We start from the raw sequence: 115,343 nt of genomic DNA, 5'->3' as shown, positions 1-115,343 counted from the left end.
GGTTGGCATGATGATTGATCAAAATATTTCGGTGAACATTTCCGCTATTAATGGGAAAGAATTAACCTATAAAGGTAGTTTTCGTTTTAATGACGAGATTGACTTAGCGCTTGATATTTTGTCTCAGAACCCTGCAATCCAGACCGTTGTGACGCAAGTATTCCCAGCAAGTGACTTCAGAGAAGCATTTGCAATTGCCAAAGATAGTAACCAATCAGCAAAAGTTTTAATCGAAATGTAAGAAACAAAAGGTGTTCGCCGCAAGACAAATGATTGTGGCAACACCTTTTGTGTATGGTAAATGATGTGCTCATAACCAAGTCAACAATCACTCAATTAGTTAATAGCGTCAACTATACGGTTGCAGATTTTTGAGAATTATTTTGACAAAACTGAAGAATTAGACGCCGTCTATATCACGTTACTCATCAAGGAAAAAGTTAATGTTATACCACTCTTATAATATCTAATCTATTGTACGACACCAGAGGAGGCAAAAAAATAAACAAAGTATAACAGAACAAGATATCGTGATTTACAAACGTATTTTTACAGAAGGCGTATTATGATAGGGTCACAAAACTAATTTCAGATTAGTATCGTGTCGGCCTAAATACGATCAATTTTCCAATTGATGATCTTGTCGACTATTTCAATGGTTGAAATAGGCATTGACAAATAATACTGACAATATAGCAATATTTCCGTTTGAAAAAGGATCCAGCCTAAAAATCGTGTTAGTTGCCAGCAACAATGAAGTAACCTCAATCAGTGATTGAACTCAAGAATTTTGTTGAAAACAAATTACTAAGATAACTTTGAGAGATGAAAAATAGATGTTATTTTTTGTTGATGGTGGCTTGCATATGGGCTGATTGCTGAATTAAATACTTAAGCCTGTTTCGCATGAAATTTGCAATAACAAAATTGACATGATAAAATTTAGTAATAACTAACATTTTGTTCATTTTTGATTTAACACCCTTGCGGGAGTAGCGGCGCATACGCGTGGGAAACTGACTAACTAGGTATTTGAACTCCTAGCGGCCAACCTTAAACAGCAAGACGCAAAGATATTTTCTCTTAAAGGAGTGTGTCAAATGAACACGAAAACAAATGAATCGGACGACGTTCCGTTATCGCGCGCGTCGAAATTTCATCATCAGGAATGGACAGAAATTGTTGATGATTTGCAGGCCAATTATCCTGATGGTCTTGACAGTGACGACGTTACACAGCGAATTCAAAAATATGGTTACAATGAGGTTGCTGTTAAATCAGTACCTAAATGGCTTATTTTTCTACGACAATTTAACAATGTGATTATTTATATCTTGTTAATTGCTGTTGGCTTGACACTTTTAATGGGTCACTATTCTGACGCAACAGTTATTGCCTTGGTTGTCTTTATTAATGCAATGATTGGCTATTTCCAAGAAGTTAACGCCAGTAATGCGCTTGATAAAATAAAAAATATGTTGTCAGTTGAGGCAACTGTTATAAGAAGTGGTGAACGGTTTGATGTTCCTGCCCGTGAATTGGTCTTGGGCGATTTAGTTTATTTGGAAGCTGGCGACAATGTACCGGCTGATTTACGTCTCATTGACGTTGATAATTTACGTATTCAGGAATCTTCATTGACAGGTGAGGCAGACTCTGTTTTAAAAAATGAACATATTTTAGCAGCATCTGTGCCTTTAGCTGAGCGTAGTAATATGGCTTACGCCTCAACGGCTGTCACTAATGGTAGTGCAACTGGTATTGTTATTGCAACAGGCGTTGATACACAAATTGGTCAAATTTCTCAGAGTGTGGCTGATGTTTCAGGTAACAAGTCACCATTGACCAAAGAGTTAGATGGCCTAGGACGTGGCATTTCATGGCTAATCATTGCGGTCGCCGCGGTCATGTTTGTATTGGGTTGGGCGCTTAATATATATGATTTACCAACTTTAGTAATGGCGATTATTGCAATGATTGTTGGTTCAATGCCTGAGGGACTGCCGGCGGCAACCTCAATTATTTTGGCGACAGGCGTGCAAAAGTTAACTAAAAAGCATGCAATTGTTAAGACATTACCAGCAGCTGAAACGCTTGGTGCTGTTGATATTATTGCTTCTGACAAAACAGGCACACTGACCAAAAATGAAATGACTATCCAAGATATTGTCATTGATGAACAACATTATACGGTCACTGGAACAGGCTATGCACCAGAGGGCGATATTCAATTCAATGGACGGGCAGTTGATGCCAAAAAAATCGCCAAGTTAGAAATGTTTCTGACTATGGGTCAGCAGGCTAATGATACTTTCCTTACGGAAGAAAATGGTTCGTGGGAAATTAATGGTGAACCAACTGATGCAGCCTTTTTATCCGCGTACTATAAAGCTTTTGGTCAAAAAGAACCAAAATTAAATGAAATTGACCGTATTCCCTTTGATTCAGATTATCGTTATATGGCTCGCTTATCTGAAAATCAAAATCACCATCGCTTTATTGCGATTAAAGGATCCCCTGACAAATTATTTGATTTAGCAGAGAATAGTACGACATTCCAAAGAGAATATTGGTCTGATTTAGCAGCAAAATTTGCGCAATCTGGTAAAAGAGTCATTGCTGTTGGCTATGCTGATGTTGCAGATGATGTCAATGAAGTGACACACGAAAGCTTAAAGACTAGTGGTATCACGTTCTTGGGGTTAGCCGCAATTATTGATCCGCCACGTCCAGAGGTTATTGATGCCATAAAGGATATGCGTCAAGCAGGTATTCGCGTTAAAATGATTACTGGTGACAGCCCTGACACAGCTAAAGCAATCGGGCAGCAGTTGGGATTGGCTAACAATATTCAAACCATTACAGGATCTGAAGTTGAAGCAATGACTGATGACATGTTGGCTAGCGTCGTGACAAAGTATGATGTTTTTGCTAGAACAACGCCACAAGATAAATTGCGTATTGTTGCGGCTTATCAGGCAAATGGACTAGTGACAGCCATGACGGGTGATGGCGTTAACGATGCACCCGCATTAAAACGAGCTGACATTGGTGTTGCGATGGGTGTCAAGGGTACGGATGTTGCCAAAGATTCAGCAGACATGGTTTTGGCTAATGATGATTTTTCAACCATCAAAACAGCGATCGCTCAGGGACGCCGTTTGTACGATAACATTCGTAAAACGATTTTGTATCTATTACCAACAAGTTTTGCTGAGGGATTGATTGTTGTGTTCAGCATTTTGTTACAACAACCAATGCCGTTAACAGCAACACAACTTCTATGGATTAACATGGTTTCTGCGCTGACATTACAACTGGCATTTATATTTGAACCTGCGGAACCTGGTTTAATGTCTCGTCCGCCACGTAAAACATCAGATAAATTAATGAGCCGATATGATGTATTTCAAATGGTATATGTTAGTGTTATTATTGCTGCCGTTGCACTCGCAGTATTTGAATACTTAGACAGTATGACTGGTTTTGCCGTGGCCAGCACGATGGCGGTTAACGTTATTATTTTTGGAAAGATTTTTTATCTGTTTAATATTCGCACCGCTGCGCCAGCACTTAGTCGATCATTTTGGACAAACCCTATGGCATTTGGCGCGATTGCTGCGATGATTATCTTACAAATCATTTTCACTTATGTACCTTTCATGCAAGGTGTTTTCTCAACGGCTGGCCTTTCGTTTAATCATTGGGTTATTGTCTTGGCAACGGGTCTGATTGTTTTGGTTGTGACAGAATTGGACAAATATCGACGTATGTTTAGAAGTAGGGCTTGATAAACAATTAATGTGATTTGAGAAAAAAGTGGGCACAACATACCGCTAAAGTGATAAAAATGTTGTTAATGTCTCGTCGAACTATTTCTGGGTAATTCATTTTTTGAGGTTTCATAATATTAAAAACGCTACTTTTTCATTTTTTTGAAAAAGGTAGCGTTTTTTAATGAATGTAAATTGTGATGACAGTTACTAAGCCAAAAAAGATGCCGGGGACATTAGCAATAATAACTGGCCAGTCCTTATAGGTTTTGTTCCAACCATAACCAGTCCACAAAGACGCGTTGATCATGGCTACAAAGGGTTGTAAAAATCCAACTGGATGACCTGAAAAATTACTCATGATTTGAGGAATATAAGATATATACATTGCTATGCACATCAATGTTGCTAATCGGCTGAGTAGTTTAAGCCGTTTAATTCTGTCAGATGAAATTGCCTCGTCACCTTCAGGGTATTTTGATGTATCAATTCGCATGTAAACTCCTTTTTTTCTGTTAGATATAAATAATATAATACCATTCTTGAAAAATATTGCAAAAGACGGCACTATTTTCTTAAACTTGCATGACATTTTCTGAAAATAATAATCGTAAGTGAAACGGATTATTCAAGAAAATTAGTCAAATATGGTATTGCAATAAAATGATAATAAGAGTATAGTGATTACAAATAGATGAGACGTTGAAGAGATAAGTAAACTTAATGTGTGATTAAAGAGAGCTAACGTTTGGTGAAAGTTGGTATTACAACGAAGTTGAAAATGGTCTTGGAGTCGTAAGTAGTATGAGCTTTCAGTAAATGCTACTCGGGTGCGCCCGTTAACGCGTCAGGGTATCTCATCAGATGTACCTGTTAAGTGTCAAGCAGTAATGCTTGACAGAATTTGGGTGGTAACGCGATTCAATCGTCCCATAATCTTTGCCTGTTAGGTGAAGATTATGGGACTTTTTTAATTTCTAATCAATACTGGGTAAATCAATATGCGAGTTAATTTTCAAAAAATATATTATTTACATGCTAAAAAAATGACAACGGCTGTTTATCTGAATGGTAGTGGGGCAGTGGATGCAGTCATGTCTTTTTAATTGAACAGACAGTTAGTTTAATTAAAAGGAAAAATTATGACGAAAATTAATCAAATTTACAAAACCAAACCTGTTCCGGTTTTATCGTTTGAAGTTTATCCACCGCACCAAGAAGAAAGCGTGAAATCACTTTTTCAAACGCTAGAGGAGTTGAATCCAAGGCAAGCGGGAGTTGATTTTATTAGTGTTACATACGGTGCTGGGGGCAGTGCTAATCATGAATTGACACAACACATTGCCAGCTACATCCAAAATCACTTTGGTGTGACGGCGCTTCACCATTTAACTGGCATCAACCAAACGCCAGCAACCTTGCATCACAATTTGAGTGAGATGAAAGCCGCTGGCATTGAAAATATTTTGGCCGTTAGGGGCGACTTACCGTCATCGGATTATGATAATAGTTGCTATCCATTTGCAAAAGATCTCATTACAGATATTAAAAAAGAAAACGATTTTAGTATTGGCGCAGCGGTTTATCCGGAGGGACATGTTGATAATCCAATTACTGGGATCAGTGTCGGTGGTGTGAGAGAAAAAATTAGTGCAGGCAGTCAATTTCTCATTTCACAATTGTTTTTTGATAATAATGCTTTTTACAAAATGCAAGAAGAGCTAAAAAACAATTACATTCAGATTCCGGTATCAGCGGGCATTTTGCCTATTATTAGTCAAAAACAGGTTGAAAAGCTAACTTACATGATTGGTTCCTCTTTACCAGCCAAACTGGCTAAAATCGTGCATAAATATCAAGACAATCCAGAGGCGCTGCGACAAGCTGGCATGGCTTATGCTATGGAACAGATTTATGATTTATTAGATCATGGGGTGGATGGCATTCACCTCTATGCAATGAATCAAGCAGACATTTTGACAACGATGTTACCAAAAATAAACGACTATATTCAGTGCAAAAATAAACGATACGCTGTTTAAAAAATCACATTTAGTAAACAATAAAAAATACAGGAGTAAGACATGAGCAATATTGTAAAATCTTCAAATTTAGGCTATCCCCGTTTAGGTGAACATAGAGAATGGAAAAAGTTATTGGAAGCCTATTGGCGTGGTGAAATTGATGATCAAAAATTTCATGAAACTGCTAAGTCATTAAGACTTAATAATTTAAAAAAGCAACGCGCATTTGGATTAGATATCATTCCGGTTGCTGACAACTCAGATTATGATCATGTTTTGGACACTATCGCGGCATTTAATCTCATTCCAACACGTTTTGGTAGTTATGACCGTCCGCTAACGCTATCAGAATATTATGCTGTTGCTCGTGGTAATAAGGAAAATGTGGCGGCGGATATGACAAAATGGTTTAATATTAACTACCATTACACTGTTCCCGAATTTGACAATACTAAACCACGCCTCTTAGATAATCGTTGGTTACGTTATTGGCAAGAAGCAAAAGAAGAATTAAATATCAACGGCAAACCAGTTATTCTGGGACCAGTCACGTTAATAAAGCTTGGTAAACTTAACGGAGAATATGTATCATCACCAGAAGATATCAATCGACTTTTGGATCAAATATTACCACTTTATGGTCAGGTTTTTCAGGAACTTGATGAAGCAGGTGTGCAGTGGGTTCAATTGGATGAACCGAGTTTAGTCAAAATTGACGACGATTCAGCTATTTCGCCTTACCAGCGTGTGACAGCTTATTTGCATGAGATTGCACCCAAGCTAAATGTTGAATTGCAGACGTACTTTGATTCAATCGATACTTATCAAGCTGTGGTAGAATTGCCAGTACAAGCGATTGGTCTGGACTTTGTGCATGGCAATGGCGAGAATTTAAAAAGCATTCAACAGTATGGTTTCCCTGAGGATAAGATATTAGCCGCAGGCATAGTTGATGGACACAATATATGGACAGCTAATTTGCAAGAAAAACTCGACTTAGCGAGAACATTGCAATCTTTGGCACCAAATTTGTGGTTACAACCCAGCAATTCTTTGCTCCATGTCCCAATCACAAAAAAATATGAAACAGCAGCAAGCGCCGCGTTATTTGGTGGCTTAGCATTTGCTGATGAAAAGCTTCAGGAATTAGTCACGCTCACAAATGCTTTAAATGGCAACCAAGATATTGACGTTTTTGAGGAGAACAAACGTGCTTTGAAAGCGCTAAACGATTCAGAGGCGCGTAACAATGTCAATGTTCAAGTAGCAATAAAGAATTTATCCAAACAACGATTTGAACGCCAATCAAAATACGCTATCCGTTCTAAAAAACAAGATGATATTTTAAATTTGCCGCTTTTACCCACGACAACTATTGGCTCTTTCCCTCAAACTGCCGTTGTGCGAGCAAAGCGTGCCGCATGGCGGAAAAAGGAAATATCTGATTTGGAGTATCAAGACTTTGTTAAAGCAGAAACCAAACGTTGGATCGAACTACAAGAAAAAATTGGGCTAGATGTCTTGGTGCATGGTGAATTTGAAAGAACCGATATGGTGGAATACTTTGGTCAAAAGTTAGCTGGCTTTTTTGCCACGCAAAACGGATGGGTGCAGTCTTATGGCTCACGAGGTGTTAGACCACCTGTTATTTACGGGGATGTTGATTATTTGGAACCAATTACGGTTGCTGAATCTACTTTTGCACAAGCACAAACAGATAAACCGGTGAAGGGTATGATTACTGCACCCTTGACCATTGTTAATTGGTCATTTGTACGAGATGATGTGCCGCGCGCGACAGTTCAGAATCAAATTGCTTTGGCGTTGAGACAGGAAGTCATTAATTTGGAAAGGGCTGGCATTAAAATTATTCAAGTCGATGAACCCGCATTACGTGAAGGATTACCGCTAAAAAAACGTCATTGGCAAGATTATTTGAATGAAGCTGTTTATTCATTTAAAATAACGACAACAGGTGTTCAAGATGAAACACAGATTCACACACACATGTGTTATTCAGATTTTGAAGGTATTATCGACACAATATCAAACTTAGACGCTGATGTGATTTCGATTGAAACATCACGTTCCCACGGTGAAATCATTGCTGCCTTTGAAAATGCCAAATACGATAAACAGATTGGTTTGGGTGTTTATGATATTCATTCACCAAGGATTCCCACAACCATTGAAATCGAAGACAATATTCGACGAGGATTAAAAGTAATTGATGCGAAACAATTCTGGGTTAATCCGGACTGTGGCTTGAAGACAAGAACTGAGGAACAAACAGTCGACGCATTGCGACATTTGAAAGCAGCGCGAGATGTTGTACTCGCAGAATTGCGCTGATAAAATATTGCTTACTTGCCAATTTTTAAATGGCTCTATAACTGTTAAAACCGATTACAACAACTATATTGTAAGCGGTTTTTTATTGGCTTAATTTTTAGGCATACTGTTAAAAATATGTAAACGCTTTCAATTTTGTTTGAATAATAGTATAATGAGAATAGGAATAGTTAATGTTTATAGTATCTATGAACTTTCTAACTATTTGGCGACAATATTTTACTGATCGATTCAACAACTGGGTTGTTGTTTGTATTAAAAGATTAATCATTATGCTTCGTTCATCAAGTTAATGGCTTACAATGCAGAAAGGAGAAACAAATGATGAAGACAATCGTTGTTGCTACTGATGGTAGTGACGCGGCCATGCGTGCAGTAGCATATAGTGCTAGTTTGGCCAAAAAATATGGTGCAAAAGTAGAAATTATTAGTGTTATTCAATATTCTACTGTTGCTTATCACGATGGTAGCCAAGTATTTTATGCATCCATGACTGACAGCTTAACTAAGTTAGCCAATGAAAATGTCACCAAAGCCGCCAATGTTTTGACAGAAAGTGATGTTCCGTATGATACGCACGTATTTAAGGGCGATGCGCGATTTATACTTGTTAATGAAGTCATGGAAAAGTTCAAACCTGATTTGATTGTAATGGGTAAAACAGGTACGACTTTGTTAACTCGGATGTTTATTGGTTCAACGGCGCGCTATGTTTCAGAGCGGGCAGACGCCGATGTGTTATTAGTCAAGTAGCTTGGTATATTAACGTTACGAGTATCAGAATTTTAAAAATTTTGGTGCTTTTTTATTTGTAGTGAGATGATACAGTTTAACAGGAAAATTATTTTTGAGCATGGCTGATACTGTGTTAAAAAATAGAGAATAGTATCTGTAATTATAAAAGTTGAAATTTGAATTTTTTTCTAACCAAAGTGATAAAAAAAGCGTATCATTAATAACGTAATGATTAAAACGTTTTTTGTAAACGTTATAGAGGGGAGAAGTTAATATGGACTTAGTCGAAGAACTAGTCAATGTTGTTGGTAAAAAAAATGTCATTACCAACAAAGCAAAATCTTTACGTTTTCGGAAAGGGTATCGCTCAGGTAAAGGCGACGCGGTAGCGGTGGTATTTCCAACTACTTTAATGGAAATGTGGCGTGTGCTTAATGTTTTGCATGATAACAATATTATCATTATTATGCAAGCAGCCAATACTAGTTTGACTGAGGGATCCGTACCAGCCCCAGGTTATGACCGTTCTGCAGTTGTCGTGAACGGCATGAAAATTAAAGATTTACAGTTAATCAATAATGGGGAACAGGCACTTGCATTCCCCGGTACAACACTGTTTCACTTAGAAAATGAATTGCGGCCACTTAAACGTGAACCGCATTCAGTAATTGGCTCATCTAATTTGGGTGCATCGGTCATTGGTGGTATTAACAACAATTCTGGTGGTGCGTTGATCAGAAGAGGTCCAGCTTATACAGAGTTATCATTGTATGTTTGGATTGATGAACATGATGAAATGCACTTAGTTAACCACTTAGGCATTGATTTAGGTAAAACGCCCGAAGAGATTATTACCAATTTGCAGAACCGTAATTTTGATTTGAATCAAGTACCAGCTACTGAACATCATGGTTCAATGTTCCATCATGAACAGGTTGTGCGTGATGTTGAATCTGATAAGCCAATTCGATATAATGCAAATCCTAAAGAATTGTATGAAGTATCTGGATCGTCCGGTCACGTTGCTGCATTGGCTGTCCGCTTAGATACGTTCCCAATGGATAAAAAAACACAAATGTTTTACATTGGAACGAACAATCCCGATGAGCTGGAAGATATTCGTCGCCACATTATGACGACCTTTAAAGAATTGCCAGTTTCTGGTGAATATATGCATAAAAATGCTTATAAAATGGCCAAAAAATATGGTAAAGACTCGCTAATTGTAATCGAAAAAATTGGAACGGGTCATTTGCCCCAGATGTTTGCGCTAAAAGCTTGGGGCGAACGCTTTTTGAAGCACATTCCGTTTTTCAAGCCTTATTTCCCAGATCGTTTGCTTCAAACGTTAAGTAATTTATTTCCTAATCAAATGCCAAAACGAATAGATGATTATTACGAAAAATACGACCATTACCTACAATTGAAAATGGCTGGTAATGGTATCGAAGAAGCGCGAGAATATCTCAAATCTTATTTTGACAAGGCAAGTGGCGACTACTTTGAAGCGGACGCCAATGAGACCAGTAAAGCGGCAACTCACCGCTACGTAACAGCTGGTGTTGCGATTCGTTATCAAGAACTGAAGCAGGATAGCATTGACATTTTGCCACTAGATATTGCGTTGGCAAGTAATGATTATAAATGGTTCGAGCATTTGCCTAAAGAAATTGAAGACAAAATAGAACACAAAATTTATTATGGTCACTTACTTGATCACGTCATGCACCAAGATTATATTCTAAAACCTGGCGTCGATGCGCATGAACTTAAAAAAGAGATGCTTAAAATTTTAGATAAGCGTCATGCTGTTTATCCAGCCGAGCACAATGTTGGACATCTATACTTGGCAGCGCCGGCCTTAATCAAGCACTATAAGAAAAATGATCCAACTAACAGTTTCAACCCAGGCGTTGGTAAACAAACAATGTCTAAGTACTGGGGCGAATACTAAAATAAAAAGTTTGTTAAAAAATAACCGTTATCGTCATTTGTCGATTCATCGGTTATTTTTTTATTAGGGACTATGCAATGTGAATGTTTTACTTTTAGGTAAAACACATTTTAGAATAATTTAGACGTTTTTGGTTTGACAATCTGTTCTGTCGTGCTAGCCTGTATAAAAGTATTTTCTTAGACAAATCATTATTTTATAAATCATTAGTAAAATCTGTTTAAAGGGCTAGTCTATTAAACTTTGTGAAACTATAATCATAAAACAAGCTGAATCATTTGATACCAAAGCAATGAGCACAAGTGAATAAATCATGAAAACGCTTGATATTAATTGTAAATTCGTATATAATTTTATTTATCGGAATGAAAGCGCTTACAAAGCTTTCATGTTTAGGAGGAAAATAGTAGCATGTCAGACAATAAAATTTCGGCTGGATTAGCAGCATTGAAAGTTATGTCAGGGTGGGGCGTCCACACAATGTATGGGATTCCATCAGGTACTTTGAGTGGTTTAATGAATGCAATGGGTGATCCAGAAAACAAAATCAAATTCTTGCAGGTTAAACACGAAGAAGTCGGTGCTATGGCAGCTGTCATGCAGTGGAAGTTTGGTGGTAAATTGGGTGTGGCCGTTGGGTCTGGCGGTCCAGGTGCAACGCATTTAATAAATGGTCTTTATGATGCGGCAATGGATAATATCCCAGTACTGGCTATTTTAGGTTCCAAACCAGTACGTGAGTTAAATATGGATTCGTTTCAAGAATTAAATCAGAATCCAATGTACGATAATATAGCTGTTTATAACCGTCGTGTCGCAACCGCAGAACAGTTGCCTCATCTTGTTGATGACGCCATTCGAACTGCAATTGCCAAACGTGGCGTAGCTGTACTAGAAGTACCGGCTGATTTTGGCTTTACAGAGATTGATGCTGACTCACTTTATTCGACGCCACTGTATTCATCAGGCTTAACTTATAAAGAATATAAGTCCGCACCAGTCGATGAATCAGATATTACTGCTGCTGTCGACATTCTTAACCAAGCTAAGCGCCCAGTGATTTATGCGGGAATTGGTACGATGGGGCATGGATCAGCAGTTCAAGCATTATCTCGTAAAATGAAAGCGCCAATTATTACAACAGGTAAAAATTTTGAAACATTTGATTGGGATTTTGAAGGTTTCACTGGCTCCACTTTCCGTGTTGGTTGGAAGCCAGCTAACGAAGCTATTCTTGAAGCTGATACTGTCTTGTTTGTTGGTACAAACTTCCCATTCTCCGAAGTTGAAGGCACTTTCCGAAACGTGAATAAGTTCATACAAATTGACAATAACCCAGCAATGTTGGGTAAGCGTCATCAAAATGACGTCGCTATTCTAGGGGATGCAGGTGAAGCGATTGAGTCTATTCTAGCTAAAGTATCACCTGTAAACGATTCGCCATGGTGGCAGGCAAACGTGGCTAATGTCAAAAATTGGCGTGACTATATGAATAAACTTGAGCAAAAAACTGAAGGTGATTTACAGGCCTATCAAGTTTATAATGCTATCAATAAATACGCAGCAGATGATGCTATTTTCTCAATTGATGTCGGTAATGTCACTCAAATGTCCGTACGTCATTTGCACATGACAGACAAGAATATGTGGCGGACATCACCGTTGTTTGCCACAATGGGTATTGGCTTGCCAGGTGGAATTGGTGCCAAAAATACTTATCCGGATCGTCAAGTGTGGAACCTGATGGGAGATGGGGCATTCTCAATGACTTATCCAGATGTTGTTACTAACGTGCGCTATAAGTTGCCCGTCATTAACGTTGTATTTACTAATACAGAATACGGATTTATTAAAAATAAGTATGAAGACACGAATACGTATAATTTTGGTGTTGATTTCACAGATGTTGATTATGCTAAAATTGCTGAAGCGCAAGGTGCTGTTGGCTTGACTGTTAGTCGAATTGAAGATATTGATCAGGTGATGAAAGAAGCGCTTGATTATTACAATCAAGGTCGCGTAGTTGTGGTCGATGCAAAAATCACCAAAGACCGTCCTATTCCTGTTGAAACCCTAAAGTTAGACACCAATTTGTACAGCGAGTCAGTTGTTGAGGCCTATAAGGAAAAATATGAAGCACATGATCTAGTGCCATTCCGTGAGTACTTAGAAGCACAAGGTATGATATCAAGATATATTAAAGACAACAACGACAATAAATATAGTTTCTAATTTTAAAAAGTAATTTCGCCCGCGAAGTTGCTTTTTTATTTTGACAAAGCATGACACTGTGGTAGTATTAAAAAAACAGGAGGATTAAAATGCTACTTTACCAAAAAAGCGTCTAATTAAATGATTACTATCATTAATTAGGAGCAAAAAAATGATCAATTATCAAATCAATCAAACAATCGCGAAAACTGATTTAACCAAATTGTACAATAGTGTCGGTTGGTTTGCCTATACTAACACTCGTGTAAACCTTATGGCTGCTGTTGCAAATTCGTTAATGGTTGTCAGTGCGTGGGCAGATAATCAATTAGTCGGATTAGTTCGCATTGTGGGGGATGGAGAGACAATTATTTTTATACAAGATATTCTAGTTGACCCGAAGTTTCAAAATCAACATATTGGCACAGAGCTAATGAATCGTGTTTTAAGTCAGTATCCAGCAGTTAGGCAAAAAGTATTATTGACTGAAGAAGCGCCTGATGTCAGGCATTTTTATGAAAAATTTGGTTTCAAATCTGCTGATCAAGGGACGCTTGTCGTTTTTTATAAAAATTTTTAACACTTTTCAATAGAAAAGCAACAATGATTTTTTTTAATCATTGTTGCTTTTTTTTAATCATTGTTGCTTTTTTTTAATCATTGTTGCTTTTTTTTAATTGTAAAAATAGGCTGATGCTGTTTAATATTTTTTTGATAATGAGATACAGACTAACTATTTAATGTTCATTTTATTTATATTTAACTTATATATACTCAAGCAAGATTAGAATAATGATATGTCAAAAGGAGGTACGCGTTTTGCGATTGAAAAAAGTAAATAAAACGGATTGGTGTTTAGTTGGTATTTTGATACTAAGTGCCTTTCTGTATGGTTGGGGTATATGGGACGCTGGTAGTGCCAATAGTTACTATACAGCAGCGATTACCTCAATGACAAAAAGTTGGTCGAATTTTTGGTACGGCGCGTTTGATCCAGCAGGATTCATTACTGTTGACAAACCGCCAGTCGCATTATGGCTAATGGCCATATCAGCTAAAATATTTGGTATACACGGTTGGTCAGTTGTTTTACCCAGTGTTTTGGCGGGTATAGGATCTGTTTACTTAATGTATCAGTTATTAGCACCAAAATTTGGTGTATGGGCCGGACGAGTCGGTGCGTTAATTCTGACACTGACACCGACGGTGGTTGCTAATAGCCGTACGAATAATATGGATGCTATACTAGTATTTTTCTTGCTTTTAGCTGTATATATTTTACAAAAAGCAGTTGCTAAGAAAAATATTTGGCTGGTCATTGTCAGTTTTGGCTTGATTGGTGTGGGCTTCAACATCAAAATGTTGCAAGCGTTCATGATTTTACCAGCAATGCTTGTTTATTATTGGGTAGCAACCAAACTACCATGGAAAAAGAAAATTGCTTGGCTAGTTGCTGGTATGGCTTCCTTATCGATTTTTACAGTAGCTTACCCATTAGCAGTTGATTCGGTTGACCAATCTAGTCGACCATATATTGGTAGCTCACAAACAAACTCATTAATGGAACTAGCATTTGGATATAACGGTACTGAAAGATTGTTAGGTCAATCAACAGGAACCGGAGGTGCTTTCCCTGGTATGGGAAATACTAAAAAATCAAAAGGCGCTCAGAAAAATAACGGTGCTCCGACTGGCAAAAAGCCAAGCGGGTCAGCGCCAACTGGTAAAATGACTGGCAAAGCGCCGACAGGAAAACCAAGTGGTGGGAAAGCCCCCACTGGTACGCCACCAAATCAATCTGCAAATAAAAATACCAAACAGACTAAGGGCAAGGCACCTAGTCAAGCAGGTAAAATGACTGGAAAAACACAAGGTGGACAGGGCGGTGGTAACAGTGCATTTGCCATTGGATCAGCTGGACCCTTTAGACTTTTCCAATCAGACTTGGGTTCACAAATTGGTTGGTACCTACCACTTGCAATTCTCGGACTTATTGCTGGTTGGTTTGGATTTAGGAAGCGTGGTGCTAAATGGTACCATGTCTCTGAGGAACAATCTGAGGTTCTGCTCTGGGCAGGTTGGTTCGTTCCAGTCTATGGCTTCTTCTCAGTTGCTAGCTTCTTTCATCCATATTACACAATTATGTTAGCCCCTGCGATTGCTGCATTAACAGCAATTGGCGTGGCAGCAGTTGTGAAAATGTCTGCTCAAAACAATAAAGAATCAATGATTGCACGAATAGTCGTTAGTGTGGCCGTATTAACAACTCTCCTACTGCAAGCGTACTATGTATGGTCGTATTACCAAATTATCAGCATTGTTCTGATTATTGTAGCAATTGGCTTATCGATTTGGTGGCTATTGCCTAGACACATCAATAGCAAAATAAAAATTATTTTGTCGGCAATTAGCATTCTACTAATGGCAAGCTGGTGGTCATTAACACCGACATTGTCACATAATTCTGCAGCAATACCAGCCGCCAGTCCGTCACTGCTAAGCCAAGCTGGTGGCAGTGATATGGGTGGAGAAGTCAATAGTCAATTATTGAGTTATACCAAGAAGCACCAAGGTAATGCCAAATATTTGTTTGCCACAACTGATTCTAACTCGGCATCTGGATATATTATCAAGTCCGGTAAAGCAGTCATGGCATTAGGTGGTTATAACGGAACAGATCCAACTATGTCACTCTCTGAATTCAAAAAGCTAGTCAAGTCGGGACAACTGAAATACTTCGTAATGGGTAATAATAGTAAGACCTCGAGTGGTCAAATTAGTAAAATACTAACTTGGGTTAAAAAGAATGGTACTAAGGTCACATATAGTTCTAGCACATCAAATCAAAGTTCCTCAAGACAACAAATGGGCGGTCAATCACAAAGTTCAACATTATATGATTTATCAAATATATATCAATAAGAAAGGAGCACTTTGAATATGCTATCACGGTCAAAAACACCTCGTTTGGGACTTGTTTTACCAGCCTATAACGAGCAAGAAGTCTTACAAATCATTTTATCTAAATTAAAACAAATAAAATTAGATTTAGTAAGAGAAAATCTGATCAGTAATGATAGTTTTATTCTTGTTGTAGACGATGGTTCTCAAGATGGTACATGGCAAGTTATTCAGGACCAGAAACTGATAAATTCAAATTTGATTGGTGTCAAACTTTCTAGAAACTTTGGTCATCAATCAGCTTTATTAGCAGGAATGTCTGAAGGAATCAAATTAGCGGACATTCTCATAACACTCGATGCTGATTTGCAGGATAATCCGAATGTCATTAGAGAAATGATTGTTAAATATAATGAAGGTAGTGAAATTGTGTATGGTGTCAGGTCAAGCAGAGCAGATGATACTTGGTTCAAAAGAAATTCAGCATTAGCATTTTATAAAATGTGTACTTTCTTGGGTGTTGACATGATTCCTAACCATGCAGATTTTAGATTGATGAGTCAAACTGCTGTTAAAGCACTTCTAAAATTACCAGAACGAAATGTATTCTTACGTGCGATGGTACCTTTGTTAGGATTTCAAACAGACAAAGTCTTTTATGAACGTGGCAAGCGACAGGCGGGAACATCAAAATATCCATTGAAAAAAATGTTGAGTTTTGCAATTGATGGTATTACAAGTTTTAGTGTTCAGCCTATTCGATTACTATTTGGTCTAGGAATGTTTGTTACCAGTGTGGCTGGTATTGAAATTATGTACACAATATTTGAAAAAATGATTGGTAATACTGAAGCAGGTTGGTCATCTTTGATGATTTCAATTTGGCTGTTAGGTGGTATTAACTTGGTAGCTATATCTGTTATCGGTATTTATATTGGTAAAATCTTTACAGAGGTCAAACATCGACCATTATTTGAAATTGAGACCAAAACAGAATCGTCTATTAAAAATTATCAACCTGAAAAGTTATAATGATAATGCGATGCTATTGAATTAAAAAGACAGAAATATCCAAAAAATGGATATTTCTGTCTTTTTTTGAAGTAAATTGTCAAAAGAAGAATAAAGTTTTTCAAATCGTTTTCCCAACATAAAAACGCTTGTTGATTTCATAAAAATCAAATGTTTTTAAATTATTTTTGGCAAGATGATGGATTGCCCCTTGGGCAGGCATGAGGTTGATTGGATATTCAAATGTATCACCAACTGTCAATACAACAACAGGTTTGTGGCTTGCATAGGCGTAACCCATTTCCCAAATGGTGCCGGTATCTTGATCACTTGCATCGAGTAAAGCAACTACGACATCAGCATTATCAATTGCGCTGACATCATCATCAAAAGTAGCCGTTGCCCATTCTTGGTCAGGATTGAACTCACCATTGACAATCGGATTAGAACCTTCGTATTGATGTAACAAGGGCACATGCACGTGGGCCACTGTTTGATTTTGTAATAGCTCAGCATAAGCATCTTTTAGAAGCTTTTCTTGAATCGGATTAAACCAACCAGCTGCTAAATAAATTGTTTTTCCGCTATGGGGTAATCTATCTTTGCCTATTTTTTGTAATTCATCAATGAGTGTCATGTTACGCTGCTTCCTTTTTTATTATTTTCTTTAACAAAAGCATAGCATATTCTGTGATTGCTTTGGATATTCATAACTTATTCGGGTAGTTAAACAGCACATTTTTTCGTTTTTAGGGGATGAGCTTAGAGAGATATTATAATGGCCTACATTATTGAATATATTGCACAGTTTAATCGCTACGCCGATTAGAATCATGTATTGACGAAATTTCCGTTTTAATTTATGATAGGCATAGGGGGTATACCCATCTATACGGTATAATAAAGGAGAAAGATATGTCACATAAAATTGAACATCAAAAAACTGAATTAGTAAAAAGACTTAACAAAATTGAAGGCCAAATATCTGGTATTAAACGAATGGTTGAAAATGAAAAGAGTTATGCCGATATTTTAATTCAGTTGAATTCATCACGTTCAGCTATTCAAAAAATAAGTCAGATTCTTTTGGAAGCGCAAGCAGAACATTCATTAATGCTTGTCAATGAAGGTGAAAACTTAGAGACTCAGATGACCGTATTAAGGCAAACTATAATACAATATAACAAAATGAATTGAGATAGCGCCCTATGTCAACTATCACAAATAACAATAAAAATTACGCGTATTTAAAAAAACGTGTTATAAATTTAGCATTTCCAACAATCATTGAAAATATTTTGGAGACAACAGTAGGTTTTTTTGATGCTTTGATGGTCTCAAAAATTGGACTTTTGGCAGTGGCGGGTGTTGGCATTGCAAATGCCATTCTAAATGTATATATTGCAATTTTTATTGCGATTGGCATCGGGACATCATCATTAATTTCTAGAAATATTGGTGCAAAAAAATATAATCGAGCCAAGGCTCATGTGAGTCAGTCTATATTGTTAGCGATATTTTCAGGTGTTTTACTTGGTTTGATAAGTTTATTTTTTGGTAAATATCTCTTAAGTTTCATGGGAGCCAGTAAGCAAACGTTAGTATACGCATTAAATTTCTTTAGCATAGTTGGTGGTGGAACAATTGTAATTTCACTAATGACTGTACTGGGGAGCATTTTGAGAGCGACTGGTGATACGAAATCACCAATGAAAATAGGTTTATTGATTAACCTATTAAATGTTTTTCTTGATTTTATTTTGATTTTTGGTTTTGGGCCTCTACCTGCGCTAGGAGTGATTGGAACTGCCATTGGAACGGTGATTTCTCGTTTAGTAGGATGTGTATTATTGTTTAAGAAAATACAATCATCTCCTGTTGCAATCTCATTGCCAACAATTTTCAAAAAACAAAATTACAGTGATTTATTAAAGTTATCTATTCCAGCAGCATTAGAACGTCTAGTAATGAGAGTGGGGCAAGTCTTCTATTTTGGATTAATAGTTGCCATCGGCGCAAAGACGTATTCTGCACATTCAATCGCAGGTAACATTGAAAGTTTTGTTTATATGCCAGCTTATGGTCTGGCAACGGCTGCCTCGGTTCTCACGGGTAATAGTATAGGTAGAAATGATATTCGAGAGGCAAAGCAAGTTGCAATGATTGCGGTACGTTATGGTGTATTAATACTGACTGTATTTGGTATTGCTTTATTTTTTGGATCGCCTGTTATTGCAACATGGTTCACACAGGATACTGACGCCGTTCGTCAAATTATTACTGCTTTAAGAATTGATGCTTTTAATCAACCTGGGTTAGCAATCAGTTTAATTTTAGTAGGTGCATTGCAAGGAATGGGTGATACAAAGTCACCACTTTATAGTACAGCTTTTGGTATATGGATAACGCGTATTTTAGGTGTCATTACATTAGGTCAAGTTTTAAATCTTGGCATAGCGGGAATTTGGATAGCGATTGGCATTGATCTGTATAGCCGGTCACTGTATTTATATTATTGTTTCAATCGCAACATCAATTTATTAGAGAAAAGTCCGAGAAATGTGTATTAATTTACTAAATGCAACCAGACTTAGTAGTGAGTGCTGATATTTGAGTGTTTTGATAGTTATGATTTGGAATGGTTTGCTACAATAGCACAAAAAAGGGTTTATTTTAGCTTGAGGGAGTGAAAATATCACAACTAATACATGTAATATCTGTGAATGCTATGATAAACAATACTGTGTTGACTGTTTTTATTCGATTTGTTATATTGAACTCATTTGGTAAATGAAGGAGATAGTAATGAATTGGAAAAAATTTGGCACAACAATAGGCATTATGTGGTTAGCCTATCTTATCTACAAGGCAATTACACTGACTCTTTTGTATTCCTTTGATGGGTTACAATCAAAACCATATTATGAATTTATTTATTTTATTATTGTTGTCGCCATTACATTAATAATTCTCAATTGGACAAAAACATTGTTCAAACAAAAAATTAGATTTAGCCCGAATATCGTGTCTTTAAAACAACAGTGGTCAATACTGATAGTGCCACTATTTTTATATGGTATTGATACATTCGCAATTCTTCCTAGTATAACAAAACATTCTTTTTATATAGTTATGGCTACTATTGCTAGCGCTTTAGGTGCTGCTATTTTTGAAGAAGTCCGAGATCGAGGTTTCGGTGGTATTGGACTAGCGTTATCTATGGAAAATAATGAATGGAAACCGATGTTTATTGCAATCGTAACTTCTTTTGTTTTTGCAACGACACATTACTTTAATTTATTAATGCCTAATGCACCTACGCTTGTAGCTACTCATCAGCAGGTTGTTTTTGCATTTTTCATGGGGATGACTTCAATTGTCTTATACATGCGTACTGGTAGCATATTTTACAGTATATTAATTCATTTTTTGAATAATTTCTCTTTTTGGACACCTACATCTGATTTATCTCAAGATAATGGTTGGGCATCAATGTTGATTTTTTATGCGCTTATTCCTGGCCTCTACTCTTTGTGGTGCCTAAGACCAAAAAAATCAGAAATGAATTTAAAATATTTACCTGCGAAAAAATCAGACTAATTTATCGTGAAACAAACTCTGACGGTTTGCAAATCCCTTAACGAAATTTCAAGACTGACGCAAGTCATCAGTCTTTTTTTGAACAAAATTAAAAGCTAAAAATTTATGCAATCTCTAACAGGCGTTACAAAAAAAATTATCAATCAGTGGCAGTGGTATATTAGCAACAGATATGTCTAGTTTAGTTGAAATATTTTATTTTAAGCTGAATGACATATTAATTTCTGTCTAAACTACCTAAAAATTCCCCGATAGTATATAATAATAACTATTGTTATTAAATATTGGGGAGAACATAATGAGAGATATAGTGGCTTTGTCTAAAGTCTATGCGATTAATATAATGAGTAATAAGTTTGCTTTCGTTTACAATTTATTGCTACCGATTATCTACTTTATTTATAGAAATGTGACACTAACTGCTTCAACAAACAATTTTAGTGCTGCTACAACAGAGACTATTGGGAATTTTTGGGCTTATATCATTTTTGTAACGATACTTAACAATGTTGTTGTGTCCTTAATTGTTCAACGGGAGCAAGGCTTTTATAAACAAATGTTGTTTGTGGTTGGCTCTAAATTAAAAATTATCACTGCTGTGTTCTTAGTTCAGCTAGCCATAATTTGTATTGAATTAAGTATATTCAATATTTTGGTGATGATAGTAGTTCATCAACTAAGCTTCAAATTACTTTTCGCTGGATTGGTTGTTGCACTACTATCTGCTTTGCCAGTAACACTAGTAGGTAGTGTTTTGTTGATATTCAAAATTAAAATTGAGTCGGTTAATATACTTCTTGGCATAATATTGTTTGGATTATTTTTCATAATGTCGGTTCCAACATCTGATTCAATTAATGGTCTGGTAAATCTATTAAATCCATTGAGTTTTGTAACTGAAATGTCGTTACAAGTACAAAATATTGTATTTAATATGGGGTCAGTTAATGTTGGAATTTGGATTCAAATGCTTATTGTTAGTGTATTTTATGCAATAATTGGAATTTATTCAATTTCCAAATTCTCTGTCAATGCGATTGCTGATAGAGTTTAAGGAGCAAAACCATGGAAGTTAAAAATTATTCTGTGTCATTTGGTAGTCGTCAGCTTTCGACAAACATAAATGTGTCATTTTCGAGTAATAAAATGAACATTATTATGGGTGCTAATGGGGCTGGTAAAAGCACATTATTGGATTTTATTGCTGGGATAGGACCAGAAGGGGCTGTCGGCGAAAAAGTAGGCATTCCTTCCTATCAAAAAATAGCTTACCAGCTGCAACAAGTTCATTTTTTTCCAACTTTGACTGTTGCACAAACTGTTGCTTTTTATAGCCAACTAACAACTAATCAATCAAATTCAAAAACGTATGAAAATGCAAAAAATGTTCGAAATAATTTATTGAGTCCAATTTGGAATACTAAAATGGGTCAATTGTCTGGTGGTGAACGACAAATTGTTTTGACGTATGGTCAGTGTTTATTGGACAAAGAAGTTTATATTTTTGATGAACCGACCAGTGGCGTAGATGAAAAAAATGCGCCTGTTGTTCTGAGCATGATTAATGATCTCGTCATCAATGATCACAAAATTGTCATTATGACTTCTCATCATTCTGACCAGTTAAAACAATTTGATCTGAATTTGATAGCCTTGTAATTTTTTGAAACATGGGAACATGTTTTTTTATTGAAAAAATAAGTTAATTTGAATCAAAATATGGATAAGCAGGATGTTTTCGTTTTATTGGCTTTATTAGTTTCAAAAGAAACAGTTGTATCAGGATAAGCATTTGAACAGTAATCATAAGCGGTATCAAAGTTTATAGTCTTTAAAAAGCATGTGTGAAAACATGCTTTTTATCATGTTATCGTCAATTGAAAAATAGGCAGTGTTGGGGCAGTCCTAGCAGGTAACAAAAATATATTTAAAATTAATTGCATTAAATGTTTAACAATGTTAATATAAAATAAATAATATTAAAGAGAGGCGTTGTTTATGGATTGGTTTTTAAAACTAGAACGTGAAGATCAAGAGTTCGTTAAACAATTAGTCAAGGCTTCAGGTTCCTTAAAAGAATTAGCCAAAATTTATCAGGTTAGTTATCCAACGGTACGTGTCCGATTGAATAAAATTATTCAACATATTGATTTAATTGAACAACAGGGCAAAAGTTCGTTTGAAACTAAAATAATGGAAATGGTAATTAATGATGAATTGCCATTAAATTTAGCAAAAAAGATTCTTGCAGATTATCAGGAGGAAAAAGATGAGTGAATTTATGGGTGTTTTTTATGGATGTTTAATAGCTGGCGGTTTGTATTTACTTGATCGTTTCCTTCCAAAATGGTTTGGTGCTTTACCGGGTATAGCTTATTTGATTTTTATGATTTGGTTAATGATTTACAAAAATGGTCAGAACATTTTAGGGTTGTTTACCGTTTTAATCGTCGGCGAAGCAGTTATTAATGGTATTTGGATAGAAAGTATCGAAAGTAGAAAAAAGAAAACTCAAAAAGAGTTGGATAAAATGAAAGCCAAAGATTTGAGTTGATTTCAAAATAATTATCAAAAATGGCTATGATAGAATGGATATATTAACAACACGATATGAGAGAAAAAATATGTCTGAAAAACCAAAAAAACTTGAGAAAAAGAATATATTGTATCTAGTCATTGCAGCTTTATTCATAATCATCATAATTATGAGCTTTTATATTCATGCGTTGCGTAATCGGAGTACAACAACTATTGTGATCAACCCAACAAAAACAAGCAGTAGCGCATCAAGTGAATCTAGCTCATCAAATAAACACTAAATTGAATTGCCCTGAAGATTAAAAAATTGTGTGTATTCTTTTTATATATTATAATTATGTAAAATAAATATATTACCACCACCGGGTGGCAGGCATGTGAGAGCTCATTAGGTCATTGAAGAGCTCCCACTGCCTTTTTATTTTAAAAATAATCTAGGAGAATAAACAAATGGAATTATTATTACTAAAGGAACCATTAACGGTATTTCAGGTGGATAATTTACAGGAGGTTAATTTATCTATAAATCCTTTGAATATCAGTATTACAGCTGATGAAATATCTGTAGTAGCGCCTACTTCACAAGTGCCTGCAGAAACAGTGAACAGAGAAGATGGCTGGCAAATGTTTAAAATTGAAGGCGTACTGGACTTTAGTTTAATCGGTATTTTGGCAAAAATATCAGGGGTTTTGGCAAAAGAAAATATAAGCATTTTTGCACTATCAACATTTAATACAGACTATATTTTGGTTAAGACAGATAAAGTGCATAAAGCGGTACGAGAGCTGAATAACAATGATTTTGTTATTCGTCATGAGTAAGATTGAAAAAAATCAATTATAATTGTTAAACTAAATGGGCACGGCAATGTGTCTTTTTGTTTGTGCTTAAAAAATGAATATTTGAAAAAGGCCTAATTGGTGAAAATGTTTGACACTTGTTACAAAATAGTCATATTTTACTTCATTAGCCTGAATCACTAAGTTCAATTTTTTATACTAAATATGTTTCAATGTTGCAGAGCTAATGGTTTTCTTAAATTTCCAATCTTGTTGGTAAAAAGCTTGCTCCCAAAACTGCCATTCGAGTTCACAACTTTTTAAGAAAAATTGCATAGCTTCTTCACGTTGTAATGATGTTGCATCTGATGCCAGACGATCAATCCAATCGAAAATTTGATCAGAGACTGTGGTCTGAGAATCATCATCCGTTTTAGCATAGAAATCAATCCATCCTTTAAAAGGATTAGCTTGATTATTAGCCTTTTCTTGAACTTGCTTGTTGGCAATTTCATGGTACGTCCAAGGACAAGCTTGAAAAGCAGCGAGAATATTCAGCAGTAAACCTGTATCAGCTGCACGATACATATGTAATTCATATAGATATGCTTTTGGTGCTGGTGTTGCATGTTGTAACATTTCATATTGAACGCCGGCCACATCGCAAAAGACGTGGTGTGGATGAATTTCGCTATTCAAAATAAAATCAATTGCATTCGCAAAAAATTTTATTTCAGTACGGTCAGTTAGTTTTGTAATTGCAGTGGCATAAATTTTAATAAATTCACTCAAATATTGAAAATCTTGTTCAACATAAAAAATTAAAGCTTCTCGTGGTACGTATCCTGTCGCAATACCACGGACAAATGGGTGTTCATGAATAGCAGTCATAATTGGTTGTGCATGAGCACGTAATTCTTCTGAAAACAACATAATATCTCCTAATAATTGGTTTTTAGTCAACAAAAAAAGCGCTTTGTTAAGAGCGCAAAAAGAGCATCTTTATTAAATAAAAGAATGCCACTTTCCTACGCTAGTGTTGACTAGATCAGGTTCGAAGGGACTGATGTAAACATCATCTCAGCCAAGAAGGCACCCCTAGTGGACAACATATAATATTTTATGAATTAAGAATAACACTACTACAAAATAATTACAAACATTAAAAAAATAGGAGTCAGTGCATTGCATTTTTGAAAACAATGAGTTATACTTTTTCACGTAGTTTAATATTTTATCTGGGGTACCGTAAGGTTGAGATTATACCCATTGAACCTGTCAGGTTAATACCTGCGAAGGAAGATAAGTTAGATTAAGACATTTTTTGATGCCATCAATCACTAGTCTCTTTTGTGGTTGGTGGTTTTTTCTATGATCACTTATTACTAAAACGGTATATTATCAAAACTTACGACCTCAATCAAAAGGAGAATATGTTTATGGAACAGTTAGAAATCTCATCTGAATCAAAGGTTAGGTGGTCGTTGCGAGAAGTGATATTAATGGCATTAATAGGTATTGCTTTTGGTGTCATTTATTTCATTATGGATCCAATATACACAGCTTTAGATGCTGTTTTGGTCCCACTCGGATTACATCAATACACAATTGCGATTACAATTGGTCCTTGGATGATGGCAGCGCCACTTTCCAGCTATCTATTGAGAAGGATGGGGGCTGGATTAATTGGTGAATTACTAGGTGCGACAGGAGAAGCACTTTTGGGAGGTTACTGGGGTGTAGCGACTTTAATTTCTGGTTTTATTCAAGGAATCGGATCAGAGTTAGGTTTCACATTAACAGGCTATAAAAATTGGAAAACAGGTTTAATTTTGTCGACCCTTACAGGAACTATTGTGACTTTTATATGGTCATTGTTCCATGATGGCTATCTTCAGTTTGGAATTAGTATGTTAATCGGATTGTTCATTGTACGGTGGATTTCAATTGCTTTTTTTGCTGGCCTACTAGTTTATTGGATTGTTAATCTATTAGAAAAGTCTAAGTTATTAAAAAAGTGACGTTAGGATGACCAACAATGACGATTTTAAAAACTAGCCATTTAGATATTAAGATTGATGACCAATTAATTTTAAAAGATATTACGCTATCCATCCAACCGGGACAATTTATTTTATTAGTTGGTGAATCAGGTTGTGGGAAGTCTACATTGATGACTGCTCTGGCGGGTTTGTATCCCAAGTATGGTGGTGAATTGTCACAAACAGTTTTATTAAATAAACATAATATCGCAACAATTAAAGCCAATTTTCGATCGAGAAAAGTAGCTATGTTATTTCAACATCCCGATCAACAGTTCGCAATGGATCGTGTGGAAGATGAATTAATTTTTTCACTTGAAAATTTGTCTCTATCAAAACAAGAAATAGATACACGAATCAATGAAGCATTAATTGAAGTCGGTATTGAATCACTGAGACATAGTGATTTAGCTCATCTATCAGGTGGGGAATTGCAAAAAGTGGCTTTAGCTGAAACGTTAGCTATGGGTGCCGAAATCATTTTGTTAGATGAACCTTTTGCAGCGGTTGATCCCGTGCATCGAAAAGAATTGCAGTTATTGTTGAAAAAGTTAGCTGATCGTGGGCATGGTATTCTAGTTTCTGATCATGATACAAGTGGTTATCAGTTGCTGATGACGAATGCTTTTCGCATAGCAAATAAAACACTTTATCAAGTAGGTAAGAATGAAATTAAGGATATGTTTAATGAATATAGTCCGCAGCAGTTACAGGTTCACAATACAGTAGATGAACTATCGTTTAATATGGTTGATGTGACATTGCAAAATGGTATCATGCCTATTTTACAAAATAGTGATTTTAAGTGGGCAAAAAATAAAATAACATTAATTACTGGACCAAATGGTATTGGTAAGTCAAGTTTGTTATTAACTTTTGCGCGATTGCATGATTTTCAAGGAACATTATGTTACGAAGAGCAATCAATTAATAATTTACCTTTCAAAAAATATGCACGTTTGGTGGGGCTAGTTTTTCAAAATGCAATGAATCAATTTTTAAACATTACAGTAAAAGAAGAGCTTGAGCAGGCTAGATCAAGGAGTCGTTTCAAAGGGTACTGGACTGAAGACAAAATATCCAAAGTTATCGACCGGCTCAATCTTGACGGACTAGCAGAACATAGCGTGTATGAATTGTCAGGGGGGCAGCAAAAAAAATTACAATTATTAATTATGATAGTTATTTCTCCAGAAACATTATTATTAGATGAACCTTTGGCGGGTTTGGATACGATATCTATTCAACATGTTATGGCAACTATTAAGGATGTCGCTGATGATTTGCATCAAACCGTTATTATGATTTCGCACCAAACACACGGCATTGCAAAATATATTGACTATCACGTTCATTTCGATAAAAGTGGCCTGCGCTATGAGGAGAAAATATATTAATGAATGAAACTCAAAAACTATTATTGGTCTTACTCATCTCTTTTGAAATAGCTTTCACAAAATCAGTATATCTCAATTTAATTTTGATTGTAATGAGTCTATTAATTTTATTGATAACTGGGAATTTTGCAAAGAACTTTGCTCGATTTGTGATTGTAAGTATACTGCCGGCCATTGGATCATTTACTTCGTTCTACTTTTTTGGTACCGGAAACAAAGAACAACGGATACATTTTGCTTTGGTCATGACGACTCGTGTCGGAGTGTATATTTTTTTGGGCGCCGCTTTTATATCGACCATGGTTTTATACAAATTATTACGTTCTTTGGAGCAAAATGTCAAAATGTCTGCTACCTTTGTCTACGGTATATTAGGCGCTCTTAGTTTTATTCCTAAAATTATACACGCTGTGAAGATGATTCGTGCAGTCGGCATGATGCGAGGAGAAGTGTTGCATTTTTGGTCTCCAAAACTATATTTTAAAGCGATTACCCAGTCATTGGTATGGTCCAATAATTTGGCCATGGCTATGACTTCACATGGTTTTGAGGAAGGAGAAAAACGAAGTTACTATGAACGGTTTCCAGCAAAATTTGGTGGCTGGATGATTATTCTGATCGTTATGTTATTCATTCAATACTGCGTTTTTATTTTACGACTCTGGTAATTATTTTTTAATCATTAGCTAATTTTGAGAGCTACATCTGTGATCAAAGATTGAACGGTTTAGAAAAGTCCGCGTTTTTCTTAGAGAATATAAAAGGAGCTGAATTATGAACTATAACAAAATTGTTTTCTTTGACTTAGACGGCACGCTTTGTCCCAATAACGATCTAAAAGTTAGCGTGGAAATGATTGAGCTATTAAAAACGTTTCCAGAACGTGGGATTCTGCCAGTCATAGCTAGTGGCCGTAGTTTTTATGAAACTAAACCATTACTCGAAATGCTGGCAATAGATTCGTATATACTATCAAACGGATGCTATGTTGTTTGTCAAGGCACAGTTGTAAAAGAATCATTTATATCAAATGTTATTATTCAAAAAGTTCTATCTCTCGCTCGTAAGAATAATCACGATGTTGGTTTTTTTCATCAGAATGGCTACGCATTCACCGGTATAAGTACAGCAACAAGTGAACATTTAAGTTCAATGAACTTATCCAAAAATATAATTGATCCAAACTATTATCGAAAACACAAAATTAATTTCTTAAATATTTATTTACCAAAGAAAGAAGAGACAATTTATCAGAATATATTTGCCAAACAAGCCAATTTTTTTCGCTATGCACCAATGGCTATTGATGTATTACCGTCGGATGTGTCCAAGTCTCAAGGCATCACAATTCTTCTCAGTGCGATGAATGGCAAGAATATTTCAACTTATGCATTTGGTGATCAAAACAATGATTTAAGTATGTTTTCCAAAGTTGACTATGGTATCGCTATGAAACAGGCAACACGAGAATTAAAGCAAAAAGCTAGCTATGTTGCGCAAACAGACTTTGGGGTTGTTGAAGGGTTAAAGTATTATCATTTAGTCTAAAATGAAGTTTCGCAAAACACAATTTTAACAAAGTAGTAGTAGTCCACATAATTTCATACTTTGGACTTGTGATTAGCGACTAACGAAACACTTTGTAAATAGGAGGTCAATCAAATGGCAAAAACAGTATTAGTGACAGGAAGTAGTAGGGGTCTTGGTGCCGAAATTGCGTTGCAGTTTGCTAGAAGTGGGTATAATGTGGTAATTAATTATTTTCAGCACGCCCAGTTGGCAAGGCAAATTATTCATGAAATTGGCAGTGATAAAGCCATCGCAATCAAAGCTGATGTCAGAGAAAGAGCGGCTGTAGATGTTATGACAAATACAATTATAGATAAATTTGGATCAATTGATGTCGTCGTTAATAATGCCTTAGTCAATTTTAAATTTGACCCACTTGCACAGAAAAAATTTGATGATTTGACATGGAACGATTATCAACAACAAATTGATGGCACACTTAAAGGTGCATTCAATGTTATTCAAAGTATACTGCCGGTGATGAAGAAACAACGGTCCGGACATATTGTCAACATTGGGACTAACCTTTTTCAAGATCCAGTGGTTGCTTATCATGAGTACACAACAGCCAAAGCTGCAATTATTGGTTTCTCTCGAAATTTAGCCGTTGAACTAGGGGAATATGGCATTAATGTTAATGTCGTTTCTGGTGGATTATTAAAAACAACAGATGCGAGTGCAGTTACAACGCCCGAAGTGTTTAATATGATTAAGGCAAACACGCCTTTGAGAAAGGTTACAACTCCTGAAGATGTTGCTAAGTGTGTTTTGTTTTTAGGATCGGATGCAGGAAACGGCATCACTGGACAAAATATAACGGTAGATGGCGGACTAACTATGAACTAGATGCTATTCAAAATACGATTTGAAAAAGGGAATTGAAATATGAATTTGAAAAAGACATTGAAATTATATTTGGTTACTGATCGACAGGGGCTTTGCGATGAGGAATTTTTGAATCGGGTAGGACTGGCATGTAAGAGTGGGGTCACACTAGTACAATTAAGGGAAAAAGAGCTTTCTTCGCGTGACTATTTTAATTTGGCCGTTAAGGTTAAATTAATTACGGATAAATACGATATTCCTTTAATCATTGATGATCGTTTAGATATTTGTCAAGCAGTTGGAGCTGATGGTGTTCATGTTGGTGATACTGATTTACCAATTAATGTTGTTAGAAAGCTGTTAGGGCCAAATAAAGTAATTGGTGTATCAGCAAAAAGCGTGCAGAGCGCACAGGAAGCAGAAAAACAGGGAGCTGATTATATCGGCGTCGGTGCGATATATCCGACCCAAACAAAAGTTGTCACACAACACACATCTATAAAAACATTGCGGGAAATAAGCCAAAATGTTTCTATACCAGTGATTGCGATTGGAGGTATTAAGGAGGCGAAAATAAGGAACCTTACAGAAACTGGTATTGTTGGCGTTGCAATGGTAAGTGAAATTATGAAGGCTATCAATATTGCACAAAAAGTGCCTAATTTACTTAAAGAACTGCATAAAGTTGTGACGAAAGAATAGATTCAAAAGAAAAACTATCACAAAATATTGAACCCCACATAGGCATTACAAATATGCAGGAGACAAAAATGAATAAAAATGTAGGTATTCAAAAATTAACAATAGTAGCTGTCATGATTGGTTTGGACGTGATATTGTCACCAATTTTTAGAATAGAGGGTATGGCTCCAATGTCAAGTGTGATGAACATTATAGCTGGCGTCTTTTTAGGACCACTATATGCAGTTGTTATGGCATTGGTGACTGGTATCATCAGAATGCTAATTTTGGGTATTCCACCACTTGCTTTAACAGGTGCTGTTTTTGGTGCTGCTGGTGCAGGATTACTATACAAATATGGACAAAGCATTTATTGGTCTATGCTTGGAGAATTTTTAGGAACTGGCATTATTGGATCATTGATTTCTTATCCTGTAATGATTTGGTACACAGGACAACAGCAGAATATGTACTGGTTCGTGTATACGCCACGTTTTATTGGTGCAACAATTATCGGTGCTGTTATTGCTTACTTTGTCATTACTAATTTATTGAAAATTAAAGCTGTTCGGAAAATTCGTCTTTTATTTGTAGGTTGAAACATGGAAAAAATAGATATAAAGACCTTTGATAGTATTTTACCTTTAAAAAATTCACCACTCATTCATTGTATAACAAATGACATCACTATCGAGACAGTTGCAAATAGCATTCTATACATTGGTGGGAAACCGATTATGAGTGGAGACAGTCGAGAATTTCGTTCGTTATTCCAGACAACAGATGCTTTATTTTTGAATATGGGGCGTATGAGTGAAACCCATGAAAAAAATTTGAAATTAGCCAGTCAACTGGCTTATCAAACGAAAAAACCAATGGTGGTTGACATGGTTGGCTATGGTATTACCCAACAAAGATTAGATTTAGGAAATGAGATAATCAATACGCATCCTGCTATTATTAAAGGAAATAGTTCTGAGATGCGACGGATTGTTGGATTGCCTACGTCCGCTCGTGGCATAGATAGATCAGAACAGGACAACCAAGACAATACAGTCTTTGAACTAATTCAAGCCTTAAAGGTGGTAGCTAAGCATCAGCCAGAAACGGTGTTTGTTGCCACAGGGCCTATAGATATTGTTGTTAAAGGTAACCAATGCGTCAGACTTAATAATGGTGTGTCTTTGTTGGATCGCTTTGTTGGGACTGGTGATATAGTCGGTGCTTTAATGACCACTTTACTGGGTGCTGGCTACGATGCATGGACGAGTAGTTTATTTTCACTTAGTTATCTCAATATTGCTGGCGAACAAGCTTTTTCTAAAGCGAAAGGACATGGTATTGAAAACTTTCGTCAAACTTTTATGAACGAACTATATGTACTAAGTAGCCATAAAGATTGGGTTAATGACATACGTCCGGTGCCCTCATGATATCCTTTGAGTGAATAAGGATGATTCAAGCGATAATTTTTGGCAAGCTTGGCCATTACTGTATCGTTAATGTCATAATCAACTTGATTTATAATTTCAAAAAGCGTATAGTTTCTATTTAGAAACTATACGCTTTTTGAAAGGATTGTTATGGATAACAAATTAAAAAAAATACTCTCAGAGTTACAATGCGAATTAGTGGCTGAAAGGAATCTAGTGAATCCTGAAGCAGTGAGTTGGTTACAATATGATATTTTGAGCCTTTTGAGGATAAAAGCTTACTTGCCAAAAGAACTTAGCAAGCATTTGGGGATATCCAAATCGAAACTTTCTAAAAATTTGGCGGGATTGCATACTTTAGGCTATATTAGTCAAAAACCCGATCAACTCGATAGACGTGAAATGATTACGGATTTAACGGACAAGGGTCAAAATTTTTTAACAGAAACAGATAATAAACACAATGAATTACTTGTGGACGCTCAAGCTAGTTTAACAAATGAAGAACAGCAACTATTTGCAAAGTTATCTGAGAAATTTGTGTCAGAGCTTCGAGAAAGAAGGTTAAGTAATGACACAAAATAAAATTGTTGTTAAAGGTGCTAAAACAAATAATTTAAAAAATATAGATGTTGAGATTCCAATCAATCAAGTAACAGTGATAACTGGTGTCTCTGGATCAGGAAAGTCGTCATTAGTATTTGATACACTCGCATCAGAAAGCCAAAGAGAAATAAACAAAAATTATAGTGCCTATATTCAACAACTACTCCCAAAATATGATACACCAAATGTTGATACGATTCAAAATTTGCCTTTCTCTGTTGTTGTTAATCAAAAAAATATCAGTGGCAATGCGCGGTCCACTGTTGGTACCTTCACAGAAATTTATACAGCGCTACGTTTATTATTTTCTAGAAAAGCACAACCATTTATAGGATATTCAATGGCTTATTCATTTAATAATCCATCTGGTATGTGTCTTGATTGCCAAGGATTGGGTTATATTCAAGAAATCGATAACGATAAACTTTTGAATACCAATTTATCCTTAAATGAAGGCGCCATTCAGTTCCCAACTTTTCAACCTGGTGGCTGGCGCTTAACACGTTATACCGAATCCGGATTTTTTGACAATGAGCTACCGTTGAAAGATTGGTCAAGAGATACGTTCCAATTATTTTTATATGGCGAAGAACAGACGCCTGACCATCCAACAAAATCATGGCATAAAACAGCCAAATATCTAGGCCTCATACCACGTATAAAAAAATCTTTTTTTCACCAGGAAGATGGCAAATACAGTAAAGAGATTGGCGCCATTACTCAAACAATTACTTGTCCGACATGTCACGGCACGAGACTTAATGAAGCAGCTCGTACAGCTATTCTTAATGGTAAAACAATTGCCGAATGTAGTGCGTTACCGCTTATTGATCTTAAAAAATGGTTGGGAAAAATCGTTGATCCGGATATCGAGTCTGTACTAAAAGATTTGAATTTAAAAATTGACAATTTAATAACAGTTGGACTTTCTTATTTAAGTCTAGATCGCCGTACAAGTACACTTTCTGGTGGTGAAGGGCAAAGAATTAAATTGGCTAACCATCTTAATAGCGCTTTATCAGGGGTATTATACATATTCGACGAACCAAGTGTTGGATTACATCCACACGATTTAATCGGTATCAACAAGATTTTTAAATTACTTGCTCAGAAAGGTAACACAGTCGTTATTGTTGATCATGATCCAGACGTTATCAAAAAGGCAGATAATGTTATTAATTTAGGTGAAGAGGCTGGTGAAAATGGTGGCTATTTAACATTCGAGGGGACGTATCAAGAACTACTTACCAGTGGGACGATAACTGGGAAAGCCCTTAGTAATCCTGGATTTGTGAATAATCAAAGTTTACTGCAAGAAAATTTTGTTAGGTTGCGTCATTTGAATATTCATAACTTAGTTGATGTGAGTGTAGACATACCCCAAAAAGCGCTGACAGTAGTATCTGGGCCAGCTGGTTCGGGTAAAAGTTCATTGTTACATGCCTTTATTAAATCACAGGATGCAGTCACAGTGCTAGATCAAAAACCAATTCATACAAGCAGTAGGTCGAATATTCTAACTTATTTAGATGAATTTGATCAATTGAGAAAATTGTTTTCACAAATCACTGGTTCTTCTCAATCATTGTTTTCGTATAATGGTAAAGGAGCTTGCCCAGTATGTAAGGGTCTAGGATTTGTGAAATTGGATCTGGCGTATTTGGGTGACGAGGTTTCGGTTTGTGAGGCTTGCCACGGGACTCGTTATTCAAGCAAGACTTTATCTTTGAGGGTAAAAGGATTTAATATTCACGAAGTGTTAAATTTTTCTGTGGCCAAATTCTCCAACGTTTTTCCTGAATTTTCTAATGTAACAGCAATACTTCAAGAGTGTGGACTTTCCTATCTACACATAGGTCAAGCACTAAATACACTTTCAGGTGGCGAATTACAACGACTTAAATTAGCAAAGAATTTACTGCACAACAGTAGTACTACCATTGTGCTTGATGAACCAACAAGTGGTTTACATGAATCAAATATCCAACAAATCATCAACTTATTAAAAGAACTTATTGTGAAACGCCAAGTGACTATAATTGTGGTGGAACACAACTTGCGGTTTATCGGGCAAGCCGACTGGGTGATTGATATGGGCCCGGGTGCGGGGGATAATGGTGGAAAAGTTCTTTTTGAAGGATTGCCACTTGAACTCATGAATCATTATCAAACCAACACATCTATTGCGATGCAGAAATATTTTCTCAATAATAGTTATACAGAGTAACACTTTATCAACATTTCAAGAGCGTAAAAAATAAGGTTTCCACAAAGTCTATGGAATCCTTATTCTTGTTTTATTACGCTGTTTTTAAAATTGAACAAGCGTTGGGCTTTATACCAACTGCTATATTTAGGTATGATATATTGGTCACAACAGACAAGTTAAGATATAGCTGTTAGACATCTCAATTTGCAATAAACTGTTTTTATGAAATAGATTGTAAAATGGCAGACAGAATAGTGCTACAATCGAAATAATTTGTTACTCTGTTGCAAAAATCTCATTACTAATACATATTGCGGCATGTATGTTTTGTTGAATAGCATTCCAAATTTTGATTATTTTATCAATTTATGCTATATTAGACTTATGAAAAAGAGCCATAGCATGAACTATGACTCCTAGCAAACCCGTTTTTGACGGTGGCTAGTTAATATCAATTTTTAATGACTGTTAACCGTGCAAAGTTAAGACAGTCATTTTTTTCTGCTAATTTTTTCTATTAGTAGAACTACAAACGTTAGTAAGCTAATGATAAAGATACCAAAAGCCAGCAATGTTTGTAGTGTGTCCGAAAGGGACATCAGGCATTTCCTTTCCTAGGTTCTGGGTTTATAGTGATTACACCATAAGCACCACCTCCGTTCGGAATAGCCACCGTCTTAACTTGTTTGCTTCATCCAGTATAACATACTTAGAACATTGAATAACTGCTGTAAATAAAAATAGAAAAATATATTTTTTTACTTTAACTTATGTTTTGCTGACCATGTTACATTCGTTTCACCAACCTCAATTGCTTTTTGATAGTAAGACAATTTGTCTTTTAAAATATCACGTTGCTTAATGCTTTCCTTAACACTTTTTTCGGCATTATTAAGCTCGTCTTGAATAATACTCAAGCGCTCGATAATGCTTTCGTCGCCTAATGCACAAAGGTCAATATAATTTTTGATAGACGGCAAGCTCATGCCAGTGTGCCGGAGAGCTAGAACCATCTCAACATATTCTAAATCTTTATCAGAGAAGAGGCGGGTGTTTTGCTTATCTCTGACAATGTTGGGAAATAAATCTTTTTTAGCATAGAATCTTAAGGTATATGGTGAAACTGAAAAGATCTGAGCCACATCATTAATGGTATACATTGTTTTTCTCCTTGACTGATAGTTACTATCATGCAGTATATTTAAAATACTAATGGATTATAGGAGAAAATACAATGACACAAGACGTATGGTTTATTACTGGCGCATCAACAGGATTAGGTAAAGCTTTGGTGCGATTTTTGTTAACTCAAAAATGCAAGGTTGTCGCCACGGCTAGAAATCCTGAAGATATCAAAAAGTATACGCAACAATATACTAATCACGATGACTTAATGATTTTACCTCTTGATGTCACTAACAAACAACAAATAGCAATTGCTATTGAAACTGTTATAAAAGCGTGGCACCAGATTGATGTGTTGATTAATAATGCTGGGTATGCCTATTTTTCATCAGTTGAATTTGCTGATGATAATAAAGCTAAAGATATGTTTGACGTTAATTTTTGGGGTGTCAAAAACATGTTGGATGCTGTTTTACCCATCATGCGAAAACAGAAAAGTGGTCATATCATGAATGTCTCATCACTAGGTGGGCTAAGGGCTTTTGCCGGTTTTGGTTATTATCACGCGACAAAGTTTGCATTAGAAGGACTAACTGAAAGCTTATCTCAAGAAGTTGCACCACTTGGTATTGACGTTACATTGCTTGAGCCTGGCGATTTCAAAACTGATTTTGCTGATAGATCTGCGGTTGTTAATACATCAATCAATTCTGCATACGAGGCTACGGCCGGCAATAATATAAGAGGGTTACAACAGCTTTCAGGTCATCAACCAGGGGATCCAGCTCTATTTGCAAAAGTAGTTTTTGAAACCAATCATTTAAACAAGGAACCATTGCGTCTACTATTAGGCTCTGATGCCTACGAAAGAGCAACAGAAAAGTACAAAGATATGTTAAACGACTTTGAGCAAAGACGAGAGGTTTCGATTTCAACAGACCAAATTTAAAAACAAAAAGATAGTTGAATAGGGCTTATTTTAAACAGATCCTCACCATGTTATGATTACATTGTTGCCATGTATGAGTGAATGGATTCATGGTTCCTAGGATTAACAATTAGTTAACATTTTTCAAATTAAATTGAACTTTTCAATGGTAACATTATTTTAAACTAGAATTTGCACTAATTATCGGAGTGCACCCATGAAAATTAAGAAGGTAAACATTACAGATCAAGATTTTAATAGACTGATTCGTATTCTTGATAATACACTATCTAATTTTAACAGTGATATTCAAAGCACGGAAAAAAATGAATATCATGCATTTAATTCAGTTAGTGATTTAACAGATGCCTTTGTTGCTTATAGTTTTGAAGAGGCAATTGGCTGTGTTGCTACCAAGCATTATGCCCCAGAAGTATTAGAAATGAAAAGGTTATTTGTTGATCCTGTTGCTAGGGGAGGAGGCATAGCAACTAAACTAGTTAACAAGCTAGAGTCTCAGGCTTATTCAGATGGTTATAAAAGAATAGTTGTGGAGACAGGTAAAAATAATAGTGACGCAATTCGACTCTACACGAAAATGAATTATCAACTGATTGATAATTATCCACCTTATGACGGGCTAAGTAATTCGGTTTGTTTGTCAAAAAATTTATTATAAATACTTCAAATATCACCGTGTAAATACAAATCAAAAATTGCATGAGTATAGACGTTTCCAATATTTGGTTATTGATAATAATGGCACTAGGCCCATGAGGTTTAAGAAAAGTAAATACAGTAATCAGTATTTAGCAAAGGCTTTATTTAGAAGGACTTTGCTTTTTATTTTGATTTTTGGTAACGCAATATATCGGCAGTGCTTAGTATTTTAATCATCATTTAAGACGGGGTGCATGATGATGTATAAGATACAAAAAAAGTACCCGGCCCCTAGACGTATATCTAGGTGGCTGAGTACTCAACATACATATGAAGAGCTGTTAAGAATTATTGATGGTACTGGCAGAGATAAGCAGTATGCTTGATAAAATATTATGTATGAGTTAGTGAAGGTCTAATGAAATAAGAAACTGACTTTTCATTTGCATATCTACACTACTCTATAATTATCACCAATTACAATAATGGCTTTATGATTGTTAATAGGCAGTAAATTAAGCCTTTTGTGATAGTTATTATAAGTTTCTTGTACTGTTTTTGTAAAGGGGGCTTCAATATAATGCGGCAGAGTATAAAAATTAGTAATGCCCAAACCACTGTAATCTAGCAATTCTGGAGCTGATTTTGGACTATCCATAATTTTGTTATATTCAATACTAGGAGCTAAAATAATTGCGCCAGCCGATTCGCCAATGTATGGTGTTCCACTTTGAATTTTTTCAACTAGTAGAGGTAATAAGTTTTTACGTTTTAATTCCTGCAAAAGATAAAATGTATTTCCACCTGTTATAAACAGTATTTCGGCTTGTTGAATTTTAAAGACAACGCTGTCCGTATCATCGTTAGCAACATCAAGATTATCGATTTGATAGCCCAAATCAATTAAAGACTGAAATCCTTCATCAATGTAACCAGTATAATCTTCAACGTTTCCTGCGGTTGGAATGCAAAGAACCCTTTTAGCAGTAATTGAATTTTCTTGAATAAAAGTTTGAAATTGCTTGATTGTACCGGCAAAATAGGAACTTAAGAATATTTTTTTCATGTATTTTATTCTCCTTGATTAAATGGATTTGATTATACCATGTCTGAAATAGCGCTTCCTAAAGAGCTATATGGTCAATTCTGACAATTAATGAGTTTGGTATATTCAATGCTTCAGTCGACAATTATTTTGAGTCTGTTTAACTTAAAAAAAATACAGCATCAAATGATTAGCACAAGAAGATTTAGTAAACCGAGTAGATGTTTGCAGAGAAATGATTATGCGGTTAGAAAATGCTAAGTACAATCCTTAGCTAGAATTAACTGTCAATATTGCTAAAGAACTTGCTCCCACAATTTAGAAATTGTTCTATTTTGAATAATTTTTTAATGAATTAAAATAGTTACAGTTAGTACAGAACAATAGATCTTTCAATTCGAGACAATTAAAGAAATCAAGGAAAAATTTCCAAATGGAGAAAACTGGTTAAATTGCCGCGTTTGCTGCATTTGCTCTGGGTAAAAAAGACAGCGATAGTCAATTGGCCCCCAACCCATTGAGTAACATCGTAAAGACAAATTCAAAGCACATCAATGATCAGATCCCGTTGCGGAGTGGTTCATTTAATAAAATTATTCTCTCGTGGCGGCAGGACATTCGTGCTGAAACAAACGCAGAACGTCAATTTCTTAAGAATCAAAAGAAGGTTGAACTAGAAAAGGTTCAAGAATAATATAAATCACAAATATCAGTGAGATACTAAATAATTATATCAAGATAATTAGCGTGTCAGTAAAGAATATGATTAATTTGTCTCGAAGAGATAGTATGCTCTTTTGTTGGATGCATTTCTAGAAGTAGAATATTCAATTGGTGTACCATTTACCAACCAAACAATCTGCTCCACCTCAAGGATAGGAGTGTCTTCGGTAACATTTAGATAACTGATGTCCAAACTACCAGCTTGCCGTGCCTGAATATTTCTTGCAATACCTGCAAACTTAAGATGTAGTGAGTCACGAATGAAAGCATAAATTGATGATTCTAAAACTGATTGTGTTAAACCTGGCACCAAATTAACTGGCATATAGGTATTTTCAAGTATAAAAGGTGCCTTATCAAGCAAACGTAATCGTATTATATGATATACAGGTTCTTCTCCGTTGAGGTTAAGATTTTTTTTTACTTTGTCATTTGGAAATTCCAAATCAAATTTAATTACTCGGCTAGAGACACGATCAGCACCTTCTTGTGTTGTTAATCCTTCAAAATTGCTGGCTGGGGCATCCTTATCCGTTATTAAAGTGGATGGTCCTATAACGACAGTTCCAAAACCAGATGTTTTTAGCACAAAGCCTTCGTTAGCTAAGATGTCAAGGGCATTCTTAATCGTAATTTTACTGACATTAAAGTCGTGTGCTAATGTTTGCTGATCAGGCAAAATATGTCCCTTAGCATAATATTTTGAAATAATTTGTTTTTTAATGTTATTAGCAACTAATTCATATTTCTTCATTTTTTTATCCTGTAATGGCTGTGTGTCAAGAATAGCCAAATAACACCTTTAAAAAATTGTATTTGTTCTTAGTCTAAGATTATCTTGAAAGGAATTTTTGTAGGTGTAAATATTTTTCAAAAAGAGATTTCATTGGTATTATAACAAATAATCAAATTAATTAAAAATATGTCTTTTGTTATAAAAGACATTGACTTTAAAAATAATATGTAATACAATTGGTTTGTTAAATGTTGTAAGCGCTTTCATTATTTTAAGTTCAAGGAGAATTACTTTTATGACAACAGATCGTAAGATGCCAAAATCATTTTACTGGGGGAATTCAGTATCTAGTATGCAAACTGAGGGAGCGTGGCAGGCTGATAACAAAGGTCTGTCAGTGTATGATATACGTGAAGAAACAGATACAACCTCCAACTGGCACGATGCAATAGATGAATTCAATAGATACGAAGAAGACCTTAATTTGATGCAAAAGATGCATATGAATATGTATCGTATTCAAATAGCCTGGTCTCGTATTGTGCCAGATGGCGATGGCGAAATAAACGAAAAGGGGTTTGATTTCTATGATCGATTGATTAATGCCATGCTAGAAAGAGATATTGAGCCAATGGTTTGTTTGTATCATTTCGATATGCCACTGGCTTTAGCCAAAAAACAGAGTGGGTTCCTATCGCGTGATACTGTAACCGCTTTTGTTAAATTTGGGAAGGCAGTGATTGATCACTTTGCAAATCGGGTAAAATATTGGATAACATTTAACGAACATAATTTGTACTTTACTGATGAAGTCTTTCAAATTTCGGGGTATACAAGAGCTGAAAAGTCGATTGATCATATGTACACTATTTTTCACCACACAATGTTAGCTCATGCCGAAATAACTAATTATGTGCATGATAATTACCATGAACTAAATATTGGTGGTATGTTGGCTTATACACCTGTGTATCCAGCTACTGAAAAGCCTGAAGATACTTTCGCAGTTCGCAAACAGAGCGAATTTATATACGAGAATATTAATTCATTATTCTTGGGAAAGTTGTATTCTCCTGAAGTCCAACAGTACATTGATGATAATGAAATCGATATTGATTGGCGTACTCAAGATAATGAAACTTTGTCAGCCACTTATCCGGATTTTTTATCGTTTAGTTATTACCGAACAATGGTGTTGGATGCAGAGCCGATACCTGAGTATGAAGTTCCCAATCGTTATATGAATCACAGTATAGAGATAAATAAATTTTTAACTCATAGTGAATGGCGTTGGAATATCGATCCACTTGGGTTCAGAAATGTAATTACAGACCTCTACAATCGTTATCGAATCCCTGTTTTTCCTATTGAAAATGGTATTGGAATTAGGGAACACTGGGATGGGGAAAATCGAATACAAGATGATAATCGTATACAGTATCATGAAAGTCACATTAGAGCTATGAAAGATGCAATGTTCATTGATGGGGCGAAAGTATTAGGTTACCTAGGTTGGGGGCTGATAGACATTCCAAGCTCACATGCGGATGTGGAGAAAAGGTATGGTGCAGTTTATGTTAATCGTACAAATCATGATTTAAAAGATCTGAAAAGAGTACCTAAGAAATCGTTTTATTGGTTCCAAAGTGTTTTAAGCCAGAATGGAGATAATTTATAATGAAAAATCAAGTTAATGGCAAAACTAGCTCATTTATAACTAACAAACTTTTACCTGTTATTATGAAGTTTGTTAATACAAAAGCCGTAAAGGCTCTTCAAGACGGCATGGTTTATGCTCTGCCATTCATTATTATTGGATCAATCTTTTTAATCTTGTCAAATGTGCCTGTTCCGGCAATTGCCACCGCACTAAAAAATTCCGGTTGGTCAGCTTTCTTTACTCAGGCCTACACGACGACTTTTGGTATTTTGTCTATCTGGGCAGCAGTAGGAATCGCTTATGTTTACGTTCGGAATGAAGGCTATGAAGCGCTTCCAGCTGCGCTAACCTCTTTATCAGCTTTCTTGATGTTGCAAATGTTACAAGTGACTGCACCTTTGGCGGGAGTTATGGGTAAAAATGGATCAGGGATTGCCAACAGTGCCGGAAATGTCGTTTTAAGTGGTAATGAAATATCTAATCATATTGACAAATTACCAGGTGCCCTGCAATCATTTCTAGAATCTCCAGTCACCGGCGTCATCAATATTAGTTGGTTAAGTGGTCAAGGTATGGTTGCTGCAATTATAGTTGGTATTGTCGTTGGTTGGGCATATACAAAAATGATTAAAGCCGGGTGGAAAATTACACTACCAGAACAAGTACCCTCTAGTGTTGCAAACCAGTTTACTGCAATGATTCCATCAGGAGTGATTCTAATTAGCACAATGTTAATCTTTGCTTTAATTAAGACCACACTAAATACCGACATGCTCAATTTGATATATAACTCTTTGGCAGCACCAATGCAAGGTTTATCAGATTCTCTAGTTGGAGCAATATTAATAGCTTTCTTAGTATCATTCTTCTGGTTCTTTGGTGTCCACGGTGGTTTAATTATGGGAGGAATTGCTGGAGCATTTTTAATACCAAATACTGCAAGCAATGCTGCACTTTATCAGGCAGGGAAGCTGTCATTAAACAACGGCGCGCACATTGTAACGAATGAATTCTATAATAACTTTATTAATTTAACTGGATCAGGTATCACAATCGGATTGGTCATTTTCACTTTAGTTGCTGCCAAATCTGTTCAGTTTAAAACAATTGGAAAAATTGAGTTAGTTCCTGCGCTATTTAACATTAATGAACCGTTCTTATTTGGATTGCCCCTTGTCATGAATCCATTTTTAGCAATTCCGTTTTTCTTAGTTCCAGTAATTGTTGCAATTTCAACTTATGGTGTGATTTATTTTGGCATTGTCCCTCCTTTAAATGGTGTGGCTGCACCATGGACTACACCCGCAGTTATTTCTGGGTTCTTAATAGGTGGATGGAAAATGGCGCTTTGGCAGGCGGTAACACTACTCATTTCGGCGATTGGTTATTATCCGTTTGCTAAAAAATACGATCAGTATCTTTATGAAGAAGAGCAGGAAAAAGCTCGAAATGAAGGAATAACTATTTAACGAGTCAAGTATTCTTTATCTATCGAAATTCGTTAATGATGAGCAACTCGTTTTGATGATTGAAAATCTCTATGATAACGTAGGAGAGTTTGTTGTCCAGAACAAGTTCTATATACCTAGAGATTTATTCAAAGTGTCTATAGATCGATACAAACCTAACATTTGATTTTGGAAGATAATATGCGAGGAGTTTCTCCAGCTTTTATGTATTCTTGTTCAAAGTACATTTTAAAGTCAAACGTCCTCAATAAACAAGAATATCTTTCTTAAAACATTTATTAAGAAATAAAAAAGACAAGTTCGCTAACAGTGTCCATGCTTGTTCGTGAACTTGTCTTTTCTTATTTTAAGATATAGTAATTGTCATTCTATGCAGTAAAAAAAATGTACATCAAATTCGCAATAACAAACGTCTGAACTATTAAGCCATGTTAAAAGGCATGCTAAAGGCGGTAACACAAATAACATTAAAATCGCATCTAGCCTTCGGGAATTGTCGCCTGATGACATATCTGAACTTCGTGAAAAACTATCTTCGTATATAGACAAAAAAATTAAGACCGCTAGTTATATCAATCTACTAGTGGTTTTTGTTTGGATAAAATTATAAATAACAAACAAAAAAGCAATTGAAAATGTTCTTAAACTGAAAAGTAGTAATTTATTTACAAATCAGGTACTGCACGTTGACTCGCTATTCTAGGCAAAAAATTTTATTTGCCTATTAAGTATCGACCCAATTGTTTGTATAGACTGGTGCTGAAAAAAAGAATCGAATTTCACAAAAAAAGTAAATATTTTCTCTTATTTAAATTTTCAACGTATAAAGAAAATGAAAAAGTGTTGACTTAGAGTGTACTCCAAGGTGTTTAATGATAAGACATTGGAGGAAATACTTTATGAAACAAAAGTTTGGCATGGTTTTACCGATTGTCTTATTGACATATTTTTTAATTTTGCTTGATAATTCGATCATTTTTACTGGAACAGTTAAAATTGCTAACGAACTGAATTTGGACGCACGTTCTCTGTCGTGGATTTCTAATGCTTATTCGCTAACATTTGGCGGGTTACTGTTGGCCATGGGACGTGCGGGAGATCTATTTGGTAGAAAAAATATATTTATAGTTGGTCTTTTTGTTTTTGCGCTGGGTTCTCTTGCGGTAGGCATATCAAATAGTGATTTAACAATTATTATTGCTAGAGCTTTTCAAGGAGTAGGGTCGTCAATCCTAGCGCCATCAACACTGGCTTTAATTATGGATGCTTATACAGGAAAAATGCGCACCAAAGCAATCGGATATTATGGTGCAACGGCTGGCGTTGGTGGCATTTCAGGATTAATACTTGGTGGTTGGATTGCTGACGCATTTTCTTGGCGCTATGGCTTTTTAATTAATGTGCCAATTGCTATTATTGTTGCGATATTATCTATTCAATATATACCTAAATCCAGAGTTTCTTCAGGTAACATTGACTATCTTGGCACAATCCTATCGGTAATAGGTATGGCGACGTTGGTTTATAGTATTGTAGGTGAAAGTGGAAATGCTCTTTCCTTAATGCTTTCAGCAGTGGCGTTTATCATTTTAATTTTAGTAGAGAGACGAGTAGAACAACCGTTGCTGCCATTGAAAATATTTGCTGATAGAGAACGTTCCGGAGCCTATATTGCTAGGTTTGCTTTTATGGGAGCTATGTTTAGTTATTGGTTCTTAACGCCACAGGCTATGCAAAATAATTTGAATTTTTCAACATTAACAGTTGGTTTAGCGTTTATTCCAATGTCGATTCCTCAATTTATATCAGGCATGAAATCAGCAGATCTGTCTGCGCGTTTTGGGAATACAAAAGTTTTGCTCATTGGTCTTGCGTTGTCGTTGATTGGATTACTGATACCAACATTCATTAATATCCATTACGGTTACTGGTTGGTTGTCGCGCTACCTATGATTCTACTTGGATTTGGTCAGGGATTAGCTTTAAGTCCGTTAACGGTTGCTGGTGTTGCACATACAGGACCCGATGTAGCCGGTGCCGCAAGCGGTGTTGTCAATACAACTCATCAAATTGGGGCTTCGGTTGGGTTATCCCTAGTTATTGCAATCACTTCAGGCATTAAATCTCCAGATATTCTTTATCAACACGCGATGTTTATAGACAGCGGATTAGTTGCAATAGCCTTGATTGTTGTTGTGATAATTATCTATCCTGTTTCCCGTCAAGAAGATTAAACCAGCTGTGCTCAAAATTACGGTTTATAGAGGTTAAGGAATGAAAAAAATACTTTTATTAATAGTCGCTGTTGTCATTTTAGCTGGTGCTATTCTATTTTGGGTTACTAATCAAAATGGCACATCTCAAACAACTAAAACACAACGTACATCACAAAAAAACAAGGAGACAAGTAAAATGGCTGAAAATAAAACTTTAATTGTTTATTATTCACGAACTGGTAACACAAAGGCAGTTGCTGAATTAATTCATGATCGGGTTGGTGGCGATTTGGTTCAAATCGCAACAAAAGAAGCACGGCCAAAGGATTATCGTTCTGAAGTATCTCAAAATGCGCAAGAACAAGACGACAATACTTTACCAGCATTAAGGACTAAAATATCAAATTTTGATAACTACAATTGTGTCTTTATCGGAACACCAACTTGGAATATGGCACTTCCACAAGCTGTGGAATCTTTCATGGCCGATTATAATTTTTCCGGTAAAACCGTTATGCCATTTAACACTAATGGTGGATATGGGGCAGGCTCAACGTTTTCACAAATAAAGTCGGGTACCAAAGGGGCCAAAGTTCTGGACGGTTTTTCCGTAGAGGGTGGTCAAGAAACGAACGGTGTCTTACTTGCTATTAAGGGCAATCGTCGTGTTGAAGTTTCAAAAGAATTGGACAAGTGGTTAAAACAGATAAATATTGAAAAATAATGTTTATCAGTGCAACATTAATCTAATGCTGAAAAATATATGATTCCATATTATATATAATGAATAATCTCAATATGTGCTGTTAATGTTATGTCGAATCTAGAATATAAAATGTACTTCTTTAATATCTAAAAAAATACGAGGCGTGTCTAAAGATTTTAAGATATTAAAATCTTTAGACACATTTTTTTGCATTTTTAATGTTTTTACTTGACTTGGAGTGTACTCCAAGGTGTTTAATGAATGCATAAATACATCAAATGAAAAGAGGAAAAATTTACATGAACATTTTGATTCTGGGTGCAGCAGGACAAATTTCCCAACAACTAACGATCCGTTTGCTCAATGAAACAGATGCAAATTTAACATTATTTGCGCGTAATGCCGAAAAGCGTTTGTCAATATATAAGAATAATAACCATGTTCGATTGATCTCTGGCGAATTTGAAGATGAATCCTTACTAACTGAATCAATGCAGGAGCAAGATGTTGTATATGTTAATTCTGATCGTAATGTACAACCAATATTAGCAGCCATGAAAAAGACAGGCGTTAAACGGATTATTATTGCAGGTGCATTGAGCATTTATGATGAAGTTGGTGGGGCATTTGGTAAATGGAATCGGTCGAAGATGGGACCTATACCTGATTCTAGAAAGAAAATGATTTCAGACGTGGAAAATTCAGGTTTGGATTACACGTACATGCGAATGACCTGGTTATATAACCAAAAAGGTAATGTCGCTTATGCTACAACTCAAAAGGGTGAGCCATTTGTTGGAGCACAAGTTACTCGTGAAGCAATTGCACAATATATTCTAGATTTGTTGGCAAATCCAAAGCGTGATTTGCAAGCAAGTGTTGGTATATATGAACCTGGAACAGAAAATATGACAAAGCCTAGTTTTTATTAAGAAATCATCACGGTATACTGTCAAAGTTATTCCTACCAATGTGAATCGTTGACACGATGTAACCTATGATTCTTGGTTTGTACATTTGGCCATTGCACCAGGTACAACAACGTGAAACGGTCCAGTTTATAATCGGCAGTATATAGATGCCGAAAACGGTAAAGTTTTTTTGAAATGAAAGGAGAAAATTAATGGTTGATAAACAAACGTCCGGGCATGATAAACTAGGTGATTTCGCACCAAAGTTTGCCGATTTAAATGATAATGTGTTGTTTGGTGAAGTATGGTCGAGAGAGTCAGAGTTATCAGTTCACGATCGGTCAATGATCACTATTTCAGCCTTAATTTCCGGTGGCGATATGGAGCAAGCTAGGCACTATATGACATTTGGAAAAAAGAACGGTATTACGCAAAAAGAAATTTCTGAAATGATTACCCACCTTGCGTTTTATGTTGGGTGGCCAAAAGCTTGGTCAGCATTTAATCTTGCCAAAGAAATTTGGAATTAAGATGTTGACTTAGAGTTGACTCTAAGGTGTTTAATTAAGCTATTGACAAGCAAAGGAGAATTGTAAACATGTCAAATTCAAAAGTAATTGTAATTACCGGTGCTTCATCGGGTATTGGTGAAGCCATTGCTAAAAAACAGGCAAATGCTGGGGATAAAATTGTTCTTGGCGCACGTCGCGAAGATAATTTGAAGAAAATTAAAAGTGACATTGAAGCTGCTGGTGGACAAGCCGAGTATTTAGTTACTGATGTTACTGATGTTACTGATGTTGAGCAAGTAAGAGCATTAGCTCAAAAAGCGTTGGACGCTTACGGTCGTATTGATGTGTGGATCAACAACGCTGGATTAATGCCTCATTCATTGTTAATTGATGCCAAAGTTGATGATTGGAATCGCATGATTGATGTTAACTTAAAAGGCACTCTGTACGGTATTGCTGCAGCACAACATATTTTCCATGCACAAAATACAGGCCATTTCATCAATTTAGGTTCAGTGGCTAGTCTTTACTCACATGCTGGTGGTGCTGTTTATTCAGCTACTAAATGGGCTGTTAAAGCGATTTCTGAAAGTTTGCGTGAGGAAGAAGCTCAAGCTGGTAAAAATGTGCGTGTGACAACATTATATCCTGGTGCTGTTAATTCTGAATTGGTAGCACACATGACTGATGAAAAGCGACGTGAAGCAACAGCTGAGTTTTACAAAAACTTTGCTATTCCGGCAGAACGCATTGCACAAATTGTTAATGATGTCTTGAATATGCCAGCAGACACAACACTGAATGAAATTGTTGTGCGACCAACGACGCAAGTGCAATAAATGGTCGTCTACTTTTCTGAAAAATTATTTAATGGAGAAAAAAATGAACTTTAAAACACTTAACAATGGTGCTCAAATGCCTCAGCTTGGATTTGGTGTTTTCCAAGTGCAAGAAAAAGGGGCAGCCAAGCAGGCTGTTATTGATGCTATCAAGACAGGGTACCGTTTGATCGATACTGCTGCTAGTTATGGTAATGAACGTGAAGTTGGTGAAGGAATTGCTGCAGCTATTGAAGCTGGTCTGGTAACACGCGAAGAATTGTTCGTTACGTCAAAGATGTGGGTTCAAGATGTTTCGGCTGATAAAGCGACTGCAGCTATTCAAGCATCACTGGATCGTTTAAAGTTGGACTATTTGGATTTATATTTGTTACACCAGCCATACAATGATGTCTTTGGTGCATGGCGTGCAATGGAAATTGCATATAAGGCTGGACAATTAAAGGCTATTGGTGTTTCAAACTTTGATATTGCACAGTTGACAAACTTGGCTGAGTTCTCAGAAATCAAGCCAATGTTGAATCAGATTGAAGCTAACCCATTCCAACAAAATAAAGAAGATGCTGCTTACTTTGCAGAATATGGCGTTCAAGTCGAAGCATGGGCACCATTTGCAGAAGGTAAGAATGGTTTGTTCTCAAACGAATTATTAAAGAATATTGCAGACAAATACAATAAGTCAATTGCACAGGTTGTCTTGCGTTGGTTAACACAACGAGACATTATTGTGGTTGCAAAGTCAGTTAAACCAGAACGTATGGCACAAAATTTGGATGTGTTAGACTTCAAATTAACTGATGAAGAAATGAAAGAAATTGCTACGTTGGATACTAATGTTAGTCAATTCTTTGACCATGCTGATCCTGATATGATTAAATGGATGGCAAGTCGTGAAATCAGCTATGATGTGACGGCTGATTAATTCAAAGTAAAAATAATTAATTGGTGCAAATATGAATATAAAAAAAGCAGCTGAGGCAACTGAATTAACTGCTGATACTATACGTTACTATGAGCGTGTCGGTATTATTGGTGCAGTACCTAGACTAGAGAACGGTATTCGAGATTTTGACGAAAGAAGTTTAACACAACTACATTTTGCTAAAATCATGAGAAATGCTGGTATGAGCATTGAATCGTTAAAGCAATACATTGATTTGATATATGAAGATAATGAAGATACTATACCTGCACGAAAAGCGATGTTAGTCGACGCAGCTGATGAAATGGATGAAAAAATCAATGATTTAGTTGTTGCGAGAGATTATTTGCGAAGTAAAGTAGACAATTATTATGGGCACATGCGTGACATGGAGAAAAAATTAGTAAGTGATGAGTAAGTATACATTTATTACAATGATTAATACTAAAAATTGAAAAATAGCAATCAACATCTCTTCATAAAATTAATGTTCAATACGAAAATATTGTATTGATTAGAAAAATTGATACAATGGTTAGCTGATAACCTATAACTTTTAAAATTTTTCAACGCATATTCTATTCTGCTTGTAAGACAAATTCTTAGTTAGTAACTTTTGAACACTGGACTTATAAACCATTTTAAGTTAACATAATCGCTATCTATACAAAGTAATGCTATATCATCGTTTGAAAAGTGTAAAAAAAAGGATTCCAAGAAAGTTTCACAAATTCTTTGGAATCCTTGTTTTATGACTCATTTTTTTAATTTCACAAGTATTTAAGTTTTAAGCTCATTGTTGATTTTAGGCGTGATATATTATTTCAAGGGATAACGAATTGACAAAAAAATACTTCTATACTTTCATTTTATGGACTGAATAAAAATAGTCCATTCTTTAGTATAAGGCAGATTGTAAAATTAAACCGAACACCTTGCATAAAAAAACTGCAGAGACTTTAATGGTAATTGACTAAAATCAACCATAAAGGATCTGCAGCTTATGTCTTCTAGTTTATCAGCTCACGAACGTTCTGTCATTGAAACAATGATCAAACTTAATCATTCAACTCGAGAAATAGCCCGTTTCTTAAAGCGTTCTCCTGCAACTATTACCTACGAGTTAAATCGAATTAAACCATACAATGCACAACAGGCTCATCATTTAGCCCAGTGTAATCGGCACAAACACGGTCGCCATCCGACCCTAACACCTGAAATATCAGCTTTTTTGAACCATCACATTGGTATCTTGAAGTGGTCACCAGAAACGGCTGCTCATGTATTGGGTATTGCTTTCAAGACCATCTACAACTGGATTCATCATGGTTTGCTTAAAATTAAGTTATCAGATTTACCTGATAAAGGTATTCGACGTAAACGTCAATCTGACGGCCGTAGACGTGTTTTTGCTCATGGCCGTTCAATTGAAAAACGACCAAAAGCTGTCCAATTAAGACAAGAATTTGGTCATTTTGAAGTTGATACGATGCAATCTGGTAAAACACGTGGCGATGTTTTAGTGACCATCACAGAACGATTGAGTCGACAACATATCATGAGACATGTCAGTGGGCGCAATAGTCAGGCAGTGACACCAGCTATTATTAGGTTTTTCAAGGGTATAAAAAATGCTAAATCAATTACAGTTGATCACGGTCGAGAGTTTGCAAAATATGATGAAATAGAAGAACAGCTAGGCATACCGATGTATTTTGCACACCCATATTCACCAGAAGAACGTGGTAGTAATGAAGTGCTAAATCGATATGTCCGTCGTTTTATCCCAAAAGAACGCAAAATTGAAACCATCAGTCAGAAAGAATTAGATCAAATTAATCATTGGATTAATGCCAGGCCAATGAAAACGCTCAACTGGCAATCACCACGAAAAGTCTTTCAGAAACATGCGGTGTTCGGATGATTCTTGCAATCTGCCATAAGAGCAACTTAATGTGGCTCAAGATGTCGTCAAAAATGGTTTAGATTTCAAGGCTGATCCCGATAAAATGATTACACAGACAGGTGTAGTAATGACTTATGATCACATGGATTTCTTACCCACCTCAGCAAGTGACACAGAAGTGAAGGGAAAGGTGATTGTCTTTGTCAAAAGCCACCTCAAGGACTCGGCAGATGCCACCACACGTTTTGTCTATAATGTCAGCTACAATCCTAAAACAAATCTTGTGACACAACTAGATCGCATCGGAACTTATCAATTACAAAGTGACAGCAGTGTGTTATGAGTAAATATAAATAATCTGATTTGTATTTTTAAGTCAATTCGATATACTGTATTTACAAATTAAAATTTATTTTTAGCTCGATGTGTTCCAGCTCGCCAAAGTAGGAACGACACATCGTGTTTTTTATTTTCTAGTCCCTAAAAATTAAAATAAATTTTATTCTCACAGTTCGTCCATTTGGACGGACTTTTTTGTTTGCCTCAGGAAAAACCATTTACCTTTATGACAATTTTTTGATTCTTGTTATTCTGTGCGTGTGTTGATAACACAACAAAGAAAAAGGAGGACTTTTTGAATGAAAAAGTCAAATGCACATAACAAGTTTCTATGGGAGCGTCATCCGATTTCACGCTTACAACAAACATTAGCGGGATTGGTTGCTTCATTACCAATGTGGCTACCGACTGTTGCCTCAGCGGATATTGGTGATGCTGCCAAAACAAGTGGTTCAAAGGTCATCACAATTCTTTATATTGTGTTGATCGTTGTTGGCGCTATTTGCTTATTGATTGGTTTCATCATGCGTGCAACTGGTAATGAACAGATGGCGCAAAAGAGTAACAGCAAGCTAATGCACGCCATGTTCGGTATTGGTGGTGGTGCTTTGACTGGACTATTGCTGACATGGATTTGGCAAACTGCCACAACTGCTGGTGGCGGAAACGTCATCAACTGGCCATTCTAAGCAGGGGGTGAGAGATGTTTGGAAAGAAAAAACAAACTAGTATCGGTGATCCATTTTTTGCCCGCGTTGAACAAACTGAAATTGATCTCAATGATGAGGTGATTCAAGACCTGGCAGACAAAAGTGGGGTAAGTGAAAGCTGGCCTGATGTATCACTGTCAGGGCTACAACAATTCGCTGCTGGTTTAGTCAATGATGTGGTGCGGGCTGGTGATCATGATGTTCGTTTAGGCAATGTCGTCTACTTTATCACTAACGAAAAAGGTCGTGCTGAGCCAACCGGATTAAGTTGGGAAAGAGCGACATTAACAGCAGGGTTTGAAAACATTGTTGTTAGTACCGCTGATCATATTTTCAACGAAACAGAAATTCGTCAAGATGAAGATATGACTTATGACATTATTGTTGAAGCCTTACAACCGCTGATGGATGCCGTGCTTGCTGATGGCAGTCTGTCATCAGATGATTTGCCAGACTTACCTTCTGAGGAACAGTTTAGACAAGCGCGTGAAACTGGTGAAGTCCTAACAGTTGAGCCTAATAAGTTCCAACGCACAACGATTGAAGTCAAGCCACCAGTGGTTCAAGCTGTTGACAATGAAACTAGTGACCAATCACAGGAAAAGGTCGTAAAGACTGTACCTGCTATTCCTAAGATAGTTGAACAGCCTTCACGTGATGAAACAGTGAAGCCAACTGTTCAAGCTGTTATTCCGACTCAAGACAACGCAGAGGGTATCATGACCGAAAGTGATCCCACACAGAAGTTAATTGATCGTGTCAACCTGGCGCCAAATGCTTTTGAAATGAGTGATGTCAAAGCTGATTTACCTGCGGAACACCCCGATTACGTGGTTAGTCGTTTGAACGCAGACAAAGCTAAAGCAAACGACTTTCTCAACGACACTAGTAACATCTACACGCAAAAGATACGAAAGGCTATGTCTGACTTGTTGAAGCAACAACAAGCAAAGACGAAAGCAGCAGTTGAACAGTTGCGTGACACTAATGTTTCTGAGACGGTTGATGCACAAATGAAAGAAGAACGGGCAACAGAGTTTGAAACCCGTTATGCGCAAGCACATCAAGCTCGTGAAGCAGGTTATCGCACGGCTGTGGAAGATGAGAATGCGCGTCATGATAATACACTCAAAACGCTCAAGAGTGACTTTGTAAGCGACTTAGAGGCTTTGAAAGTATCTGTTAATCAAGAGCTGGATAACTGGTTTATAGAACGGTCTAAAGACTTGCAAAGTAATCTTCAAGCCACAGTGGACGATCAGGTCTCAGAAGTGACGTCACAAGCGCAAACAGAGACGCTAACCAGTCTTAAAGCTTTGCGTGATGAGTTATTAGCTCAAAACACACAATCCTTGCTAGACATGCATCAAAAGCTGGAAGAAGACATCAGTCACAAGCGGGCACAATATCAATCAGAGCATGAAAAGGTGATGATCAGTGCCACTGAGTTAGAAAGTGCTAAAACGCATGCTGGTAACCTCAGTGAACTTGAGCAACAAGTCCAAATTTTGAAGCAAACTAATCTAAACCTCGAGCAACAATTAAAAGGTAAAGATGCTGTCAATAGTGATGAGGTTTCCCAACTTCGTCAACAACTGCAAATGCTTCAAAACGCCCCAAAAGCGCAGGCTCATGATGACACTAATCAACAGTTGATGACTTTGTTGGCAACGCAAATGAAGCAGCCTCAAGTTGAACAAAAGAAAACAAGTGCTTGGCATTCAGCGGCGATTGGTGTCTTGGCTGTTCTGGCTATTGGTGGTGCGGGCTTTGGTGGTTATGCGATGGCACAACACAAAACAGATAGCGCCACACAATCATCCAAAGCAATCTCTGCGAGTAGTCACAACGAAGGCAACGCAACCGTAACCTTAGCACCTGAATCATCTGAGGCTGGTTCTTCTTCAAAGGTTAGTGCTTCAAGTAGTCAATCAAGCTCGTCTAGCTCATCTAGCTCACAAGCTAACAGTTCTTCTACGTTAGCTGACCGTTACCATGTCGGTGAAGACGTTGATGCCACAATCAATGGTCAAACAGTCACAGCTAAAGTCGTTTCGGTACAAGACAAAACCATTACAGTGCATCATGATGGCTACGATTATGTTGTACCGTTTGACAATTAGGCGGCGGTGAACTATGGCAATCAACATTGAACAAGTCAAGCGCCGTCGAACGACAGCGCAACCTAGACGTCCAAATTTCCATCGTTTGAAAAGGCACCATCCAATTCTAAAAACACTGTTATTAGCCATGATTGGCATCTTAATTGTCACTGGTGCTGTGATTTATGTAACCATACGCAGTGGCAAACAGCGCAGAAAGTTCAAAAAGCTAGTCATAAGGCTGTTGCGAAAGCAAAGAAACAACCTGTTGTCAAAGCAAGTCAGGTCAAACAAGTGGCGGCACAGAAAAGTGTCAAACCTGATTACTCAGGGACTGGCGGCTTATCTAGCAAAGAAGATATGTTGAAACTAGCCCAAAGCAATCAAGCTGAAATCCTACGTGGAAATGTGGCTGTGCCTAGTTTTAGCATTAGTGAGCCAATCTATGAAGGCACTAGTAACCACGTCTTAGCCATTGGTGCGGGCATGAATGCACCTAATCTAAAGTTTGGAACTGGATTAGTGCCAATATTTGCTCACAATATGGGTGACTATAACGCCGTGTGGCCATACCATCCTACCAAGTTTAGTGCGCTACAAAACATGACTGAAAAAACCATCATCGGAAAAGATATTTATCTCTCTGATGGTCATACAGTTTATCGTTATAAAGCGACCAAATTGGATTATGGTATCGCTGTGGGCGTGATGAATCAAGAATTAGCTGTTGAGAACACAGGCAAACCAAAAGTTAAATTGGTTGCTTGTTTGGAAGATCAAGAATTTTGGCAGCAGGTTAAAGCGAGTCACTACACAAATTTCACCGCTAAAAAGCGAATCGTGCTAACGGGGGAATTAGTTGGTCAACAATCAATTAATTCCCTGGACAGCAGCTTAAAGCAACAATTGCAATAAAACTAATTTAATTATAGGGGGTGGCAAATCACCACCCTCCAAAAATCGGAAGAGAGAATATTTATTATGTCACATAACATTAAACACAAACTACGCAATCGTATTTTTGAAGGCGCAGCCATTGCCACAATCATGATTCCAATGGCTTCACCAATCATTGCACATGCCACAGATACTCCAACGCCTGTAAAAGTCTCTACAACTGGGACAAAAGTGAAAATTGATGACGCGGCTTTGCAAAAAGCTATTGCTAATGCCAAAGCTGCTGGCGTGGACTTAACGCAAGAAAAGACTGATACACAAACAGTTAAATCTAGCGAAGTCGCATCCGCTAAAACAAAAATCACTGATGGTTACAAGACACAGGTTTCAACGCTTGAAGCTGCTACTAAAAAGCAGACCACCGCTAACACTGACTACGCTACCAAAGAGGCGCAATATCAAAAAGATTTAGCTCAGTATAACAAAGATGAAGCCGCCTATGAGGCAGAAATTGCTAAACATAAAGATGATACGCCAATCGCTGACAAGAATGGTATTAAGGTCTACGGTGACTATAATGAAGCTGGTAAAGGCTCACTAGATTACTACAAAAACTTTGATGTTGTCGTTGATGGTTCAAAGGTCAAAGACTTTGCATCTGTTTCTGATTTAGGTTGGAACAAAGATAGTAAGGTCACTGCAATTGGTAAAACACAAGTTTTGAAGACTGACAGCACGAACTTTAATGCCCCTTCAAAGGATATGTACTTAATTAAGGATTTCAATAAGGGACAACAGTTCAAGATTGAAAACGTTGGAACGGACAAGATTACAGGTAAAAAAATCAACGCGATCATTACCTTTACCAATACGGTTAAAAGTACCAGCTCTGATTCACATTACCTAGCCGTTGGTAAGCAAGATATGGATGGTCAAACTAATGATTCTGTCCGTTTTGAATATCTTAATACCGATGGGGTCAAGACTAAAATCAATTATGAATACTCTGATGGTAAAGCGGCCAATTTGGTAACTGCATTCGCCATTGGTGACGTCGATGTCTTACAAGGTATGCAGACTGACTATGGTAATGTCACGCAATTGAGTCCCAAAGACAATGGTCTAGAGATTGACAAGAATGCCCCTTCTGGATTGTTTGGCACTTATACGACAAGTGCTGCTGGTTTGGATGGTTTTAACGACACGCCGCTTGGAACGGTCGGTTTAGTAGGAACTGGTTCAAGCTTCACGTATAACTTCTTTGATGAATACACTAAGAATGCCAGCAAAGCAGATACGACGGCAAGCAATGTTATTACAGAAAAGGGTGGCTTAGTTAATGCCTGGAAGGCTTTGGGAACACAATATAACCTCTTTGGTTCCTCTGCGGCTCTAAATGTCGTGACACCACCCGTTAAGCCAACACCACCAACAAAGGAAACGGTTAAGGCTAGTTACAAGCTCAGCGAATTATACACAACGCCAGAGCCACACAAGTCAGAAACAGATGATAGTGGCAAGGACAACAATGGTCAAAATGTGAAACCAGGTGAAACTTTGCATTATAAGTTAACGTGGGATTTGAAAGGACTCGAAGCTATTGACGTGGATAAGGATACTTTAGCTAAGGGCCTGTCATTCATGGATGATTATGATGAGACTAAGCTAGATATTACTGATCAAACTAAAAAAGATTTCACTGTCATTGATGCTAAAACACAAAAGTCAGTGATGGATGAACTCTCACAAGATTGGGATATCAAGAACGGTAAGTGGACATTGAAGGCCAAGAACGTGCAAGACTTTTTGACTAATCATGCAGGTCATGAACTGACAATCACGTTTAATCCAGTGGTTAAAAAGGATGCCACGGGGACGGTGACAAACACTGCGGTTCAAAATGACTTTGGTCAGGATTTTGATACTGAAACAGTGAAGAATCCAATCACGCCTGATACGCCAAAGCCAGATACACCATCAACACCTAATACAAGTTATGGTGAAGCGCCAAAGGGTGGGTTATATGGGGCGATTGCAGCGATTGCACTAGCAGGCGCCGGCTTTGGATTCCGCAAGCCAATCAAGAAGTGGTTCCACAAATAACAACTTTTAACAGTGCCTAAGGGCATTGTTTTTTTGTTTTGTCCTTATCATTTGTCCTTATCAATTGATAAAATAATGAACAATACACCTTGTTTTGTTCTTCACAAAGTGGTATATTTAAGAGGTTCAGAAGAGGTCTTGACATGCAATATCAGTAGTTTTCTTTCAGAATTATTACAGTTAAGCTGCAAGAAATTATCATATCTCACTTCATATATTTTACTGTTGTTGCATGGCTTTTCAGAACATTTTTCCTAAGTTAAACAGTGAATCTTTACGCCAGATTTACTGCGCAAATAAAGCCGTCCATGGATGGCTTTTTTGTGTGTTTATATAAACAAGCGCACTTGTCAAGCCAGATAGACGTAGAAAATTGACGGCGATTAGGTAAATTGATTAGCGCCATAATATGAGAAAATAAACCAATATTTTTAGTTAAAATCAAGTCTATTTTCAATGTCAATATCAGTCTAATGGCTAATATAAATGTACATATAAGATAAACATACATACGCTTATGTTAGCCATTATATACACAAGTATATAGATGTATATATACATCAATATGTTAGCCAATATACTCGTGTTATACACACTAACATAAATACATTACCTACGTCTTAAAACCTTGTTATAACAATATTTGCGCAGTTGTTCACTTTTGTTTTTCTTAACATTTTAACTATTGACCGAATGTCAATTTTATAGTCTTATTGAGAGAAGGAATAATTGCCACATGACTAAGAAAAATCCTAATTCCAAATACGCTCGTTTAGATTTTAGTGAACGTGTCACTATAAAAAATATGATCGATGACGGTAAAACAAATGCCGAAATTGCTCGCAAGCTAAACCGACCTCGGGCTACCATTACACATGAATTGCAGCGTAATGCCCGTGTCATGACTTGGCGTGGCAAAAAGAAAATATTGCGCCATACATACGAACCTGTGCAAGCAACTAGACGTGCTGAGTATTACCAGTCAAAGGCGCATCATTCACAGCCCAAAATCACACCTAAAAAGCGCGAAAAGATTGATTACTATCTCAAAAAGAAACATTGGTCGCCAGAACAAATTGCACACGGTGTGCCACGTATTGACGTCTGCACACGGACAATCTATAACTGGATACTTAATCGCAACCTGAGTGCGACATTAAATGATTTACCGCTTAAAGGCAAAAGACGCAGGCATCTAAGAGCCAAACCAGTTAATCCAGAACATAAACGGATGATGATTGAAACGCGTTCAATTCACAACCGTCCAGAAGTCATCAATAATCGCTCAACATTTGGTCACTGGGAAATTGATGGGGTGATGAGTCCTCAAGATTCCCAATCTTTTGTGATCACATTTGTAGAGCGAAAAACACGTTTTATGGTTGGTGTCAAAGCAAAGAGTAAGAATTCAGAAGATGTTAAAACAGCCATAGATACCTTCATGTCAAGGTTTGAGAACGTTTGTGACAGTATCACATGTGATCGTGGCACAGAATTCACCAGTAGTTTATTTATTTACAGCATTGAAGATACGTACGGCAAAAAGTTATATTACGCTGATCCACAATCACCAGGTCAACGCGGTACCAATGAGCGCATGAATCGCGAATTAAGGCGTGTATTTCCTGCTGGGTATGACTTTACTAAGATTACTCAACGTAAGCTCCAAAACGCCATTCAGGACATCAATGAGCGTCCTAGAAATGTGCTCAGGTTCAAAACACCTGAAAAAGTCTTTACTAAGCGAATCATGGCAGCTTAATCATCAATAGATGCTAAAAACCGCTAATTGTTAAGACAGTTCAAAGTCAATAGCTTTGGGCTGCATTTTTGCGTATAATAATAACCAGATAAACACGAATTAAGTGCTTGAATGGCTTAAAAAAGTCAAAATGACAATGCAAAAACTAAATATGCGACCAACATTAAACATCAAAAATAAATTATGGTAGCTAAAATTTAGAAACGCAAAACCACAAATAGCACAAAAACAGTCTTTGTAATCAGATTGTAAACAAATCCGCTATCACAACAGCGTCAACGGATTAGCCAAATTAAAATCAATTTTTTTGGATTATTTGTTACTTTGGGGGTTGACCGGAGTCTGTAGAATAATAAGCATAAGGTTTGATATAGGAGATGAAATACTTCTGTAACATACCTTGTGCTTATATTTTTGTCAAAAAGGCATACCTTATTAAGAAAACCTAAAAATGCAAATAAGCACAAAAAAAAAGATCAGCCGGTGGCTAGTTGATTATGTACTTTGAAAACTAGATACAAAAATTGATTGTTATAAAATAATGTCTGGACAACCTTATTAAAAAATCAACTTTACTTAACTAATCTTCAATAAGACAATTGTAAAGTATTTTGTGAATTATAGCAATCATGGTTGGCTTTATATTAGCTAACTCGGAGCCTCTAAAAGAGTGAAGAGATAACAGTCTAGGACAGTTACGATAATCAAAGTGATTTGTTGCTCCGTTAGAAAAAATCTCAGTACCAATGCGATGTGTGCACACAATGGCATGTATGTTACACCAAAGGTTCTGAGTCGTGAAAACAACAAAAGTGTGAGAGACTATACATGTACAGAGATATAGTCAGTATGATTTGTTGAATAACGTGCCATGTATTGATTTTTGGTAAAAAAATAATGTTACAGAACTATTGGTATACAGAAAACAACCAACGAGATTTAAAAATTGATATTTTTATATGTTTTCTGATAATTGTCATTAAAAAAGTGATAATTATTGATGTAACAAAAATTATGCTTTCATCGATATACCAAAATATTCAAAAAGATTAGAAGTAACATATTATTTAAAACTAAAAAATAACGATATTATATTTAACTGAGTATTGTTTGTACAATATCACGAATTCTAGTTGTATCATAGTTTCGATATTCTAAATAAATAAAAGTGTCTCTATAGTTAGATCGTGGATAGGTTCTTGTGTCAACAGCATGCTTAATTATTTTTTTTAGGATGTTAAAAAGTTCAACATCCTGTGTGTCGCACAAAACAATGGATAGTTCAAATATTTCAGGTATTAATAGTTCTTCGAATGGTATATTTTTTAATTCTGCTTTAACTCTATCCTCAATTTTTAATTTTGTTTTTCCATTACTATTTATGTAGAATATGAACAAAGAGTACCAGTTTATGTTAGAAACGTCATCAGAATTTACATTAACATTTGTTTGTTCGTTTTCAATATATTTCTTCATCCTGTAATTACTAGGTTGTAAATATTTTTTAATTTCTACCCATTCGTCATGCCATTTATCAATGCCAACATATTTTGAAATGCACAGGGCAGATAATGTTTTCAAAGGTATTACCAAATCCTTCACTTTTCCAGAAACATTATAAAATGGGGTCAATGGATACTCCATAATATCCATAGTAGATACCATTCTTCCATGAGCAATACTATTTCTTAACTTAATTAAATTATCAACGAGAAAATCCGTGCTTTCATCTAGTAATCCATGCTGGTTAAGAAAAAACTTTATTTTATCACTGAAATGTAATTCAGTACCTACTAATATTTCCCTAGTAATCTTCAATTTTTCTTTCACCTTTGTCTCGACTGCGTTATTCGAATAAAAACTCTTTTTTCTAAAAAAATCAGTTAATAGCTGTTCAAGAGTATTGTTGATATCGTCGTTGTAGCTTTTTCTAACAGTGTTTGATATTAATTCAAAGATGTGCATGTAATTCAGAATAGCTTCATCTAAATAAAGAACAGATGCGTCATCAGCATTAAGTAGATAATTTGCTTTGTTCCATTTATCTAATGCAGAAGCAATTAAAAAAGTCTCTGCATCTAGGGAAGATATTATCTTATTTAAAATTATTGTATTATCAAATGTTTCAATACGAAAGAAACTTTCTACTGATGAATGAAATTTTTTTTGGTTGGTAGTATTACTTGACTGAAAATTAATATCATATACTGTAATTGGAGATCCAACTAGGAAAGAAATCGCATCCAGTAATAATATTAATTTAGGTCTCAATTCAGCTGCTGGTGAGGAAACAGATTGGATTAGTGTTGTGTTCGTAATTTCTTGATAACAATTGAATACAAGTTGATCTTTTTGTGTAAAAACTTCAATATTTTGAAACATAAAATAACAAGAAAATTCTGGTGGCTGAGTTTCTAACGAAGATTTATTGATAATATATTTATGCTGATATAACATGGTAAATTCCTTTCAAGCAGTATATTATCATATATTTGTTTTTGTTACTAAAAATTTTTTTAAAATTATTGTAACAAGCAAGTTATTTGCACAGGTTTTTCTAATGGCCAAACAAAAGGATATTTTAAAAAGTAGTCAGAAGTCAATAACAAATCGTAATTACTAAATGTTATATTGGGTTACGTGAAACTATAAGCATATGGTTTGCTCAAAAGTCAATAAATTGGAATATTTTATGCAGATAATTATTCCTCTTTTGAAAATCTGGTGCAATTATAGAAATGGAAATAACATAACCAAATATTAAGTTAAATATTATCAAATAATGAGTAAACAGGATAAAAACGTTCTGTTTGCTCTTTTATATTAAAGAAAGAAGAGGTGTTTTACATTATGGTTAATAAGTTTGGTAGTTTATCACTACAAGGAAAAAGTATCGGAGAGCTCACATTTGCTGGGCGCAATTTAGTTGGCGCAAATGCTGATGTAGCAGTGGCAATGTTGAATGTGAATAATACATTGAATACCGAAAACGTCACACCACAGGCTGGCTTTGATTTTAGTATGGCTTTTGGTACACCACTAAAACTGATCGATGCAAAAATTATTGCTGGTACTGCTCGCAGTAACCAAAGAAATGGCGCTCGTGTTGCCACTAAGACTGGTACTTTGTTACCTATGTCTGATGCTAAAACAGACACTTTGCCTGAAGAAGAATACGATGCCGTATTCGTATCAGGTAAAGACAAGACACCACATGGACGTGTGCGTAGTGCTGATGCGTTTGATAGTCATGATTTAGTATTGTTTAGGGTCACACCTAACTATAAAACTGACAATCGTGGCGAAGTTGCTCGTGATGATTACGATGAACCAATAATTTCAAATTATCAGTTCAACTTTATCCAACAAAGCAAATCAGGCGATGTTGGCAATGACGATAACATTGTCCGTATTTTGGTTGACCCAGCAGAAAGTGAACGCTTGCAAGCTGGTTTGAAGCCGGGGGACAAGTTAGTGCCAAAAGGTTTGAAGTTTGCATTTGCTGGTAATGATGCCACTGATTGGACGGTGTATGCTGACACGTTAGTTGCACTTGATGAAAAGGCAACAGAAAAGCCAGCATCAAGTCAAAGTAAGACAACGACTAATCAAGCTGACAAAGCAAAAAGTTAATAGGATATATATATAGGAATTATATATTTAACTTCGTAGAAATGGATGGGTATGAGCGAATTATTTTATCCTCACTTTCATTGTCAGAAAGGTTTTTAATCGGGTGTGATTTATAAGTGCTGCACCTCTAAAAACAATGCGAAATTGTTTTGGTAACAAGTTAATTTACATTAAATAAATTAATAATAGAAAAATGATGCAATATTTTTTGTATTGTGCAATAATACTGGTTGAGTTAAAAATAAATAGTATTGGAAGTTATAAAATGTTAAAAGAAAATCAGTCAAAGTGGTCTTCGGCTGGTGCGCTAATTGCAATAGGCATAGTATTCGGTGATATTGGAACTTCGCCACTATATACAATGAATTCTATCTTGAATAGTGCAAAAAGCGCCCATAATCTTGACACTTTTGTTATTGGTTCTGTTTCATTAGTATTTTGGACTTTAATGTTAATTACTACTATTAAGTACGTTATCATAGCTTTGCAAGCTGACAACCATGGTGAGGGTGGTATCTTTGCTCTATACAGCAGAGTTAAAAAACCTAATAAAAAATGGCTATTATTACCAGCTTTAATTGGTGGGGCAGCTTTGTTAGCCGACGGAACATTGACTCCAGCAGTTACAGTTACTACAGCTATAGAGGGCTTAAAGGGGCAAGGAATAGGCGAATTTATTTTTCCAAATAATCAAACCATAGTTTTGTTTGTAGTGACTGTGATTTTATTAATTGTTTTCACATTCCAAAAAGCTGGTACAAAAAAAATCGGAAAAATTTTTGGACCCGTCATGCTTACTTGGTTCTTGTTTATTGGTTTTTTTGGTCTAGTTAACATCTTTAGTGATCTATCAATCCTTAAAGCTCTGTCACCAACATATGCCATTGCTGTTCTATTTAGTCCTGAGAACAAGACTGGAATTTTTATTTTAGGAAGCGTTTTTTTAGCTACCACTGGTGCTGAAGCGCTATATTCTGACATGGGTCATGTTGGTAAGCATAACATTTATGTTAGTTGGATTTTTGTCTACACCATGCTAATCCTGAATTATATGGGACAGGGTGCCTGGATTATGTCTCATGCTAATCAAGAAAATCTGTTGATGCAATCGTCTAATCCATTTTTCGAGATTTTACCCAGTGGGTGGCGGATTTTTGGAGTGGTAATGGCCGCTTTAGCAGCAATCATTGCTTCTCAAGCTCTCATTTCTGGGGCATACACTTTAGTCAGTGAAGCCATTAATTTAAAGGTCATTCCTCGTTTGCGTACTTTTTACCCTAGTGAAGCAAGAGGGCAAATGTACATTGGTACTGTGAACTGGCTACTATGCATTATAGGTTTGATTATTGTATGGGCATTCCAAACTTCTCATAACATGGAAGCTGCTTATGGACTTTCAATTACAATAACAATGCTGATGACAACGTTGTTACTGTATCAATTTATTAAGCAAGAAATGAAAAATAAAATTTTGGCTTTCTTTTTTGTGGTCATCTTTGGAATGATTGAAACCGTATTTTTGATAGCAAGTCTTGGTAAATTTTTACATGGTGGTTATGTAACATTGATTATAATGGTTGCTATTTTAAGCGTTATGATGATTTGGTTCTATGGTAATAAACGTCGTGAGGCCATATCTCAACAAAATGATTATCTTTCTTTAAAAGATTACAGAAAACAACTTATTAATTTGTCGAAAGATAATGAAGAGCCAATCTTTGCTTCGAATTTAGTTTATATTGTAAATATTCATCAAAACTACATGCTAAAAAGAAACATCATATACTCTATCCTAGGCTCAAAACCTAAAAGAGCTGAAACATACTGGTTTGTTACTATACGTTCATCAAACGATCCGTATGAAAAAAGCTATTCAGTCGATATGTTGGGTACTAACAATATCGTACATGTTACGTTAAACATTGGATTTAAAGTTGAACCACAAGTTAACATGTACATGAAGCAAATTGCCAATAATCTTGTTAAACAAAATATTATAAAACCACAGTTTCCTAAATATACGCTTAATAAGCGAGGAACTGTTGGAGAATTTAAGTATATTATGGCGAACCAAAATTATGAAGATTTACTTAATCTACCAGACATTCATACTTGGGATCGCTTTATTATATCTGGTAGATTATGGCTGCAATCACATACTGTTAAACCAAGTAGTTTTTATGGGCTAGAAGTGAGTGATGTACTGGAAGAAACAGTGCCATTATTTATTAAAGATTCAAACAAAAGTAAAATTAAACTTATTCAAAACGAGGTTAAAAATGTCATCAAACCTGAATAAAATTAAAATCAAATTTTATTAATTTGAGTTAGTGGCTGGGCTGACAGGATTGCTGTTCAGTAAATTTAATAGAAAGGTTAAAAGGCTGATTAAATAATCAGTCTTTTTTAGTTGTTACAATGACACAAAAAATGATTTATTTTAGCTTTATGTTTGGGGTTTGGCTCGTCTATGTCGGGTCTATGTTCCCTATATTTTTACTCTTTACGAGTTTGGGTCAATCACTACATGTTGCTATGATAGTTGCCAGTGTTGTGCCCTTTTTATTTATTATCGTTCAGCGAACCTTTAGGGGTTTAAATTTAATCAATCAATTACAAAAGAATATTTGAGAGAAAGGGTAGGTTACTAAATTAGTAGCCTTTTTTATTTAAAAATTATGCAAAATTCACAAACTTATAAGTTGTACAAGTCAGGTAAGTTGTGGGTAATCGGAGCCGTTGCAGTAGCTGGAGTTGCTGTGAGTGCTAACACTACACAAGTTAGTGCTGATACTGTACCAACCACAACTGATACTAGTACAGCACAATCAGTACAAGCAACGACAAAGGCGTTGCCACAAGTTAAGGCGGTTGTATTAAGTGCTTCAACTGATGTTGTGAGTGATGCTAGTTCAACCGTAGATGACGGTACGACCGTTGACAATGGTGGGACATCAAACAATGACGGCACCGCAGTAGACAATGGTGGTTCTTCATCATCTGATAATGGCGGTTCAAGTTCATCAAGTGACAACGGTGGCAGTTCTTCGTCTGACAATGGTGGTTCATCATCAAGTAACAATGGTGGCGGTTCAAGCTCATCAACTGATGATGGTACAATCGTTGATAATGGCGGTTCAAGCTCATCAAGTGATAACAGTGGTAGTTCTTCATCATCTGATAATGGCGGTTCAAGCTCATCAAGTGATAACAGTGGTAGTTCTTCATCATCTGATAATGGCGGTTCAAGCTCATCAAGTGATAACAGTGGTAGTTCATCATCTGATAACGGTGGTTCAAGTTCTTTATCAGATAACAATGGTTCTTCATCAAATGGTGGCGGTACGGATAGTTCAACGACTGGTGGCAATGGCTCATCAAGCGACAATAACACCGTTCCACTAACACCAACAACGCCTGATACAAACAATCAAGGCGAAGTTAATCATGTTAAGCCAGTTGAAGTAACACCTGATAATTCAGGAAACGTTGTTGATGTGCCAACACAAGTTGCTAGTGTACCTAGTGTTGCTCGTGCAGTTGAAGCCTATAATCAGGCATTAACTGCTAACGACAAAGATGCGACAAAAGCACCAGTTGTTGAAGCAAAGCAAAAACTTGATGATGCCGTAGCTAAGGCATTGCCATTAACACATGCCACAGAAAAGTCATCTATGGGTGGTAATGGTATCTTAGCATTGGCAATGTCCGGTCTAGTAGCTTTGGGTGGTTTGATTTACAAGCGTAAGCATCTGTAATAATGTGATGTAAAAATAGCGAAAGGGGGTGTGAAATGCGTGGTCTCCCAAAACTCAAAGTGAATTTTGAGTATGAAAAGAAACAAAAAGAAAAAGCGGTAAAAATTCCAAAAGCACATGTTTATAATTTGAGCAAAGTACGTAAAATTGTTGTTGGTCTATTGATTATCTTAGTGCTTTATTTTGCCTATGTTTTAGTTTTAGCCAATGGTGTAGCGATTAAAAACCGTGAATTAAGGCATAACATTACTAGTCTTACGACCAGACTTGATAAAGCTAGTGCTGGGACAACCAGTTATAACCCAATTGTGGGTCAATACTTGGCAAACTTTGTGACCGCTTATTACACGTTTGATAAGACCAAAAATGATGCTTGGTTAGATAAGGTTACACCTTATTTTGCTAAGAATGTCACTTTATCATCATCGACCAATACCGAAGATATGAAGCTGTTACAAGCTAAATTGAACGGTATTTTTACTGTGGATAGTATCAAAACGGCACAATATAATCTCACAATTGATAATGATGGTAAGCAGAACGCTATGACCGTTAATGTACCTTATACACAAGATAATGATAAATTGACTGTGATTGGTTTACCTTATGTGGCTAATGAGATTGATAGTGTTGGTCAAGTGGGTAAAGCTAGATTTGATAAGACTGGTAAAACAATCAATGACGAAGCGATCACGGCAAAGGTTCAAAAGTTTACCAAACAATTCGTGCAAAAATATGTCTCTAGTTCAACTAAGGATATGTCGTTGTTCATGAATAACCCTGTGGGCTTAGATAATGCAGTAGATTTGGTTAGTCTTGATGATAGCGATATTAAGGTAACTGGTTCGGCAGATAAACCAATTGTCATTACTAAAATCACGGTTAAAGTACATGGTTCAGATATTACGCAAGTGCAGACAATTTACTTAGAACTTAAAAAACAAAATTCTACGTATTTTGTCACAAAGTTTTTACAGGCTTAGAAAGGGGGTATCAGATTGGACTTTTATAATTCAATTAAACCTTTATTGTTAGTTGGTACAGTTGTTATTGCTGGTGGACGTGCGTTAATGCATTATGGCAAAAATGAATCTAAAGATATGTGGATGTCAATTTTTATTGGTGCATTAGTGTATTTCTTCGTCAATGGACCGCAAAATAGTTTACAGGCGTTTAGTGGTATTTTGAATGCTTTGCTAAATTGGGTTAAGGGTATTGGTGGTTAAGATGTTTAATTATCGACGAGTTTATATCAATTCAGCGAAGTTTAGTAAGATTGGTAAGGGTATGCGTTTGCCAATAATGGTTGATACCAGATTTCTGTATCTGTTTTCAATCACGTTAATCATCACGGCTTTCATTAGTTATGTCATAGGTTGGTTTCACATGCAGTATCTTAGTTTAGGGTTTGGGTTAATCATAGTCAGCGAAGTAGCTGTTTACTATTTAGACCGTCAACTTAAAAGAGATAATCTACCATTTGAAACAACAATCAGATATTTAGTGACTTATGTTTGGCAGTTTTGGTTTCGAAAAAATCAATTGTATCAGGGAAAGCGTGTTAATAGTAATTCAAAGCAGTACATGATACTGTAAGTAAAAAATTTTAAAGAGCATGGTTAAACATGCTTTTATTAAGGCATCGTCAATCAAACGATAGGGCAAGTTGGGGCAGTACCAGCAGATGCGTAAGAAATTCAAAAAGACAATGAGAAAGGTGGTGTGTTAAAATGGATATAACAAATCGAGATGTGAGAGAAATAACCATGTCAAAAAAGCCAAATAAAGAAAAATTACTTGACAAAGTAAAAGATGAAAAACCTGTTAAGTCCAAAATACTAACATTACCAATTCTTATTATCGGTTTTTTAGTTGTTGTTTTTGGAGCATACATGCTTTATGCAATGACACATATGCACGTTACAAGCAAAACAGAAACATCGACTGTTAAAACATCAAGTGGTTCAGAAAAAGCATCATCGAGTACCAAAAAATATGTTGCTGGTAAAGATTACAAAATCACTTATAATAACACAGATTTAATTGATAAGTCTACGATAACTAAAGCATTAGATGCTAATGGCTTGAATGATATTAACGATTTGATGGATACTTCCGAAGACGGTGGCGATATGGCAAAGGTTGAAGTCTACTACAACAAAGATAAAAATTTGTTGGTTGAGCGTTTGTTTAAGAACGGCTATAAAGGCGATGAAGATACGACTAGGGTTGTATATGACTTAACTCAAGGAAAGATACCAGACAACGGCGCAGATACAAATGTCTACTACCAACCGTCATGGCTAGTTTATACATGGGAAAGATTAACTAAATAATCTACACAACAAACATTTACAAAACTTGTAAGTGTTTTTTTATTGCACTTAGAAAGGAAAATGATGAAAAAATCAATTATATTATTACTTGTGATTGGTTCAATGCTTAGTTCACTGTTTGTCAGTAGCTTTGTGATTGCGCCACAACCTGTTTATGCCTTAACCGTTGATACACCAGCTTTAAGAAAAGCAAAACGTGAGTCGGATAAAGAAGCATTGGCAAAGGATAAGGCAAACGGCAAGTCAGTTTATGAAGGGACAACGCAACCTAGCTACGATGAAAAGAAAATCAAGGACAAATTAGGTAGAAACGATATTGATTGGATAAATAAAAATATTTCAAAAAATTTCACAGTTTATTATCAATCAGGGTCGTTGACTGATTTAGGGCTGAGTTCGGCGCATCTTGTAGCGAGTTTGTTTATGTCACTTAATCTCTATATCATCTATCCATTGTTTGATACAGCTTTATCAAAAATGTTTGATTTAACTAACATCACGCAAGGGATCAATGATATATTCTCAAACGTCCAACAATTTACCAAACAAACATGGGCTGGCGAAGTCTTTAAACAATTATTGTATACTGCTTTTGGTTTAGGTCTTGTTTGGGTCTTTATCCAAAGTGTTAAAAGTGGCGCTGGTTTGAAAGCCATTTTATCAGTTTTGTTAGTAGCTATTATCGGTAGTGCTTGGATAAGTGCTGGTGGTACAGTCTTGACGAAAGTTAATGAATTCACGTCTACTGCACAGACTGCTATGTTTACTGAAACAAATAGTCAAACACAACAGTATACAGGTGTTGATACATTTGAAAAGTCAATAAGAAAAACTTTCTTTGAAAAGGCAGTCATTCGCCCTTACACATTAGCGAACTTTGGGACAACCAATTTAGATGCGAGCGAAAAAGACGGTTCGTATCGTCTAATTGGCGGGAAAGCGGATAGTAATGTTGTTGATGCCTTAGCAAAATCAAATGATTACCTCTCTAAAGATGGTGGTGAAGAATGGTATCAAGCATCTGTCGGTCTTATGGCGCCAATTATGTCACTAGCTTATGGTATACCATTGCTGATGATTGGTGTATTTAATTTGATATTGCAGTTAGGGGCTATTTTGCTTTATTACTTGTCACCATTCACAGTTTTAATTTCTCTTCTACCACGATTTTCAAACAGTGCTTTAAAAACTGGTTTAAGTGCGTTAGGTTTGTTATTCGCAAAAATCGGACTACTATTTGGCATTATGTTTGTTTCATGGGTTGGTACAGTCACTGATACGATTGTACCAGTTACAGGCAGTGCCAGTGCCTTACTTAATTCAATTGTGTATATCATTTTAATGGTTTTGCTTTGGAAAAATAAATCATTCCTAGTGCAAACAGTTACTGGTTCATCAATGGCAAATCAGGCTTTGAATAAAATTCAACTCACACAGGCAGGACAACGTGCAATGTTAGCTGGTAGTGAAATGGTCAACTCAACTAAGCATGGCTTAGAAAATGTCAAAGGCTTTAGTGGTCGTCATGCTAAAGACAAATCAGAAGACAAGTCAAAAGGTAAAGATGATGAAAACCGTGATAGACGTGGCAATGCACCTGATGAGCAAGAAATGCGTGAATTAGAAGAACAGCGCAGACAAGAACGTGCAGAACGTTTGGCTGATGAAGCAGAACGTCAACGTCAAAGAGATGCTGATGAAGAAAATATTGTTCCTGATAACTCTGCTTATGAAGATTATACGGATAGACGTGGCTATGGCGATGATGATGATTTGCCAACTTATAAACGCACACCTTATCTTATTCGGGACAAAGCCACAGAAGATAATCATGAAAAAGGTTCTAATGAGCCTGACAGGGCGTTTAATCGTGGTCGAGTATTAGATGACGAAAGCAGTGAAAAACTTGCTGAAAAGAGACGTGAAGCGCGTTCACAAGTTTTGAAGCCTAGTGCTACACCAAAATCAATACCAGTAGATGATAATAAATTGCAACAACGCAATTTTGATGAAGCCGTTCATCATCAAGAACAAATTACGCAAGATGAGGAAAAAGAATTAGATAAGGAGTTGTGATGCAAAAACAATTAGTGTCTCATTTCAAACATAAAATTTTGCTTTTCTTAGCGCCTTATTTAGCTTTTTTCTTAGTGCTGTTACTTATCGTAATGGCACTTTTTTATCAGGATAATAATAATGACTGTCAAAGTACAGATACCACAGTAACTGTTACAACAAATGCTGATAAAGAAGCAGTGGCTAAATCTTTACATGATAACTTAAAGAAAATATCAGGTGTGACCGAAGCTGGTATTGCTGGTTATTTAGCCAATACACAACACGAGAGTGGCTTTAATTCTAGCGTGATACAATCAAATGCGCCTTACAGTGATAGTCAAGCCATGAACCCTAAAGTAAGTGGTTACGCTTTTGGTCTTAATCAATGGGACAATTCAAGGCGTGTTGAGTTAATCAATTATGCTAAGTCTAAAAATAAACCGTGGACTGATGCAAGTGTGCAGTTCGATTTTGCGCTTAATCATGACGGCACAAACTCCGACCTATTAAAGCAAGGCCTGAAAATGACTAACATTGATGATGCCACAGAATTTTTAAGAGCTAAGTGGGAACGTGGTGGTGCTGGGACAACAGCTACTAGACAAAGCTATGCTCGTTCTTGGTATGCTAAGTTTTCCAATGGGTCATCAGATACAGCCGTTGATACAGCCACAACTGGTACGGAAACAACTCAAAATACTGACAATACAACTAATAATTCTAGTGGTTGCTCAACTAATGTTGCGCAAGGTATGGGGACTAGTGGTTCGCCAGTTAAAGAAATTCCTAGTGCCTATAAAAGCAAGATTAAGGACACGAATTTCACAGCCACGTCATCATCAAACACATATCCATTCGGACAATGTACTTGGTATACCTATAATCGTATGCAAGAATTAGGCACACCAGTAGAAAATGGTTTAGGCAATGGGGCTGATTGGGGTAAGAATGCTAAAGCTAAAGGATATAAAACTGATAGTCAGCCACATGTTGGCTGGGCAGTTAGTTTCTCACAAGGTGCAGACGGTGCAGACCCGACTTACGGACACGTAGCCGTAGTTGAAGCGATCAGTGATGATAAAACACATTTCTTAGTTAGTGAATGTAATGTTGTGGCATCTGGAACAGGTACAGTTAGTTTCCGTGAATTAACGGCAGGTCAAGGCGTAACCTTTATTCAAGGTAAGCAATAAAAATAGAAAGGTGTTAATTATGAAAAATAGCCGTTTAATCATCTTTGCTAGTCTCGTGTTGGCTGGCATTATATTAGTCCAATTTAATCAAATACCTAACTTGGATAAACAATTAGGACAAGCTAGGGCAGATTTAAAACAGGCAAAAGCTAATCAAGTCAAATCACAAACGATTGTATCAAGTCCAAAATCGCAACAAGAAACGGTTAGTGATAGTACAAGTCGGGTCAATAAATTTGTACAAACATTTAGTAATCAGCCGACATCAAGTTATCCTGACAGCTTGAAAGGGTTAGCATCTCAAAAAGTGATTAACGAACTCACTCAAACTTTTGCGCCTAGTGTGACGTTTAGTGATAAAGCACATTATGATGTACCACTTGTCGGGATTAAAAATGCTTGGGGGTCTGATTTAGAATACTTGGTTATTGCTAAGAGTTATGCACAAAGTGTGGCTTACACAATCACTTATGATACTGATGAAAAGCAAGTCACTGATATGTCACGATTAACCTTGAAAGGAGCATTCGATAATGAAAAATAAGGTTTTACTTAGCATTATGGGTTTGCTTTTAATTGGTCTTGGCATCACAATGTCAATCACAAATCATAAACGGTCACAGATAGCAGAAGTTAGAAAGGAAGTGTCGCAAGTGAAAAAGCTTAAAAAGCATGTCACGACACAAATTGATAACTTACAAATTACGTACAATGCCAATGATGCCAAAGCTAAGAGCAAGTTACTTAAATTTGCAAAGGATTATTATACTTTTAGCAGTCAATCTGATTATGATAAGCGATTTAATCAAGTATCAGATATTTTAGATTTATCAAATGAGCAAAAGAACCAATTATTTGATAATGGACTAGATGCCACAGGTGGTTCACGTATTGATAATTTAGGTCTAATAAGTCAATATCAAACAGCCACAGGTTATACTAGCGATTTAGATAATCAAACAATCGAAAGCCTAGCAACTGTGGTTGTCAAAACTAGTGGTACAGCACAAAAAGCAATCAATCAAACCGTGCTATTACATGGCTGGTTTGATATAAAAACTCAAAAATTAACGTCAGTTAAAATCAATCAAATACAGTAAGGAGTATGAATGATGAAACATTATATTAAAGGGGGCAAGGAGACTAAGAAAGGGACAAAAAAGCAGTTACCCAATCCAATTACAATTATTGTCAATAAAGTATTACCAGTCATTGTGTTGTTAGTGGCTGGTTTTTATTTTATACCGTACGCCTCAATGAATTTTCAAAATAACGATGTCAAAGGGCTGAATACAAAAGCGGAAGCTGTGATGTTTTACAATTCAACTTGTTCGCATTGTCAAAAGGTCTATCCTAAAATCTTTTGGCACAATATTTTGAACTTTAACAATGATGACAAGCAAATTCAAACAATCAACGTACAAAACCCTAATAACAAGCATTACATTAATGATTTTGCCGTTCAAGAAACACCAACGTTTATGAAGCCAAATAACCCAGATATGAAATTAGTCTCAACTGATGTGAAACAAATTAACAATTTTGCAGAGACCGGGGCAAGTGATCAATGACAAATAATAAAAGAAAGGCGGGTATATAAATCATGGCAAAAAAAGCAACAGTCAAATATGAAAACCCTGTTGTGCAGTATCGGGATAACCTGTTACTCACAACGATTGGTGATGTATGGGCTTACTACAAGATTAAGCCTTTTCAAATCAATGTCGCCAATGTAGAAGATAAACGCAAATACAAAAATAGCTTTATTGATGTGTTTGAACGTTTACAAAAATATGATGATGTTGACTTAAAACTCATTCCAAAAGATATGGACTTAGCTGGTCGTATTCAAGGCACGAGTAATGATTGGGCTGATGACTTGCGAGAAGTTGCCGAGTATTACATTGGTCAAGAAGAAGTCAATTTATTGGAGAGTGAGTTCAACCCAGCCATTATTGATGAATTTTACATTGGGGTTAAGCTTAAAAATATCAACGTTGGCGATGACTTGAAAGACAAGGTTAGTTTTGTGACTGATTTAGTCATGAAACGCATTGCCGAGACCTTTAGGTATCAGGTCAAATTTGATGATAGTTTCTTTGAACGTTTTAATACCATGAATGACGATGTATTAAGTATTTTAAAATCAGTTGATGCCGAGAAAATGGACGAGGACAGATTAGTCGCCATGCTTGGTTTGCCTTATCATCACGAAAAAGAAAAATCACTTATGGCAATGCGTGATACAGTGTTTGATTTATCCCAAACAGGCTTTATTAAACGAATTACAGATGAAAAAGAAGATTATTTTACGCATCTCATTTTGAATATGCCAGACAAAATGCAATTTTTATCTGTGTTACCAGAAATACAATCATATAAATTTCCAGTTGAAGTGCATATCAAAATCAATTTTCCACAAAGAGACGGCTGGCGTGGTTTAAAACAGCAAACCAAATCATCAAAAGGAAAGTATCGTGATGAATTACGTGATGCCTTTAATACTGATGAAGACAGTTCCAAACGTAGTGAATTGAATTACAAACTAGCCAAAAATTTAGTCAATGTTCTTGATGATAAAAATGGTTTTCTGCAATGGTCAGCGATTTTGGTTGTACGTGATGAGAACGTCAAAGAATTGAAGAAAAAAGTCAATAAACTTAAAACACGTTTAAAGACTTTTGAGCGAGATATTGAGTTGTATCAACCAAGTTTCAATCAAGAACAATTATTATATCAAACATTGCCAGCGGTTAATTTAGGGGTTTTCAAACAATGGCGACAATACACAACTGTGCCAGCTTTAGCCGAGTTAATGTTTGGAACAAGTCAAGCCTTAGGTTCACATACTGGTTTCTATGTGGGACGTGTTTTGAGCCTAGATAAGTTTGAGACTATCCAACAAGCCGTGGCATCATCTCGTTTGTTGCTTTTATTAAACCTTGTCATCACTAACAAAGGTATCAGGGGCGCAAAAACAGATAGTCCTCACCTTGCATTATCAGGCGATACAGGGCAGGGAAAATCTTTTTTATTTAAACTATTGCTTTTACACATGGCAATGTTTGACGTCAAGATTTTATATATTGATCCTAAGCAAGAAATTCATAGGTGGTTTATGCGAGCATTGGAAACCGAGAAAAACCCTTACTTCCGTAAGTTGATTAGTTCGTTTCATTTTGTCACTTTAAATGCCAATGATAGAAATAATTTAGGGGTACTTGACCCAATTTTAACTTTGAATGAGCAGAGTACCGAAGATGATATACCTGATGTGTTGACTTTGGTTAAAGAAATGTTAGTTCAAATTAGACCTATTTCACAAGATATTCAATTAGAGACTGCGCTTAATCGTTCCATTAGTAAAGTTTGTGCGATGCGTATTCAAGGCGAAAAGGTTGGTACTTTAACAGTCTTTGATGAATTGGCTAAAGGTTCGCAAGCAGAAAAAGATTTGTCAGCTTTCTATCAAAGTATTGTCCCAAAAACGATGTTACATTTAGCCTTTAGTGACGGTTCAACGGACAGCTTGCAGTTTAATGACCAACGGACAATCTTAGAAGTTACTGGTTTGCAATTACCAAATGCTAAACAAGATAGCCGTACTTATACCGAAACGCAAAAGTATTCAATGGCTTTGATGTTGGCATTAGGTAAGTATTTAGAAAAGTTTGGTCGATCCAACCCAGATGAGTTTAGTTTGGAAATGATCGATGAAGCATGGATATTTACAACTTCACAGGCTGGAAAAAATGTCTTTGATAGCATCAAGCGGTTGGGTCGTTCTGAAAACAACGCTGTTTTCTATGCCACACAACGTGTCAAAGATAGTGATGATGAAGAAAGTATCGGACAATATGGGCAGTTGTTTGCCTTTGATAGTTCTGATGACCGTGAAAATATTTTAAAACAATTCAATCTGCCTGTGACAAAAGCAAATATTGAAATGTTGGCTAACCTGAAAAAGGGACAATGTTTGTTTAGAGATATTTATGGTCGAGTTGGTAAAGTGGTTATTCATTCACTCTTTGATGAATGGACGGCAGCGTTAAAGACAGTTAACTCAAATGAGAGTGCCAAGTTAGAAGAAAAGTATGCTTAGAAAGTAGGACAGTATGGGAAATGTAATTTTACTTTTGGTAGTTGGTTTTAGTTTTGCTTTTTTCTATGTTAGGCATAATCGAGATTTTGAGGCGTTAGATGATTTGGGTAAGACAATTTATAAGACCAAAGATTTAGCGTTTATGATACCGCAAGCCAGTGATTTGGCTAAAGCTATTCAAGAAAAAACTGGTGTGATTGCTGGCAACACAGTGACTGTTTTTGATATATAATTGCTTGAATTGAAGATTGAAGCAAGTGATTTTACAATCATAGTTATTTTGGATAAAAAGCGAAATGTGGTGCGCCTTGATGTTAAGAATAGGGGTAAAGAATATGACGAAAATTGATTTTACAATGGCAGATTTACAGCCTATGTCGTTAGGTTATGAAGAAGGACAAGATGTGACACCAGAAGTTTTAAAAAGAGCAGAAAAGGCTTATCAGTATTTTCATAATAAGTATTTAGAATTAGTGGCATCTGGTGTTGATAAAGAATTACGAGATCTTTTGATTTTTCATGATGCTTCATTGGAAGATTTTGTTGGTAGAGTGAGACAGGTTGTTAAGTCAGGTCTTTATTATGACAGTATGGGCGTGTTTAGCGTTTATTTGGAATATAACGATACCTACGCTGAATTAAGAGATTACTTGAATAGTCGGAGGTCAATTGATGTCTAGTGTTTTTAAAAAATATCGCATGACACGAAAAAATGTGTTGTTGTTAGCACAAGCAATTATCAATGTTTATGGGAAAATTGCTTGGCAAGATTATGCTAGTGATAGCGCTTATCCCGACCAACACAGTCTGACTTTGAATGAAATTAAGGGCAGTCCTGAAAAGTTAGAACGCTTTAGGAGTGAGTTTACGCATCAAATGTATGACAATGTTATTAATGATGAAATGCAGAGATTGGAACATGATATTTAACTAATATATAATAAACAGAAAGTTCATCAATGACAAAAAAATAACAACCAGAAATTTATGGTGTTATTTTGCATATCTATTTTATAATCGACATTTCCATGTTTAGGACTTGTATTAGATCACTTTTGGCACGGCTGTTGTTGATGTCTATGTTAACTACTAAATTATATCTAATCTTCAAAATCAAAGGGTTTTGAGATTGAATTGTATATCCTAGCAGGTAAACATGTGTTTTTTTCAATTTTTCAACATATAGACTATCATCATCAAAATTGCTCCAGTCAATGCTTTGGTTTTTGTCCGTCTCTTTTTTCAAAGCATTTCTGGCTAGTGTAAACATTTCTTCTTTTTGTTGATTACCTGATAATTTATTTATCTTATCAGATAATATGATATGGTTTGTAGATGAATTATAATATGGAATTTTATGTGAATTGTCAGAAACGATGATACCGATTATTCCCGCTACAACTATCAATATGCCAATAAAACTGATGATGAAAACTCTTTTGCGCATTTTATGCTCCTTATAGTTCATGAAAGCCAATTCTTTCACCATAGCCCATGTTTTTTTTGAACATTTTCTGCAAGGCTTAATGTATAATTAAAACAATTGGATTGATTAGGAGAGATAACAATGGGAAAAGCAAAATTGTTTGGCACGATTGGAAAAATGGCGCTTGGTGCAGTAGCACCAGCTGTATTGGAGCAAGGAACAAAAATTGTTAATGATCAATTAGAGAAACGAAAAGACTACATTAAAATACCCAATGTGAAATTATTAGATGTTGAGAAAGCAACAGCGATATTAGATAAGTATGATTTCAATCATTCTGAAGTACCGGTCAAGGCTAATTTACATTATGCTGATGCACTACCAAATACTATTGTAAAGACGGAACCAAAAGAAAATACCGCTGTGGCTCCAAACACATTTGTAAAATTGTATTACATCGATGAACAAACACTTATTGATAGTCAACTTTTGGCTCAAGAAGCAGAAAGTAAAAAAGCGTTGAAAAAACAAAAGACACAAGATCAAATTCATAATGTTTTAGAAACCACTTCAAGTGTGTCTGCCAATATTGGAAAAAAATTACACTTAAAAAAAGACAAAAAGGATAATGATTAAGTATAAGAAGAGGTTAATATATGAAATTTAAAACAATTAAATATAGCAATCAATATTTAGCAAAGACTTTATTTAAAAGGACTTTGCTTTTTATTTTGTTTTTAGTAACGATTTGTTTTGGCTTTTGGTATTTGAATATTTTTCAATCATTGATGCAAGGACAATATAGTTGGTGGTATCTGTCACCTATTGTGTTAAGTGTTTTGTTGACTGGTTTGGTTGGCTGGGGCGTGTTTTGGTTTTACAAGCACTATGCGCCAGAACATTCGGACTTTATTTCGAAGTATTTGAAAACAGTTGAACTGCGACAAATGATAAGTTTGTTGATTGTTTCTAAAGGGTTCTTTGATACTGCTAGTGATGACAATGGGACATTCATAGCTTACTTTCCTAAATTGAAATTAAAGGTATTGCATAAAACAGGTCAATTGATTTTACAAGAGCCAGTAGACGGCCAGAAATACATGGAAAGTTTTTCTAAAAATGAGTTTGATAATGTTGTTGAAACAGCATTACTCGCTGATAGACAAACAACTGAATTTAGTAAAAATAAAATGATTAGTACCTTTGCTTTTGACCCGATTAAGTTTAGGCGACAGTTAAAAGAATTGAAACCTAAAAAAGGGCTATTGCAGATTTCAAAGGGTATTGATTGGAAGTATGATACTTTCTACAATGTTTTGTTATCAGGTAACGTTGGTACTGGTAAATCGTATACCATGTTTGCAATTATTGGACAGTTGTTACAGGTTACTAAGTTTGTTTATATTATTGACCCAAAGCGCTCCGATTTGGCTGGTTTAAAATATGTCCCTGAATTGAAAAATAATGTTTTTAGTGTGGCATCTGAAATCAATCAAGCTGTGATAGATTTTTATACTAAAATGATGGCTCGTGCTGAAAAAATTGAAGCAATTAAAGTATCGGGTCAAGTTGGGACTTATAAAGATTTTGGGTTTACACCTTATTTTTTGGTGTTTGATGAGTTTGGTGCTTACTACGAAATGAACGATAGATTGGCTTATGATGACCCGACAAAAGCTAGTTATGAGACGGCAATGTCAAATCTTAGAGAGATTGCTATGTTGGGTCGTGAATTAGGTTTTTATATTTTGATTGGTATGCAAAGACCTGATGCAGGTTCTTTGCCAATGGCAGTACGTAATCAATTGAATATGCGTATTAACATGGGTGTGCCAACACCAGAAATTGAAAAAATGGTGTTTCCTGATAATGAAAAGCAGTTGCGCCCTTTGTCATCACATTTAAAAGGGTGGGGCTTTATTAAGATTGGGGATAGTCAAGTTAGGTCATTTTTTGCACCAGAAGTCCCAAAAGATTTTAATTTACATGAATACATGCATGAGAATATCGCAATAAGAGAAAGACAGGGAAAATAATGGCAGATGATATTATGGCAATTGAGCGAACTAGGTTAAGTCTAGTGAATGGTTCAAGAAATATGTCGTTGATGTTGGATAAGTTACGTTCGATTGATGCCAACGAAATGGCTAACATTAGAAATATCGTTAAGAATATTGATGTTGAAAGTGGCGCAATTGAAAATGAAAAAGCGTTACGGCTTATTGAAGAAATAAGAGATGTTGATCTTTTTAATTTTACACAGGATATTGTTGATTTGATGAAGCATATTGAGAGTTCGCAAGAACAGTTAGATGCGTATATCAAAGAGTTTAGAAAATTGGTCTAAATTGATGCTATTTGTGAAATTTGCTGAAATGACTAGTTTGTGAAATGTAAAAATAGCGTTATTTGATGTTTGTGAATTTTGAGATTTCACAAGCATTTTTTAGTCTCTATAAACGTTGATATACCGTTACTTTGTATAGCAAACATTATGTAAACAGTCATTGGTCTAGTAGAAACTGGAGTTAAAAATGATGAAATACCACGCAAGAAGTCCTACACTTAGCATCTGTGTTTGGCTTTGCTGTTAATTAAATATTTGTAGTTTAAAAAAGAAAAGTAGGTAAAAATTATGGCTTTAGAAGTTAAAAAAATGGCAGATTGCAAGAATCATCCGAACACCGCATGTTTCTGAAAGACTTTTCGTGGTGATTGCCAGTTGAGCGTTTTCATTGGCCTGGCATTAATCCAATGATTAATTTGATCTAATTCTTTCTGACTGATGGTTTCAATTTTGCGTTCTTTTGGGATAAAACGACGGACATATCGATTTAGCACTTCATTACTACCACGTTCTTCTGGTGAATATGGGTGTGCAAAATACATCGGTATGCCTAGCTGTTCTTCTATTTCATCATATTTTGCAAACTCTCGACCGTGATCAACTGTAATTGATTTAGCATTTTTTATACCCTTGAAAAACCTAATAATAGCTGGTGTCACTGCCTGACTATTGCGCCCACTGACATGTCTCATGATATGTTGTCGACTCAATCGTTCTGTGATGGTCACTAAAACATCGCCACGTGTTTTACCAGATTGCATCGTATCAACTTCAAAATGACCAAATTCTTGTCTTAATTGGACAGCTTTTGGTCGTTTTTCAATTGAACGGCCATGAGCAAAAACACGTCTACGGCCGTCAGATTGACGTTTACGTCGAATACCTTTATCAGGTAAATCTGATAACTTAATTTTAAGCAAACCATGATGAATCCAGTTGTAGATGGTCTTGAAAGCAATACCCAATACATGAGCAGCCGTTTCTGGTGACCACTTCAAGATACCAATGTGATGGTTCAAAAAAGCTGATATTTCAGGTGTTAGGGTCGGATGGCGACCGTGTTTGTGCCGATTACACTGGGCTAAATGATGAGCCTGTTGTGCATTGTATGGTTTAATTCGATTTAACTCGTAGGTAATAGTTGCAGGAGAACGCTTTAAGAAACGGGCTATTTCTCGAGTTGAATGATTAAGTTTGATCATTGTTTCAATGACAGAACGTTCGTGAGCTGATAAACTAGAAGACATAAGCTGCAGATCCTTTATGGTTGATTTTAGTCAATTACCATTAAAGTCTCTGCAGTTTTTTTATGCAAGGTGTTCGGTTTAATTTTACAATCTGCCAAATTCAATCTTTGTCCGCTCAATCAATTGAAGATTTGAAGGCAATTGAAAAGATAGGTGGACTTGAACACCTTGCTCAACTAAGTGATGAACTTAAGAAAGCAATGGCAGATGAAGAACAGTTACGTGCTGTTAGTCCAATGCTTCCACCCTATTTTGCAGAACTACGTAAGAACTTAGGTTTTTTGCTTGGTACGGCTAAGTCATTGCAGACACACGGTGTCAATCGTACAAAGGATATTGAGGGTCTTTTGGATCAATTGTCACATATCAAGTAAGTAACTATTGTTGAAGCTCTAGTCTTTTACAGCGAATGTCCTGTGAGAGACCGGGGCTTTATGTACATAGTGACTTTATTTTAGGCGTGGCTCGACCAAAGGAAGAGACAGTGCCACGCCCTGCCCTAGCGTAGCGTTGGGGCTGGGTGCGTGGTCGCTGTTAAGCAAATGCAAAGCATTTGTAAGCGACTGGCACATGCGCCAAAAATAAAGTCACCAAAAAAGCTTTAACCCCCAGTTACTAACAGGGGGGTTAAACCGGTAAAAACGCTGAAAGCGTCAACCCAATATGGGGAACAAACGCCGATATGAAGCCATTTAGAACAAAAAACAAAAATTGCGGGTTGAAACCACCAAAACCGCAATTTTGAGAAAGGGAATCCGACATGATAACGATTAACAATGAACCAAAAGCTTGTACACCTATATTTCTAGGGACAACACAACATAGCTTACGGTTATCGTTGGAAATACTTATCATGGTTGGTATGAAGTTGAATGATGAAATTATTGAGACTTATAACGTAACCGTATCAGCTATTGAATTGGGTCAATTACCTAATATCGGTAGTAAAATTGCGATTGATGAAATTACTGGTAGTGAGTTATCGGGTTTCAAAGCAAAAATTAGGCAGTCTGATGCAAAAATACAAAACACTGTGTTTACTGAACTAGAAAATTTAATTGATTTAAAAAACGTTGGTCAATACCAACTATTGAAAGGAATAAAAGATATGACACAAGAATTAAACGTACCAGAACTATCAAACAATAATTTGATATTGATGCGACAACTACTTGAAGTAACACAATCAGAGCTAGCCAAAAAAATTGGTGTGAGTGAGAGAACGGTTTGGGGTATAGAGAACGGAACTCAAAAAATATCAGATAAGTTTGTTGATAAATTGCTGTTGGTCTATCCAGAATTAGCTGAAAGTACTGAGGTTCAATTTGACTGGGTTTCTCTGACATTCCCAGATTTAACCTCAAAGCAAGTGATTGATGATGTGTTGCGGTTACAAGACAATTTATTTTTGGAACGACCTACCTCTCAAAATTTTTATACTCGTGAAATGGCATTCGCTGGCGAAAAAAATATTTACATACAAGACTTTGCCCCAGTGAAAAACCCAGAAACACAAGCTGTGGATCAAAGATTTGGGACAACGCTTTATTTAACTGGTAAAGGCACACGGCTTTTTGAAAAAGCGTTACTTGAACAAAGCATGAACTGGCGTAACTTTTTTGAGAAAGCACGACAGTATCGAGGACATTTAACACGCTTAGATATTGCGATAAATGATAAATGGGGTCTGTTGAACATGAATGACCTTGTTAAGGCTGTACAGGAAAAGCGTTTTTGGAGTAAATCAAAATCTTATGCGGTTCATGGCAATGTTGATGACGGTTGGACGGTTGATTTTGGTAAGTCACCCTTTGTTATTCGTGCTTATGACAAACATAAAGAACAAGCCAATAAAGGTTATGACACTGATGTGAAAACTCGTGTCGAATTAGAATTGCATCAAGATAAAGCAGAATATGTCCTTGATGAGTGGCTTAATCATGATAAGAAATTGGTGGATATAACCTTTGATATTTTGTATACCTATTTGTGGTTTACTAATGAGCCAATAGATGCACAAAAGCTAAAATCAGATAAAGTGCGTGAAGTGATTGAGCAAACAGTTGAGCCAATGCCTGCTTGGTCTTTGCTGACAGCTTTAGGAAATCGAATGAAATTTGTTAGGCAACCAAAAAAGCAAAGTGTGGAACGCATTGAAAAATGGGTCTTACAGTCGGTTGTGCCTAGTTTAGCAGTATTGAAGAAAACAGGACATTGGCATGAAATTATTGAAGCGATCAATAGTGTTGAGTTGTCGGCAGAACACCAAAAATTGGTAGAGGCTAATTTGGTAAATGCAATTACAAGCGCAAAAAGTGTTTTGCATCAAGGTAATATCAATTTTGATAAGGAAAAGGAAAAGTATGATGAAGAAACGGCAGAATTTGAGAAAAAAGCCAACTTACCATTCTAAGCGTTTTTGGGATACAGTTGGTCGGGGACTTAATTGGTTTGACGGTCTAGTAACTTTGGTATGTAAGCCTTATTTAATTTGGTTAGGTTTGGAATGCTTTATATTTCTAGTTTTGATGTTATCAGAATCTATGGATAAATCATTCAATCGTTCATTAGTTCGTGAAGCACCAAATACGTTTGCGCATCTTCCAGCAAATTATATGGCATCATGGCTCAATATAATGAATATATTGATGTTGTCATTATTGATACTACCGTTAATACCAGTATTCATTAGTAATGTTTGGTATCTATTCAAATATCTAATAAAGGGGCATGACAATGTATAAAGCAGTTGGTTGGCATTCACAAAATGAGTATATGGCTGGCAATAGTCTTGCTGATGTGATGCGTAAATTACAAAAAGAGTACCCAGCACCTAGACGGACTTCTAGGGGTATGAGGACCCAACAAATTTATAGTGAACCATTACGAATTATTAATGAAACTGGCAAAGATAAACAGTATTTACCCTAAAAAAATTAGAGTGTTTAACTATTGACTAAGGGAACAGTTGTTCGTATAATGGTTATAGTAAATTAAAACGACTGGAGCTGTGAGCTATGAACCAAGTTGATGCTGTCATTGGGGATATTAAAGAAATGTTTGCTAAGCAACCTAACACAATATATGAAGTGAGAGTTGTAGACCAGATTTACTCTAAAAAGGTCAATATATTCTTTGAATGGTATAAAATTGGCAAGGCTACACGGTCGCAACAAATAGCGCAATTTGATAGTACCTACACAGAAAGAATTCCAGAAATCATCAAAAAAATTCGTAAAGAAACAGGTTTGACGGTTCGTACAAATATATATGATTAGTCACAAATGAGTTAGTGCTTGATAGGTACTAGCTTTTTTATTTGTTTTGAAATTTGCAAGCAAAACTGGTATGCCAACAATATAAAGTTTTTTTCAAATCAAAAATTTGTTATGGTTGACATTCTAGTAGAAAAGAGATATATTTATATCATAAAGAGATAAATAGATATCATTCAAGGAGAAAATGAATTATGTCCAAAAAATTAACGCCATTCAGCTGGATGTTGGGTTTTATAGGGTTTTCTGGTTTTGCAGGTTTGTATAGTTATCCGCAATATTTCCTTTTGTTAGCTTTGTTTAGTGGTTTTCAAAATTTTTGGTGGTACAAGCTTGGCTCGCAATATGATGAGCGACTTATTAAAAATCGTTTAAAAGCGGGTCTTGATGCTTTTAAAATAGCCATGATGTTGCTTTTCATTGCTACAATCATTTTGAGTCTGTTTGATTTAAATTACTTCTTATTATATAAATTAGAACTATTTTTAATTGGTATAACATTTGCATTAGGTACAAATTTGTGGGCATATTTGACATATAAATATGATAGAGATAATTAACTATGACCCTAGTAAAGACAAATATAAAGACATATAGAACCATTAAAGAATTAACACAAGAAGATTTAGCAAATCTAGTAGGTGTTCGTCGGGAAACAATTATGCGATTAGAAAATGCAAAGTATAATCCGTCGCTAGAATTAGCTGTCAATATTGCTAAAGAACTCGATACCACAATTGAGAAATTGTTTTATTTTGAATAATATTTCAATTAAATAAACATATGTATACTGATTAATTTAAATATTCAGTTAGGATCTGTTGTTAGTAAAGAACAATAGATCTTTTAATTTGCTAGAAAAAGGAAAAAAAGATGACAACAAAAATATGGTTAAATCCAGAACAATTAGAGCTGTATATTAAGCAGTTAGAACGATTTAGAGACTTATATAGTCAACTAGACCAAACACTAGAAAGTGACAGACAGGGCTTTCAATTCAAAGCTGGTGCGCCCAACTTCCAAACAACGTTGAGCGTATCAATGCAATTACAAGCAAAAATCAGACAAGCACAATCTCAAACATACGGAGATGTGCTTTTTTTTAACAAAGAATTAGCATCTAGGGTACAAGATTTGGTTTCAAAATCAATTGAATTAACTTTTGCGTATCGTGATTTAGACTTGCTAATAAAGGGAACTGATCGCAATACTGAAAGTGGTTTAAATAAGATTGAAGAACAATTGTATCAAGCTAAAAAGCAATTAATAGAAAGGGTGAGGAAATACAGCTAAAATTTATTTGTATCTTAAACTTGTTCCAAACTTTATATAAAGCATCAAGTATATTATATATAATTTTACTTTTAGAAAAATTAGTAGACATTGGATTTTTGTTTGTGATGCGCAGCACTGTCTTTGTCATTATAGTATGTGCCTTATTTAGACACAAAATATTTAATCAATAAATTTTTTGTGTCTAAATAAGGCATTGTTTTGTGGGTGAATGGGTTTTATTTATGGTTATAATCAAAGAGAGATTTTAGGTAGGTAATTTATTTTAATTTATCGAATAAGCAGAAAGGCTTCAATATCAGAGCAAATACGAAAAATTTTCTAAGTTTTTCCCTATGCAGTATTTAAATATAACAGATTTTTTGAATACTATGACTCTGAACCCTACTAAATAATCCAATCGAACGCAGAAAGCTCCATTTTTATATCTTTTATTTTTGCTTGTGAAAGAGATGGTAATTTTAGTTGTGAGGTTAGTTGTATATTGTATCGTTGAGTTGAACTATTATAGTTGATAGCATTAATATCTATGATAGGGACAATAATTGATCTTGTTATCATAACAAAACCATGTACCTTTAATTTGCTAAAAAGAGTATTAATTGTTTCTGTTGTAATTAATTTTGTTCCATCAGATAAAATCAACTTTACATGTCGCAGATCTTTTTTGATTAGCTTTATACTTTCAATATTGACCATCTTAATCGTATTCTTACTTTTAATACTAATTTTAACATTGTAATTTTTAAGAGTGTTATGTCTGTCAGTATGTCGTAATTTTGTCAACGCCCTTTGTAACCTAACAGCATTGATAGGTTTTGTAATATAGTCTATAGGTGAAGCATCATAAGCATCTAATGCATATGATGCTTCAGAAGTAGAAAAAATAATTTTAATATTTGGGTATGCCTTGTTAATTTCCTTTGCGACGTCTAATCCATTTTCATTTTTGAGTAAAATATCCAGAAATAGTAATTCTACTTGGTCAGCATTTAATTGCAGGTATAGCCAGAGATAGTTAAACGAAGAAAATGTTTCCATCACATTTATGTAGTCATAAAATGATAACATATCTTTTAAACTTTCAATTGCTGAGGGTTCATCATCCAATATTATTGTATTTATTTTATGTAGCATAAATATCTCCTTATTTATAACATCGGTACAGTAATTTCAATCTCAACGTAGTTATTATTAGTTTCTTTAATGACTAAATTACCAAAATACTTATCAACAATTTCCGAAATAATATACATTCCATATCCATGTTGACTATGGTTTTTAAGTTTCGAACTAATACCTGGTTTTGTTAACCTTGTCCTAATAGTCTGTTCTATTTGTCCTGTATTTTTAATTAAGATAATAATATGTTGATTAGATTGTACAAAGGATAGTTCTACTTGTGGTTTTTTTTGATTTCGATATGATTCACTGGCTTCAAATGCATTTGTCAATAAATTACCCAGTAACTGATTCAACTCATAGAGTGTCATCGGGAGTTTCGATAAATTATTATCAAAGAAAATGGTGAAAGCTATTTTCTTTTCTTTTGCCAATAATTCGTATCGATACAGCAGTGCACCAATTTCTGGGAATCTTAATCCGGATATATTTGAAAGATAATCGTTATCTGTTATTAAATCGTTCATATAGATATTCAAATTTTGTAGTTGGTTAGTTTTTAACAACTGATAAATCATATTAAGATGTGAGTTATACTCATGTCGACTGGCTTTCAATGTATGTAAATATAATTGTAAATCATATGCTTGTTGCCTAACAGTTTGTTCTTTTAATGATTGAATTTGCCGTTCATGTTGCAAGAAAACAAAAGTAATGCAAGTAATTATAATGGCGACCGCTAATATAATAAATGATTGCAAAATTGTTAATGGTAAAGCGGTGATTGTTTTCTTTAAATTTCCGCTGACTATATAGAAGATGAATGTGAAAGCAATAATTAGAATCAGCGATTTGTTCATATTTCGATGCCAAAAATGTTGTAGGTAGTTGTGCTTATTTGTTTTAAACGTCAGCCATCTTACTAATATAGCAAAAATATTGATAATACTAAAAAAAACAACATAGGTGGCAGGAAAAATTAGTAATTGTTGACTTATTCCATTCAAAAAAATGATGAATATGACGTACAAACAAGTGGTTGTTAAAAAACCTAATAGCAAATTTAAAATGGCAGGACGTGCATCCAAAAAAATTAATAATGCTAGGGTAACTAAAAACAAAGAGATCAATAGCCAATGAGTTACTTGATTTTGATTCAAATAAAACATAATACTCAAGCTAACCGCTGAATAACTAATTAAGCTTTTCATGGAGAACGACTCCGGGAAGTAAGTGATTGCAGAACCACAGTTGATTACAGTAATTAATAAAAATATTGATTGTAATAAGAATAATGACATACTGTTCCTGACCTTGAGAATTGTTATTAACAACAACTATATAGTACTTGAGCGTAAAAAATAGCGTGTTCAGACGCGATTTTCGTCTATTCGAGCATTTTTACAATAATACAAATATACTGTACCCTATAAGTATAAGTCGCACAAATAAAAATTAAAAGATTTTAAGAGGGAAAAAATGACTAATAACGTATTAGAAGTAAATAATTTGTCTAAAAGTTTTAAAGGTATTCCTGTACTTCAAGATGTGTCACTGAAAGTTCAAGAAGGAGATATTTATGGTCTGTTAGGCAAAAACGGCGCAGGAAAATCGACAACTATGAAAATAATTTTAAAGTTAATTAAGCTTGATAGTGGGACTATTAAATTGTTTGATAAATACAATATAGTCGAGACAAATCACTATCTAGCTGATATTGGTTCTTTGATTGAATCACCATCTTTTTATCCTAATTTAAATGCTGTTGAAAATCTGAAAATTATACAGCGATTAGCAAATATACCTCAATTTAATATTAAAAAGGTTTTAGAAATTGTTGGTCTGCAAGATGTCCCCAAAAATAAGCTGGTTAAAAACTACTCTCTTGGTATGAAACAACGGTTGGGTATAGCATTAGCCTTGTTAAAATTTCCAAAGTTAATCATTTTAGATGAACCAACAAATGGATTAGATCCCAAAGGAGTTAAAGAAATTCGACAGCTCATTATGTCGTTACCCCAAAAATATGGAACCACTGTTTTAATTTCTAGTCATATTTTATCTGAAATTGAGAAAATGGCTAATCGTGTTGCAATTATCAACGATGGCCAAATAAAGTATGAAGGAAGCATAGCCGAACTCGAGCAAACAAGTCAATTAATTATTAAGACAGATAATAATAGAAATGCAGTAAGTATATTAAAAAAACACCATTACTTGGTTCATAAAATAAGTGAAAACAGCATAGTACTAAATAATATTGGACATAATGCAGTTATGAAAATAAATTATTTATTGGTGACAAATGGTGTTGGCGTTTACGAATTACACATCGTGCAAAACTCATTAGAAGATATGTTTTTAAAGATTACGGAAGGTGAATAATGATAAGAAGTATTTTTATTGAAATCACGAAAAACAAACGAAGACCATTTTGGCTAGGTCTAATCTTGATTATAATTGTTGAGACATGTTGGTTCTATGCTAGTATGATTCGAACGCAATCTTTACCAAACAAGATATTTACTTTAGATCAAAATTACCTTTTATTAATGTTAATGACGGTGAATGGTTTTTTTTCTCCCTTATTTATTAGTATTCTAGCATCTCGCATAGTGTCAATTGATTTCGACAATGATATGCCAAGTGTTTTGCGTGTTAATAATCAAAATAATCGGCAATTGTATACTGTCAAATTGCTTTTTGGTGGTTTAATTGTTCTAATATACTGGATCATACAATTAATTATAGTAATGTATACAAGTAAAAATCTACATATTATTTTTAGTGGAAACCTTTTTGTTATAACAATGGTTTGCTTGTTGACAGGTTTAATCGGTATACTTACGTTCCAAATGTCGATTGCATTTATCATTTCACGTCAAGTGGTAGGTATTTTATTTGGATTAGTAGGTAGCTTTATTGCAATGATGACCTCTGGTATGTTACCACAAGCTGTTATGCGATTTATACCTATGCTTTATGTTTCATTAGTCAATCCATTGATATTAAAATCAAACACTATCATAATTAATCCACACATACTTATCAATTTGTTTATTGTTTTTTTTGTTGGATTAGGAATATTCCTTATAACTGAGTGGTATACAAGCCAGAAATCAGAGGTGTGGTAACGTGAAAAATATGCTTAATTTGATATATGCTGAGTATTTAAAAAACAAAAGAACATGGGGAATCATCATTCTATTGGTCGGATCGGTATTGGGTTCTTTGTTGGGAACATTTTTATATGTTGCTAACAAACAAGTTTTTATTCAGAATCATACACAGTGGCTAGCATTATGGGGAGAAAGTAATCTATTTGCTTCACAAATATTTTTGCCTATGTTTTTAGGTATAATTATCGGGAATAATGTTAAAAATGAATTAAACAACAATAATTTACTTAGAATAATCGTATCACCGGTTAAGGTCACACAACTAATCATGTCTAAATGGTTGTATATGATTTTTTTGGAACTAATTAATCAGATTATCAGTCTAATAATTTTTTTAATCATAGGTCATCTATTAAATTTACCAGAAGTTGTTAATATTGGTAGGTTATTTATTTGGTCAATTCTCGGTTGGGTCGGAAGCTTGGGTATCATTTCTATTCAACTCTGGATTGCCATGAGAGCAAAAAATTTCACGACTAATTTATTAATCAATTTTGGAGTAATAATAGTAGGTTTAATCATATCAATAGCAAATAGTAAATTAGGTAGTTTTTACCCATACAATCAAATCATGATAGGGCTGCATGCTAAAACATTAACTAGTTTTGATCAAAGTCAAATAATTATATTCATATTAGTAATAATTCTTAGTACACTATTTGGTTTATCCGCTACGAATATTACTGTTAAAAAAATGCTACTTAAATAAACAAAAGTATTAATTTCATATTGTTAGCCAAATAGAGAATTCATACAAATAATCATAGTCTTGATTTATTTTTTGAAAAAAATAGCAGACGAATATTTTTCATTGTTGTTGGTATAATGATTAGAAACAGATTAATGGAATATCAGACAAGCACAATCTCAAACATACGGAGATGTGCTTTTTTTTAACAAAGAATTAGCATCTAAGGTACAAGATTTGGTCTCAAAATCAATTGAGCCGACCTTTGCTTATCGTGATTTAGACTTGCTGATTAAGGGAACTGATCGCAATACTGAAAGTGGTTTGAATAGAATTGAGGAACAGTTGTATCAAGCTAGAAGACAGTTAAGAGAAAAAAGTCTTTAGATTTTGAGTAATAGTGTGTTCTATTTTAAAAATAACATTTAAAGTATTTTCATTGACATAACTAATCATATTAGTTATTATGCTAATATGATTAGTTAGTGAGGAAAAAACATGAAAGTAACAAAATGGTAGATTGCAAGAATTAACCGAACACTGCGAACTGCTGAAAAACCTTTCGTGGTGATTGCCAATTGAGTATTTTCATTGGTCTTGCATTAATCCAATGATTAATTTGATCTAATTCTTTGGCGCTAACTGTTTCAATTTTGCGCTCCTTTGGAATAAATCGCCGAACGTATCGGTTTAATATCTCATTACTCCCTCGTTCCTCTGGTGAATATGGGTGCGCAAAATATACTGGAATGCCTAGTTCCTGTTCGATTTCATCATATTTTGCAAACTCTCGTCCACGGTCAACCGTGATTGACTTGGCATTCTTGATCCCTTGAAAAAAATGAATCAAAGCTGGTGTCACTGCCTGACTATTGCGCCCAGTAACGTGTCTCACAATATGTTGCCGGCTTAGTCTTTCAGTAATGGTCACCAACACGTCGCCACGTTGCTTACCTGATTGCATCGTATCGACTTCAAAGTGACCAAAGGTTTGTCGTCTTTGAACACTTTTGGGTCTCGTTTCAATCGAACGACCATGAACAAATACTTGTCGTTTACCATCAGATTGACGCTTTTGGCGGATACCTTTGTCAGGTAAATCAGTCACTGATAGCTTGAGTCGACCAGCATTGAGCCAATTATAAATGGTTTTGAAAGGTAACCCTAAAACATGAGCAGCCGTTTCTGGTGACCACTTTAAAATACCAATGTGCTCATTCAAAAAGGCAGCGATAGCTGGTGTTAGTGTGTGATGACGACCACGTAAATGACGTTTTTTCAATGCCAACACATGAGCAATATCAGCTTTATAGGGCGTGACTTGATGAATTTCAACAGAGACCGTCGCAGGCGATCGGTTAATAAAGCGCGCAATGGCACGAACCGAATAATTTAATTCCAGCAAAGTTTGAATGACAGTGCGTTCTTGAGATGATAAACTAGAAGACATAAGCTGCAGTTCCTTTATGGTTGATTTTAGTCAATTACCATTAAAGGCGCTGCAGCTTTTTTATTCAAGTGTTCGGTTTAATTTTACAATCTACCAAATATAAAAATCTTTATCAACTTACTTGGGCTCCGATGTTGTTCCCAATCAATTGCTATCTTTGGGAAAATGACGATGACATTATTGTGATTGATATGGGTGTCAAATCATTTGTATCTGAAATAAAAAAAATTGCGGAAAGATTGAACAAACCTATTTCTTCGCTTTTGTTAACGCATGCGCATGCTGATCATGTGAATGGTGTGCCACTATTTCATAAAATATTTCCTAACGTTCCCATAGGAATTTCTGATAGAGACTTTCAACTTCTTAATGGAGATTTTAGTTTATTATCTAATGAAGCTAAAAGTAAAATTAAGGGTGGGTTCTCTAAGGACAGCATACACATAGATTTTACTTTTAAAAAAAATGAATACCATAATTTTCATATTATTGAATCTCCCGGACATACACCGGGGTCAGTATCTTTTTTTGAAGAAAAATCAAAAATTTTAATAGCTGGCGATGCATTTCAAACAAGAGGGGGAGTTGCTGTTTCAGGAACATTAAAAATATTTTTTCCGTTTCCTGCACTTGCAACTTGGGATTATCAAACCGCTTTAAACAGTGCTAAAATATTAAAAGAGTTAGATCCAAATGTTTTGGCGGTAGGACATGGGAAAATGATAATCGATCCCATTCAAAACATAACTGTTGCTATTAGTGAAGCAGAGAGGCATATAGATTGAAAAGAAAAGTAGACATAAACGATATCATTAACTGTGCCATTGATATTTTAGACAATCAAGGTTTAGATTATGTTACATTAAAAGAAATTTCTTCGCGCCTAAGTATTCAATCGCCTTCACTTTATAACCACGTAAAAGGTCTTGATGATATTCTTGTCAAAGTGGCGAATAAATCATTTGAAAACTTATATGATTCATTAGTTAATTCAGTCATTGGACTAGATAAGAAAAAAGCATTCTATGAACTATCCAATCAGTATCGTAAGTTTTACATGTTACACAAAGGACAATATGCATTAATTCATCGAGTAAAATTATGGAACAAAGATAAGACAGTTTCTGATGAATCCGATAATTTTTTGAATTTACTAAAACAAATTTTAAAGCAATTTAATTTAAGTGAAAGAGATACCACTCACTTTATTAGAGCTTGGAGAAGCTATATGCACGGCTTTTTACTTTTAGAGACAAATGGATCGTTTGCTCTAAATGAAGACGTTGATACTTCCTTTAATTACGGGTTAGACATTCTTAAATATCGGCTAGAAAATAAATCTGTCGAATGATGAACTTTTAGACATTTAAGTAAATGTTTTTTTTAATTTGAAGATAAATAGTCAGAAGGCTATGCGTAATATTTTGTAATTCGTTAAGCCAAAAAACAAAATAATAGGCATAAATGAGAAAGTGATAAACTTTATTATAGGCATTTGATGCCTGACTATGATAATAAGGAGTGTTTTTTATGAGTGATGAAACACCAAAAAAACGAAAGCGTCAACCACATATAAATGAAAATCAACGTCATATGATTGAGTATTTGTGGAATATTGAGAAAATGACACAAGCAGATATCGCAAGACGTTTAGGCTATACGCCGTCATCAATATTACGTGAATTACACCGTGGCAATACGCTTGATTTCTCGCATTTAGATAGACGAACACTGTTGAATATGGACATACACGCACGTATCAAGTATTCGGCACAGCGTGGACAATATATTGCTTTGAAAAAGCGCAGTAAAATGGGTACTGGGCTCAAACTGACACCAGAATTAAAAGAGATCATTGAAACTTGGGTTAATGTTGAACATTGGACGCCAGAGCAAATTGCTGGTAACGTGCAAGATGTTGATGTGTCCGCATCTGTTATTAGGTTATGGTCTCGGCAAGGACTTATCAACATTCGTAAACAGAAATATCATCGTCAAAATGGTACACCTAAAGAACGGGCTGCGGCACAAACTAAACGTGATAAGGAACGTGAAATTGCACGACTACGTGAACAATTAAAAAATGACGGAGAATTAGTCCGCCATTCGATATTTGATCGTTCACAAGTTGTGGAAAGTCGTAAACAGTTTGGTCATTGGGAAATTGATTTAGTGTTGCCAGCTAAAATGAATAATCAGCGTTATCAAGATACCACAGCCATTATGACCCTGACTGAACGCAAGACTCGGTTTACTGCACTGATACTAGTTCATAGTAAAAAATCTAGTGACATGATTGATGCCTTTAAGCTGTTTTATGAACGTTACGGTAAAGCGGTTCGCACAATCACAGCCGATAATGGTTCTGAATTTATATCATGGGACTTTTTAGAGTACGTCCAGAAACAACTAAAAATCAAGTTATATTATGCGACACCGTCATCACCACAGCAACGTGGATCTAATGAAAATCGAAATCGTAAGTTACGTGATTGGTATCCTAAAGGCACTTCTTTTAAAGACGTGAAGCAACGACAATTAGATGAAGTGGCTTCAAAAATGAATGCGATGCCACTTAGACAAGCTCTGAATGGAAAACGACCAATGGTAGTCTTTGCACAAGAATATAAAGCCATGCAACGTTACCGTAGAGCTTATGAAAAGCGTAAAAAGCGTATGCTTGAAGAACGCCAAAACAACGAAAATAAGCATTAAAAAGCAATAAAATAAATAATGAACTTTAGACACTAGATGTGTCTTTTTTGTTGTGCTTAAAATATAAATATTTGAAAACGGTATAATCGGTTGAAATATTTGATATAATAGTGAGTAATTAGATTGCTAAAAGCCTTTGTATAGACGTTCCAAAAGCGTGGACGTTCAGTTTACTTTTAAACCAAATCATGATATTCTAGAAAAAGTTGTGCTTTGATTTAAAAATAATATTCGTTAGTTTTACATACATGTTACCAGTAGTTTACCAATATATTAAACATGTGGTTTTCACCTTGACATCTGCCAGACATTTGTTAGTGTACCGTGCATAATCTAACGTAACAGAGGCTTGTTGGTACGTTGGCGCACAAGGGATTACACAGTTTAGTAAAATTCCAAAGTCAATAATTTGAAATGAAGTAACGCATTTGTAACATTCGTTATTTTAAAAGCTCATAAGTCCTGTGTGGGCTTATTTTTTTTGCTTAAAAACAGCCTAAATATTAAGGAGTTGTTAAGAAACCGTCTTCATGACGGTTAATTATTGGTAATAAAATCAATGGAAATTGACAACTAAGACAAGGGAGAAAGAGACAAAATGAAACATTCTTTTGGATCAATTGTAAAATCTTATCGGGAACGAAAAAGACTAACACAACTGGAATTGGCCGTGAAATCAAAAGGGGAATTGTCAACAGCGACGATTTCAAAAGCTGAAACCGATCCAAGTTATAATCCGAAACTGACGACGTTCATAAAATTTTACAAAATCATGGATATTTCGTTTGAAGAGATTGTTGCGACATTAGAGGGGACTGCCGATGATAAATGATCAAGAAAAACCCAGGAAAATGGAACGTGTTAGTAGAGATCAAGTCGAAACTAATGAACGATTCTATAAAATTCCAAAGGCACTGTTTGAAAATGAATTCTATGCCGACATGAAACTTGAAACGAAAGTGGCTTATGCAATTCTGCGTGATCGTTTCTTGTTGTCAATTAAGAATAATTGGATTGATAAAAGTGGTGATGTTTACCTGATTTACAAAAACATTGACCTGCAAACAATCCTGAGTGTTGGCGAGAAAAAAGTCATTAGTTTGAAAAAAGAACTAGCAAATTTTGGGCTCCTTGAAGAAGAACGACAAGGGCTAAATAAACCAAACAGACTTTACGTTGGCAACATAAATGCTGATTTTGAAGTTATCCACAGGGCCAATCCCTTGGGGGACAAGGAACTGTCAAAACGACAGGTCCGGAACTGTCAAAATGACAGGTCAAGAACTTCCAAAACGACAGCTCAAGAACTGTCAAAACGACAGTCAAATGAGACTGAGAGTAGTGAGACTTATTTGAGTGAAACTGAGACCAATTCTTTTGATGAGGATGAAGTAAATAATAATAATTCAAAAAAAGCTCAACAATCATTTATCGCAATCGGCAAAATCATTCAAAGCAGTCCTGAATTAAGAAGTGTAGTCCAAGGTTTGATTCCTGATTTACTTTTGAATGAACCCCAACAAGCAGAAATTGTCGTCCACGCTCTTGAACGTGGTTATCACTTTCTGATAACCGAACTTGAAAAAGGTAATTCTGTTTTGACTTTGCAAAAACAATTACAAGGTGAGGTTGCCATAAAACAGTTGCTTTTAAACACTGGTTTCAAACAAGTAGATTACATGCGTGACCATCTGATTGATATCAGCCAATATGGTATATATTTTGCTAGTGGTTTTGACAATCGTTTGAAAATTGCGATCACAACAAGTCAATCGGTATCAGGATTTTAACTTTGAATTGGGGAGAGGAGAGATATAATGGCAAACCAATACAACGTATTTATTGCAGTAGACTTTTTCAACTCAGACATACTTTTTGTGGCTAACTCATCAGGTGAACTCAGCCGAAAAGTGATCAAAGCAATTGAAAATCAAGAATTAGAAAGTGATGGCGCAGTGAGGTTATACCGTACCTCTTATCAATCATTTAAGGCTATAAAAAAATTCATGGAATGCTATCACTTACCATTTCATGAAGCTGCAAGACCGAAAGGGAGAGATTATGAAAGTCAGACAATTAACGCTGTTGGATGAGAAAAGTTTACAAGAACTACAACAAACCAAATATGTCGTCATTCTCGTTAAAGAATTAAAAAATAATCTCGTTCAACCAACAAAAAAACAAGCCTTTGTCTGCTTAAAATCAACTGAGATGAAAGTCAAAGGTGAGTTGTTTGACGATTGCTTAGGTAATCATTATGTCGGTTGTACAGTCCTGAAAGGCATTCATTATTCTGAAGCTGGTAACCAAATCCCTGTGTTTAAACTACCAAATAATATCCAAGACTATTTAGCCAAACAATTGACACCGATTGTTAATTTACTGGATCAAAAAAGGAGAAATTATTATGCAAATTAATCACCACGTAGGACGTTTAGTTTGTGATGTAAACTTCACCGTAAGGGGTGAAAAAGAAACTAAAATTGCCTACTTCAAATTAGCCATTAATGATTTAAAAGATGGCAAAGCCACTTACATTGATTACGTTGCTTTTAACAAAACAGCAGAATTGATTCGTGATTATGTGACTGATGTTGGTCAAGTAGTTGAGGTTGAATTTGTGATGCGTAATCACAATTATAACGATAAAAATACTGGTCAAAAGATTTATGCTATGCAAAATCAAGTGACACAATTCCGCATCTATAAATCTAATCAGTCATCGAAAAATCCTGCTGTTCAAACACAGATTGCTGACACTCAGGGTAGTGAAATAGCCGAAAATGATTTGCCACCATACCCTGACTTTAGCAGTAACGCATTTGAATACGTAGAGGGGTAAGACAATGACTGCAATAATCACAATAGCTGATAAATTTAGAAATATCTTTCAAAGATTTAGTCGCTTTGGCACTTGGTTTTTGGAACATCAACGGCGCAATTTAATTGCCATATTTAGCCTATTTATTCTGATAGCTTTTAGTACAACCGTGATGGTTAACATTACACCTCGACCTTCAAATTTGCCTAGTACGGAGTTAAATACGCCAGTGTCATTTGGCACTTTGAACAAAACCGCTAGTCTAACGAAAAGTGTTTTTAATAAAAATAATGGTGTTTTGGAACTGCATTATACAATCTCGGACGGAGCTGTTTCTGATCAAGATTTGGTTGATATTAGCAAAATTAAATTTACTGCCATGACTGAACATGGTGGCAATCAAGTTACTGGGCGTGTTGTGCCAACTTCAAATAATACACTCGTGGTCCAATTTAAAAACTTGAGTCATAACTTCAATGCTGTAACTTTAACAGCTCATGATAAAAGCATCAATACTGCCACAGTCGAAGCGCCAAGTAGCGTAGCTTCTGATAGTTCAAGTGCAAAGAAAACTAACGCAAACAGTAATACCGCAAGCGGCAAGTTCATCATTAATCGTGACAAAGTTTCTAAGTCAGATTCATTAACATTTGCCACTCAAAAGAAATTAGAAGTTAGCGAAAGTGATGCTAAAATAGCGGCACAACAAAAACTGATTTCAAAGAATACTAACGCAATTGTTGAATACCAAAAAGCAATTGATCAACAACAGGATTCAATCAAAAAGTATCAAAAAATACTTGCCCAGTCTGATGACTCAGATACACAAACTAGCATTGATAATGCGCGTGATGCCATTACACAAATACGAACACAAATCAGTGATGCACAAAAAAATATTCAACGTGCTAAGACAAATATTACTCAATATCAAAAGACCAAAAAGCAGGTTCAGGAAGGCAAATCATTGTTGCCAAAACCAACCGATTTGAATTCTAAATAGTTCAAAGATTCCCCTATTGGGCTATTTTTTATAACAAAACCTGGGTACAGAAGGGGTACAGACAAAGTACAGAAAGGGTACAGACAGTTTTGTGATTGGTAATCCCTTGAAAGGCCCGCACGGCGGGATTAAAACCACAAGGTTTTCCTTTCCCCTTAACCTGTTCCCAATTCATTAAATATTTTATGGAGATTGTATGAAAGGTATAACAAAAACAATTAAAAACATTGATGAACATGCTTTGAAAATTATTGAAACACAAGCATCAAAAGAAAATGTCTCGTCAAGTCAATTAATTCGAGAACAAATTGAAGATTATGCTAAGCGACTTGAAGAAGATAGCGCAGCAAAAATATTGCATACTTATCTCGATGATTTAATCATGGCTAACAATAATGTTGTGCACGGCTTAAATGACAATACAATCGCGATTGGTGAAATGTTTAAAACAATTCTGGCGCGACTTGATATGTATTTTCCAGACTTGAATGATGAGGTAGAACGAATTCAAAAAAACGCTCGCCCTCAGGAAAAAAATTTGCCGAAGTCGATTGACTTTAATGAGTTTGAATAAGCAGAAGAGGTTCAAATGAAAAATTATAAACGCTGTCGGTTTGCGAGAATAATCCTATTAGGCATTGTCATATTGATAGGTATTGCCTATTTAAACCGTGTGTCGATTTTGCAAAAAATTGTTGCACTGGGTTCGCAATCACAACTGATTAATATTGATAAACAAAGTAGCTCTCCAACACAAAATGATGAGCTAGTTAACTTGAAATACGCTGGTCAAACAGTTGTTGAAGTCAATCATAATCAACCAACATTTAGTCAAGAAGACTTACAAATTAAACAGGGTGGCTGGCAAAAACTTTCGTCCCTAGATTGGTTAGGCAGACCACAAACTGCTAATGCGTTGCTTAACCAAAAATTGATGCCCCCTTCTCAAAAGTATCAAGTGCGTGAACGATTAACAATCAAAACGCCAGGTTACCATGCCATTAAAACGGGAACGAATACACCAGACTGGTTATACAACCGTAGTCATCTGATTGGGTATCAATTTACTGGTCTAAACAATGAAGCCAAAAATTTGATCACGGGGACACGACAGTTGAACGCAGACAGTCGTGTCAATGCTAAAAGTATGGTGACTTACGAAACAGAAATTGCGGATTATTTGCATCAATCAAAAAATAATTATGTTCGTTATCAAGTCGCACCAATTTACAAAAATGTTGAGTTAGTTCCCCGTGGTGTTCACATGATGGCAAAGTCAAATGACAAGACTTTGAAATTTAATGTCTATGTTTTCAACGTTCAAGATGGCTGGACAATCAACTACTTAAACGGTAATGCTGAAAGGAGTGAATAAATGAAAGATGCAATAGAATTCAAAACAAGTCAAATGAAGGCACTAATCAAAAGAAGAAATGTTTTGAATAAAAAGTATGATACAACTTTACCTGAAGATATTCCTTTGGGTGTTAAATCAGAACTAAAGTTTATCGACAAAATTTTACAAGAATTTGACATTGATGAGGAAATTTTTGCAAAACGAGGTAAGACAATTAATATCAAAAATTCGCGGGACGAAGAATGGTACTTTCAACAAATCAAGCATTGGGCTGAAAGAAATCCAAGGTCTACAAATGGACAGTTTGGTAAAAGTACACTGTATAGATTTGCTTTGCATTTCTTCGTAGAAAATATTGCGCTTAATGCCAACAATGCACGTCTTAATTATTCAGAACTAGCCCAGAAGGTAAATGATGCCAACTCCACAAAAAGTGATTCAAAATTTACTGCGCAATTGGCAAATTTAGAGAATTTATTAGGTTTTCTTTTAACCATGCAGCAACGTCAACTTGAATACATTCCAGAAGGCATTAATTTAGAAAATGGTTTTGTTAAATATGCCATCAACCCAATTAATCCAACAGAATTCCAGCAATTTGGCGCACCAACAGAACTCAATCCAAACAATGAATTGGCACAATCTTATGAAGAATATAAAAAAATTCGGAGTCGGGATAAGCAGCTGATCGAAAAATATCACCAAACAGGAGGACAACTCGATGACGACTAAAAAGCATAGTAAAAGAAAAGCACAATTGACAAAGTATTTAGAACAACTTGATGAATTCAATTGGCACCATCCTAATCAAGTTAGTGAGATGGCTGACAGTCAACATGAACGCGATAATCGCACGTACTATTTGGCCCAAATCAGTTTAATTCTGTTTAATAATTATCAACAATCCTACATGCAAATTGCTCAAATGCTGAACATGTCCTCCAGAACAGCCCGCCGTTTGACAATTGATTACGAACAAGATTTTGACAGTTTAGAAGAGATTATGGAGGAATTGCAAAATGGCGAAGACTGGTGAAATTGCTGCATTTGCCCTGGGTGAAAAAAAGACGGCAATGGTCAATTTACCAGCACAATTCGTTACTTCTAGTACAGCAGATATGAAGGGTCAAAAATACTCAGACCTTGTTGATTATGCGGATAATTCTGAGAAGACGAGTGATTTCAATAATGAGTCCATAACTGATCTCATCGATTTAAAGGAACAATTTAGCAAGCGAGGCTATGCGAATCGAAAGTCTGCGGTAACAGAAACGCATCCAATATTTGGTAGCGATAAACTAAATTATGATAATCAAGATATTTCTGTATTGAGAAAAGACTTGGATGAGGCTCAAAAAAATGGCAATAATATCCATGAACTCGCTTTCTCAATCAGAGGTGATTGGTTAGTTAAAAACAATCTCTATGATTCCGAAACCCGTATGATAGACCAAAATAAGTTGAAGCATGCAGAACAAGAGGTTGCTAAGACGCTAATTAACAAAGGATTTAATTTACCTTTGGGAGAAGATGAAAATGACGTTGTTTGGTTTGGTGTGATTCATCAGGATACTGACCACCTAAACATGCATCTGTGGTTTGCGAAAAAAAGCCAAGAAACGCGGCCTGAGATGATCAAGCAAGAAGGTAAGTATAAAGGGCAGCCAATAGGTGTTATACCTTTAGAACTGATTGAACAAGCCAAGCGACAGTTTAGAAAACAATTAATGTCATCACAGGAACTAAGACGGCATCAGGAAATATTAAAAGGTGTTGGTGGCTTTAAAAAAGAAATTGTTGAGACAGCGCCAGACAACCTATTAAATGATCGTCATGCTAAAGCCATCAAGCAAATTTATGAAGCTTTACCTCAAGACATGAAAGGGCGATGGCAGGTTGGTAACGCTCATTTAACGGCTGGAAAAGGCAAGATGGCGAAAGCAAATAAATTAACAAATCAACTTTTAGACGATTTGTTTGACAAAGAGCTTAAACTTGAATATGAGGGCTTTAAGTCGTTGGCACAAGATTATGACGTCATTAATATTGAAGACCAAGGTGTGATGCATAAGGGGCAACACAAGTGGTCTGAAAATAAGGAAGATGAATTAAGAAAACGCTTAGCGAATCAACTGTATAAACATTTAGCACAAATTGAAGATACCTCAATAAATGATATTGACCAACAAATTTCGGAATTGTTAAGTCAGGTTAAACAGCGCGACAAAATCAGTAACGCAGATAAAACTAAAATAGTATCTAGCCCTCAGCAAAAAAAATTGACCCCAAAACCGACGGCCAACAAGGTAAATCCAAATTCAAAGCACGTAGGTGATCAGACGCCATTGCGGGGTGGTTCGTTTAATAAAATTAGTCGCTTATGGCTGCAGGACATTCGAGCTGAAACAAATGCAGAGCGTCGATTCTTAAGAAATCAAAAGAAAACAGAACAAGAAAAAATACAAACTGAAGAGGTTTCACACAATTCAATAAACCATTAGTAAGGACGATTAATATAAAAGACAAATGATTTTTTGCAATGCTAATTATACAACGTATATTGTCCCTTTTGTTGTTAATATGTCCCAGACGGGGTATAATCATATTAAAAAGTGGAGGTTGCAAAAAGATATAATGAAGAAAGCTAATATTTTAAATTTAATAAAATATCATGTTGAAAATAACGATTATGCCTTTCGCAGTGAAGCCAACGAAATTGCTCGTGACTTTGACTCTGCTGGCGACTATAAATTGGCTGAATACATTATGGGACTCCTTGCTACTAATAATGTTTTGATTCCCCAACAAATGACATATAGTGGTAAGCTTCTTTCGAAAATGGAAATACAAAATATTCCATCGTTATTTTTGAACACTGACATTGCTGAAGAAATAACAGGTATAGTAAATGCGGTAAAACATAATATAGGTATTAATAAATTTTTATTTGAAGGTAAACCAGGAACAGGTAAAACTGAAAGTGTTAAGCAGCTGGCAAATATGCTGAAACGCGACTTATACGTTGTAGATTTTGAATCTTTGATTGATAGTAGGCTCGGCCAAACAAATAAAAATATTTCGGAAGTATTTAAAGAAATAAATCATATCCCTGCTCCAGAAAGGTTCATTGTATTATTTGATGAAATTGATGTAATTGCTTTGGATAGAATTAATAGTCACGATGTTCGCGAAATGGGTCGCGTCACCTCAATCGTTCTTCGAGAACTGGACAAACTAAATGATCAAGTTGTATTAGTCGCGACAACAAATCTTTTTAGTAATTTTGATCGTGCATTACTGCGAAGATTTGATGCGATCATAAATTTTGATAAGTATTCAAATGCTGATCTTCAAGATATTGGTATTAAGATACTATCTGGTCTGCAACCTAGTTTTAAGAATACAGCTAAAGATGCTAGATTGTTTAAAAAGATTATAGCTTCATCTGGGCAAAAACTCTCTCCTGGTGAACTTAAAAATATAATTCGTATGTCGCTAGCGTTTAGTTCTTTAGAGGATCCATATGACTATTTGAGGAAATTTGGTTCAAAAATACTAGATTACCCGTTAACTGATTTGAAAGCACTTTCCAATGACGAATTTACATTAAGAGAAATTGAAATATTATCCAAAAAATCAAAAAGTCAAGTCCAAAGAGAATTAAAAGGGGAAACTAAAAAATGAATCCTATATTGTCAGTTAATGGAAATTTTCAAAGCTCAAAAAACTCTACTGGTGGTGGTGGTGGTCAAATTCCATCCAAAGAAATTGTAATTTCAAATAAATTGCAGAATTTAGCAAGAGATTTAAGACACGTGCTCAAGGAATGGGGGACCAATAAACCAATTCCGAAAGTACTTGTTACGGTATACTACAATAGAACTATAGCAAAATCTAATAGGGTTAGCGAAATGCTGAAAACTTCATCTTCCGTGACTTCCAATGAAACAATTGTAGGAGCCAGGTTTTCTGATGATGGTAATCATAAACACATTATTACACACTATGTTGAGCAACAAACAATACAAGAATCTATAAAGAAAATTGAAATAGCCGAGTCAGTTTTAAATAAATACTTTAATGGCGTCGCCAATAATGATAATTTCAATCCCGTCAAAGACCCTGAAAATCCAAAGAAAAAGAAAGAAAATGATTTTCTTAAAACAATTCCATTTAGTTCTACCAAAATTAACTTATCTAAAAGTTCTTTTAAACAAATCATTCAAGATGCCGCTTACGTAGACAGATTTGACATCGGAAATATTTCGATTGATGGACAAAAAGACTCTATAATAAGTGTCTACGACATTTTTGAGAAATCAGATGAACTTCGAAGCTTTTTAAGGTCAATCAATATTGAAATTCCAAACTCAAGAATAGTTTCTAATAATCTTTTCTTACGCTCTGATCAAATTGAAATCCTAAAATCGCGCGCCCCCTACTTAATTTCAATGGCTGTCGTTGATATGCAAAAAATACCCGTTGATGATTACACATCAGTAAACAAATTAGAGACATCAATTCCAATTCAAAGCCCACAACATGAACCTGTTGTGGGAGTGATAGACACACTTTTCGACAGTGAAGTGTATTTTGCTGATTGGGTTGAATATGAGAATAGAATTGACGAAAATATAGACACTATAAATGAGGATTATAAGCATGGCACAGCAGTGACGTCGATTATTGTTGATGGCCCAAGGTGGAACCCCAGATTGGACGATGGTATTGGAAATTTACGAGTAAAACATTTTGGCGTTTCAACTGATTCAGGATTTAGTTCATTCACAATTATCAGAGAAATAGAAGATATCGTTAGAGAAAACCCCACAATCAAAGTTTGGAACCTTTCTTTAGGAACTGTTATTGGCAGTCCAGAAAATTATATTTCTGCAGAAGGAGCAACACTTGATCGTATTCAGTATGAATACGATGTTATTTTTGTTGTTGCTGGCACTAACCGTACGCTTGGAGCCCCAGAAAAAATAGGATCTCCGGCAGATTCTCTTAACGCACTGGTCGTTAATTCTGTTGATAGTAATAATCAACCTGCTAAATACGGAAGACAAGGGCCAGTACTCTCCTTTTTCGTCAAACCCGATGTTTCTTATTACGGCGGAGCCAATGACGAATATATAAATGTAGTTCAAAAATTTGGCTTAGAACGTGTCCAAGGAACTTCGTTCGCTGCACCGTGGTTGGCTCGCAAATTAGCATACTTGATATATTATATAGGCCTAAATAAAGAACTAGCAAAAGCTCTAGTTATTGATTCTGCAATTGGTTGGACAGAGGGAACAGAAAATCCGTTAATCGGCAGGGGGGTTGTACCAATCCGTATCGAGAAAATTTTACAAGGAGATAATGACGAAGTGAAGTTTGCTATAAGTGAACTTTCAGAGCAATGGCTTACATTTAATTATAAGTATCCTGTCCCTGTGATTAATAATAAACATCCTTATCGAGCTAAATCGACAATGGTTTACACACCAAAAACGTCTAGAAATCAGGGGATAGATTATACTGACACAGAACTTGATATTTCTTTCGGTCGTGTGAACGCAGAAGGAAAAGTTATGTCTATTGATAACAATTTTCAAGTAAGCGATGAAAACCAATATCACCCTAAAGAAGGGGAGGCGCGAGATGACTTTAGAAAATGGGATAATGTTAAGCATGTAAATGAAAAAGCATCTAGTCGCCCTAAGTTGTCATACTCAGGTAATTATGGATTAAAGATTGTAAGCAAAGAACGCCTGAAAAATCATAAAGATGATCCGATACGTTTTGGGGTTATTATAACTTTCAAAGAAATAGATGGAGTAAACCGTTACTCATGGTTTTTGCAAGCTTTAGAAGCACGGCAATTCGTTGTTAGACCACTCGAAATAAAAAATCAGATTGATATATTCAATAATGCTAACGAAACTATTGACTTTGATTAACCATATATAATTTTTACAAAGATTAAATGTATTAATATTCTAAATATAAAAATGTGTGTCAATCTAAAAAAGTGTAACTAAAACAAAATTATTTGCTACTAGCTATACTTTTTGTTAATAATAAACAATAGCCTAACCATGTCATCAAAAAGTTGTCAGTTTTGGTTAATCGTTACTTTTTTAAGCCGATACGAACTCAATGCAGATACAAGAATTAATTCGGGTTAGATTACACAAAATTAAAAAGGAGAAGGAAATGTCAAATCTGAGTCAAGTTAAACGCGACCGAATGAGAAGTTTTTTAGAGGAATTAAAACAAGCAAATACTAGTGATGGACATATCAAAGCAATCAATGAAATTGAAAATTTTCTTGATGAAAAGAGATATGGTCTTGTTTGGGAGGAGCATGCGGAACAGGTAAATCTAATGTTGCGTGATAATATTCCGGTATTTACTGAGGATCAATCTAAAAAAATTATCCATGACCCATCAAAGCCGGTCAACTTCATATGCTCAGAAGTCAATAAATTGGACTATTTTTCTACCAGAAGTCAAGTGTTTCAAGGCATTTAGCTTCTTTTTATGATGCTGCAATTGGTCATCAAGCACTACTAAAATAAACCGATGTCTTCACATTGGTTTTGCAAAATGTTAGGCTTATAAATGTACAATTCTAGCGCTTTGACGCTGTATCGTAATCGTACAATTGGTTATTCAAAACCAGATAGTGCATGGTTCGTAAGAGACGTGACATCGCACCAATAGCAATTTTCTTTGTTCCCTTTGACATTGAAGATTGCTTTTTCTTTTGATACCAATCATTGATATGATTTTGATGACCATAAGTTGCCGTACTAGCAATGTTACTAATGGCTTTGAATAGCACTTTTCTGGCGATTGTATTACCTCGCTTTGTGATGAACCCAGAACTTTTATAATCACCTGAATCATTAAATCGTAAGTCAATCCCGACAAAGGCATTCAATTTGTTACTAGTCGCAAAACGATGCAAATCACCTAATTCAGCGATTAGAGAAACCACTGTTTTGTCCGAAAATCCTGGTATACTCTGATAAATGTCATATTCAGGTAAATCTTTGGTCTGATCAACCATAGTCGCTAAGACATTGGCCTTGCTTTGAGATAACGCAATTAAACGCTGCGCATAATAACGCACCTCGGTGACATTATACGAAGCAACGGCAACAGCAGGCGCTGATAGGCTGCCAAGCGCCACTAGTTTATCAACGAGTCGTGTTAAACGCGCAACACCGATTTGACGACTGACGCTGCTTTGAATCGTATCGGATAACGTTTGTCGTGAATGCTTAGCCATTGTGGCATGAGGGATTAACGACACAATCTCCCAATATTGTTGGCTATCGGTAGTTGAAAACAAAGTTTCAATTTCTGGGAAAGTCAATTGAAGCAAACGATGTAGCCGATTTTTAGCGGACACAATATCGTGGTTTAACTGTTGGTAAAAACGACTCATATCTTGTAGTTCAATATAAATCGGATTCTGGACGTAACTTTTAGCACGCTTTAAAATGAATTGCGTTTCCGCCAAATGCTTGGCATCGTTAAGATCATTTTTGTTAGGACGTAATTGATCCAATTGCTTTTTAGCGGTCAAAGGATTCAGGTAAGTATAAGGATAATTGTGGGCCTCTAAGAAAGTTTTTAAACGTCTCGAATAAACGCCTGTCGCCTCAAACACGATATCTGGGAACGTATTAAACTGCATAATGACCGTATTTAACTGATTGAACCCAAAGGCATCATGGGTGATCTTAAAATTCTGTACAACCTTACCATCAACAGCGACGGCAACTTGACTGGTTGCCTTCGAAACATCAATACCAATAACAGCGTGCATGAGTGCACCTCCAAAGAATAATTGATTGAAACAGTCACTGGTAGCCATCACCATCTAATTTTCTATACTCGACGTCTAGCGTCTAACTTACTAAGAACAAATTGTGTGGTAACGCCAGTGAAACGGCCACTTTTATTCACGACATCCAGTGCCAAAAAACTCCGCGACCTATGCTTCACAACCTATTTTAGAATAAATCAAAAATAGGTGAAGACTATCTCCGTCGAGATTAATCTTCACCTTTAATGTTAGTAAGTTTTATTCAGTTAATTAGGCGACATTTGAGATACGATTGCGATTATAAAAATTGATATACCAACCAATGGCTGCTTGGACTTCAGTTAATGTTTGGTATGCCTTCAAATAAACCTCTTCACGCTTCAATATTGAATGAAACGCTTCCATACGGCCATTATCGTATGGATGTCCTTTGAGTGAATATGAATGTTTCAAGCCATAATTTTGACATTTGATATTAAATTCAGCACTTGTGTATTGTGAACCCATATCCGAATGAACTATTAGTGGCTTTTGATGCTTATCTAATGCCATTTGTAAGGCCCTTGTGGCTAACTCGGCTGTCATTGTATCGCCAATTGTATAACCTAATACTTTTCTCTTCTCAGGATCCAAAACGGTCGCTAAATAAACCCATCTGTGGTTAGTTAACTGAATATAAGTGATATCTGTTTGCCAAACACCGCTCAAATCATGCAAGTGTCTAATCAGATTAGGCTTTTGATCAACAGTCACAACGGTTTTAGGCTTGCGATAACGTTTTTGCATGCGGGATTTAATCCCTAATTCACGCATCAATTTGAGTGTCATATACTCAGATACTTTCGGACCGTTGGTTTGTTGACTATAAGCAGCGATACGACGATAGCCATAAAATTTAAAGGTTGTCTAAACGTCTAAAATATAAGGTTTTAGGGATTCTCTACGCTTTTCTTGTCGACTGGGCTGCCAATGGCGCCAGTTGCAATAGGTACTAGATTTGATTTTAAGTGCACTTAAAATACGCACAAGCACGTAGCCCTGTGCTAAAAATTGGTTGATGAGCGGCAATCCCACATTACGGACTATTTTTTGGCTAGTAAGATGGCCGCTCAATGCCTGTCAGGCTATGCGTGATAAAATTTCGTTTTCTTCCTCCAAAATAGCGAGGCGCTTCTCTAGTTGCTTGACGTCTTTTAACGTCTTTGACTGACCCTTGATCATGATTGGGGTAGCTTGTTTAACCCAAATAGCAATAGAATCTTTCGACGGACCAAATTCTTCTGCTAATGACTTAAGTGAACGGCCTTCTTGGTGAAGTTTAACCAATGAGTCTTTGAAATCTTGTGAATAACGAATTGACATAAAATACTCCTATACTTTCATTTTACGGACTGAATAAAAATAGTCCATTTTTTTAGTATAAGAGCAAATAATTGAGCTATCAAATTGCTATATAATGAAGGCCAATCTAGACACAAGTGCCTTACAGATACCGTTAGATAAGCAACGAAAGCCTCTAATTATTCATCCATAAATGGGGTCACATTACATTAATGCTGAGTTTAATATTAAATGTCAGAATTATGGCTTGAAACATTATTATTCACCCCAAAGGACATTCATACGATAATGGCTTTATGGCAGTGTTTCATTCAATAATGAAGGGTGAATAGGTTTATTTGAAAGTATACCAAACATTAACTGAATTCCAAACAGCCATTGACCGGTATATCAATTTTTATAATTGCAATCTTATCTAAAATGTGGTCAAAGTAATTGAATAAAATGGGCAAATTTATTGACATCTGAGTAAATAAAAAGATCATAGACAGGACACTTTAAAAAAGTACTATTTCCTTTCTAAATTCCGAAATTTCAGCTTCTCTAAATCCAATATGTTTAAGACTCATTCGTTGTATTAAATCGGAAAGTTTAATAATAATAAAATGTATATTTATATCACTATCAAAGTCATAGTAATAGGCATATCCATGGATAATGTTTACTCTTATTTTTTTAATCTTAGTTGCGATTTCATCGGAATTCATGTGAGCATCATTTAATATATCTGTAAACATATCGAACATTAGTTTTAATTCAGTCTTTAATGGAAATTCTTTACTCTTTGCCTTTTTAGGCTCTAATTTTTCAAACAAATATTCAAATGCTGTAATTTGTTCAATAAAACGATACGGAGTATATAAATTGCCATAATCCTCAATGTGTCCTAAAGGAATACTTTTAGTTATTTTGGAATCCAATTCCAGTGCTAAATTATTCAGTATTTTAGGTACGTATTTCATAATTTCAAATTCGCGAAACATAATATCAAATTCATCTGAAGCTTTATCAGATACATATTTACAGTAAATATCAGCAACAGGAAAGTTATCTTCAGAAAGTGTAACTCTTTCAAATGAAACATCACTATTGGAAGTAATAAATTTGCAAAATCTTGTCATTAGAATAATTATCTTATAATATTCTTTTATCTGTTCATTTTGTAAATTGATAGATGTAACACCACACATTTTAAAATGCTCTAAAAGTCCCATCCGGCTATTTTTACCGATTAAATATTTTAGCTCATAGTTCTTATTTTTGATATTGAATGGTATTGAATATATTTCTTTTTTTTCTACACCAAGATTGATTCCAACTCTAGATAAATCTAAATAATGATATTTGTATTGAAAAATGCTATCTAGTATTTTTGATTCAAAGTTTATTGAATTAATTTTTTTGTCGGAATCCACTCTGTTTAGAATAAAGCATGTCAAATAACATGTACTTCCCATTGAACTTTCAACTAATAAGGTTATAGGTCGAGAAATGTTACCACTAATAAAGCATTGACCAGTTAGGATATAGTTTTTCTTGAAATTGTTTTCTCTTGCAAATAGAGAAACTAATTCTTCCTCTGAAAATAAGCTCATTCGATAATCGTCTATTACAAATGGTATTTTCCCATTTTGATAATTAATAACACCCTTAAACATATTTATTACTCCTACTTTAGAATATAAATTCATCTTAACCTATTATCATAGGGGACTACAATACAAATCCCATAAATATAAGGTGTCTATTTTGCTCTTATACTAAAAAAGTCTATTTTTTTAGTATAAGAGCACTTTTATTAGATTGCAAAGAATTATTGACCGAAAAAAAGCAAGACTTCGTTGATTTAAATTCAGTTATAATATAAAATAGCTTTTCGAATCATTATTTCCTGATCAGTAATAATGTTTTTTTATTTGCTCCACGAAATTTCATGAAAACGGTTTTGGTAATTAACTTGTGGAGAAAAGTGTTCGGTTTAATTTTGGCAGATTGTAAAATTTAAGTTGAACATTTAAGTGGACAGAAAAACCCATCAAGGTCTTTAATGGTGTTACCACACAATCCATTAGAAAGAAGGACCTTGATGAGCACCACTATTTTATCATTCCAGAACCGTGTTGTCATTGAAACGCTTCATAATGAAGGACGTTCCTTGCGATACATCGCTAACTACTTAGGCTTTAGTAAGACCACCATCTTTAACGAACTTCACCGGCTAAATAGTGAGTATCAAGCTGAGCTAGCGCAAACTGACTTTGAACGAAAGGTTAGTCAACGGGGGCGGAAGTCTTCGCTCACTAAAAACCTTAAACACTTGGTCGAGGAAAAGATTCAAGTCCAGAAGTGGTCCCCTGAACAAGTTGCCCATGTGGTTGGGATTGCCTACAAGACGGTCTATAACTGGATTGATCAAGGCTGGCTTGATATACAGTTGCCTGATTTTCCTGATCATGGAATTCGTCGTCATCGTGCTAAAGAAAAGCGTGGTACGTTCAGTCACGGCCGCTCAATTGAGGAACGTCCTCATAAAGTCGAAACTCGCCAGGAATTCGGCCACTTTGAAGCTGATACCGTACTTTCTGGCAAACGTAAAGGTCAAGCTGTAGCTACTTTTGTGGCGCGTAAGAGTCGCCTGACAATTGTTAAACGGCTCCATGGTCGCGACAGTCAGTCCATGACTCAAGCCGTACTTGAACTAGCTAGTCAACTTCAAGGCAAGCTCAAGACGCTTACCGTGGATCATGGGAAAGAGTTCGCTAACTATCAGGCAATTGAACAGCTCACGGGTACTCAGGTTTACTTTGCCCATGCCTATTCACCGCACGAACGCGGTAGTAATGAGAACCGTAATCGAGTTTTGCGACGGTTTATTCCCAAGGGACAAGCCATTGAAGAGCTGAGCGATCGCCAGCTGGTTCAAATCAATTGGTATCTGAATTCCCGACCACTTAAATGTCTTGACTGGCACACACCAATCGAGATCTTCTTGCTTAATCTACGTCACTAAATTCGTTCAAGTTATTTCTTGCAATCTGCCTTTTACAATCTACCATATGTATTAAAGTCAGCTAATCCTAAAGTTTTTAGAATTATGATTTGCTATACCAGATAGTTTGAATCTATTGAATTTCTTGGTAGGACTCAGAATCTAATATTTGTTTTTTTAAGGTTATTATTATGTTACAATTATACTATTAACGATAAAAAACATATATTTACAAGATTACCATTGATAAATAGAAGGAGATTTGAAGGGGATACCCCTTTCAATTGGAGGAACGATGTAGACTTATTGATTGTTTAGTCAGATATGACTCATAACTAAAAATTTTAAAAATAGGAATGTGAATATATGTTTAAACAATCGTATAAAAATAATATTGCTCTATTAGGAGCAAGTGAACTATTTAGTTTTTTTGGTATTACTTCTTTTTGGCTTTTATTTTTAAGTCAAAATGGAATGACTCTTTTTCAAATTGGTCTTCTTGAAAGTTTATTTCATGGGACAAGTCTCGTTTCAGAGGTTCCTTCTGGTATGTTGGCTGATAGATTTACCTGTAAGACTAATTTATTTCTCAGCCGTCTTTCAACTATTTTCTCATCATTTTTAATGCTAGCTGGACATGGAAATTTTTGGATTTATGCACTAGGTATGATGGCAGGTGCTTGGTCATATAATTTTGATTCAGGTACTAGTAGCGCAATGCTTTTTGAATCTTCAAAGGAAGCAGGTCTTGAGGAAAAATATTTAAAATTTACTAGTTTTATTTCAGGCGTCTCTGAAGCTACAAGAGCATTGGGAATGGTCTTAGCAGGGTTATTCGTGCATGGATTTTTAAATATAACCTATATGATTCAAATAGGACTTTCCATGTTAGCAATACTTGTTATTTCTCTTATGAAAGAGCCAAAAGTTAAAGTTCAAAATGAAGTAAGTTCAACTTTTAGCGACATTTTTAAGTCAGTGATAACAACTCTTAAAGTTAATCCAAAGTTAATAAGGTGGATGTTAATTAGTCAAACTTTAATAACATTTACTTCAATGTTTTATTTCTATTATCAAAATGAAATGGTTCAACTGCAATCTTGGCAAATAAGTTTGATGATGTTAGCTTCATGTCTTATTAATATATTTGGTGTTTGGATGGCTAGTAAGATTGGTGAAAAATGGACAGCTAGACAAGTTTTTAAAATAATAATTCCTATTTCGGCGTTCTTATTTTTATTAGCTATTTTAGCTAATCCAAGAATTTACATCTTTATTTTTTTGATTAGTGATGGTTTAGTTGCTATGTTTTCCCCAATTTATAATAATGATATCCAACAAGAATTTGAATCTCATATCAGAGCAACTATGCTTAGTGTAAATGCTATGATTGGTAGTCTGATCATGATTTTTATATTTCCTCTTATGGGAATGATAATTGATTACTTAAGTTTTTCAATTAGCTTTATGTATTTAGGTATCTTTCTTTTATTAGTGAGCATAGGTATATTAAAAATAACTGAATAATGATGAGATAAAACTAGCCTTGAAGATTTTTTCTTCGGTGGTTAGTTTTTTCTTTTTTCATAGTTACCAAATAATCACTAAAATCTCAAAATTACTTAGTATTTAAATTGATTTCTAAAATTTAAACCTTGTTAAATCAAGGTTTGTCGTCTTTAAAAAGAGCTTGGTAGCACTCAAAATCCAGTGTCCTCACGGACGTGCCGGTTCGACCCCGGCCGCCGGTATACTATAAAAGACAAGGTTTCTAGACCTTGTCTTTTTGTATATGGCAGATTGTAAAATATAAGTTGAACATTTAAGTGGACAGAAAAACCCATCAAGGTCTTTAATGGTGTTACCACAACATTCCATTAGAAAGAAGGACCTTAATGGGCACCACTATTTTATCATTCCAGAACCGTGTTGTCATTGAAACGCTTCATAATGAAGGACGTTCCTTGCGATACATCGCTAACTACTTAGGCTTTAGTAAGACCACCATCTTTAACGAACTTCACCGGCTAAATAGTGAGTATCAAGCTGAGCTAGCGCAAACTGACTTTGAACGAAAGGTTAGTCAACGGGGGCGGAAGTCTTCGCTCACTAAAAACCTTAAACACTTGGTCGAGGAAAAGATTCAAGTCCAGAAGTGGTCCCCTGAACAAGTTGCCCATGTGGTTGGGATTGCCTACAAGACGGTCTATAACTGGATTGATCAAGGCTGGCTTGATATACAGTTGCCTGATTTTCCTGATCATGGAATTCGTCGTCATCGTGCTAAAGAAAAGCGTGGTACGTTCAGTCACGGCCGCTCAATTGAGGAACGTCCTCATAAAGTCGAAACTCGCCAGGAATTCGGCCACTTTGAAGCTGATACCGTACTTTCTGGCAAACGTAAAGGTCAAGCTGTAGCTACTTTTGTGGCGCGTAAGAGTCGCCTGACAATTGTTAAACGGCTCCATGGTCGCGACAGTCAGTCCATGACTCAAGCCGTACTTGAACTAGCTAGTCAACTTCAAGGCAAGCTCAAGACGCTTACCGTGGATCATGGGAAAGAGTTCGCTAACTATCAGGCAATTGAACAGCTCACGGGTACTCAGGTTTACTTTGCCCATGCCTATTCACCGCACGAACGCGGTAGTAATGAGAACCGTAATCGAGTTTTGCGACGGTTTATTCCCAAGGGACAAGCCATTGAAGAGCTGAGCGATCGCCAGCTGGTTCAAATCAATTGGTATCTGAATTCCCGACCACTTAAATGTCTTAACTGGCACACACCAATCGAGATCTTCTTGCTTAATCTACGTCACTAAATTCGTTCAAGTTATTTCTTGCAATCTGCCAAAAGATAAATTATTTAGAAGACCATAGCTATTAGTTTGGTCTTTTTTACACTTCAAAATAGGAGAAAAAAAGGGAAATCAAGAACAATATCTACTTAATGATGGACATTTAATTCCTAAAATAGGTTTAGGAACATTTCAAATTCGTGGATATGAAGGCGTTGAACAAATATTGACTTCAATCTACTCAGTGATTAGGAGATTAGCAGAACGCCTCTCGTTGTAGAAAGTAACAATGTTTGATTTTAATTCTGGTGTTTATTTTCTTATTGGCATCATAAAACTACTATACTTAATTATCTCGAACCCTATCCTAGAAATAAAGTAGTCGGAATTTCGGTGTATGATCACTAAATTTTTCAATATTTCAGCTCCCTGTTTTTTAGTTTCATGAATATGAGAAAATATGTTAAAATTGTTCTGT

113 protein-coding genes, 2 pseudogenes, 2 riboswitches and 1 other annotated feature (1 of these 118 cut by a window edge) are annotated in these 115,343 nt (G+C 35.5%); of the genes and pseudogenes, 98 read left to right on the top strand and 17 right to left on the bottom strand.

The window, feature by feature from the left end:
• Together ACI3ES_RS05955 and ACI3ES_RS05950 are read left to right on the top strand one after the other, a co-directional pair.
• Window positions 1-241 carry the 3' end of a zinc-binding dehydrogenase gene (locus tag ACI3ES_RS05955; RefSeq protein ID WP_114667001.1) on the top strand. Its footprint begins 773 nt before the window's first position, so the window shows 241 of its 1,014 coding nt (coding positions 774-1,014); its start codon lies beyond the left edge, outside the window; its stop codon occupies window positions 239-241.
• A gap of 859 nt (window positions 242-1,100) precedes the next feature.
• Window positions 1,101-3,791 carry an HAD-IC family P-type ATPase gene (locus tag ACI3ES_RS05950; protein WP_114667002.1) on the top strand — a complete coding sequence of 897 codons (2,691 nt, stop codon included), beginning with the start codon at window positions 1,101-1,103 and terminating at the stop codon, window positions 3,789-3,791.
• A 163-nt stretch (window positions 3,792-3,954) separates the two neighbouring features.
• Here ACI3ES_RS05950 and ACI3ES_RS05945 read toward each other — a convergent pair whose 3' ends face one another.
• Entirely contained in the window at window positions 3,955-4,269 is a 315-nt protein-coding gene (locus tag ACI3ES_RS05945; protein WP_114667003.1) for a SemiSWEET family transporter, read from the bottom strand.
• Between the two features lie 197 nt (window positions 4,270-4,466).
• Window positions 4,467-4,709: a binding site (T-box leader), on the top strand.
• A gap of 206 nt (window positions 4,710-4,915) precedes the next feature.
• Between ACI3ES_RS05945 and ACI3ES_RS05940 the strand changes: the two genes are divergently transcribed.
• The 8 genes from ACI3ES_RS05940 to ACI3ES_RS05905 all read left to right on the top strand — a co-directional run bounded on the left by ACI3ES_RS05940 (window position 4,916) and on the right by ACI3ES_RS05905 (window position 16,982).
• Window positions 4,916-5,815, top strand: a complete 900-nt coding sequence (locus tag ACI3ES_RS05940) for a methylenetetrahydrofolate reductase (RefSeq protein WP_142511700.1) — start codon at window positions 4,916-4,918, stop codon at window positions 5,813-5,815.
• 42 nt (window positions 5,816-5,857) lie between these two features.
• A complete protein-coding gene (gene metE, locus ACI3ES_RS05935; protein WP_407631942.1) occupies window positions 5,858-8,149 on the top strand; it encodes a 5-methyltetrahydropteroyltriglutamate--homocysteine S-methyltransferase in 2,292 nt (763 codons plus the stop codon).
• A gap of 321 nt (window positions 8,150-8,470) precedes the next feature.
• The gene (locus tag ACI3ES_RS05930) at window positions 8,471-8,902 is read left to right on the top strand and encodes a universal stress protein (RefSeq protein ID WP_114667005.1); all 432 of its coding nucleotides are present in this window, start codon (window positions 8,471-8,473) and stop codon (window positions 8,900-8,902) included.
• A gap of 256 nt (window positions 8,903-9,158) precedes the next feature.
• Window positions 9,159-10,838 carry a D-lactate dehydrogenase gene (gene dld / locus ACI3ES_RS05925; RefSeq protein ID WP_114667006.1) on the top strand — a complete coding sequence of 560 codons (1,680 nt, stop codon included), beginning with the start codon at window positions 9,159-9,161 and terminating at the stop codon, window positions 10,836-10,838.
• A gap of 411 nt (window positions 10,839-11,249) precedes the next feature.
• Window positions 11,250-13,070: a pyruvate oxidase gene (gene spxB / locus ACI3ES_RS05920; protein WP_114667007.1), complete on the top strand. Its 1,821-nt coding sequence runs from the start codon at window positions 11,250-11,252 to the stop codon at window positions 13,068-13,070.
• 151 nt (window positions 13,071-13,221) lie between these two features.
• Window positions 13,222-13,629: a GNAT family N-acetyltransferase gene (locus ACI3ES_RS05915; protein ID WP_114667008.1), complete on the top strand. Its 408-nt coding sequence runs from the start codon at window positions 13,222-13,224 to the stop codon at window positions 13,627-13,629.
• 212 nt (window positions 13,630-13,841) lie between these two features.
• Window positions 13,842-15,971 (top strand): glycosyltransferase family 39 protein, encoded by a 2,130-nt coding sequence (locus tag ACI3ES_RS05910; protein WP_371866764.1) that lies wholly within the window; start codon window positions 13,842-13,844, stop codon window positions 15,969-15,971.
• Window positions 15,972-15,989: 18 nt separating this feature from the next.
• The gene (locus tag ACI3ES_RS05905; RefSeq protein ID WP_114667010.1) at window positions 15,990-16,982 is read left to right on the top strand and encodes a glycosyltransferase family 2 protein; all 993 of its coding nucleotides are present in this window, start codon (window positions 15,990-15,992) and stop codon (window positions 16,980-16,982) included.
• 100 nt (window positions 16,983-17,082) lie between these two features.
• Here the strand turns inward: ACI3ES_RS05905 and ACI3ES_RS05900 are convergent, their stop codons facing one another.
• On the bottom strand, window positions 17,083-17,598 hold the full coding sequence (locus ACI3ES_RS05900) for a nucleoside 2-deoxyribosyltransferase (protein ID WP_142511703.1): 516 nt from the start codon (window positions 17,596-17,598) through the stop codon (window positions 17,083-17,085).
• Between the two features lie 278 nt (window positions 17,599-17,876).
• Here ACI3ES_RS05900 and ACI3ES_RS05895 point away from each other — a divergent pair, with 278 nt between their 5' ends.
• The 8 genes from ACI3ES_RS05895 to ACI3ES_RS05860 all read left to right on the top strand — a co-directional run bounded on the left by ACI3ES_RS05895 (window position 17,877) and on the right by ACI3ES_RS05860 (window position 23,921).
• The gene (locus ACI3ES_RS05895; protein WP_114667012.1) at window positions 17,877-18,158 is read left to right on the top strand and encodes a metal-sensitive transcriptional regulator; all 282 of its coding nucleotides are present in this window, start codon (window positions 17,877-17,879) and stop codon (window positions 18,156-18,158) included.
• 11 nt (window positions 18,159-18,169) lie between these two features.
• Complete coding sequence (locus ACI3ES_RS05890) at window positions 18,170-19,531, top strand: MATE family efflux transporter (RefSeq protein ID WP_114667013.1); 1,362 nt, start codon at window positions 18,170-18,172, stop codon at window positions 19,529-19,531.
• Between the two features lie 235 nt (window positions 19,532-19,766).
• Window positions 19,767-20,561: a CPBP family intramembrane glutamic endopeptidase gene (locus ACI3ES_RS05885; RefSeq protein ID WP_181809841.1), complete on the top strand. Its 795-nt coding sequence runs from the start codon at window positions 19,767-19,769 to the stop codon at window positions 20,559-20,561.
• 298 nt (window positions 20,562-20,859) lie between these two features.
• The gene (locus ACI3ES_RS05880) at window positions 20,860-21,615 is read left to right on the top strand and encodes a hypothetical protein (RefSeq protein WP_114667015.1); all 756 of its coding nucleotides are present in this window, start codon (window positions 20,860-20,862) and stop codon (window positions 21,613-21,615) included.
• A gap of 11 nt (window positions 21,616-21,626) precedes the next feature.
• Complete coding sequence (locus ACI3ES_RS05875) at window positions 21,627-22,220, top strand: ATP-binding cassette domain-containing protein (protein WP_114667016.1); 594 nt, start codon at window positions 21,627-21,629, stop codon at window positions 22,218-22,220.
• A 339-nt stretch (window positions 22,221-22,559) separates the two neighbouring features.
• Window positions 22,560-22,838, top strand: a complete 279-nt coding sequence (locus tag ACI3ES_RS05870; protein ID WP_004906393.1) for a DUF2089 family protein — start codon at window positions 22,560-22,562, stop codon at window positions 22,836-22,838.
• Window positions 22,831-23,115, top strand: a complete 285-nt coding sequence (locus ACI3ES_RS05865; protein WP_114667017.1) for a hypothetical protein — start codon at window positions 22,831-22,833, stop codon at window positions 23,113-23,115. Before ACI3ES_RS05870 ends, ACI3ES_RS05865 begins: the two co-directional genes overlap by 8 nt.
• A 434-nt stretch (window positions 23,116-23,549) precedes the next feature.
• Window positions 23,550-23,921 carry an ACT domain-containing protein gene (locus ACI3ES_RS05860; RefSeq protein ID WP_114667018.1) on the top strand — a complete coding sequence of 124 codons (372 nt, stop codon included), beginning with the start codon at window positions 23,550-23,552 and terminating at the stop codon, window positions 23,919-23,921.
• A gap of 177 nt (window positions 23,922-24,098) precedes the next feature.
• On the opposite strand, the gene tenA is transcribed toward ACI3ES_RS05860, so the two are convergent.
• Window positions 24,099-24,812, bottom strand: a complete 714-nt coding sequence (gene tenA, locus ACI3ES_RS05855) for a thiaminase II (protein ID WP_317210931.1) — start codon at window positions 24,810-24,812, stop codon at window positions 24,099-24,101.
• A gap of 75 nt (window positions 24,813-24,887) precedes the next feature.
• A riboswitch (TPP riboswitch) is annotated at window positions 24,888-24,989 on the bottom strand.
• A 119-nt stretch (window positions 24,990-25,108) separates the two neighbouring features.
• A riboswitch (TPP riboswitch) is annotated at window positions 25,109-25,197 on the top strand.
• Between the two features lie 121 nt (window positions 25,198-25,318).
• Here tenA and ACI3ES_RS05850 point away from each other — a divergent pair.
• The 10 genes from ACI3ES_RS05850 to ACI3ES_RS05805 all read left to right on the top strand — a co-directional run bounded on the left by ACI3ES_RS05850 (window position 25,319) and on the right by ACI3ES_RS05805 (window position 34,659).
• The gene (locus tag ACI3ES_RS05850; RefSeq protein WP_114667019.1) at window positions 25,319-25,900 is read left to right on the top strand and encodes an ECF transporter S component; all 582 of its coding nucleotides are present in this window, start codon (window positions 25,319-25,321) and stop codon (window positions 25,898-25,900) included.
• A 17-nt stretch (window positions 25,901-25,917) separates the two neighbouring features.
• Entirely contained in the window at window positions 25,918-27,318 is a 1,401-nt protein-coding gene (locus ACI3ES_RS05845; protein ID WP_114667020.1) for an ATP-binding cassette domain-containing protein, read from the top strand.
• Window positions 27,318-27,986 (top strand): energy-coupling factor transporter transmembrane protein EcfT, encoded by a 669-nt coding sequence (locus ACI3ES_RS05840; RefSeq protein ID WP_114667021.1) that lies wholly within the window; start codon window positions 27,318-27,320, stop codon window positions 27,984-27,986. Before ACI3ES_RS05845 ends, ACI3ES_RS05840 begins: the two co-directional genes overlap by 1 nt.
• Before the next feature lie 106 nt (window positions 27,987-28,092).
• Complete coding sequence (locus ACI3ES_RS05835; protein WP_114667022.1) at window positions 28,093-28,866, top strand: Cof-type HAD-IIB family hydrolase; 774 nt, start codon at window positions 28,093-28,095, stop codon at window positions 28,864-28,866.
• A gap of 114 nt (window positions 28,867-28,980) precedes the next feature.
• The gene (locus ACI3ES_RS05830; RefSeq protein WP_114667023.1) at window positions 28,981-29,733 is read left to right on the top strand and encodes a 3-oxoacyl-ACP reductase; all 753 of its coding nucleotides are present in this window, start codon (window positions 28,981-28,983) and stop codon (window positions 29,731-29,733) included.
• A gap of 39 nt (window positions 29,734-29,772) precedes the next feature.
• Complete coding sequence (gene thiE / locus ACI3ES_RS05825; RefSeq protein ID WP_114667024.1) at window positions 29,773-30,414, top strand: thiamine phosphate synthase; 642 nt, start codon at window positions 29,773-29,775, stop codon at window positions 30,412-30,414.
• A 68-nt stretch (window positions 30,415-30,482) separates the two neighbouring features.
• The gene (gene thiW, locus ACI3ES_RS05820) at window positions 30,483-30,992 is read left to right on the top strand and encodes an energy coupling factor transporter S component ThiW (RefSeq protein ID WP_114667025.1); all 510 of its coding nucleotides are present in this window, start codon (window positions 30,483-30,485) and stop codon (window positions 30,990-30,992) included.
• Between the two features lie 3 nt (window positions 30,993-30,995).
• Entirely contained in the window at window positions 30,996-31,826 is an 831-nt protein-coding gene (locus ACI3ES_RS05815) for a hydroxyethylthiazole kinase (protein ID WP_114667026.1), read from the top strand.
• A 150-nt stretch (window positions 31,827-31,976) separates the two neighbouring features.
• On the top strand, window positions 31,977-32,411 hold the full coding sequence (locus tag ACI3ES_RS05810) for a MarR family winged helix-turn-helix transcriptional regulator (RefSeq protein ID WP_114667027.1): 435 nt from the start codon (window positions 31,977-31,979) through the stop codon (window positions 32,409-32,411).
• Complete coding sequence (locus ACI3ES_RS05805) at window positions 32,398-34,659, top strand: ATP-binding cassette domain-containing protein (protein ID WP_114667028.1); 2,262 nt, start codon at window positions 32,398-32,400, stop codon at window positions 34,657-34,659. The genes ACI3ES_RS05810 and ACI3ES_RS05805 overlap by 14 nt, the downstream gene beginning before the upstream one ends.
• A gap of 473 nt (window positions 34,660-35,132) precedes the next feature.
• Here ACI3ES_RS05805 and ACI3ES_RS05800 read toward each other — a convergent pair whose 3' ends face one another.
• Window positions 35,133-35,240, bottom strand: coding sequence for a putative holin-like toxin (locus tag ACI3ES_RS05800; RefSeq protein WP_004902735.1), 108 nt, complete (start codon window positions 35,238-35,240; stop codon window positions 35,133-35,135).
• Window positions 35,241-35,399: 159 nt separating this feature from the next.
• A complete protein-coding gene (locus tag ACI3ES_RS05795) occupies window positions 35,400-35,801 on the bottom strand; it encodes a MerR family transcriptional regulator (RefSeq protein WP_114667029.1) in 402 nt (133 codons plus the stop codon).
• A 74-nt stretch (window positions 35,802-35,875) separates the two neighbouring features.
• Between ACI3ES_RS05795 and ACI3ES_RS05790 the strand changes: the two genes are divergently transcribed.
• Entirely contained in the window at window positions 35,876-36,715 is an 840-nt protein-coding gene (locus ACI3ES_RS05790; RefSeq protein WP_114667030.1) for an oxidoreductase, read from the top strand.
• Window positions 36,716-36,911: 196 nt separating this feature from the next.
• A complete protein-coding gene (locus ACI3ES_RS05785; protein ID WP_114667031.1) occupies window positions 36,912-37,373 on the top strand; it encodes a GNAT family N-acetyltransferase in 462 nt (153 codons plus the stop codon).
• A gap of 432 nt (window positions 37,374-37,805) precedes the next feature.
• Here the strand turns inward: ACI3ES_RS05785 and ACI3ES_RS05780 are convergent, their stop codons facing one another.
• Together ACI3ES_RS05780 and ACI3ES_RS05775 are read right to left on the bottom strand one after the other, a co-directional pair.
• On the bottom strand, window positions 37,806-38,420 hold the full coding sequence (locus ACI3ES_RS05780) for a Type 1 glutamine amidotransferase-like domain-containing protein (RefSeq protein WP_142511706.1): 615 nt from the start codon (window positions 38,418-38,420) through the stop codon (window positions 37,806-37,808).
• A 745-nt stretch (window positions 38,421-39,165) separates the two neighbouring features.
• A complete protein-coding gene (locus ACI3ES_RS05775) occupies window positions 39,166-39,876 on the bottom strand; it encodes a GntR family transcriptional regulator (protein WP_114667034.1) in 711 nt (236 codons plus the stop codon).
• A 277-nt stretch (window positions 39,877-40,153) separates the two neighbouring features.
• Between ACI3ES_RS05775 and ACI3ES_RS05770 the strand changes: the two genes are divergently transcribed.
• From ACI3ES_RS05770 to ACI3ES_RS05690, 17 genes are all read left to right on the top strand, one after another.
• Window positions 40,154-41,536: a glycoside hydrolase family 1 protein gene (locus ACI3ES_RS05770; protein ID WP_114667035.1), complete on the top strand. Its 1,383-nt coding sequence runs from the start codon at window positions 40,154-40,156 to the stop codon at window positions 41,534-41,536.
• A complete protein-coding gene (locus tag ACI3ES_RS05765; protein WP_114667036.1) occupies window positions 41,536-42,987 on the top strand; it encodes a PTS sugar transporter subunit IIC in 1,452 nt (483 codons plus the stop codon). The genes ACI3ES_RS05770 and ACI3ES_RS05765 overlap by 1 nt, the downstream gene beginning before the upstream one ends.
• A gap of 899 nt (window positions 42,988-43,886) precedes the next feature.
• Window positions 43,887-45,221 carry an MFS transporter gene (locus ACI3ES_RS05760; protein ID WP_114667037.1) on the top strand — a complete coding sequence of 445 codons (1,335 nt, stop codon included), beginning with the start codon at window positions 43,887-43,889 and terminating at the stop codon, window positions 45,219-45,221.
• Window positions 45,222-45,261: 40 nt separating this feature from the next.
• Window positions 45,262-45,927, top strand: a complete 666-nt coding sequence (locus tag ACI3ES_RS05755; protein ID WP_114667038.1) for a flavodoxin — start codon at window positions 45,262-45,264, stop codon at window positions 45,925-45,927.
• A gap of 281 nt (window positions 45,928-46,208) precedes the next feature.
• The gene (locus ACI3ES_RS05750; protein ID WP_142511886.1) at window positions 46,209-46,841 is read left to right on the top strand and encodes an NAD(P)H-binding protein; all 633 of its coding nucleotides are present in this window, start codon (window positions 46,209-46,211) and stop codon (window positions 46,839-46,841) included.
• A 191-nt stretch (window positions 46,842-47,032) separates the two neighbouring features.
• The gene (locus ACI3ES_RS05745) at window positions 47,033-47,350 is read left to right on the top strand and encodes a carboxymuconolactone decarboxylase family protein (RefSeq protein WP_142511885.1); all 318 of its coding nucleotides are present in this window, start codon (window positions 47,033-47,035) and stop codon (window positions 47,348-47,350) included.
• Between the two features lie 68 nt (window positions 47,351-47,418).
• Window positions 47,419-48,171 (top strand): SDR family oxidoreductase, encoded by a 753-nt coding sequence (locus ACI3ES_RS05740; RefSeq protein ID WP_142511884.1) that lies wholly within the window; start codon window positions 47,419-47,421, stop codon window positions 48,169-48,171.
• A gap of 43 nt (window positions 48,172-48,214) precedes the next feature.
• On the top strand, window positions 48,215-49,093 hold the full coding sequence (locus ACI3ES_RS05735) for an aldo/keto reductase (RefSeq protein ID WP_142511883.1): 879 nt from the start codon (window positions 48,215-48,217) through the stop codon (window positions 49,091-49,093).
• A gap of 31 nt (window positions 49,094-49,124) precedes the next feature.
• Complete coding sequence (locus ACI3ES_RS05730; RefSeq protein ID WP_142511882.1) at window positions 49,125-49,511, top strand: MerR family transcriptional regulator; 387 nt, start codon at window positions 49,125-49,127, stop codon at window positions 49,509-49,511.
• A gap of 585 nt (window positions 49,512-50,096) precedes the next feature.
• Window positions 50,097-51,017, top strand: coding sequence for an IS30 family transposase (locus ACI3ES_RS05725; RefSeq protein WP_012268558.1), 921 nt, complete (start codon window positions 50,097-50,099; stop codon window positions 51,015-51,017).
• Window positions 51,018-51,048: 31 nt separating this feature from the next.
• Window positions 51,049-51,342, top strand: a complete 294-nt coding sequence (locus tag ACI3ES_RS05720) for a hypothetical protein (RefSeq protein ID WP_242029776.1) — start codon at window positions 51,049-51,051, stop codon at window positions 51,340-51,342.
• A 295-nt stretch (window positions 51,343-51,637) separates the two neighbouring features.
• Window positions 51,638-52,027 (top strand): hypothetical protein, encoded by a 390-nt coding sequence (locus tag ACI3ES_RS05715; protein WP_004901735.1) that lies wholly within the window; start codon window positions 51,638-51,640, stop codon window positions 52,025-52,027.
• 14 nt (window positions 52,028-52,041) lie between these two features.
• Window positions 52,042-54,171, top strand: a complete 2,130-nt coding sequence (locus tag ACI3ES_RS05710; protein WP_407631941.1) for a hypothetical protein — start codon at window positions 52,042-52,044, stop codon at window positions 54,169-54,171.
• A 13-nt stretch (window positions 54,172-54,184) separates the two neighbouring features.
• Window positions 54,185-54,517 carry a hypothetical protein gene (locus tag ACI3ES_RS05705; RefSeq protein ID WP_242029815.1) on the top strand — a complete coding sequence of 111 codons (333 nt, stop codon included), beginning with the start codon at window positions 54,185-54,187 and terminating at the stop codon, window positions 54,515-54,517.
• Window positions 54,445-55,065, top strand: coding sequence for a class A sortase (locus ACI3ES_RS05700; protein ID WP_317211363.1), 621 nt, complete (start codon window positions 54,445-54,447; stop codon window positions 55,063-55,065). Before ACI3ES_RS05705 ends, ACI3ES_RS05700 begins: the two co-directional genes overlap by 73 nt.
• Window positions 55,066-55,131: 66 nt before the next feature.
• The gene (locus ACI3ES_RS05695) at window positions 55,132-57,150 is read left to right on the top strand and encodes an SspB-related isopeptide-forming adhesin (RefSeq protein ID WP_185912995.1); all 2,019 of its coding nucleotides are present in this window, start codon (window positions 55,132-55,134) and stop codon (window positions 57,148-57,150) included.
• A 736-nt stretch (window positions 57,151-57,886) separates the two neighbouring features.
• Window positions 57,887-58,912, top strand: a complete 1,026-nt coding sequence (locus ACI3ES_RS05690) for an IS30 family transposase (RefSeq protein WP_188354119.1) — start codon at window positions 57,887-57,889, stop codon at window positions 58,910-58,912.
• Between the two features lie 1,095 nt (window positions 58,913-60,007).
• On the opposite strand, the gene ACI3ES_RS05685 is transcribed toward ACI3ES_RS05690, so the two are convergent.
• Window positions 60,008-61,369: a hypothetical protein gene (locus ACI3ES_RS05685; RefSeq protein ID WP_096639175.1), complete on the bottom strand. Its 1,362-nt coding sequence runs from the start codon at window positions 61,367-61,369 to the stop codon at window positions 60,008-60,010.
• 393 nt (window positions 61,370-61,762) lie between these two features.
• On the opposite strand from ACI3ES_RS05685, the gene ACI3ES_RS05680 reads away from it, so the two are divergent.
• From ACI3ES_RS05680 to ACI3ES_RS05600, 17 genes are all read left to right on the top strand, one after another.
• The gene (locus ACI3ES_RS05680) at window positions 61,763-62,545 is read left to right on the top strand and encodes a hypothetical protein (protein ID WP_188354118.1); all 783 of its coding nucleotides are present in this window, start codon (window positions 61,763-61,765) and stop codon (window positions 62,543-62,545) included.
• Between the two features lie 265 nt (window positions 62,546-62,810).
• Window positions 62,811-64,844 carry a KUP/HAK/KT family potassium transporter gene (locus tag ACI3ES_RS05675; RefSeq protein WP_096639177.1) on the top strand — a complete coding sequence of 678 codons (2,034 nt, stop codon included), beginning with the start codon at window positions 62,811-62,813 and terminating at the stop codon, window positions 64,842-64,844.
• Window positions 64,845-64,963: 119 nt separating this feature from the next.
• Window positions 64,964-65,176 carry a hypothetical protein gene (locus ACI3ES_RS05670; RefSeq protein ID WP_096639178.1) on the top strand — a complete coding sequence of 71 codons (213 nt, stop codon included), beginning with the start codon at window positions 64,964-64,966 and terminating at the stop codon, window positions 65,174-65,176.
• A 47-nt stretch (window positions 65,177-65,223) separates the two neighbouring features.
• Window positions 65,224-66,303, top strand: coding sequence for a serine-rich aggregation substance UasX (uasX, locus tag ACI3ES_RS05665; protein WP_407631940.1), 1,080 nt, complete (start codon window positions 65,224-65,226; stop codon window positions 66,301-66,303).
• A gap of 35 nt (window positions 66,304-66,338) precedes the next feature.
• Window positions 66,339-67,286: a conjugal transfer protein gene (locus ACI3ES_RS05660; RefSeq protein WP_260157520.1), complete on the top strand. Its 948-nt coding sequence runs from the start codon at window positions 66,339-66,341 to the stop codon at window positions 67,284-67,286.
• A gap of 15 nt (window positions 67,287-67,301) precedes the next feature.
• Window positions 67,302-67,529, top strand: coding sequence for a TcpD family membrane protein (locus ACI3ES_RS05655; RefSeq protein WP_010385861.1), 228 nt, complete (start codon window positions 67,302-67,304; stop codon window positions 67,527-67,529).
• Between the two features lies 1 nt (window position 67,530).
• Window positions 67,531-67,899 (top strand): hypothetical protein, encoded by a 369-nt coding sequence (locus ACI3ES_RS05650; RefSeq protein WP_036086843.1) that lies wholly within the window; start codon window positions 67,531-67,533, stop codon window positions 67,897-67,899.
• A gap of 134 nt (window positions 67,900-68,033) precedes the next feature.
• Window positions 68,034-68,639, top strand: a complete 606-nt coding sequence (locus ACI3ES_RS05645; protein WP_317211385.1) for an alanyl-tRNA synthetase — start codon at window positions 68,034-68,036, stop codon at window positions 68,637-68,639.
• 63 nt (window positions 68,640-68,702) lie between these two features.
• Window positions 68,703-70,715: a CD3337/EF1877 family mobilome membrane protein gene (locus ACI3ES_RS05640; protein WP_317211434.1), complete on the top strand. Its 2,013-nt coding sequence runs from the start codon at window positions 68,703-68,705 to the stop codon at window positions 70,713-70,715.
• Complete coding sequence (locus ACI3ES_RS05635) at window positions 70,715-71,890, top strand: phage tail tip lysozyme (RefSeq protein WP_260157517.1); 1,176 nt, start codon at window positions 70,715-70,717, stop codon at window positions 71,888-71,890. Before ACI3ES_RS05640 ends, ACI3ES_RS05635 begins: the two co-directional genes overlap by 1 nt.
• Before the next feature lie 19 nt (window positions 71,891-71,909).
• A complete protein-coding gene (locus ACI3ES_RS05630) occupies window positions 71,910-72,434 on the top strand; it encodes a hypothetical protein (protein WP_317211387.1) in 525 nt (174 codons plus the stop codon).
• Entirely contained in the window at window positions 72,424-72,990 is a 567-nt protein-coding gene (locus ACI3ES_RS05625) for a hypothetical protein (RefSeq protein ID WP_259680550.1), read from the top strand. The genes ACI3ES_RS05630 and ACI3ES_RS05625 overlap by 11 nt, the downstream gene beginning before the upstream one ends.
• A 12-nt stretch (window positions 72,991-73,002) precedes the next feature.
• The gene (locus ACI3ES_RS05620) at window positions 73,003-73,461 is read left to right on the top strand and encodes a thioredoxin domain-containing protein (protein WP_317211436.1); all 459 of its coding nucleotides are present in this window, start codon (window positions 73,003-73,005) and stop codon (window positions 73,459-73,461) included.
• Between the two features lie 32 nt (window positions 73,462-73,493).
• Window positions 73,494-75,992 carry an ATP-binding protein gene (locus ACI3ES_RS05615; protein WP_259680549.1) on the top strand — a complete coding sequence of 833 codons (2,499 nt, stop codon included), beginning with the start codon at window positions 73,494-73,496 and terminating at the stop codon, window positions 75,990-75,992.
• 13 nt (window positions 75,993-76,005) lie between these two features.
• Window positions 76,006-76,224 carry a hypothetical protein gene (locus ACI3ES_RS05610; RefSeq protein ID WP_259680548.1) on the top strand — a complete coding sequence of 73 codons (219 nt, stop codon included), beginning with the start codon at window positions 76,006-76,008 and terminating at the stop codon, window positions 76,222-76,224.
• Window positions 76,225-76,327: 103 nt separating this feature from the next.
• Window positions 76,328-76,672, top strand: a complete 345-nt coding sequence (locus ACI3ES_RS05605; protein WP_317211390.1) for a hypothetical protein — start codon at window positions 76,328-76,330, stop codon at window positions 76,670-76,672.
• Window positions 76,665-76,922 carry a hypothetical protein gene (locus ACI3ES_RS05600; RefSeq protein WP_114666259.1) on the top strand — a complete coding sequence of 86 codons (258 nt, stop codon included), beginning with the start codon at window positions 76,665-76,667 and terminating at the stop codon, window positions 76,920-76,922. The genes ACI3ES_RS05605 and ACI3ES_RS05600 overlap by 8 nt, the downstream gene beginning before the upstream one ends.
• Before the next feature lie 76 nt (window positions 76,923-76,998).
• Here ACI3ES_RS05600 and ACI3ES_RS05595 read toward each other — a convergent pair whose 3' ends face one another.
• Window positions 76,999-77,439, bottom strand: coding sequence for a hypothetical protein (locus ACI3ES_RS05595; RefSeq protein ID WP_260157516.1), 441 nt, complete (start codon window positions 77,437-77,439; stop codon window positions 76,999-77,001).
• A gap of 120 nt (window positions 77,440-77,559) precedes the next feature.
• Here ACI3ES_RS05595 and ACI3ES_RS05590 point away from each other — a divergent pair, with 120 nt between their 5' ends.
• From ACI3ES_RS05590 to ACI3ES_RS05580, 3 genes are read left to right on the top strand one after another with little or no spacing between them, the layout of a single operon-like run.
• Window positions 77,560-78,054 (top strand): PASTA domain-containing protein, encoded by a 495-nt coding sequence (locus ACI3ES_RS05590; RefSeq protein ID WP_259680545.1) that lies wholly within the window; start codon window positions 77,560-77,562, stop codon window positions 78,052-78,054.
• 20 nt (window positions 78,055-78,074) lie between these two features.
• The gene (locus ACI3ES_RS05585; protein WP_259680544.1) at window positions 78,075-79,454 is read left to right on the top strand and encodes a cell division protein FtsK; all 1,380 of its coding nucleotides are present in this window, start codon (window positions 78,075-78,077) and stop codon (window positions 79,452-79,454) included.
• Window positions 79,454-79,765, top strand: a complete 312-nt coding sequence (locus ACI3ES_RS05580) for a hypothetical protein (protein WP_010387264.1) — start codon at window positions 79,454-79,456, stop codon at window positions 79,763-79,765. The genes ACI3ES_RS05585 and ACI3ES_RS05580 overlap by 1 nt, the downstream gene beginning before the upstream one ends.
• A gap of 326 nt (window positions 79,766-80,091) precedes the next feature.
• Here ACI3ES_RS05580 and ACI3ES_RS05575 read toward each other — a convergent pair whose 3' ends face one another.
• On the bottom strand, window positions 80,092-81,012 hold the full coding sequence (locus ACI3ES_RS05575; RefSeq protein ID WP_012268558.1) for an IS30 family transposase: 921 nt from the start codon (window positions 81,010-81,012) through the stop codon (window positions 80,092-80,094).
• 62 nt (window positions 81,013-81,074) lie between these two features.
• Between ACI3ES_RS05575 and ACI3ES_RS05570 the strand changes: the two genes are divergently transcribed.
• From ACI3ES_RS05570 to ACI3ES_RS05540, 7 genes are all read left to right on the top strand, one after another.
• The gene (locus ACI3ES_RS05570; RefSeq protein ID WP_407631939.1) at window positions 81,075-81,386 is read left to right on the top strand and encodes a hypothetical protein; all 312 of its coding nucleotides are present in this window, start codon (window positions 81,075-81,077) and stop codon (window positions 81,384-81,386) included.
• A 386-nt stretch (window positions 81,387-81,772) separates the two neighbouring features.
• Entirely contained in the window at window positions 81,773-83,425 is a 1,653-nt protein-coding gene (locus tag ACI3ES_RS05565) for a replication initiation factor domain-containing protein (RefSeq protein WP_407631938.1), read from the top strand.
• A 323-nt stretch (window positions 83,426-83,748) separates the two neighbouring features.
• Window positions 83,749-83,943: a hypothetical protein gene (locus ACI3ES_RS05560; protein ID WP_050895279.1), complete on the top strand. Its 195-nt coding sequence runs from the start codon at window positions 83,749-83,751 to the stop codon at window positions 83,941-83,943.
• A gap of 86 nt (window positions 83,944-84,029) precedes the next feature.
• Window positions 84,030-84,290, top strand: a complete 261-nt coding sequence (locus ACI3ES_RS05555) for a hypothetical protein (protein WP_050895280.1) — start codon at window positions 84,030-84,032, stop codon at window positions 84,288-84,290.
• A gap of 191 nt (window positions 84,291-84,481) precedes the next feature.
• Complete coding sequence (locus ACI3ES_RS05550; protein WP_050895281.1) at window positions 84,482-84,847, top strand: DUF3796 domain-containing protein; 366 nt, start codon at window positions 84,482-84,484, stop codon at window positions 84,845-84,847.
• A 2-nt stretch (window positions 84,848-84,849) separates the two neighbouring features.
• The gene (locus tag ACI3ES_RS05545) at window positions 84,850-85,050 is read left to right on the top strand and encodes a helix-turn-helix transcriptional regulator (protein ID WP_050895282.1); all 201 of its coding nucleotides are present in this window, start codon (window positions 84,850-84,852) and stop codon (window positions 85,048-85,050) included.
• Between the two features lie 110 nt (window positions 85,051-85,160).
• Window positions 85,161-85,580, top strand: a complete 420-nt coding sequence (locus ACI3ES_RS05540; protein ID WP_050895283.1) for a hypothetical protein — start codon at window positions 85,161-85,163, stop codon at window positions 85,578-85,580.
• Between the two features lie 387 nt (window positions 85,581-85,967).
• On the opposite strand, the gene ACI3ES_RS05535 is transcribed toward ACI3ES_RS05540, so the two are convergent.
• Both ACI3ES_RS05535 and ACI3ES_RS05530 read right to left on the bottom strand, forming a co-directional pair.
• On the bottom strand, window positions 85,968-86,717 hold the full coding sequence (locus ACI3ES_RS05535) for a LytTR family DNA-binding domain-containing protein (protein WP_050895284.1): 750 nt from the start codon (window positions 86,715-86,717) through the stop codon (window positions 85,968-85,970).
• A gap of 14 nt (window positions 86,718-86,731) precedes the next feature.
• Entirely contained in the window at window positions 86,732-87,913 is a 1,182-nt protein-coding gene (locus ACI3ES_RS05530; protein WP_223316679.1) for a sensor histidine kinase, read from the bottom strand.
• A gap of 268 nt (window positions 87,914-88,181) precedes the next feature.
• Here ACI3ES_RS05530 and ACI3ES_RS05525 point away from each other — a divergent pair, with 268 nt between their 5' ends.
• From ACI3ES_RS05525 to ACI3ES_RS05510, 4 genes and pseudogenes are all read left to right on the top strand, one after another.
• Window positions 88,182-89,087: an ABC transporter ATP-binding protein gene (locus tag ACI3ES_RS05525; RefSeq protein ID WP_050895285.1), complete on the top strand. Its 906-nt coding sequence runs from the start codon at window positions 88,182-88,184 to the stop codon at window positions 89,085-89,087.
• Entirely contained in the window at window positions 89,087-89,836 is a 750-nt protein-coding gene (locus ACI3ES_RS05520) for an ABC transporter permease (RefSeq protein WP_050895286.1), read from the top strand. The genes ACI3ES_RS05525 and ACI3ES_RS05520 overlap by 1 nt, the downstream gene beginning before the upstream one ends.
• Before the next feature lie 10 nt (window positions 89,837-89,846).
• Window positions 89,847-90,590 carry an ABC transporter permease gene (locus ACI3ES_RS05515; protein ID WP_273706297.1) on the top strand — a complete coding sequence of 248 codons (744 nt, stop codon included), beginning with the start codon at window positions 89,847-89,849 and terminating at the stop codon, window positions 90,588-90,590.
• Between the two features lie 141 nt (window positions 90,591-90,731).
• Window positions 90,732-90,956 (top strand): annotated as a pseudogene (locus ACI3ES_RS05510) (hypothetical protein); the annotation flags it as partial.
• A gap of 142 nt (window positions 90,957-91,098) precedes the next feature.
• Here ACI3ES_RS05510 and ACI3ES_RS05505 read toward each other — a convergent pair.
• Entirely contained in the window at window positions 91,099-92,019 is a 921-nt protein-coding gene (locus ACI3ES_RS05505; RefSeq protein WP_273712611.1) for an IS30 family transposase, read from the bottom strand.
• 68 nt (window positions 92,020-92,087) lie between these two features.
• Between ACI3ES_RS05505 and ACI3ES_RS05500 the strand changes: the two genes are divergently transcribed.
• From ACI3ES_RS05500 to ACI3ES_RS05420, 17 genes are all read left to right on the top strand, one after another.
• Window positions 92,088-92,804, top strand: coding sequence for an MBL fold metallo-hydrolase (locus ACI3ES_RS05500; protein WP_407631937.1), 717 nt, complete (start codon window positions 92,088-92,090; stop codon window positions 92,802-92,804).
• Entirely contained in the window at window positions 92,801-93,370 is a 570-nt protein-coding gene (locus tag ACI3ES_RS05495; RefSeq protein ID WP_050895289.1) for a TetR/AcrR family transcriptional regulator, read from the top strand. The genes ACI3ES_RS05500 and ACI3ES_RS05495 overlap by 4 nt, the downstream gene beginning before the upstream one ends.
• A 179-nt stretch (window positions 93,371-93,549) precedes the next feature.
• A complete protein-coding gene (locus tag ACI3ES_RS05490; RefSeq protein ID WP_273706368.1) occupies window positions 93,550-94,734 on the top strand; it encodes an IS30 family transposase in 1,185 nt (394 codons plus the stop codon).
• Between the two features lie 598 nt (window positions 94,735-95,332).
• Window positions 95,333-95,566 (top strand): helix-turn-helix transcriptional regulator, encoded by a 234-nt coding sequence (locus ACI3ES_RS05485; RefSeq protein WP_188354081.1) that lies wholly within the window; start codon window positions 95,333-95,335, stop codon window positions 95,564-95,566.
• Window positions 95,556-96,524, top strand: a complete 969-nt coding sequence (locus ACI3ES_RS05480; RefSeq protein WP_188354082.1) for a replication initiator protein A — start codon at window positions 95,556-95,558, stop codon at window positions 96,522-96,524. The genes ACI3ES_RS05485 and ACI3ES_RS05480 overlap by 11 nt, the downstream gene beginning before the upstream one ends.
• A 27-nt stretch (window positions 96,525-96,551) precedes the next feature.
• Window positions 96,552-96,827, top strand: coding sequence for a hypothetical protein (locus ACI3ES_RS05475; protein WP_188354083.1), 276 nt, complete (start codon window positions 96,552-96,554; stop codon window positions 96,825-96,827).
• Complete coding sequence (locus tag ACI3ES_RS05470) at window positions 96,796-97,152, top strand: hypothetical protein (RefSeq protein WP_114668961.1); 357 nt, start codon at window positions 96,796-96,798, stop codon at window positions 97,150-97,152. Before ACI3ES_RS05475 ends, ACI3ES_RS05470 begins: the two co-directional genes overlap by 32 nt.
• Entirely contained in the window at window positions 97,142-97,576 is a 435-nt protein-coding gene (locus ACI3ES_RS05465) for a single-stranded DNA-binding protein (protein WP_188354084.1), read from the top strand. The genes ACI3ES_RS05470 and ACI3ES_RS05465 overlap by 11 nt, the downstream gene beginning before the upstream one ends.
• A gap of 4 nt (window positions 97,577-97,580) precedes the next feature.
• Window positions 97,581-98,558, top strand: a complete 978-nt coding sequence (locus ACI3ES_RS05460; RefSeq protein WP_188354085.1) for a hypothetical protein — start codon at window positions 97,581-97,583, stop codon at window positions 98,556-98,558.
• Between the two features lie 196 nt (window positions 98,559-98,754).
• Entirely contained in the window at window positions 98,755-99,132 is a 378-nt protein-coding gene (locus ACI3ES_RS05455) for a CopG family transcriptional regulator (RefSeq protein WP_188354086.1), read from the top strand.
• Window positions 99,133-99,147: 15 nt separating this feature from the next.
• Window positions 99,148-99,933 carry a DNA/RNA non-specific endonuclease gene (locus ACI3ES_RS05450; protein WP_188354087.1) on the top strand — a complete coding sequence of 262 codons (786 nt, stop codon included), beginning with the start codon at window positions 99,148-99,150 and terminating at the stop codon, window positions 99,931-99,933.
• Window positions 99,934-100,647, top strand: a complete 714-nt coding sequence (locus ACI3ES_RS05445; protein WP_188354088.1) for a hypothetical protein — start codon at window positions 99,934-99,936, stop codon at window positions 100,645-100,647. It begins immediately after the preceding gene.
• Complete coding sequence (locus ACI3ES_RS05440) at window positions 100,637-100,951, top strand: hypothetical protein (RefSeq protein WP_407631936.1); 315 nt, start codon at window positions 100,637-100,639, stop codon at window positions 100,949-100,951. Before ACI3ES_RS05445 ends, ACI3ES_RS05440 begins: the two co-directional genes overlap by 11 nt.
• Window positions 100,935-102,416 (top strand): MobP2 family relaxase, encoded by a 1,482-nt coding sequence (mobP2, locus tag ACI3ES_RS05435; RefSeq protein WP_407631935.1) that lies wholly within the window; start codon window positions 100,935-100,937, stop codon window positions 102,414-102,416. Before ACI3ES_RS05440 ends, mobP2 begins: the two co-directional genes overlap by 17 nt.
• Before the next feature lie 133 nt (window positions 102,417-102,549).
• A complete protein-coding gene (locus tag ACI3ES_RS05430; protein ID WP_407631934.1) occupies window positions 102,550-103,599 on the top strand; it encodes an ATP-binding protein in 1,050 nt (349 codons plus the stop codon).
• Window positions 103,596-105,860, top strand: a complete 2,265-nt coding sequence (locus ACI3ES_RS05425; protein ID WP_407631933.1) for a S8 family peptidase — start codon at window positions 103,596-103,598, stop codon at window positions 105,858-105,860. Before ACI3ES_RS05430 ends, ACI3ES_RS05425 begins: the two co-directional genes overlap by 4 nt.
• A gap of 256 nt (window positions 105,861-106,116) precedes the next feature.
• Window positions 106,117-106,434, top strand: coding sequence for a hypothetical protein (locus ACI3ES_RS05420; RefSeq protein ID WP_407631932.1), 318 nt, complete (start codon window positions 106,117-106,119; stop codon window positions 106,432-106,434).
• Window positions 106,435-106,534: 100 nt separating this feature from the next.
• Here ACI3ES_RS05420 and ACI3ES_RS05415 read toward each other — a convergent pair whose 3' ends face one another.
• From ACI3ES_RS05415 to ACI3ES_RS05400, 4 genes and pseudogenes are all read right to left on the bottom strand, one after another.
• Entirely contained in the window at window positions 106,535-107,740 is a 1,206-nt protein-coding gene (locus ACI3ES_RS05415) for an IS110 family transposase (protein WP_407631931.1), read from the bottom strand.
• 270 nt (window positions 107,741-108,010) lie between these two features.
• Window positions 108,011-108,622, bottom strand: a pseudogene (locus ACI3ES_RS05410) (IS3 family transposase); the annotation flags it as partial.
• A gap of 237 nt (window positions 108,623-108,859) precedes the next feature.
• A complete protein-coding gene (locus tag ACI3ES_RS05405) occupies window positions 108,860-109,102 on the bottom strand; it encodes a transposase (RefSeq protein WP_004912700.1) in 243 nt (80 codons plus the stop codon).
• Window positions 109,103-109,578: 476 nt separating this feature from the next.
• On the bottom strand, window positions 109,579-110,739 hold the full coding sequence (locus ACI3ES_RS05400) for a hypothetical protein (protein ID WP_407631930.1): 1,161 nt from the start codon (window positions 110,737-110,739) through the stop codon (window positions 109,579-109,581).
• Between the two features lie 428 nt (window positions 110,740-111,167).
• On the opposite strand from ACI3ES_RS05400, the gene ACI3ES_RS05395 reads away from it, so the two are divergent.
• From ACI3ES_RS05395 to ACI3ES_RS05385, 3 genes are all read left to right on the top strand, one after another.
• Window positions 111,168-112,091: an IS30 family transposase gene (locus tag ACI3ES_RS05395; protein ID WP_407631929.1), complete on the top strand. Its 924-nt coding sequence runs from the start codon at window positions 111,168-111,170 to the stop codon at window positions 112,089-112,091.
• A 345-nt stretch (window positions 112,092-112,436) separates the two neighbouring features.
• Entirely contained in the window at window positions 112,437-113,597 is a 1,161-nt protein-coding gene (locus ACI3ES_RS05390) for an MFS transporter (protein WP_407631928.1), read from the top strand.
• 368 nt (window positions 113,598-113,965) lie between these two features.
• A complete protein-coding gene (locus ACI3ES_RS05385) occupies window positions 113,966-114,889 on the top strand; it encodes an IS30 family transposase (RefSeq protein ID WP_407631927.1) in 924 nt (307 codons plus the stop codon).
• The last annotated feature ends 454 nt before the right edge of the window (window positions 114,890-115,343 follow it).

The organism is Leuconostoc falkenbergense, assembly GCF_045801155.1.
Taxonomy (GTDB): Bacteria; Bacillota; Bacilli; order Lactobacillales; family Lactobacillaceae; genus Leuconostoc; species Leuconostoc falkenbergense.
Note: the sequence above shows the minus strand (reverse complement) of the source record. Positions and strands in the feature narration are given on the sequence as shown.

What these genes read in the sequence shown, in the direction of transcription:
- ACI3ES_RS05950 (WP_114667002.1), top strand. Translation starts at nt 1,101, where the DNA reads ATGAACACGAAAACAAATGAATCGGACGACGTTCCGTTATCGCGCGCG.
- ACI3ES_RS05945 (WP_114667003.1), bottom strand. Translation starts at nt 4,269, where the DNA reads ATGCGAATTGATACATCAAAATACCCTGAAGGTGACGAGGCAATTTCA.
- ACI3ES_RS05940 (WP_142511700.1), top strand. Translation starts at nt 4,916, where the DNA reads ATGACGAAAATTAATCAAATTTACAAAACCAAACCTGTTCCGGTTTTA.
- metE (WP_407631942.1), top strand. Translation starts at nt 5,858, where the DNA reads ATGAGCAATATTGTAAAATCTTCAAATTTAGGCTATCCCCGTTTAGGT.
- ACI3ES_RS05930 (WP_114667005.1), top strand. Translation starts at nt 8,471, where the DNA reads ATGATGAAGACAATCGTTGTTGCTACTGATGGTAGTGACGCGGCCATG.
- dld (WP_114667006.1), top strand. Translation starts at nt 9,159, where the DNA reads ATGGACTTAGTCGAAGAACTAGTCAATGTTGTTGGTAAAAAAAATGTC.
- spxB (WP_114667007.1), top strand. Translation starts at nt 11,250, where the DNA reads ATGTCAGACAATAAAATTTCGGCTGGATTAGCAGCATTGAAAGTTATG.
- ACI3ES_RS05915 (WP_114667008.1), top strand. Translation starts at nt 13,222, where the DNA reads ATGATCAATTATCAAATCAATCAAACAATCGCGAAAACTGATTTAACC.
- ACI3ES_RS05910 (WP_371866764.1), top strand. Translation starts at nt 13,842, where the DNA reads ATGATATGTCAAAAGGAGGTACGCGTTTTGCGATTGAAAAAAGTAAAT.
- ACI3ES_RS05905 (WP_114667010.1), top strand. Translation starts at nt 15,990, where the DNA reads ATGCTATCACGGTCAAAAACACCTCGTTTGGGACTTGTTTTACCAGCC.
- ACI3ES_RS05900 (WP_142511703.1), bottom strand. Translation starts at nt 17,598, where the DNA reads ATGACACTCATTGATGAATTACAAAAAATAGGCAAAGATAGATTACCC.
- ACI3ES_RS05895 (WP_114667012.1), top strand. Translation starts at nt 17,877, where the DNA reads ATGTCACATAAAATTGAACATCAAAAAACTGAATTAGTAAAAAGACTT.
- ACI3ES_RS05890 (WP_114667013.1), top strand. Translation starts at nt 18,170, where the DNA reads ATGTCAACTATCACAAATAACAATAAAAATTACGCGTATTTAAAAAAA.
- ACI3ES_RS05885 (WP_181809841.1), top strand. Translation starts at nt 19,767, where the DNA reads ATGAATTGGAAAAAATTTGGCACAACAATAGGCATTATGTGGTTAGCC.
- ACI3ES_RS05880 (WP_114667015.1), top strand. Translation starts at nt 20,860, where the DNA reads ATGAGAGATATAGTGGCTTTGTCTAAAGTCTATGCGATTAATATAATG.
- ACI3ES_RS05875 (WP_114667016.1), top strand. Translation starts at nt 21,627, where the DNA reads ATGGAAGTTAAAAATTATTCTGTGTCATTTGGTAGTCGTCAGCTTTCG.
- ACI3ES_RS05870 (WP_004906393.1), top strand. Translation starts at nt 22,560, where the DNA reads ATGGATTGGTTTTTAAAACTAGAACGTGAAGATCAAGAGTTCGTTAAA.
- ACI3ES_RS05865 (WP_114667017.1), top strand. Translation starts at nt 22,831, where the DNA reads ATGAGTGAATTTATGGGTGTTTTTTATGGATGTTTAATAGCTGGCGGT.
- ACI3ES_RS05860 (WP_114667018.1), top strand. Translation starts at nt 23,550, where the DNA reads ATGGAATTATTATTACTAAAGGAACCATTAACGGTATTTCAGGTGGAT.
- tenA (WP_317210931.1), bottom strand. Translation starts at nt 24,812, where the DNA reads ATGTTGTTTTCAGAAGAATTACGTGCTCATGCACAACCAATTATGACT.
- ACI3ES_RS05850 (WP_114667019.1), top strand. Translation starts at nt 25,319, where the DNA reads ATGGAACAGTTAGAAATCTCATCTGAATCAAAGGTTAGGTGGTCGTTG.
- ACI3ES_RS05845 (WP_114667020.1), top strand. Translation starts at nt 25,918, where the DNA reads ATGACGATTTTAAAAACTAGCCATTTAGATATTAAGATTGATGACCAA.
- ACI3ES_RS05840 (WP_114667021.1), top strand. Translation starts at nt 27,318, where the DNA reads ATGAATGAAACTCAAAAACTATTATTGGTCTTACTCATCTCTTTTGAA.
- ACI3ES_RS05835 (WP_114667022.1), top strand. Translation starts at nt 28,093, where the DNA reads ATGAACTATAACAAAATTGTTTTCTTTGACTTAGACGGCACGCTTTGT.
- ACI3ES_RS05830 (WP_114667023.1), top strand. Translation starts at nt 28,981, where the DNA reads ATGGCAAAAACAGTATTAGTGACAGGAAGTAGTAGGGGTCTTGGTGCC.
- thiE (WP_114667024.1), top strand. Translation starts at nt 29,773, where the DNA reads ATGAATTTGAAAAAGACATTGAAATTATATTTGGTTACTGATCGACAG.
- thiW (WP_114667025.1), top strand. Translation starts at nt 30,483, where the DNA reads ATGAATAAAAATGTAGGTATTCAAAAATTAACAATAGTAGCTGTCATG.
- ACI3ES_RS05815 (WP_114667026.1), top strand. Translation starts at nt 30,996, where the DNA reads ATGGAAAAAATAGATATAAAGACCTTTGATAGTATTTTACCTTTAAAA.
- ACI3ES_RS05810 (WP_114667027.1), top strand. Translation starts at nt 31,977, where the DNA reads ATGGATAACAAATTAAAAAAAATACTCTCAGAGTTACAATGCGAATTA.
- ACI3ES_RS05805 (WP_114667028.1), top strand. Translation starts at nt 32,398, where the DNA reads ATGACACAAAATAAAATTGTTGTTAAAGGTGCTAAAACAAATAATTTA.
- ACI3ES_RS05800 (WP_004902735.1), bottom strand. Translation starts at nt 35,240, where the DNA reads ATGTCCCTTTCGGACACACTACAAACATTGCTGGCTTTTGGTATCTTT.
- ACI3ES_RS05795 (WP_114667029.1), bottom strand. Translation starts at nt 35,801, where the DNA reads ATGTATACCATTAATGATGTGGCTCAGATCTTTTCAGTTTCACCATAT.
- ACI3ES_RS05790 (WP_114667030.1), top strand. Translation starts at nt 35,876, where the DNA reads ATGACACAAGACGTATGGTTTATTACTGGCGCATCAACAGGATTAGGT.
- ACI3ES_RS05785 (WP_114667031.1), top strand. Translation starts at nt 36,912, where the DNA reads ATGAAAATTAAGAAGGTAAACATTACAGATCAAGATTTTAATAGACTG.
- ACI3ES_RS05780 (WP_142511706.1), bottom strand. Translation starts at nt 38,420, where the DNA reads ATGAAAAAAATATTCTTAAGTTCCTATTTTGCCGGTACAATCAAGCAA.
- ACI3ES_RS05775 (WP_114667034.1), bottom strand. Translation starts at nt 39,876, where the DNA reads ATGAAGAAATATGAATTAGTTGCTAATAACATTAAAAAACAAATTATT.
- ACI3ES_RS05770 (WP_114667035.1), top strand. Translation starts at nt 40,154, where the DNA reads ATGACAACAGATCGTAAGATGCCAAAATCATTTTACTGGGGGAATTCA.
- ACI3ES_RS05765 (WP_114667036.1), top strand. Translation starts at nt 41,536, where the DNA reads ATGAAAAATCAAGTTAATGGCAAAACTAGCTCATTTATAACTAACAAA.
- ACI3ES_RS05760 (WP_114667037.1), top strand. Translation starts at nt 43,887, where the DNA reads ATGAAACAAAAGTTTGGCATGGTTTTACCGATTGTCTTATTGACATAT.
- ACI3ES_RS05755 (WP_114667038.1), top strand. Translation starts at nt 45,262, where the DNA reads ATGAAAAAAATACTTTTATTAATAGTCGCTGTTGTCATTTTAGCTGGT.
- ACI3ES_RS05750 (WP_142511886.1), top strand. Translation starts at nt 46,209, where the DNA reads ATGAACATTTTGATTCTGGGTGCAGCAGGACAAATTTCCCAACAACTA.
- ACI3ES_RS05745 (WP_142511885.1), top strand. Translation starts at nt 47,033, where the DNA reads ATGGTTGATAAACAAACGTCCGGGCATGATAAACTAGGTGATTTCGCA.
- ACI3ES_RS05740 (WP_142511884.1), top strand. Translation starts at nt 47,419, where the DNA reads ATGTCAAATTCAAAAGTAATTGTAATTACCGGTGCTTCATCGGGTATT.
- ACI3ES_RS05735 (WP_142511883.1), top strand. Translation starts at nt 48,215, where the DNA reads ATGAACTTTAAAACACTTAACAATGGTGCTCAAATGCCTCAGCTTGGA.
- ACI3ES_RS05730 (WP_142511882.1), top strand. Translation starts at nt 49,125, where the DNA reads ATGAATATAAAAAAAGCAGCTGAGGCAACTGAATTAACTGCTGATACT.
- ACI3ES_RS05725 (WP_012268558.1), top strand. Translation starts at nt 50,097, where the DNA reads ATGTCTTCTAGTTTATCAGCTCACGAACGTTCTGTCATTGAAACAATG.
- ACI3ES_RS05715 (WP_004901735.1), top strand. Translation starts at nt 51,638, where the DNA reads ATGAAAAAGTCAAATGCACATAACAAGTTTCTATGGGAGCGTCATCCG.
- ACI3ES_RS05710 (WP_407631941.1), top strand. Translation starts at nt 52,042, where the DNA reads ATGTTTGGAAAGAAAAAACAAACTAGTATCGGTGATCCATTTTTTGCC.
- ACI3ES_RS05705 (WP_242029815.1), top strand. Translation starts at nt 54,185, where the DNA reads ATGGCAATCAACATTGAACAAGTCAAGCGCCGTCGAACGACAGCGCAA.
- ACI3ES_RS05695 (WP_185912995.1), top strand. Translation starts at nt 55,132, where the DNA reads ATGTCACATAACATTAAACACAAACTACGCAATCGTATTTTTGAAGGC.
- ACI3ES_RS05690 (WP_188354119.1), top strand. Translation starts at nt 57,887, where the DNA reads ATGACTAAGAAAAATCCTAATTCCAAATACGCTCGTTTAGATTTTAGT.
- ACI3ES_RS05685 (WP_096639175.1), bottom strand. Translation starts at nt 61,369, where the DNA reads ATGTTATATCAGCATAAATATATTATCAATAAATCTTCGTTAGAAACT.
- ACI3ES_RS05680 (WP_188354118.1), top strand. Translation starts at nt 61,763, where the DNA reads ATGGTTAATAAGTTTGGTAGTTTATCACTACAAGGAAAAAGTATCGGA.
- ACI3ES_RS05675 (WP_096639177.1), top strand. Translation starts at nt 62,811, where the DNA reads ATGTTAAAAGAAAATCAGTCAAAGTGGTCTTCGGCTGGTGCGCTAATT.
- ACI3ES_RS05670 (WP_096639178.1), top strand. Translation starts at nt 64,964, where the DNA reads ATGACACAAAAAATGATTTATTTTAGCTTTATGTTTGGGGTTTGGCTC.
- uasX (WP_407631940.1), top strand. Translation starts at nt 65,224, where the DNA reads ATGCAAAATTCACAAACTTATAAGTTGTACAAGTCAGGTAAGTTGTGG.
- ACI3ES_RS05660 (WP_260157520.1), top strand. Translation starts at nt 66,339, where the DNA reads ATGCGTGGTCTCCCAAAACTCAAAGTGAATTTTGAGTATGAAAAGAAA.
- ACI3ES_RS05650 (WP_036086843.1), top strand. Translation starts at nt 67,531, where the DNA reads ATGTTTAATTATCGACGAGTTTATATCAATTCAGCGAAGTTTAGTAAG.
- ACI3ES_RS05645 (WP_317211385.1), top strand. Translation starts at nt 68,034, where the DNA reads ATGGATATAACAAATCGAGATGTGAGAGAAATAACCATGTCAAAAAAG.
- ACI3ES_RS05640 (WP_317211434.1), top strand. Translation starts at nt 68,703, where the DNA reads ATGAAAAAATCAATTATATTATTACTTGTGATTGGTTCAATGCTTAGT.
- ACI3ES_RS05635 (WP_260157517.1), top strand. Translation starts at nt 70,715, where the DNA reads ATGCAAAAACAATTAGTGTCTCATTTCAAACATAAAATTTTGCTTTTC.
- ACI3ES_RS05630 (WP_317211387.1), top strand. Translation starts at nt 71,910, where the DNA reads ATGAAAAATAGCCGTTTAATCATCTTTGCTAGTCTCGTGTTGGCTGGC.
- ACI3ES_RS05625 (WP_259680550.1), top strand. Translation starts at nt 72,424, where the DNA reads ATGAAAAATAAGGTTTTACTTAGCATTATGGGTTTGCTTTTAATTGGT.
- ACI3ES_RS05620 (WP_317211436.1), top strand. Translation starts at nt 73,003, where the DNA reads ATGAAACATTATATTAAAGGGGGCAAGGAGACTAAGAAAGGGACAAAA.
- ACI3ES_RS05615 (WP_259680549.1), top strand. Translation starts at nt 73,494, where the DNA reads ATGGCAAAAAAAGCAACAGTCAAATATGAAAACCCTGTTGTGCAGTAT.
- ACI3ES_RS05610 (WP_259680548.1), top strand. Translation starts at nt 76,006, where the DNA reads ATGGGAAATGTAATTTTACTTTTGGTAGTTGGTTTTAGTTTTGCTTTT.
- ACI3ES_RS05605 (WP_317211390.1), top strand. Translation starts at nt 76,328, where the DNA reads ATGACGAAAATTGATTTTACAATGGCAGATTTACAGCCTATGTCGTTA.
- ACI3ES_RS05600 (WP_114666259.1), top strand. Translation starts at nt 76,665, where the DNA reads ATGTCTAGTGTTTTTAAAAAATATCGCATGACACGAAAAAATGTGTTG.
- ACI3ES_RS05595 (WP_260157516.1), bottom strand. Translation starts at nt 77,439, where the DNA reads ATGCGCAAAAGAGTTTTCATCATCAGTTTTATTGGCATATTGATAGTT.
- ACI3ES_RS05590 (WP_259680545.1), top strand. Translation starts at nt 77,560, where the DNA reads ATGGGAAAAGCAAAATTGTTTGGCACGATTGGAAAAATGGCGCTTGGT.
- ACI3ES_RS05585 (WP_259680544.1), top strand. Translation starts at nt 78,075, where the DNA reads ATGAAATTTAAAACAATTAAATATAGCAATCAATATTTAGCAAAGACT.
- ACI3ES_RS05580 (WP_010387264.1), top strand. Translation starts at nt 79,454, where the DNA reads ATGGCAGATGATATTATGGCAATTGAGCGAACTAGGTTAAGTCTAGTG.
- ACI3ES_RS05575 (WP_012268558.1), bottom strand. Translation starts at nt 81,012, where the DNA reads ATGTCTTCTAGTTTATCAGCTCACGAACGTTCTGTCATTGAAACAATG.
- ACI3ES_RS05570 (WP_407631939.1), top strand. Translation starts at nt 81,075, where the DNA reads ATGCAAGGTGTTCGGTTTAATTTTACAATCTGCCAAATTCAATCTTTG.
- ACI3ES_RS05565 (WP_407631938.1), top strand. Translation starts at nt 81,773, where the DNA reads ATGATAACGATTAACAATGAACCAAAAGCTTGTACACCTATATTTCTA.
- ACI3ES_RS05560 (WP_050895279.1), top strand. Translation starts at nt 83,749, where the DNA reads ATGTATAAAGCAGTTGGTTGGCATTCACAAAATGAGTATATGGCTGGC.
- ACI3ES_RS05555 (WP_050895280.1), top strand. Translation starts at nt 84,030, where the DNA reads ATGAACCAAGTTGATGCTGTCATTGGGGATATTAAAGAAATGTTTGCT.
- ACI3ES_RS05550 (WP_050895281.1), top strand. Translation starts at nt 84,482, where the DNA reads ATGTCCAAAAAATTAACGCCATTCAGCTGGATGTTGGGTTTTATAGGG.
- ACI3ES_RS05545 (WP_050895282.1), top strand. Translation starts at nt 84,850, where the DNA reads ATGACCCTAGTAAAGACAAATATAAAGACATATAGAACCATTAAAGAA.
- ACI3ES_RS05540 (WP_050895283.1), top strand. Translation starts at nt 85,161, where the DNA reads ATGACAACAAAAATATGGTTAAATCCAGAACAATTAGAGCTGTATATT.
- ACI3ES_RS05535 (WP_050895284.1), bottom strand. Translation starts at nt 86,717, where the DNA reads ATGCTACATAAAATAAATACAATAATATTGGATGATGAACCCTCAGCA.
- ACI3ES_RS05530 (WP_223316679.1), bottom strand. Translation starts at nt 87,913, where the DNA reads ATGAAAAGCTTAATTAGTTATTCAGCGGTTAGCTTGAGTATTATGTTT.
- ACI3ES_RS05525 (WP_050895285.1), top strand. Translation starts at nt 88,182, where the DNA reads ATGACTAATAACGTATTAGAAGTAAATAATTTGTCTAAAAGTTTTAAA.
- ACI3ES_RS05520 (WP_050895286.1), top strand. Translation starts at nt 89,087, where the DNA reads ATGATAAGAAGTATTTTTATTGAAATCACGAAAAACAAACGAAGACCA.
- ACI3ES_RS05515 (WP_273706297.1), top strand. Translation starts at nt 89,847, where the DNA reads ATGCTTAATTTGATATATGCTGAGTATTTAAAAAACAAAAGAACATGG.
- ACI3ES_RS05505 (WP_273712611.1), bottom strand. Translation starts at nt 92,019, where the DNA reads ATGTCTTCTAGTTTATCATCTCAAGAACGCACTGTCATTCAAACTTTG.
- ACI3ES_RS05490 (WP_273706368.1), top strand. Translation starts at nt 93,550, where the DNA reads ATGAGTGATGAAACACCAAAAAAACGAAAGCGTCAACCACATATAAAT.
- ACI3ES_RS05485 (WP_188354081.1), top strand. Translation starts at nt 95,333, where the DNA reads ATGAAACATTCTTTTGGATCAATTGTAAAATCTTATCGGGAACGAAAA.
- ACI3ES_RS05480 (WP_188354082.1), top strand. Translation starts at nt 95,556, where the DNA reads ATGATAAATGATCAAGAAAAACCCAGGAAAATGGAACGTGTTAGTAGA.
- ACI3ES_RS05475 (WP_188354083.1), top strand. Translation starts at nt 96,552, where the DNA reads ATGGCAAACCAATACAACGTATTTATTGCAGTAGACTTTTTCAACTCA.
- ACI3ES_RS05470 (WP_114668961.1), top strand. Translation starts at nt 96,796, where the DNA reads ATGAAAGTCAGACAATTAACGCTGTTGGATGAGAAAAGTTTACAAGAA.
- ACI3ES_RS05465 (WP_188354084.1), top strand. Translation starts at nt 97,142, where the DNA reads ATGCAAATTAATCACCACGTAGGACGTTTAGTTTGTGATGTAAACTTC.
- ACI3ES_RS05460 (WP_188354085.1), top strand. Translation starts at nt 97,581, where the DNA reads ATGACTGCAATAATCACAATAGCTGATAAATTTAGAAATATCTTTCAA.
- ACI3ES_RS05455 (WP_188354086.1), top strand. Translation starts at nt 98,755, where the DNA reads ATGAAAGGTATAACAAAAACAATTAAAAACATTGATGAACATGCTTTG.
- ACI3ES_RS05450 (WP_188354087.1), top strand. Translation starts at nt 99,148, where the DNA reads ATGAAAAATTATAAACGCTGTCGGTTTGCGAGAATAATCCTATTAGGC.
- ACI3ES_RS05445 (WP_188354088.1), top strand. Translation starts at nt 99,934, where the DNA reads ATGAAAGATGCAATAGAATTCAAAACAAGTCAAATGAAGGCACTAATC.
- ACI3ES_RS05440 (WP_407631936.1), top strand. Translation starts at nt 100,637, where the DNA reads ATGACGACTAAAAAGCATAGTAAAAGAAAAGCACAATTGACAAAGTAT.
- mobP2 (WP_407631935.1), top strand. Translation starts at nt 100,935, where the DNA reads ATGGCGAAGACTGGTGAAATTGCTGCATTTGCCCTGGGTGAAAAAAAG.
- ACI3ES_RS05430 (WP_407631934.1), top strand. Translation starts at nt 102,550, where the DNA reads ATGAAGAAAGCTAATATTTTAAATTTAATAAAATATCATGTTGAAAAT.
- ACI3ES_RS05425 (WP_407631933.1), top strand. Translation starts at nt 103,596, where the DNA reads ATGAATCCTATATTGTCAGTTAATGGAAATTTTCAAAGCTCAAAAAAC.
- ACI3ES_RS05420 (WP_407631932.1), top strand. Translation starts at nt 106,117, where the DNA reads ATGTCAAATCTGAGTCAAGTTAAACGCGACCGAATGAGAAGTTTTTTA.
- ACI3ES_RS05415 (WP_407631931.1), bottom strand. Translation starts at nt 107,740, where the DNA reads ATGCACGCTGTTATTGGTATTGATGTTTCGAAGGCAACCAGTCAAGTT.
- ACI3ES_RS05405 (WP_004912700.1), bottom strand. Translation starts at nt 109,102, where the DNA reads ATGTCAATTCGTTATTCACAAGATTTCAAAGACTCATTGGTTAAACTT.
- ACI3ES_RS05400 (WP_407631930.1), bottom strand. Translation starts at nt 110,739, where the DNA reads ATGTTTAAGGGTGTTATTAATTATCAAAATGGGAAAATACCATTTGTA.
- ACI3ES_RS05395 (WP_407631929.1), top strand. Translation starts at nt 111,168, where the DNA reads ATGAGCACCACTATTTTATCATTCCAGAACCGTGTTGTCATTGAAACG.
- ACI3ES_RS05390 (WP_407631928.1), top strand. Translation starts at nt 112,437, where the DNA reads ATGTTTAAACAATCGTATAAAAATAATATTGCTCTATTAGGAGCAAGT.
- ACI3ES_RS05385 (WP_407631927.1), top strand. Translation starts at nt 113,966, where the DNA reads ATGGGCACCACTATTTTATCATTCCAGAACCGTGTTGTCATTGAAACG.